Source organism: Quadrisphaera sp. GCM10027208 (assembly GCF_042658805.1).
In the GTDB taxonomy this organism is placed as follows: Bacteria; Actinomycetota; Actinomycetes; order Actinomycetales; family SCSIO-59966; genus SCSIO-59966.
In genome coordinates this window covers 1-115,343 of sequence record NZ_JBHSRC010000007.1, presented here as the reverse complement: position 1 = coordinate 115,343, position 115,343 = coordinate 1, and the positions used below count along the sequence as shown (strand labels likewise).

Here is a 115,343-nt window from a genome sequence, read left to right as displayed (position 1 = left end):
TTCTACCTGCCGGGGTCCGGTCTGCTGCACCGCGCCCCGCCCGGGGCGAAGCTGCTCGCCCTCGCGCTGCTGACGACGGTGCTCGTCGCGCTGCGCTCACCGCTCGCCGTGGGCGGCGGTGCACTCGTCGTCGCCGCGGCAACGGTGCTCGGCCGGGTTCCGGCGGGCGCCGTGGTGGCTCAGCTGCGGCCGCTGCGCTGGGTCGCAGTCGTGCTCGTCGTCTTCCAGGTGCTGACCAGCGGCTGGCGCGCTGCCGTGGCCGTCGTCGGCACGCTGCTCGTCGCGGTGGCCGCGGCGGGCCTGGTCACCGTCACCACCCGGGTGTCCGACCTGCTCGACGTCCTGGTCCGGCTGCTGGCCCCGCTGCGCCGGGCCGGCGTCGACCCCGAGCGGGTCGGCCTCGTCCTGGCCTTGACGATCCGGTCGGTGCCGGTTCTGGCCGGTCTGGTCGCGGAGGTGCGCGACGCGCGCCGGTCCCGGGGCCTCGAGCACTCGCTCCGGGCCCTGCTCGTCCCGGTGGCCGTGCGCGGCGTCCGGCACGCCGACCGCCTCGGTGAGGCGCTGGCCGCCCGCGGCGTCGACGACTGACCACCACCCCCCACCCCACCGTCCACCGTCCAGCTCGCAGAATGCTGGGTTGTTGGCACGACACGCCGGGAAAGCTGCCCCAAATCCAGCATTCTGTGGCGCGCGGCTGTGACCGGGGGCGGGGTGGCGGGATTGCATGATCACGAAGTGGGCCGGGCGGGGTGGCGGGATTGCATGATCACGAAGTGGGGGGTGGGGGGTCGGTGAGGCGGACGCGGACGGCGCGGGCGCGCTGAGCGGTGTCCTCGAGCACGGCGAGCCGGGGGTCCCGGACGTCGAGGAGCGGGGAGCGCGGCAGGTCCGCCAGCGGCCGCAGCCGGGGATCGGTGAGCACGGCGTCCACGAGCCGGCGGTCCCCGCCGCGGACGACCACCTCCGGAAGGTCAGCCGCGGGGAGCCGGTCCAGCAGTCTGCGGGCGGTCTGCACGGCGGCGTCCTCGAGGACGGCCGCCTGACCGGCGCGGCGTCGGGCGAACCGCTGCTGCGACCAGCCACCGGCCGCCGTCCGGCCCTGCACGTGCCGGCTGCCGACGCTGTGGTCGAGCAGATGACCCGTGCGCGCGACCCCCGCGGCAAAGCCGCCGCGCCGCACCAGCAGGAGGAACGCGGTGCGCGGCCGGGCGGCGTGCTCGACCAGTGCCGCGAGCGGGTCGTCGCCGGCGGGCAGCGACGACCACGGCACCTCGAGGTCCGCCCGGGCCCCGTCGGCGCCGGTCACCCGGACGACGTCGGGCCGGCCCGGCTCCCGGACGACCGTCAGCTCCTCGGTCCCGTGCCGTTCACCGAAACCGCTGACCCAGCGGACCAGCCGCTCAGGTGGCAGCTCGAGGAGCCGGTGGGTCCCGGCCGGGGCGGTGTCCAGGGCCGGTTCAGACGTTGAAGCCCAGTGCCCGCAGCTGCTCGCGGCCCTCTTCGGTGATCTTGTCCGGTCCCCACGGCGGCATCCAGACCCAGTTGATCCGGTGTCCTGCGACGAGCCCGTCGAGCACCTGGGTGACCTGTTCCTCGATGACGTCGGTCAGCGGGCAGGCCGCCGAGGTCAGGGTCATGTCGATGACCGCGTGATGGTGCTGGTCCACGGTGATGCCGTAGACGAGCCCCAGGTCGACGACGTTGATGCCGAGCTCTGGGTCGACGACGTCGCGCAGCGCCTCCTCCACGTCGGCCGCGTCGGTCTGCTTCGCGGTGGTGGTGTCGGTCATGACCTCTCCCTGTCGTCGGTCGCACTGTCGTCGGTCGCACTGTCGTCGGTCGCACTGTCGTCGGTCGCACTGCCATTGTCACCCGCAGCGGCGACGGCCTGCGAGACCGCGTCCCGCATCGCCGCCCAGCCGAGCAGGGCGCACTTCACCCGGGCCGGGAACCGCCGGACGCCGGCGAACGCGGCGACGTCCCCGTCCCGCTCGGGGTCGGCGTCGGCCCGGCCCTGCAGGACGTCGAGCACGGCCGCGTACCGCTGCATCGCGCCGTCCACGGTCGCGCTGGTGACCTCGTCGGCCATCACCGAGGCGCCGGCGACACTGATCGAGCAGCCGGCGGACTCGTACGACACGTCCTCCACCCGGTCCCCGGCCAGCCGGACCCGCAGCGTGATCTCGTCGCCGCAGGTCGGGTTCACGTGGTGGACCTCGACGTCGTAGGGCTCGCGCAGCCCGGCCCGGTGCGGGGAGCGGGCGTGGTCGAGGATGAGCTCCTGGTACAGCTGGTCCATGCTCATCGGGCGGCTCCGAAGAAGGCGCGGGTGCGGTGCAGGGCGTCGACGAGGGCGTCGACCTCGGCGTCGGTCGTGTACAGGTACGACGAGGCCCGGTTCGACGCCTGGACGCCGAACCGGACGTGCAGCGGGCGGGCGCAGTGGTGCCCGGCGCGCACGGCGATGCCGTAGGAGTCGAGGAGCTGGGCGACGTCGTGCGGGTGGACGCCGTCGAGGGTGAAGCTCACTGCCCCGCCGCGGTCGACGGGCTCCGCCGGGCCGAGGACCCGAAGACCAGGCACGTCGGCGAGGCCCTCGAGCAGCCGCGCGGTGACGTGCTGCTCGTGCGCGGCGACGGCCTCCATGCCGAGGCCCTCGAGGTAGCGCACCGCGGCGCCCAGACCGACGGCCTGGGTGATCGGCGGGGTGCCGGCCTCGAACCGGTGCGGGGGCGCCGCGTACGTGGACCCGGCCATCTCGACCACGCCGACCATCTCGCCGCCGCCGAGGAAGGGGGGCAGCTGCTCGAGCAGGTCGTAGCGGCCCCACAGGACGCCGATCCCGGTCGGGCCGAGCATCTTGTGCCCGGTGAAGGCCAGCAGGTCCGGGCGGCCGTCACCGAGACCGGCGAGGTCGACCGGCATCTGCGGGACGGCCTGGCTGGCGTCAACGACGGTGAGCGCGCCCACCTCGCGGGCCCGCCGGACGAGCTCGGCGACCGGGTTGACGGTGCCCAGCACGTTGGACACCCAGGTCACGGCGAGCACCTTGGTGCGCTCGGTCAGCAGGTCGTCCAGCCCGTCGAGGTCGAGCCGGCCGTCGTCGGTGACGCCGATCCACCGCAGGGTGGCGCCGGTGCGCCGGCACAGCAGCTGCCAGGGCACGAGGTTGGAGTGGTGCTCCATCTCGGTGACGAGCACCTCGTCGCCGGGACCGACCCGCAGCGGGGGGTCGGCCCAGCCGAGGACGGCGGCGGCGAGGTTGAGCGCCTCGGAGGCGTTCTTGGTGAAGACGACCTCCTCGGCGCGTCCGGCGCCGATGAACCGGGCGACGTCCTGCCGGGCCCCCTCGTAGGCGGCCGTCGCCTCACCGCCCAGCTGGTGGACGGCGCGGGCGACGTTGGCGTTGTGCCACGCGTCGTGCTCGGCGACCGCGTCGATGACCGCCCGGGGCTTCTGCGAGGTGTTGGCCGAGTCGAGGTAGACCAGCGGGCGGTCGCCGTCGAGGCGACGCGCGAGGATCGGGAAGTCCTTGCGCACCGCCTCGACGTCCAGCCCGGCCTGCACGTCCAGCCGGTCGCCCACGTCCCCCACCGTCAGACCGTCTGGGTGGTGAAGCGGTCGTAGCCCTCGGCCTCGAGCCGCTCGGCGAGGTCGGCGCCGCCCTCCTCGACGATCCGGCCGTCGACGAAGACGTGCACGAAGTCGGGCTGGATGTACCGCAGGATCCGGGTGTAGTGGGTGATGAGCAGGACGCCGACCTCGCCGGTGGCGCGGACCCGGTTGACGCCCTCGGAGACCACCTTGAGGGCGTCGACGTCCAGGCCGGAGTCGGTCTCGTCGAGGATGGCGATCCGCGGCTTGAGGAGCTCGAGCTGGAGGATCTCGTGCCGCTTCTTCTCACCGCCGGAGAAGCCCTCGTTGACGTTCCGCTCGGCGAACGCCGGGTCGATCCTGAGGTTCTCCATCGCGGTGCGGACGTCCTTGACCCAGTGCCGCAGGGCGGGCGCCTTGCCGTCGACGGCGGTCTTCGCGGTGCGCAGGAAGTTCGAGACGGTGACCCCGGGTACCTCGACCGGGTACTGCATGGCGAGGAACATCCCGGCTCGGGCCCGCGCGTCGACGCTCATCTCGAGCACGTCCTGGCCGTCGAGGGTCACGCTGCCGCTGGTGACGGTGTACTTCGGGTGCCCGGCCAGGGCGTAGGCGAGGGTGGACTTCCCGGAGCCGTTGGGCCCCATGATCGCGTGGGTCTCGCCCTGCCGGACGGTGAGGTCGACCCCCTTGAGGATCTCCTTGGCCTCGCCGTCGGCGTCGACGCTGACGTGCAGGTCGTGGATCTCGAGTGTGGACATGGGTGCTTCTCAGCGCTCCTTGCTGGTGGCGGACTCGGCGGCGTCCGCGCCGAGGGGGGCGGTGACGTCGACGAGGACGTCCTCCCCCTCGACGGTGAGCCGGTAGACGGGGATCGGGCGGGTGGCCGGCAGCGCGGTGGGGCGCCCGGTGCGCAGGTCGAACCGCGACCCGTGCAGCCAGCACTCGATGGTGCAGTCGTCGACCTCTCCCTCGGACAGCGACACGTCCTGGTGGGAGCAGATGTCGGAGACGGCGTGCAGGTCGCCGTGCTCGTCCCGGACGACGGCGACGGGCACGGTGCCGGCCGGTCCGGGGACCTCCACCCGCAGCACGTTGGTGTCCGCGGGCACGTCGGTGACCGAGCAGACGCGCTGGGCGCTCACCGGCGGCTCCCGGACTGCACCGAGCCGGCGAGCTCGTCGTCGATGGCGGCCATCAGCCGGTCGACGACCTCCGGGACCCCGATCCGCTGGACGACGTCGGCGAAGAACCCGCGGACGACGAGCCGGCGCGCCTCGTCCTCGGGGATGCCGCGTGCCTGCAGGTAGAACAGCTGCTCGTCGTCGAAGCGGCCGGTGGCGCTGGCGTGCCCGGCTCCGACGATCTCACCGGTCTCGATCTCCAGGTTCGGCACGGAGTCGGCGCGGGCGCCGTCGGTGAGGACGAGGTTGCGGTTGAGCTCGTAGGTGTCCGTGCCCTCCGCCTCGGCGCGGATCAGCACGTCACCCACCCAGACCGTGTGGGCCGTGTCGCCCTGCAGGGCCCCCTTGTAGACCACGTTGCTGCGGCAGTGCGCCGGCCCGTGGTCGACGAAGGAGCGGTGCTCGAGGTGCTGACCGGCGTCGGCGAAGTACACGCCGAGCAGGGTGGCCTCGCCGCCCGGCCCGCCGTAACGAACGTTCGCGTTCATCCGGACGACGGCACCGCCGAGGGTGACGGCGACGTGGGTGAACCGCGCGTCCCGGCCCACCAGCGCGTCGTGCTGGGCGAGGTGGACGGCGTCGTCGTCCCACTGCTGCACGGTCACCACGGTGAGCCGTGCCCCGTCCCCGACCCGGATCTCGACGTTGCCGGACCAGCGGGCGCTGCCGTCGTGGTCGATGAGCACGGTCGCCGCGGACAACGGGCCGGCGTCGACGACGAGGTGGCCGTGGCCGCGGCGGCCGGCGTCCTGGCCGTGCAGCCGGACCCGCACCGGTTCGACGAGCTCGGCCTGCGCGGGGATCTCGACGACGTCCGCCAGGGTGGTGCCCGCCCAGGCCACCGCGGCGGCCCGGTCACCGGGCACGAAGGCCGTGCCGACCGCGCCGTCCTCGCGCGGCACCCTCCGGTGCCGGACGCCGTCGAGGGCCTGGACCTCGACGCGCACGGCGTCGGCGTCCGCGGGGCCCTCGGTGAGCAGCGGCCCGATCCGGTCCACGGGCGTGAACCGCCAGTCCTCCTCGCGTCCGGTGACCTCCGGGAAGTCCGCCGGGGAGAACGAGGTGCGCCGCTCGGCCCGGGACTGCTCCGGCACCCCGGCGCCGTGGGAGTGCGCGGCCAGGCCGTGCTGGACGTCGCCGCCGGGTCCCGGCGTCGCCGAGGAGTCCAGCGTGACCGGGGCGGGGGCCTCGGCGGCGTGGTCGACGGCGTGCTCCTGCCGTAGGTCCTCGGCGGGCACGTCCCGCCCTGGCGCGGTGCTCTCGGTGGTGGTCGTGGTGTCCGCCATCGTCAGCCGACGGCTCCTTCCATCTGCAGCTCGATGAGCCGGTTCAGCTCGAGGGCATACTCCATGGGCAGCTCGCGGGCGATGGGCTCGACGAAGCCGCGGACGATCATCGCCATCGCCTCCTCCTCGCTCATCCCGCGGGACATCAGGTAGAAGAGCTGGTCCTCGCTGACCTTGGAGACCGTCGCCTCGTGACCCATGGAGACGTCGTCCTCACGGACGTCGACGTAGGGGTAGGTGTCGGACCGGCTGATCGTGTCGACGAGCAGCGCGTCGCACCGGACCGTGGACGCCGAGTGGTGGGCGCCCTCGAGCACCTGCACCAGGCCTCGGTAGGAGGTCCGGCCACCACCGCGGGCGACCGACTTCGACACGATGGTCGAGGAGGTGTGCGGCGCGGCGTGGACCATCTTGGCGCCGGCGTCCTGGTGCTGGCCCTCACCGGCGAAGGCGATGGACAGCGTCTCCCCCTTGGCGTGCTCGCCGAGCAGGAAGACCGCCGGGTACTTCATCGTCACCTTGGAGCCGATGTTGCCGTCGACCCACTCCATCGTGGCGCCCTCGGCGGCGGTGGCCCGCTTCGTGACGAGGTTGTACACGTTGTTCGACCAGTTCTGGATCGTCGTGTACCGCACCCGGGCGTTCTTCTTGACGACGATCTCGACGACCGCGGAGTGCAGCGAGTCGGTCTTGTAGATCGGCGCCGTGCAGCCCTCGACGTAGTGCACGTACGAGCCCTCGTCGGCGATGATCAGCGTCCGCTCGAACTGGCCCATGTTCTCGGTGTTGATCCGGAAGTAGGCCTGCAGCGGGATGTCGACGTGGACGCCCGGGGGCACGTAGATGAACGACCCGCCGGACCACACGGCCGTGTTGAGCGCCGCGAACTTGTTGTCGCCGGGCGGGATGACCGAGCCGAAGTACTCCTTGAAGAGGTCCTCGTGCTCCCTCAGGCCGGTGTCGGTGTCGACGAAGATGACGCCCTTGGCCTCCAGGTCCTCGCGGATCTGGTGGTACACGACCTCCGAGTTGTGCACGACGAGGCCCTCGGCGATGAAGTTGTGCGGGCCGTCGACCTCGATGTCGTAGACCGGCGCCACGTCCACCGGCGTGATGGAGTCGACCCTGGCGAAGCCCAGGTGCTCGGTGACGTGGGACCGGAACGTGGTCCCGCGGGCCGAGGTGGCCGACTGGCCGTACCGGCGGCGGCCGAACCGCTCGAGCCGCTTGGGGTTGCGGCAGCCGAGCGCCTCGAAGCCGCCGGTGATGCCGAGCCGGAACGCCCCGCCGAGACGACTGGGGTCGTGCCGGTGAGGCTGGGTGAAGCCCCACGGTCCACCGGCACGCAGGCCGCTCAGCTCCGCGAGCGCCTTTGCCTGCTCGATCAGCGGAGCGCTGACGGACGTCAGCACCACACCGCCGTCGTCGTCGGGACGGACGTAGCCGTCCGCGTCCACCCAGCCGCCGAGAAAGGCGAGCCGCTGGTCACGCGGCAGTCCGAAGACCCACTCGGGCACCGACTTGGTGTGGGAGGCGCCGGAGATCCCGAGGGCCCACAGCCAGTCGACCAGGGCCCGGGAGTTGACGACGACCCGGTACGGGTCGGCCTCCACGGCGCGCAGACCGAACAGGTCCCCGACGACGCGGGCGATCTCGGCCCGCACCGCAGCGTCGTCCTCGTGCACGGCGAACTGCACCCGGTGGGTCCGCCCGGAGCTCTGCAGGGTGCCGTCGCCGACGAGGAAGCCGAGCAGCCACATGAGGTCGACCGTGGTCTCCTCAGGAGCCGTCATGCCGTGGGCGGGCGGCAACGCGTACGGCGAGCCGAAGTCCGGCAGGGAGCGCGGCACAGCCACGAGGTCGCCAGGACGCAGGTCACCGAGGGTCACCCAACGACGGTGGTAGCGGGCACGCTGCCGCCCCTCCTTGCGCTCGTCCCTCAGGGCGAGGAAGGGGTGGTTGTCGGTGGCCTTGATCGACCGTCCACCGACACGCACCTCGTACACCTGCCTGGTGTCCGTCTGGGCCGCAGCGCGCACCGGAGCCACGACGAAGCCCTCGGCCTGCTCGTCGTAGGCGAAGACCCGGTCCCCGGGCTCGATCTCCTTGATCCGGACCTGGCCGCGGTTCGCCGTCCAGACGAGGCTCTCCCCGTCCAGGCACTCGTACTGCGCGGCGACGCCGGCGACCAGCCGCTGCTTCTCCGCCTCCGGGATGCCGAGCCGGTCGTAGGTGTTCCGGATGTCCTCCGGCAGCTCCTCCCAGGAGGTGGCCTGCTTCTCGGTGGACTTCACGAAGTACTTGATGTTGTCGAAGTCGATGCCGGTGAGGTCGCTGCCCCACGTCGGCATCGGCTTCTTGTCGAACAGGCGCAGGGCCTTCAGCCGGGTGCGCAGCATCCACTCCGGCTCGTTCTTGCGCCCGGAGATGTCCTCGACGACCTCGGCGGACAGCCCCCGCCGGGCGGAGGCGCCGGCCGCGTCGGGGTCGGCCCAGCCGTACTCGTAGGTGCCCAGCCCCTTGAGCTCGGGGTTACGGGCCTCGATGTCGGAGGTGGTCATCAGCTGTTCCTTCCCTGGGGTTCTGCTGCGGCGGCGGGTGCCGGTACGGCAGGAACGTGCGTGGTGCAGACGTGCTCACCGTGGGCGAGTGTCGCCAGCCGCTGGACGTGCACGCCCAGCAGGCGGGAGAACGCCTCGGTCTCGGCCTCGCACAGCTCGGGGAACTCCGCGGCGACGTGCTGAACCGGGCAGTGCCCCTGGCAGAGCTGGGTGACGCCGGCGCCGGGTCCGGCGCCGACCGGCCGGGTGCTCGCGGCGTACCCGTCGGCGGACAAGGCCTCGGCGAGGGCGTCCGCCCGCGAGGGTACGTCCTCCCCGGCGGCCGCCACCCGAGGGGCGTAGCGCTGCTCGAGCTCGGCGACCCGCGCCCGGGCGAACGCCTCGACCGCCTGCCGGCCCTGTCGCTCGGCGAGGAACCGCAGCGCCGAGGTGGCCAGGTCGTCGTACGCGGTCGTCATCGCGGCGTGCCCGGCGTCGGTGAGGACGAACCGGCGGGCCGGGCGGCCCCGCCCCCGGCGGCCGTAGGAGGGCCCCTGGTGGGTCTCGACGAGGCCGTCGGCGAGCATGCGCTCGAGGTGCCGGCGGACGGCGGCGGCGGTGACGCCGAGTCGGACGGCGAGCTCGCTGGCCGTGACGGGTCCGTGCTCGAGCACGGCGCGGGCGACCCGGTCACGGGTCCGGGCGTCGCTCTCGCGGACGGACGAGGTCACGTATTGCACAACACGATGATGCCGTAATTAGTCCCCGTGAGGCAAAACTAGACTCGCCGGGTGCCCCTGCCCCCTGCCGGACCGCCGGCGCTGGAGATCCGCGGGCTGGTCAAGCGCTACGGGCGCACCGTCGCCGTCGACGGACTCGACCTGGACGCCTCCTTCGGCGCGGTCACCGCCGTGCTGGGGCCCAACGGGGCGGGCAAGACCACCACCGTGGAGTGCTGCGAGGGACTGCGCACGCCGGACGCCGGGAGCGTGCGGGTCCTCGGCCAGGACCCCCGCCGTGGCGGCGCGCAGCTGCGCTCGCGGGTCGGCGTGATGCTCCAGGACGGTGGCCTGCCGACCGCGGCCCGGCCGCTGGCCCTGCTGCGCCACCTGGCCCGGCTGCACGCGTCGGCGGCGCCGGTGGAACCGCTGGCCGAGCGGCTCGGCATCGACGCCTTCGCCCGGACCCCGGTCCGCCGGCTGTCCGGGGGCCAGCGCCAGCGCCTGGCCCTGGCCGCCGCCCTCGTCGGCCGCCCCGAGCTCGTCTTCCTCGACGAGCCCGGGGCCGGCCTCGACCCGCAGGCCCGCCTGGCGGTGCACGACGTCGTCCGCGGTCTGGTCGCCGACGGCGTCGCCGTGGTGCTGACCACCCACGACATGGAGGAGGCGGAACGGCTCGCCGGCACCGTCGTCGTCGTGGACCACGGCCGAGTCGTCGCCGCCGGGACACCCGCCGACCTCACCGGCTCCCGCACGGCGGCAGCGACGATCCGGTTCGAGGCGCCGCCGGCCCTCCCGCTCGCTGGCCTGGCCCAGGCGCTGCCCGCGGGCACCACGGCCGAGGAGCCGGCGCCGGGCCGGTACCTCGTCGCCGGCCACGTCGACCCGCAGGTGGTGGCCACGGTGACGTCGTGGTGCGCCGCGCAGGGCGTGATGCCCGAACGGCTCACCCTGGGCCGGCGGACCCTCGAGGACGTGTTCCTCGAGCTGACCGGCCGGGGGCTGCGGTGAGCGCGGCGCCGTGGCCGGCCCGGGTGCTGGCCCAGGGACGGTGGGACGCCGGGGTGCTGCTGCGCAACGGCGAGCAGCTGCTGCTCACCCTCGTCCTGCCGGTGCTCGTCCTGCTCGCCCTCACCGTGGGCGGGCTCGTCGACCTCACCGTGCCGCCCGGGCGGGAGCGGGTCGACGTCGTCGCCCCCGGCGTGCTGGCGCTGGCGGTGATGTCGACGGCCTTCACCGGGCAGGCGATCGCGACCGGGTTCGACCGGCGGGCCGGGGTGCTGCGGCTGCTCGGCACCACACCGCTCGGCCGCGGCGGCCTGCTCGCCGGCCGGGTGCTCGCCGTCCTCGTCGTCCAGGCGCTGCAGGTGCTCGTGCTCGGCGGGGTCGCGCTCGCGCTCGGCTGGGCGCCCGACCCGGCGGGCGTGCTGCCGGCCCTGCTCGTCGTCGTCGCGGGCACCGCCGCGTTCACCGCCCTGGCACTGCTGCTCGCCGGCACGTTACGAGCCGAGGCGGTGCTCGCGGTCGCGAACCTGGTCTGGGTGCTGCTGCTCGCCGGCGGTGGGGTCGTCGTGCCGCCTGAGCACCTGCCGAGCCCGCTGGCCGCGGCGGCCCCCTGGCTGCCGTCGGGCGCTCTGGGCGAAGGGATGCGCACGGCCCTCGTCGACGGCCGTCCGGACGTCGCCGCGCTGGCGGTGCTCACCGGCTGGGCGCTGGTCGCCGGCACCGCCGCGGCCCGCTGGTTCCGCTGGGGGTGACCGGTGCATCCGGATCCGGGCCGGCGGCGGAAGAGAGGGCACGAGGTCCGCACCGGGCGGACCCACCAGCCTCAGGAGCCACTCATGCGCAGGACCCCCGCGGCCGTCACCCTGGCCGCCGCTCCACTGGCCCTCGCCGGCCTCGCCCTCGCCGCCCCCGCCTCCGCCAGCACCGGCGAGGCCACCGTGTCCGTGCTGCACGGCGTCCCCGGCCTGACCGTGGACGTCTACGCGAACGGTGAGGTGCTGCTGCCCGACTTCGCCCCCGGGACGCTGACCGACCCGCTCCAGCTGCCGGCCGGCGAGTACGACCTCGCCGTCTACGAGGCGGGCGCCGACCCGGACGCCGCGGACCCGGCGATCCAGGCCGACGACGTCGCGGTGCCCGGCGGCGCGAACGTCACGGTCGTCGCGCACCTGAGCGCCGACGGGACGCCGGTGCTGACCCCGTTCGTCAACGACGTCTCCACGCTCGCGGCGGGTGAGGGCCGGCTGACGGTCCGGCACACCGCAGCCGCCCCGGCGGTCGACGTGCGCGCCGGCGGCGAGGTCGTCGTCCCGGGCCTGGAGAACCCCGACGAGGCCACCCTCGAGCTGCCGGCCGGCACGGTGAGCGCCGACGTCGTCCTGGCCGGCACCGACACCGTGGCGATCGGCCCGGCCGACGTGGACGTGGCCGAGGGCGTCGCGACGATCGTCTACGCCTGGGGCTCGGCGGAGGAGAACTCGCTCGCGCTGGCCGTCCAGACCATCGACGGCCTGCACGGCGCGCCGTCCGGGATCCCCTCGGGCGAGGCGGGCCTGGCCGACCCCGCCGAGCCCTGGCTGCTCGTCCTGGGCGCCGGCGCCCTGGCCGGCGCCGCCCTGGCCGGACGCCGCCTGCTCCCCGCCCGCGCCAGCTCCCGAGGCTGAGCGTGGGACGTCCGCTGACCGTCGCCGCGCTCGTCGGCTGCCTGGTCGTCGCGGGCGTCGCCCTGACCGCCGCCCGGACGCCGGCACCTCCTCCCGACGCCGGCGTCCGGGCGGCCGAGGTCGCGGCCGGGGAGGCTGACGACTCCCCGGCCGCGGCCGTCCCACCGCTGGCGCCCAGCACTGCGCCGGCCACCCTGCCGGCCACCCTGCCGACCACCACGCCGGCGGCGCCGGAGCCGGTGCCGGTGCCGGTCGAGCTGAACGTGCCGTCCCTCGGGGTGGTCGCCCCGGTGGACCCCGTCGGGGTCGAGCCGAACGGCTCGATGACCATCCCGGCGGACGGCGCACGGGTCGGCTGGTACCGGTTCGGTCCCGCCCCGGGAGCGGAGGGGTCGGCCGTCCTCGCCGGGCACGTCGACACCCGGGCCGGCGGGCCCGGCGCCCTGTTCGCCCTGCAGGACCTCGCCCCCGGCGACGAGCTGCTCGTCCGCCGCACGGACGGAACGGTGGCGCCGTTCACCGTGGTGGGCCGCGAGACGATCACGAAGGCGGCGCTGCCGACCGACGTGATCTTCGACCGGGCCGGCCCGCCCCGGCTCACCGTCGTGACCTGCGGCGGCCCGTTCATCGAGCAGACCCGCTCCTACCGGGACAACGTGGTCATCACGGCCGTGCCTGCGGGCGACACCGGGTGAGCACGGTTAGCGTGGTGCGCGTGACCGGAGACGACACCGCTGCCGCGGCACCCGTCGTCCCGCTCCGGCGCCGCGCGGAGCCGCCCGCCGTCCCGGTCGACGACCCCGGCGTGGACGACGCCGAGGTGGGCCGGCTCTTCGCCGCCGGTGACGAACGGGCCCTCGCCCTCGCCTACGCCCGCTGGGCCTCGCTGGTCCACGGCCTCGCCGTCCGGGCGGTGGGCCCGGACGAGGCGCAGGACGTCACCCAGCAGGTGTTCATCGCCGCCTGGCAGTCCAGGGACCGGTTCCGGCCGGACGCCGGGGTGCTGCCGGCCTGGCTGGTGGGCATCACCCGACACAAGGTGACCGACGCACTGCGCGGGCGGCCCCGCCGCAGCGAGGTCCTCACCGACCCCGCCGACGTCCACGGCGCCGACCACGCCCAGCACGCCGGGCACGAGGACGAGGTGGCCCGCCGGCTGGTCATCGACGACGAGCTGGCCCGCGTCGGCGAGCCGCAGCGGACCATCGTCGAGCTGGCGTTCTACGCCGACCTGACCCACCAGCAGATCGCCGAGCGCCTGGACCTGCCGCTCGGCACCGTGAAGAGCCACATCCGGCGCACGCTCGGCCGGCTGCGCACTCGACTGGAGGTGACCGGTGCAGCCCTCTGACGCCGCCCGCACCGGGGAACCTCACGTCGACCCCGAGGACCTCGCCCTGCTCGCGCTCGGCGAGCAGGTCCCGGTCGACACCGACCACCTCGCCCGCTGCCCGGTCTGCGCCGGCGAGCTCAACACCCTGCGCTCGGTCGTGGCCGCAGCCCGCGGCGGTGACGTCGACCGGGCGGACCCGCCCCCTCAGGTGTGGGCCGGGATCGCGGCCGCCACGGCTGCTGCCACCCCGTCCCCGGCGGTGACGTCTGCTCCCCCGACCCCGCCGACGTCCCCGGACTCGCCGGCCTCGTCCGCGGCCCGTGCCGGGCGCTGGTCGACGTGGGCCCTGGTCGCCGCCTCCGTCGTCGGGGCCCTGACCGGCGGGGCTGTCGTCGCCGCCGTGGGCAGCACCGGCGACGGCGACGTCACCCGGGAGGCGGTCGCCGCCACCGAGCTCGAGGCGCTCGTCGACAGCGCCGGGACCGGCGACGCCCGCGTCGTGCGCACCGACGACGGGCTCGTGCTGCGGCTCAGCGCCGCGTCCCTGCCGGAGGACGACGACGGCTTCTACGAGGTGTGGCTGCTCGACGAGCAGGCCCAGCGGATGGTCCCGCTGGGCATCCTCGCCGGGGCGGAGGGCGACTTCGCCCTCCCTGCGGGTCTGGACCTCGGCGAGTTCCCGGTCGTCGACGTCTCCGTCGAACCGCTGGACGGCGACCCCGCCCACTCCGGGAACAGCCTGCTGCGGGGCTCGCTGGGTACGTAAGGCACCCTGGTCCGGTGAAGCTCTCCCGACTCGTGCTCGGGGCGAACGTCGTCGCCCAGTCCGGCATCGTCGTCACCGGCGGCCTCGTCCGGCTCACCGGCTCCGGGCTGGGCTGCCCGACCTGGCCGCAGTGCGTCCCGGGCAGCTACACGCCGGTGGTCGAGCAGGCGGACGGCTGGCACCCCTACATCGAGTTCGGCAACCGGCTGCTGACCTTCGTCGTCGGTCTCACCGCGCTGGCCGCGCTCATGCTGGTGTGGCGGACCGGCCGCCGGCACCTGCGCCCGCTGGCCGCGGCCCCGTTGCTCGGGGTCGTCGCCCAGGCGGTCCTCGGTGGTGTCACCGTGCTGACCTCGCTGCACCCGGTGACCGTGGCGGCGCACTTCCTAGTGTCCATGGTCATCATCGCGCTGTCGGTCTGGCTCTACGTCCGGGTGCACTCCCCCGACGGTCCGGCCCGCCTCGTCGTGGCGCCGGTCGTCCACCGGCTCGCGCTGCTGCTCGCGGCGGTCGGCGCCGCCGTCCTCGTCGTCGGCACCGTCGTCACCGGCAGCGGGCCGCACTCCGGGGACGCCGAGGCGCCGGCGCGCTTCGACCTCGACCCGCGCACGGTGAGCTGGGTGCACGCCGACCTCGTCCTGCTGTTCGTCGGCCTGCTGGTCGGGCTGATGGTCGCGCTGAGCGCGACCGGCGCGCCGCAGCGGGTGCGCGAACGCGCTCGCTGGGTGCTCCTGGTCACGCTCGCCCAGGCACTCGTCGGCTACGTGCAGTACGCCACCGGGCTGCCGGAGGTGCTGGTCGCCCTGCACATGCTGGGCGCCGTCCTGCTCGTCGTCACCCTCACCGCGCTGCTGGCCGCGCTGCGGGAGCGGACCCCGCTACCCGAGACGGACCCAGGGCTCACCAGGGGGACGGCACGAACGGATCCACCGCGATCGCGACGAACAGCAGCGTCAAGTACGTGATCGACGCGTGGAACAGCCGCATCGCGCGGACCTCGTCGGCCCGCTCGGCGCGGCGCGCCCGGGCCTGCAGGGCGTAGGCCTCGACGAGGAACCAGGCGCCGAGGACGACGGCGGCCACCGCGTACACCACGCCCGTCGGGCCCAGCGGCACCAGCAGCAGGGTCGCGGCGACCATCGCCCAGCTGTAGCGGACCACCTGGCGGGCCACGACGGTCGGCTCCTCGACCGCCCCGAGCATCGGCACCCCAGCGGCCTCGTAGTCCCGCCGGTACTTCATCGACAGCGGCCAGTAGTGCGGCGGCGTCCACAGGAAGATGACGAGGAACAGCAGCCACGGCGCCCAGGTCAGGCTCTCGGTCACCGCGGCCCACCCGATGAGCACGGGCATCGCCCCGGCGGCCCCGCCCCAGACGATGTTCTGCCGGGTCCGCCGCTTGAGCCCGATCGTGTAGAAGACCACGTAGAGCAGCACGGCGGCCGCGGTCAGCAGGGCGGCAAACGTGTTGACGAGCACCGCGAACCACAGCACCGACACGACGGACAAGGCGACGCCGAACCACAGCGCCTCCCGTGGCCGCACGACGCCGGTGACCAGCGGACGCGAGCTGGTCCGGTGCATGAGCCGGTCGATGTCCCGGTCGAGGTAGGAGTTCAGGGTGTGCGCGCCGCCCGCGGCGAGCGTGCCGCCGACCAGGGTGGCGAGCACGAGCCCGACGGGCGGGAACCCGCCGGCGGCCAGGATCATCGTCGGCACCGTCGTCACCAGCAGCAGCTCGATGATCCGCGGCTTGAGCAGACCGACGAAGCCCAGGACGCGCTCTCTGGTGCTGAATCGTCCGGTTCCTGCCGCGCGGCGCCGCGGCGCCTGGGGGCCCGCGGCCGAGTCGGCGGTCACGACGTTGATCAGTCCCTCGGGTCGCAGGTGCACGAGAGCAGGAGTCTACGCCCGCCCCCGACGGCGACCGTGGCGGCGCCGGGTCGCGCTCCCGGCACGCGTCGGTAGGCTCGAACGGACCGGTGATGACGCAACGGATGACGCAGACGAAGGCCGCGCAGGGCACCGGTCCCGCGGCCGGAGATGGGGTCTGGTGAGCGCAGTCGGCAGCACGGGAACGAGCAACCCCGGAACGAGCGGGCTCGAGACGAGCACGCTGGAGTGGACGGACCTGGACCGGCGGGCGGTCGACACCGTCCGGGTGCTGGCCGCGGACGCCGTCCAGAAGGCCGGCAGCGGCCACCCCGGGACGGCGATGAGCCTGGCGCCGGCCGCCTACCTGCTCTTCCAGCGGGTGATGCGCCACGACCCCGCCGACCCGCACTGGCTCGGGCGCGACCGGTTCGTGCTCTCGGCGGGGCACACCAGCCTGACGCTCTACCTGCAGCTGTTCCTGTCCGGCTACGGCCTGACCGTCGATGACATCGCCGCCCTGCGGACGTGGGGCTCCAGGACGCCCGGGCACCCGGAGTACCAGCACACCGACGGCGTCGAGATCACCACCGGTCCGCTGGGCCAGGGCCTGGCCTCGGCGGTCGGCATGGCGATGGCGGCCCGCCGGGAGCGGGGGCTGCTCGACCCGGACGCCGCCCCCGGGCAGAGCCCCTTCGACCACCGGGTGTTCGTCATCGCCTCCGACGGCGACATGCAGGAGGGAGTGTCCGCCGAGGCGTCCTCGCTCGCCGGGCACCAGCGGCTCGGCAACCTCGTCGTCCTCTACGACGACAACGAGATCTCGATCGAGGACGACACCGACATCGCCTTCACCGAGGACGTGCTGGGCCGGTACGCCGCCTACGGCTGGCACACCCAGCGCGTCGACTGGCGCAGCGGCCGGGACGGCCACGAGTACGTCGAGGACGTCGAGGCGCTGCACGCCGCCCTGCAGGCGGCGGTCGCCGAGACCGACCGGCCCTCGATCATCTCGCTGCGCACGGTCATCGGCTGGCCGGCCCCGAACCTCAAGGACACCGGCAAGGCGCACGGCTCGGCCCTCGGCGAGGAGGAGGTACGGGCGGTCAAGGAGATCCTGGGCTTCGACCCGGACGCCACGTTCGTCGTCGAGGACGAGGTCCTCGACCACACCCGGCGGGTCGCCGACCGTGCCCGAGCCGCCCGGGACGCCTGGGACCAGCAGTACGCCGACTGGCGGGCGGCCAACCCCGAGCGCGCCGACCTGCTCGACCGGATGCGGGAGCGGAGGCTTCCGGCCGGCTGGACCGAGGCGCTGCCGACGTTCCCGGCCGGGAAGGACATGGCCACCCGCAAGGCCTCGGGCGCGGTCCTGTCCGCCCTGGCGCCGGTGCTGCCGGAGCTGTGGGGCGGGTCCGCCGACCTCGCCGACAGCAACAACACGACGATGGAGGGTGAGCCGTCCTTCGTCCCGGAGGAGCACGCGACCCAGATGTTCCCCGGCAACCGGTACGGCCGGGTCCTGCACTTCGGCGTCCGCGAGCACGCGATGGGTGCCGTCCTCAACGGCATCACCCTGCACGGCGGGACGCGTGCCTACGGCGGCACCTTCCTGGTGTTCAGCGACTACATGCGCCCCGCCGTCCGGCTCGCCGCGCTCATGCAGATCCCGACCATCTACGTGTGGACCCACGACTCGATCGGTCTCGGGGAGGACGGGCCCACCCACCAGCCGATCGAGCACCTGGCCGCCCTGCGCGCCGTCCCGGGCCTGGCCGTGGTGCGGCCCGCCGACGCGAACGAGACGGTGTGGGCCTGGCGCACGGTGCTCGAGCGCACCGACGGACCCGCCGGGCTGTGCCTGACCCGCCAGAACGTCCCCACGTTCGAGCGCGGCGACGGGCCCGCCCGGGGTGACACGCTGGCCGCCGCCGACGGCACTGCCCGCGGTGGCTACGTCCTGGCCGAGGCCACCGGCGGCGACCCCGAGGTGATCGTCGTGGCCACCGGGTCGGAGGTGCAGCTCGCGCTGCAGGCCCGTGACCGCCTGCAGGCCGACGGGGTGCCCACCAGGGTCGTCTCGATGCCCTGCCGCGAGTGGTTCGCCGAGCAGGACGACGAGTACCGCGAGTCCGTGCTGCCGGCGGCCGTGCGGGCCCGGGTCTCGGTCGAGGCAGCCGTGGCCCAGGGCTGGCGGGACGTCGTCGGTGACGCGGGCCGCAGCGTGTCCGTCGAGCACTTCGGCGCCTCGGCCGACTACCAGACCCTGTTCCGTGAGCTCGGCGTCACCGCGGACGCCGTGGTCGAGGCGGCCCGGCAGTCCCTCGCCGCCGTCCGCGGCGAGGACTCCCCCGGCGGGACGACGTCCGCCCCGGCGGACGGCGGCGCCGCCGACCGACCCTGAAGACCCCCACCTGGAGGCAGCACCCATGAGCACCGCACTGGCCGACCTGAGCCGGGCCGGCGTCGCCGTCTGGCTCGACGACCTGTCCCGCGAGCTGATCGCCGGCGGCGACCTGCAGCGTCTCGTCGACGAGCGGCACGTCGTCGGCGTCACCTCGAACCCGACGATCTTCGCCTCGGCGCTCGCCGAGGGCGAGCAGTACAGCGACCAGGTCCGTGAGCTCGTCGCCCGCGGTGCGGGCGTCGAGGAGGTGGTCCACGAGATCACCACCACCGACGTCCGGGACGCGTGCGACCTGCTGCGGCCGGTGCACGAGCGCACCGGCGGTGTCGACGGCCGGGTCAGCCTGGAGGTGGACCCGCGGCTGGCCCGGGACACCGACGCCACCGTCGAGGCAGCACGCACCCTGTGGAAGGCGGTGGACCGGCCGAACCTCTTCATCAAGATCCCGGCCACCGTGGAGGGACTTCCGGCGATCACGACCGCACTCAGCGAGGGGATCAGCGTCAACGTCACGCTGATCTTCAGCCTGGACCGCTACCGCGCCGTGATGCAGGCCTTCCTCACCGGGCTCGAGCAGGCCCGTGAGGCCGGGCGTGACCTGTCCACCATCCACTCGGTCGCCAGCTTCTTCGTCAGCCGGGTGGACTCCGAGGTCGACGGCCGGCTCGACGCGATGACCGTCCCCGAGGCCGCCGAGCTGCGCGGCCGCGCGGGACTCGCCAACGCCCGGCTCGCCTACCACGCCCACCGGGAGGTGTTCTCCACCCCGCGCTGGCAGGTGCTGGCCGAGGACGGCGCGCACCCGCAGCGGCCGCTGTGGGCCTCGACCGGGGTCAAGGACCCGGCCTACCCCGACACCCTCTACGTCACCGAGCTCGTCGCCCCGGGCACCGTCAACACGATGCCGCTGAAGACCCTCGAGGCGGTGGCGGACCACGGCGAGGTCGTCGGGGACACCGTGACCGGCACCGAGGCGGAGTCCGCCCGGGTGTTCGACGCCCTCGCCCGGCTCGGGGTCTCCTACACCGACGTCACCGACCAACTCGAGCGCGAGGGCGTCGAGAAGTTCGAGAAGTCGTGGGAGGAGCTGCTGGCCACCGTCCGTGCGGAGATGGACAAAGCCCGTATGGAGATGGACAAGGCCCGCGCGGCGATGGACGACGCACCTCAGGCGCGGTCGTGACCGACCTGCACGTCACCGTCGCCGGACCGGCCCGGGACGCCGCTGACCGGCACGTCCCCCGCCTCGTCTCGGACGGCGTGGCCTCCGGCGTACGCCGTCAGGACCCCGACCTGTGGGGCCCTGGGGCGCGCCAGGAGGCAGCGGTCCGGCTCGGCTGGGTGGCCGCCCACGAGCGGTCGCGCGAGCTCGTCGAGCCGATCACCCGGCTGCGCGAGGAGCTGCGCGCCGAGGGCGTCGACCGGGTCCTGCTGTGCGGGATGGGCGGCTCGTCCCTCGCCCCCGAGGTCATCACCGCGACTGCCGGCGTGCCGCTCACCGTCCTGGACTCCACCGACCCGGACCAGGTCCGCCGCGCTCTGGCGGAGCGCCCCGAGGCGACCGTCGTCGTCGTGTCGAGCAAGTCCGGGACGACCGTGGAGACCGACAGCCAGCGCCGGGCCGCCGAGGCCGCGCTCCGCCAGGCCGGGGTGGACCCGGCCCGGCGACTGGTCGTCGTCACCGACCCCGGCTCCCGGCTCGAGCAGACCGCCCGGGACGGCGGCTACCGGGCCGTCTTCCTCGCCGACCCGGACGTCGGCGGCCGGTACAGCGCGCTGACCGCGTTCGGGCTGGTGCCCGCCGGGCTGGCCGGGGCCGACGTGGCCGCCCTGCTCGACGAGGCCGCCGCGGCGGACCCGCTGCTGTCCGCCGACACCCCGGACAACCCGGCGCTGCGCCTGGGGGCCGCCCTGGGCGGCACCGACCCGCTGCGCGACAAGGTCGTGCTCGTCGACGCCGGGGCGGGCCTGCCCGGCTTCGGGGACTGGGCCGAACAGCTGCTCGCCGAGTCCACCGGCAAGCAGGGCACCGGACTGCTGCCCGTCGTCGTCGGACCCGGGGCGCCCGAGCTCGACGACCCGGCCGACGACCTGCTCGTCGTCCACCTGGAGCCGGGCGGAGGCGGCGGCCTCGCCGGCACCGACCCGGGTCCCGCCCACGTGGGCACCGGCGGCCCGCTGGGCGCGCAGCTGCTGCTGTGGGAGTACGCCACGGCGGTGGCCGGCCGGCTGCTCGGGGTCAACCCGTTCGACCAGCCCGACGTCGAGTCCGCCAAGCAGGCCGCCCGCGGCCTGCTCGACTCCCGGTCAGCGCCGGCGCCGCCGGCGCTGACCGAGGACGGTGTCGAGGTGCGCGGCAGCGGCGGCCTGCTCGACGGGGTGGAGGACCTCGACGGCGCGCTGGCCGCCCTGCTGTCCCGGCTCGACACCGAGCGCGGCTACCTGGCGGTGATGGCGTACGTGGACCGCGAGGGCGGCACCGGCCTGGACGCCGTCCGGGACGCCCTGGCGGCCCGCACCGGGCGGCCGGTGACGTTCGGGTACGGGCCGCGGTTCCTGCACTCCACGGGCCAGTACCACAAGGGCGGCCCGGCGACCGGGTGCTACCTGCAGGTCACCTCCGGCGTGCCGGAGGACCTGCCCGTCCCCGGGCTGCCGTTCACCTTCGGCGAGCTGATCGCCGCCCAGGCCGCCGGGGACGCCGACGTGCTCGCCGCCGCCGGCCGCCCGGTGCTGCGCCTGCACGCCACCACCCCCGCGGCCCTGGACCGGGTCCGGACGCTGCTGGGCGGCGGGTGAGCCCGGCCCGGGTCGCCCCGGGCCGCAACCCGCTTCGCGACCCCCGGGACAAGCGGCTCCCCCGCATCGCCGGCCCGTCGAGCCTGGTCCTGTTCGGCGTCACCGGTGACCTGGCCCGCTCGAAGCTCCTGCCTGCCGTCTACGACCTCGCCAACCGCGGCCTGCTGCCCCCCGGGTTCGGCCTCGTCGGCTTCGCCCGCCGGCAGTGGGCGGACCAGGACTTCGCCGAGGTGGTCCACGACGCCGTGCGGGAGAACGCCCGGACGCCGTTCTCCGAGAGCGTCTGGCAGCAGCTCTGCGAGGGCCTGCGGTTCGTGCCGGGCGAGCTGGACGACGACGAGTCCTACGAACGGCTGGCGCGCACCGTCGCCGAGCTGGACGCCGAGCGCGGCACCGGCGGCAACCACGCGTTCTACCTGTCCGTGCCGCCCCGGTACTTCGCCGAGGTCACCCGCCGGCTCGCGGCGTCCGGGCTGTCGACACCGGTGCGGGGCCAGTGGCGCCGGGTCGTGGTGGAGAAGCCCTTCGGTCACGACCTGGCCAGCGCCCGAGAGCTCAACGAGGTGGTCGAGTCGGTGTTCCCGCCGGACGCCGTGTTCCGGATCGACCACTACCTCGGCAAGGAGACGGTGCAGAACCTGCTGGCGCTGCGGTTCGCCAACCAGCTGTTCGAGCCGGTCTGGAACGCCCACTACGTCGACCACGTGCAGATCACGATGGCGGAGGACATCGGGATCGGCGGGCGGGCCGGCTACTACGACGGCATCGGCGCGGCCCGGGACGTCATCCAGAACCACCTGCTCCAGCTGCTGGCGCTCACCGCGATGGAGGAGCCGGTGTCGTTCGACGCCCAGGACCTGCGGGCGGAGAAGGAGAAGGTGCTCTCCGCCGTCCGGCTGCCCCCGGACCTGTCCCGCGGCACCGCCCGGGGCCGCTACGCGGCCGGCTGGCAGGGCGGTGAGCAGGTCCGCGGGTACCTGGAGGAGGACGGCGTCCCGGACGGGTCGACGACGGAGACCTACGCCGCGCTGACCCTCACCGTCGACACCCGGCGCTGGGCCGGGGTGCCGTTCTACCTGCGGACCGGCAAGCGGCTCGGTCGCCGGGTGACGGAGATCGCTGTGGTCTTCAAGCGGGCCCCGCACCTGCCGTTCGAGCACACCGCCACCGAGGAGCTCGGGGAGAACGCGCTGGTCATCCGGGTGCAGCCGGACGAGGGGGTGACGATCCGGTTCGGCTCCAAGGTGCCCGGGACGGCGATGGAGGTCCGGGACGTGACGATGGACTTCGGCTACGGGCACTCGTTCACCGAGTCCTCACCGGAGGCCTACGAGCGGCTGCTCCTGGACGTGCTGCTCGGCGAGCCCCCACTGTTCCCTCGGCACCGGGAGGTCGAGCTGTCCTGGCAGATCCTCGACCCGGTGATCCGGCACTGGGAACGCCGCGGGGAGCCGGAGGACTACCCCGCCGGCAGCTGGGGGCCGGCCTCCGCCGACCGGATGATGGCCCGTGACGGGCGTGCCTGGCGGCGCCCGTGATCGTCGACCTGCCGGAGACGACCACCGGCGCCGTCGCCCGGGCGCTGGTCGAGCTGCGCGACCGCGGCGGGGCGGTGGCGCTGGGCCGGGTGCTCACCCTCGTCGTCCCGACCGACGAGCACGGTGTCGAGGGCGCCGTGCGGGCCGCGAACGACGCCTCGCGGGAGCACCCGTGCCGGGTCATCGTGCTGTCCCGGGGAACCCGGCGCGGCTCGGACCGTCTCGACGGCCAGCTGCGGGTCGGCGGGGACGCCGGCGCCAGCGAGGTCGTCGTGCTGCGCACCTACGGCCAGGTGGGCGACCACCTCGACGCCCTCGTCGTCCCGCTGCTGCTGCCCGACGCCCCGGTCGTGGCCTGGTGGCCGGGCCCGCCCCCGGACCGGCCCGCGGCGGACCAGGTCGGGGCGATGGCCCAGCGGCGGATCACCGACGCCGCCACCGCCGCCCGACCCGGGGCCGCGCTGCGTCGCCTGGCCGCGGGCTACACCCCCGGTGACACCGACCTGGCCTGGACCCGGGTGACGCTGTGGCGGGCGCTGCTCGTCGCCGCGCTCGACCAGCCGCCGTTCGAGCCGGTGGAGCGGGTCACCGTCACCGGGGCCAGCGACAGCCCGAGCGCGGACCTGCTCGCCGCCTGGCTCGGCTCCCGGCTGCGCTGCCCGGTGCGCCGGGTCCGCACCGGGCGCGGCAACGGGCTGGAGGCGGTTCGCCTCGACCGCCCGACCGGCCCGGTCGCGATCGAGCGGGGCCAGGGGGACGTCGCCGTGCTGACCCACCCCGGCCGACCCGACCAGCGGGTCTCCCTGCCCCGCCGCAGTGACAGCGACTGCCTCGCCGAGGAGCTGCGCCGGCTGCACCCTGACGACGTCTACGGCCAGGTGCTGACCCGTGGCCTGGAGGAGGTCCTGTGAACCCGAGCCCGCCGACGGTCGTCGTGCACCCCGGCGCCGACGTGCTGGCCGCGGCAGCGGCCGCCCGGCTGGTCACCCGCCTCGTCGACGCCGTCACCTCCCAGGGGGAGGCGCACCTCGTGCTGACCGGCGGGAGCATCGGTACCCGGGTGCTCGCCGAGGTCGCCGGCTCACCGGCCCGGGACGCCGTCGACTGGCGCCGGGTGCACCTGTGGTGGGGCGACGAGCGGTACCTGCCGGCCGGGCACGCCGACCGCAACGAGACCCAGGCCCGTCGCGCCCTGCTCGACCGGCTCGACCTCGACCCGGCGCGGGTCCACCCGGTCCCCGCCTCCGACGACGAGCCCCGCGAGGACGTCGAGGCCGCGGCCGCCCGCTACGCCGAGGAGCTGCGGGCGGCGAGCCGGCCGGAGGACCCCGCCGAAGTACCGGCGTTCGACGTCGTGCTCCTCGGGGTCGGGCCGGACGGGCACTGCGCCTCGCTGTTCCCTGAGCACCCGGCCGTGCACGAGACGCAGCGGACGGTCGTCGGCGTGCACGGGGCGCCGAAGCCCCCGCCGACGCGGGTGTCCCTGACCTTCCCCGCGCTGGACGCCGCGCAGGAGGTCTGGTTCGTCGTGTCCGGTGCCGACAAGGCACCCGCGGTGACGATGGCGCTCAGCGGTGCGGGGCGGGTGCAGGTGCCCGCGGCCGGTCCGCGCGGGCGGCGCCGGACGCTGTGGCTGCTCGACCGCGCCGCGGCCGGTGGGCTGCCCGGTGACCTGGCCGGCTGACCGGGCTGGCTGCTAGCGCCGGCTGCTAGCGGACGATCCGCTTGGCGCGCAGCGCCTCGAGGGCCTCGGCGAGGATGGCCTCGCCGTCGGCGTCGCTGCGACGCTCCTTCACGTACGCGAGGTGGGTCTTGTAGGGCTCGTTGCGCGGCGGCGCCGGTGGGTTGTCCCGGTCCTGGCCGGCGGGGAAGCCGCAGCGCGGGCAGTCCCAGGTCTCGGGGACCTGCAGCCCCTCCTCCTCGGCGAAGCTGGGTCGCGTCTCGTGCTGGTTCGCACACCAGTACGAGACGAAGAACCGCGGGGCGGCCTCGCCCCGCTCGGCCTCACCCATCGGGCCTGCTCCGACCCGGCTCCCCCGGATCGCGTTGCCACCAGCCACCGTTCCTCGCTCCCTGTCGTGCTCGTCGTGCTCGTCGTCCTCGTGGTACCTGCCGTGCCCGGCGTCCTGACCCCCGGTCAGCCCTGCGGGAAGAACCGCTCGATGACGCCGAGCAGCACGATCACCACGGACCAGACGACGGCCACCCCGATGGTGAACCGGTTGAGGTTGCGCTCCGCGACACCGGAGCTCGCCGCCCCGGAGGACATCCCGCCACCGAACATGTCCGACAGACCGCCGCCGCGTCCCTTGTGCATGAGGATCAGCAGCACGAGGAACAGGCTGGTCAGGGCGAGCAGCACCTGGAGGGTGATGCGCAGAGCGGTCACAGCGGGCCTTTCGAGCCGTCGGTCGGTCCGGACGCCGGACAGGATACGTGCTCCGGCGTCACAGGCCGACCTGGTGATGCCGGTAGCGGCAGATCGCGGCGAACTCCTCGGCGTCCAGGCTCGCCCCACCGACCAGCGCCCCGTCGACGTCCGGCTGGGCCATGATCGACGCGACGTTCCCGGACTTCACCGACCCGCCGTACAGCACCCGCACGCCCTGGGCCACGGCGTCGCCGTGGCGTTCGGCCAGCCGCCCGCGCAACGCTGCGCAGACCTCCTGGGCGTCCTGCGGGGAGGCGACCTCACCGGTGCCGATCGCCCAGACCGGCTCGTAGGCCACGACGAGACCGGCGAGCTGCTCCTCGGTCGCGCCCGCCGCGACCAGCGCGTCCAGGACGCCGTCGAGGGAACCGGTGCAGTGCTCGACGTGCCGCTGCTCCTGGCGGACGGCGAGGTCCTCACCGAGGCAGACGATCGGGGTCAGGCCGTGCCGGAGCGCGGCGTGCGCCTTGGCGCCGACGAGGGCGTCGTCCTCGTGGTGGTGCTGGCGGCGCTCGCTGTGCCCGACCACGACGTAGGTGCAGCCCAGCCGGGCCAGCATCCGGGCGGAGACGTCACCGGTGTAGGCGCCCTCGTCGTACGGGGAGCAGTCCTGCGCCCCGTACCGGACGGCGAGCCGGTCGCCGTCGACGAGCGTCTGCACCGAGCGCAGGTCCGTGAACGGCGGCAGCACGGCCACCTCGACCTCGGCGACGTCGTGCTTGGCGTCCTGCAGGGTCCAGGCGAGCTTCTGCACCAGGTGGGTCGCCTGGAGGTGGTCGAGGTTCATCTTCCAGTTCCCCGCCATCAGCGGGGTCCGGGTGACGGCCATCAGGCGAGCACCTCCAGCCCGGGCAGCGTCTTGCCCTCGAGGTACTCCAGGCTCGCACCGCCGCCGGTGGAGATGTGCCCGAAGTCGTCGTCGGAGAACCCGAGCAGCCGCACGGCGGCGGCGGAGTCCCCGCCGCCGACCACGCTGAACGCCTCGGAGCGGGCCAGCGCCTCGGCCAGCGCCCGGGTGCCCTCGGCGTACGGCGCCATCTCGAACGCGCCCATCGGCCCGTTCCAGAACACGGTGCGGGCCTCGCCGACGTGCCGGGCGAACTCGGACGCCGACCGGGGGCCGATGTCCAGGCCGATCCGGTCGGCCGGGATCGCGTCGGCCGGGACCACCTCGTGCTCGGCGTCCGCGCTGAACGCGGTCGCCGCGACGACGTCGGTGGGCAGCACGAACTCCACGCCGCGCTCGCTCGCCGTCTCGAGGTAGCCGCGCACGACGTCCACCTGGTCGGCCTCCAGCAGGCTCGAGCCGACCTCGTGGCCCTGCGCGGCGAGGAAGGTGAAGGCCATGCCGCCACCGACGAGGATCCGGTCGGCGGTACCGAGCAGGTTCTCGATGACACCGAGCTTGTCGGAGACCTTCGCGCCACCGAGGACGACGACGTAGGGCCGCTGCGGGTTCTCGGTCAGCCGCCGCAGCACCTCCACCTCGGCGAGCACGAGTCCGCCCGCGGCGTGCGGCAGCCGCTGTGCGACGTCGTAGACGCTGGCCTGCTTGCGGTGCACGACACCGAACCCGTCGGAGACGTAGACGTCGGCCAGGGCGGCGAGCTGGTCGGCGAACGCGCCGCGCTCGTCGTCGTCCTTGCTCGTCTCCCCCGGGTTGAACCGCAGGTTCTCCAGCAGCAGCAGCTCACCGTCGCGCAGGGCGGCGACGGCCGTGCGGGCCTGCTCCCCGACGGTGTCGCCGGCGAACCGGACGGTCGTGCCGGGTAGCAGCTCGGTCACCCGCTCGTGCACGGGCCGCAGCGAGTACCGCTCGTCCGGTGCACCCTTCGGCCGGCCGAGGTGGGCGACGACGACCACCCGTGCGCCGGCCCCGAGCAGTCGCTGCCAGGTCGGCAGCGACGCCCGGATCCGGCCGTCGTCGGTGATGGTCGTCCCGTCGAGCGGCACGTTGAGGTCGCTGCGCACGAGGACGCGGCGCCCGCGCAGGTCGCCGAGGTCGTCGATGGTCTTCACGCCCTGGGCCCCTGGGTCACAGGTCGCGTCCGACGAGCTGGACGAGGTCGACCAGCCGGCTGGAGTAGCCCCACTCGTTGTCGTACCAGCCGACGACCTTGACCTGGTCGCCCAGCACCTTGGTGAGGCCTGCGTCGAAGATGCACGAGTGCGGGTCGGTGACGATGTCGGACGACACGATCGGGTCCTCGGTGTACTTGAGGATCCCCTTGAGCGGCCCCTCCGCGGCTGCCTTGACGGCGGCGTTGACCTCCTCGACGGAGGTCTCGCGGCTCGCGGTGAAGGTGAGGTCGGTGGCCGACCCGGTCGGCACCGGCACACGCAGCGCGTAGCCGTCGAGCTTGCCCTTGAGCTGCGGCATCACCAGCCCGATGGCCTTGGCGGCGCCCGTCGACGTCGGCACGATGTTGATGGCGGCGGCGCGGGAACGGCGCAGGTCCTTGTGCGGGCCGTCCTGGAGGTTCTGGTCCTGGGTGTACGCGTGCACGGTCGTCATCAGGCCGCGCTCGATGCCGACGGAGTCGTACATCACCTTGGCCATCGGGGCCAGGCAGTTCGTCGTGCACGAGGCGTTGGAGATGACCGTGTGCCGCGCCGGGTCGTAGTCGCCGTCGTTGACGCCGAGGACGACGGTGACGTCCTCGTTCTTCGCCGGCGCGGAGATGATGACCTTCTTGGCGCCGGCGTCGACGTGCGCCCTGGCCTTGGTCGCGTCGGTGAACCGGCCGGTGGACTCGATGACGACGTCCGCGCCGAGCTCGCCCCACGGCAGCCTGGTCGGGTCGGTCTCGGCCATGGCCCTGAACGTCCTGCCACCGACGGAGATGTCGTCGTCGGTGTAGCTGACGTCGTCGAGGCGCCCGAGGATCGAGTCGTACTTCAGCAGGTGCGCGAGCGTCTTGTTGTCGGTGAGGTCGTTGACGCCGACGATCTCGATGTCCGCGCCGTTGGCGATCGCGGCACGCAGGAAGTTCCGGCCGATGCGGCCGAAGCCGTTGATACCTACTCGGGTGGTCACTACGGGTGCCCTCCTCGGCACGCGCCGGACGCACCGGCGCTGGTTGGTGTCACGTGCTCGGTACTGGTTTCGACCCTAGGGGATACCCGCAGGTCGACGCTCACCAGAGGTCCTCGGTCCCCCCTGGTGGGCCGTTGGTCACCCCTCGAGCATGTCCGGGGTGATGCTCGCGTCCGTGCCGGGGACGCCGAGCTCGGCGGCCCGGCGGTCGGCCATGGCGAGCAGCCGGCGGATCCGCCCGGCGACGGCGTCCTTGGTCATCGGCGGGTCGGCCAGCTGGCCGAGCTCCTCCAGCGACGCCTGCCGGTGCTGGAGCCGGAGCCGTCCGGCGGCCTGGAGGTGCTCGGGCACCTCGTCCCCGAGGATCTCCAGGGCCCGCTCCACCCGGGCGCCGGCGGCCACCGCGGCCCGCGCCGAGCGGCGCAGGTTCGCGTCGTCGAAGTTCGCCAGCCGGTTCGCGGTCGCCCGGACCTCCCGGCGCATCCGCCGCTCCTCCCAGGTCAGCACCGCGTCGTGGGCGCCGAGCCGGGTCAGCATCGCGCCGATCGCGTCGCCGTCCCGGATGACGACCCGGTCGACGCCCCGGACGTCGCGGGCCTTGGCCGGGATGCCGAGCCGCCGGGCGGCACCGACGAGCGCGAGGGCCGCCTCCGGGCCGGGGCAGGTGATCTCCAGGGCGGAGGAGCGACCGGGCTCGGTCAGCGAGCCGTGCGCGAGAAAGGCGCCGCGCCAGGCCGCCTCGGCGTCGCAGGTGGCCCCGGACACGACCTGCGGGGGCAGTCCGCGCACAGGCCGGCCGCGCGGGTCGAGCAGCCCGGTCTGGTGGGCCAGGGCCTCGCCCTCGCGCACGACCCGGACGACGTACCGGGAGCCACGGCGCAGCCCGCCGCCGGAGACAACGAGCATCTCGCTGGTCTTGCCGAACACCTCCGCGACGTCCTTGCGCAGCCGGCGCGCCGCCACCCCGGTGTCGAGCTCGGCCTCGACGACCACCCGGCCGGAGACGATGTGCAACCCGCCGGCGAACCGCAGCAGCGACGACACCTCCGCCTTGCGGCAGCAGGTCCGGGTGACATCGAGGCGGCTGAGCTCGTCCTTCACCTGTGCGGTCAGCGCCATGGCGGACATCCTGCCACCGCGCTCACGTGCCGACGTCCCCGAGCACCCCGTCGAAGACGTCCCGGAACGCGGCGGCCAGCCGCAGCGGGTCGTGCCGGGCGGTCCCGTCGCCGAGGCTGACCTGACGCAGCACCAGGCGGCCGCCGGCCGCGGCGACAGCGGCGGCCAGCGCGTCCACGTCGTCCACCGCGGTGGGGTCGGCGAGCACGACGTCCAGCCGCATCGCCGGTGCGTGCGCACGCAGCGCCTCCACGTGCTCCTGTGCGGTGAGCCCGGCGGTCTCCCCGGCGTCCGCCTCGAGGTTGAGCACGACGCAGCGCCGGGCCCGGGTCGTGGTCAGCGCGGCGGCCAGGTCGGGGACGAGCAGGTGCGGGGTGACGCTAGTGAACCACGAGCCGGGACCGAGGACCACCCAGTCGGCGTCGCGGACGGCGTCGAGGGCCTCGGGGCAGGACGGCGGCTCGGCCGGGGTGAGCCGCAGCCCGACCACCCGGCCGCGAGTGGTGGCGACGGCGACCTGCCCGCGGACGACGTGGACGTCGTCCGGGTGGTCGGGGTCCAGGCCGGTCACGTCCGCCTCGATGTCGAGCGGGACGAGCGCCATCGGCAGCACCCGCCCGCGGGCCCCCAGCAGCCGGGCCACCCAGTCCAGGCCGGCGACGGGGTCCCCCAGCAGGTCCCACAGGGCGACGATGAGTAGGTTGCCGACGGCGTGGTCGTCCAGGCCGCCGTCGCTGCGGAACCGGTGCTGCAGCACGTCCCGCCAGGTGCGCCCCCACTCCCCGTCGTCGCACAGCGCGGACAGCGCCATCCGCAGGTCCCCGGGCGGCAGCACGTCGAGCTCGCGGCGCAGCCGCCCACTGGAGCCGCCGTCGTCGGCGACGGTGACGACGGCGGTGAGCCGGTCGGTGAGGTGGCGCAGCGCCTGCAGCGAGGCGGCCAAACCGTGCCCGCCGCCGAGCGCGACGACGCGCGGCGACGGCCTCACTCGCGCCCCAGGTCACGGTGCACGGCGCGGGCCCGGACGCCGGTGGCCGCGAGGCGCCGCGCGATCTCCTCGCTGAGCGCCACGGACCGGTGCTTGCCGCCGGTGCACCCGATGGCGATGGTGACGTAGTGCCGGTTCTCCCGGCGGTACCCCGCCATCACCGGCTCGAGCGCGGCGACGTACCGGTCGACGAACTCCGCGGCGCCGGGCCGGCTCAGCACGAAGTCGGCGACCTTCTCGTCCTGCCCGGTGAACGGCTCGAGCTCGGGGATCCAGTGCGGGTTCGGCAGGAACCGGACGTCGACGACGTGGTCGGAGTCGACCGGCAGGCCGTACTTGAACCCGAACGACATGACCGTGACCCGCAGCCCGGAGGCCTGCGGCTCGGCGAACAGCTCCGAGATCTTCGCCCCGAGCTCGTGGACGTTGAGGGCGCTGGTGTCCACGACGACGTCGGCGGTGGCGTGCAGGTCCCCGAGCAGCTCCCGCTCGCGGGCGATGCCGTCGAGGATCCGGCCGTCCGCCTGCAGCGGGTGCGGTCGCCGGACGGACTCGAACCGGCGGACGAGGGTCTCGTCGTTGGCGTCAAGGAACAGCACCCGCAGGTCGATCGCCCGCCGGCGCAGTTCGGCGAGGGACTCGGTGAGGTCGGTGAAGAAGGTGCGCCCCCGGACGTCGACGACGACGGCGACCCGGGGAACCTTGCCGCCGGCCCGGGCGGCCAGCAGGGCCAGCGGCGCGAGCATCTGCGGCGGCAGGTTGTCCACCACGTACCAGCCGAGGTCCTCGAGCACGTTCGCGGCGGTCGTCCGACCGGCCCCGGACATCCCGGTGATGATGAGGATCTCCGGGCCGGTGACGTCGGGCAGCTGCTCACCCTGCTGCTCGGCGTGCTGCACGGGCGGCGGGTCGGGCGTCGGGCTCGTCACGGCGCCCATGATGGCAGCCGGTGGGCCGCTCAGCCCTCGAGCACCTCGCCGGTGGCGAGGTTGACCGCGGGAGCGGCCCCCGCCGGCTCCCGCAGCGCGTCGACGACGGCCTGCGCGGTGGCCGGTCCGATGCCGGGCACCGTGGCGATCTCCTCCGCGGTGGCGGCGCGCAGCCGCTTGAGCGAGCCGAACCGCTTGAGCAGCGCGGCACGCCGCGCCGGGCCCAGGCCGGGGACGTCGTCCAGCACGCTGCGGGTCATCGCCGAGCTGCGCCGTTGCCGGTGGTAGGTGATGGCGAACCGGTGGGCCTCGTCGCGCACCCGCTGCAGCAGGTAGAGGCCCTGGCTGGTGCGCGGCAGCACGACCGGGTGGTCCTCACCGGGCAGCCACACCTCCTCGAGCCGCTTGGCCAGGCCGCACAGGGCGACGTCGGTGACGCCGAGCTCCTCCAGCGCCCGGGCGGCCGCGGCGACCTGCGGCTGCCCGCCGTCGACGACGACGAGGCTGGGCGGGTAGGCGAACCGACGGCCCTGCTCGCCCTCCGCGACGAGCTCCCCGGACTCCACCCGCTCGTCGAGGTAGCGACGGAACCGGCGGCCGATCACCTCGTGCACGGCGGCGACGTCGTCCTGGCCGCCGGTCCCGCGGACGGCGAACCGCCGGTACTCGGACTTGCGGGGCAGGCCGTCCTCGAACACGACCATCGAGGCGACCACCTCGGTGCCCTGCAGGTTGGACACGTCGAAGCACTCGATCCGCAGCGGGGCGTCGGCGAGCCCGAGAGCGTCCTGGATCTCCTGCAGCGCCTGGCTGCGGGTGGTGAGGTCCCCGGCGCGCCGGGTCTTGTGCAGGGCGAGGGCCTGGGTGGCGTTGCGCTGCACGGTCTGGGCGAGGGCGCGCTTGTCGCCCCGCTGCGGCACCCGGACGTCGACGCGCCCGCCACGCAGGCCGGTCAGCCAGGCGGTCACCTCCGCCAGGTCCGGCGGCAGCTCGGGGACGAGGACCTCCCGCGGGACGGCGTCCGCGGCGTCCCCGTAGACCTGCTGGAGCAGGTGCTCGACGAGCTCGCCGGTGCCGAGGTCCTCCACCTTCTCCACCACCCAGCCGCGCTGGCCGCGGACCCGGCCGCCGCGCACGTGGAAGACCTGGACGGCGGCCTCGAGCTCGTCCTCGGCGAGGGCGAAGACGTCGGCGTCGGTGGCGTCCGGCAGGACGACGGCGTTCTTCTCGATCGCCCGGCGCAGGGCCTCGACGTCGTCGCGCAGCCGGGCGGCCCGCTCGAAGTCGAGGTCGGCGGCGGCCTGGCGCATCTCCCGCTCGAGCCGGTGGACGAAGCGGCCGGTCGACCCGGCCATGAAGTCGCAGAAGTCCTCGGCGAGGGCCCGGTGGTCCTCGGGGCTGATCGACCCGACACAGGGCGCGGAGCACTTGTCGATGTACCCGAGCAGGCACGGCCGGCCCACCTGGCCGGCGCGCTTGAACACCCCCGCCGAGCAGGTGCGGACCGGGAACACCCGCAGCAGCAGGTCGACGGTCTCCCGGATCGCCCACGCGTGCGCGTACGGGCCGAAGTAGCGGGTGCCGGGCCTCTTGCGTCCGCGCATCACCTGGACCCGGGGGAACTCCTCCCCCATCGTGACGGCCAGGTACGGGTAGGACTTGTCGTCCCGGTACCTGACGTTGAAGCGCGGGTCGAACTCCTTGATCCAGGAGTACTCGAGCTGGAGGGCCTCCACCTCGGTGGCCACGACGGTCCACTGGACGGCGGTCGCCGTGGTGACCATCTGCTGGGTGCGCGGGTGCAGCGAGGCCACGTCGGCGAAGTAGCTGTTGAGCCGTTGGCGCAGGCTCTTCGCCTTGCCGACGTAGATCACCCGCCCGGCGGCGTCGGTGAACCGGTACACGCCGGGCTCGTCGGGGATCTCGCCCGGCTTCGGGCGGTACGTCGACGGGTCGGCCACGGACCCAGCCTAAGGAGCGGGACGCGCCGGCTGCCGCCGGCCGGCGTCCCGCAGCCCGTCCGTGGGGGTTCTCAGGCCAGCTCGGGCTTGCCGAACAGCTCCGCGTAGGTGCTCGGCAGCTGCGAGAGCACCTGGTTGAGCTCACCGCCGCTGATGGCGTCGGCGACCGTGGTGAGCACCGCGCTGGCGTCCCACCGCGCCGTCTCCTCGGTCGCGTCGAGGCGTTGCGCCAGTCGGCGGAGGAACTCCTCGACGCCGTACCCCTCTGCGCTGTCGGCAGCGCTCAGCAGGGAGTCCTGGAGTTCCGCCGGGAGCTGGGACGCCAGGTCCTTGGCCTCACCGCCGGCGAGCCGCTCCCCGAGCAGGTCGAGCACCGTGCGGGTGACCCGCTCCGCCTCCGCCTGGTCGGCGTAGCTGCCTCGGTCGCGCACCTGGGCCAGGAACTCGTCGTACCGCATGACTTACTCCCTGATCTCGTCGGTGTCCGGTTGACCCACTACCTGCCGGCAGCGCCGGTGCGAACGACGCGACGCGCCTCCGCGTTCCTGGGTAGCACGCCCGTGCAGGGCGTGCAAACGCCCGCCAGGGGCTCTGCACGGCTCAGCTCGCCGTGCGACCGGAGCGCCGTACCGGGGACCCGCCGGCCGTCACGGCACACGCAAGGCCGCTACGGGGTCGCGCCACGCGGCGGTCACCGCGGGAAGTGCCGCAGCCAGCACCATCGCGGCGACGGTCAGCAGCGCCACGGCAACGGGATACTGCCACCCGGGCCCCGACCCGGACAGCGCCACGACGGCCACCGAGCCTCCGACCGCGCCCAGCAGTGCGCCCGGGACGGCCGCGAGGAGGACGTGCAGGACGACCACGCCGGTGAGCTGGACCCTGGTGGCTCCGAGAGCGCGTCGACGACCGAAGTCCCGCCGACGGCCCTGGAGGCCGGCGAAGATGGTCAAGGTCGCCAGGAGCAGGCCGGCCGCGAGCGTCTGGAGCACTGTGGCGCGTCCGGTTCCCCCGAGCTCGCCCTGGACAGCAGCGCGAACCAGGGCGAGGTCCTGCGCCACCTCGACTCGTGCCGCAGCGTTGTCACCGTCACCAAGGACTGCCTGCACCGCTTCCGCAGTGACGAGCACGTCCTCCGGGTTCCGGACCTGCACGTGGATTCGCCGCAGCGGACCGGTCCATGACGGCTCGACGATGAGCACGAGCTCTCGCAGCGACGACAACGGCGGGGAGGCTGTGAACGTGCCGACGACGGGCAGCTGGACCCCACTGGTCAGGTCGACGGCACCTGAGGAGTCGACCAGGCCCAGCCGGTCGCGGCTCGCGTCGCCGACGACCGCCTGGGGGCGGAAGCCGGAGTCCGGGGGCAGCCGCAGGGCCGGCGAGGAGCCGACCACGTACCGAGCTGGAACCGGTTCGGCACCTGGTAGGCCGGACGGGCGAACGTCTTCTACCGGACCCAGCCCCACCACCCACGCCACAGTGCTCATCGACTCGAGGCGTCGCACCGTTACGGCGTCGAGTCCGGCGCCACCCTCGTCGTCCACCACCTGGATCACGGTCACGTCGGCGTCGTCGATCCTCTCGAGGACGGCGCGCTCGGCGCTCACCACGCGTCCCGCGGTCGCCAGGGTCGTCACCACCACGCCGGCGCTGATGAGCCCGATGGCGAGGCTGAGAACACGCTGGCTCGTGGCGATCCGCGCCGCGGCGCCGAGCAGCCGGACCAGCCCGGCACCGGACGGCTCAGGAGAGATCGAAGCGCGAGTCACACGCACGGATCACCCTGTCGTCATGCGTGGCGACAGCAACGGCGACACCACGATCGGCTTCGGCTCTCAGCTGGTGCATCACGGCCCGCGCCGACTCCTCGTCGAGATTGCCCGTCGGCTCGTCGGCGAGGATGACCGCAGGCTCGGGCAGCAGTGCCCGGCAGACTGCAACCCGCTGTGCCTGGCCACCCGAGATCTGCACAGGTCGGCGCCGGGTGTCCACCTGGACACCGAGGTCAGCCAACAGCGCCCGGGCACGGTCTGACGCCTGACGCCGTGACGCTCCGCTGTAGTCCGTGCTCTCGATCACGTTGTCGAGGACCGAGCGGCTGGCGTCCAGCGCGGCGTCTTGGAACACGAAGCCGATCAGCCGTCCGCGGATCCGCGACCGAGCTCGGTCCGGGAGCCTGGCGACGTCCGTACCGCCCACGACCACCTGCCCTCCGGTCGGCCGCAGCAACAGGCCGGCGATGAACAGGAGCGTCGACTTGCCCCGGCCGGACGGTCCGGTGATGGCCGTGATCCGACCCTCGGGAATGTCCAGGTCGATGTCCCGGAGAACCGGCGGACTGGAACCGTACGTGAAGTCCACCCCGCGCAGCGCGATCACTCCGGCCTCCCTGGTAGGACGACCTCTGTGCCCGCATCCACGCCGTCCACCACGGCCAGTCCGTTCGCCGTGGCGACGACCTCGACATCGATCTCGGTCCCGTCGATGGTGCGCACGAACCGTCGGCCGTCCGCACCGGTACGGACGGCGGCGACCGGCACCGCAGGCCCCGTGGACTCCGGCACGAGAAGGATCTCTGCGCGCCAGGTGCTCGCGGTGTCCCGCGGCACCTGGTCGCACGATCCGGCGCAGACGCCGGACCCGTCCGCTCCGACCAGACGCAGGCCCTGTCCGCCGTCCTCGGTCTCAACCACGTCAGCGGTCCGCGCCTGCCAAGTCTGCCCGTCCCCGGCTGTGACGGCAACCGCCGTCGACGGCGGGATGAGAGCGCTCTGCTCGTCGGTGACCGGGACGACGAAGTCGGGCGTGGGTGCCAGGACCTCGGCCAACAGGTCACCGGGTGCCACCGGTTGGGCGACGCTGGCCGCAATCCGCACCCGAGCCGGCAGCTCCGGAACAAAGACCAGCGCCCCGTACGGCACGACACCGGTAGCTTCCTGGCCCAGTGCCCGCTGCCACGCCCGGACCGCCTGCTCGGTCCCATCGGAGAACTCCCCCTCCTCGTCGTCGACATCGAAACCAGCCCCGTCCAGGAACTCCTGGAGCTGCTGGACGTCCGGCCCGCGCACCCCTCGCTGCAGGTCTCGGAAGGCGGGGACCTCTCCGGCCACCACCACGACGGGGAGGAGATCGAGCTGGAGCAGGACGTCCCCCGAGTCGGCGACGTCGTCGACCGTCCCCGCGCCGGTGACGACACCGGGTCGGACCGCCAGCACGGTCCTCACCGGTCGCCACCGCGCCGTCGCGGAGAGAGTCAGTGACCGACCGACCGTCTCCACTTCCACCGGGACCGTCACGGGTTGCGCGGCGACCAGCGGATCCCTGGGCGGCTGCAGAGCCGTGCGACCTGCCCACCACCCCAGGCCGAGCAACGCGACAGCCGCCGTCACCACCACGACGCCGTGCAGGACTCGGCGGTTCCTCGGGGTCACAGGTCCTCGAGCTGGGGCTGAGGACATGCCCCCTCAACGGCCGCCAGGTTCTCCACGTTCGCGTACGGGGACCACGGCGCGGGCCCGCCCTGAAGGCTTTGCCGATACTGCTGGGCGTACAGCTCCAAGGACGGCGGAGGTTCTACGGTGATTCCCTGCTCCTTCAGGCACTGCACCGCCTTCAGGTTCAAGGCATAGAGGCCTTCGATCTCCTGCTCCGTGGGCGGGGCTGGAGTCGGGAAGTCACCCACTCGCTCCTTGCACACCGCTTCGCTCGCCTGAAACGCCTTCTCCTTGCCTTGAGACACATCCACCTCGAAGCCGTCCTCGGTTGAGGTTACCGTCCAGCCCTGCTCCTGCAGACAGGACATGAAGCGGTCGAGATGCTCCATGGCACTCTGGTGCTCCGCGGCTCGGTCAGGCTGCTGCGAAGCGGTGGTCGTCGCACGAGGCTCAGCGGAGGCACTGTTCGTAGACAACCCCCTACCTGGCGGGGTGGTGCCACACGCAGTCAGTGCGACCAGCAACGCGAGCGGCAGGGCTATGGCGCCGTAACCACGTCCGAACTGGCACATCAGTTGCGGCAGTATGCGTACGTACCGCCGTTGTCCATCCCGCCCGGGCCGTTGTTGTAGGCTCGCCAGTACCCGCCAGGCCCGGTGTTCTCGCGGACGTACCAACCATCACCGTAGTAGTACGTATAGGAGGAATCGCCTGGGCCGCGGAGGCCCAGGTACCCGTAAGCCCTCGCCCGGGCAGTCTCCGTCTGGAAGATCTCTGGACAGTACAGCGTTCCACTTTCCTCCACCGCCCATGCAGGGCTCGAGGTGAAGGTCACACCTGCAGCTGTGACAAGCGCGATGAGCGGCTTTCGCATCGTAGACCCCCGACGCCAACCTCTTGGGGAGGTAACCCCCTCCTCGGACTCGAAGAGTGCTCAGAACGCTACTCGGGAAGGCTTCGCCCGACAAGAGACGGCCCTCACTTCCTCATTGTCCCATTGTCTCCACCGCACCGTCCCTTCCGAGAACCCGACACGCGCGTAGCCGCGAGACACCGGGGTAGTCCGGTGGAGCAGGCCCTTTGCGCGGCTCAACCCGCCGTGCGACCGGAGCGCCGCACCGGAGTTCCCCGTGCCCTCCGCTTCGTTGACGCCTCCCTCGCCGGCGGGTGGGCCGTCGCCGGACCGGCTGGTACCCGACCGCTCGGTACCCGATCGCCCAGGACCGGGGCGAGGAACTGGCCCGTGTAGCTAGCCGGGTCGGCCGCGACGTCCTCGGGAGTTCCCTCGGCGACCACCGTGCCGCCGCCGGAGCCTCCCTCGGGGCCCATGTCGACGATCCAGTCCGCGTTCTTGATCACATCGAGGTTGTGCTCGATGACGATGACCGTGTTGCCCTTGTCGACCAGGCCCTGCAGCACCGCGAGCAGCTTGCGGATGTCCTCGAAGTGCAGTCCGGTCGTCGGCTCGTCGAGCACGTAGACGGTTCGGCCGGTGGAGCGCTTCTGCAGCTCGCTGGCGAGCTTGACCCGCTGCGCCTCGCCGCCGGACAGGGTCGGCGCGGGCTGGCCGAGCCGCACGTAACCGAGTCCGACGTCCACGAGGGTGCGCAGGTGCCGGGCGATCGCCGGCACCGCGGCGAAGAACTCCGCGGCCTCCTCGATCGGCATGTCGAGGACCTCGGCGATCGTCCTGCCCTTGAAGTGCACCTCCAGCGTCTCCCGGTTGTACCGGGCACCGTGGCACACCTCGCAGGGCACGTAGACGTCCGGCAGGAAGTTCATCTCGATCTTGATCGTGCCGTCGCCCTGGCAGGCCTCGCAGCGGCCCCCCTTGACGTTGAACGAGAACCGGCCGGGCATGTACCCGCGGACCTTCGCCTCGGTGGTCTCGGCGAACAACCGGCGGACATGGTCGAAGACGCCGGTGTACGTCGCCGGGTTGGACCGGGGGGTGCGCCCGATCGGGCTCTGGTCGACGTGCACGACCTTGTCGAGCTGGTCCAGGCCACGGACCGTCTTGTGCCGGCCGGGCACCTGCCGGGCGCCGTTGAGCTGGTTGGCCAGCACCTTGTAGAGGACGTCGTTGACGAGCGTGGACTTGCCCGACCCGGAGACCCCGGTCACGGCGACGAACGTGCCGAGCGGAAAGGTGACGTCGATCCCGCGCAGGTTGTTCTCCCGGGCCCCGACGACGGTCAGCTCACGCCCGGGTGAACGGGGACGCCGCTGGGCGGGCAGCGGGATCTCCCGGCGTCCGGAGAGGTACTGGCCGGTCATCGAGTCCGGGTGGTCGAGCAGCCCGTCGACCGGCCCGGAGTGCACGACCTGGCCGCCGTGCTCCCCGGCACCGGGGCCGATGTCGACGACCCAGTCCGCCGTGCGGATGGTGTCCTCGTCGTGCTCGACGACGATGAGGGTGTTGCCGAGGTCCCGCAACCGGGTCAGCGTCTCGATGAGCCGCCGGTTGTCCCGCTGGTGCAGGCCGATGCTCGGCTCGTCGAGCACGTACAGGACGCCGACCAGACCCGAGCCGATCTGGGTGGCCAGGCGGATGCGCTGGGCCTCCCCGCCGGACAGCGTGCCCGCGGCCCGGTCCAGGGAGAGGTAGTCGAGCCCGACGTCGAGGAGGAACCCGAGCCGGGCACTGATCTCCTTGAGCACCCGCTCGGCGATCTGCCTCTCCCGCGCCGACAGCTCCAGGTCGCCGAGGAAGCGGGCGGCCTCCGCGATCGGCAGCGCCGCGGCCTGCGCGATCGACCTGCCGCCGACCCGGACCGCGAGCACCTCGGGCTTGAGCCGGGCGCCGCCGCACGCCGGGCACGGCACCTCGCGCATGTAGCCCTCGTACCGTTCCCGGGACCAGTCGGACTCGGTCTCGGCGTGCCGGCGCTTGATGAACGGCACGACGCCCTCGAACCCGGTCGTGTACGAGCGCTCGCGGCCGAACCGGTTGCGGTACCGGACGTGCACCTTGTAGTCCTGGCCGTGCAGCAGGGCCTGGGTGGCGCGCTTGGGCAGTGCCCGCCACGGGGTGTCCATGGTGAACCCGAGCTGGTCGGCCAGCCCGGACATCAACCGCATGTAGTAGTCCCCCGACCCCGACCCGCTGCCCCACGGGGCGATGGCGCCCTCGGCCAGGGACAGGTCGGGGTCCGGGACGACGAGGTCGGGGTCGACCTCGAGACGGGTGCCGATGCCGTGGCACTCGGGGCAGGCACCGTAGGGCGCGTTGAACGAGAACGACCGGGGCTCGATCTCGTCGAGCGCCAGCGGGTGGTCGTTGGGGCACGCCATCCGCTCGGAGAACCGGCGCTCCCGCCCCGGGTCGTCGGTGGCGGCGTCGACGAGCTCGGCGACGAGCATGCCGCCGGACAGGCCCAGCGCGGTCTCCACCGAGTCGGTCAGCCGGCGCTTGGCCGACGGCTTGACGACGAGCCGGTCCACGACGACGTCGATGGTGTGCTTGAGGTTCTTCTCCAGCGCCGGCGGCTCGGCCAGCGAGACGACCTCGCCGTCCACCCGGGCCCGGGCAAAACCCTTGCCCTGCAGCTCGCGGAACAGGTCGGCGTACTCGCCCTTGCGGCCGCGGACCACCGGGGCCAGCACCTGGAACCGGGTGCCCTCGGGCAGCTCGAGCAGCCGGTCGACGATCTGCTGCGGGGTCTGCCGGCCGATCGGCTCGTCGCAGACCGGGCAGTGCGGCCGTCCGACCCGGGCCCACAGCAGCCGCAGGTAGTCGTAGACCTCGGTGATCGTGCCGACGGTGGAGCGCGGGTTGCGGCTGGTGGACTTCTGGTCGATGGACACCGCCGGTGACAGGCCCTCGATGAAGTCGACGTCCGGCTTGTCCATCTGGCCGAGGAACTGGCGGGCGTAGGCGGACAGTGACTCCACGTAGCGCCGCTGCCCCTCGGCGAAGATCGTGTCGAAAGCCAACGACGACTTGCCCGAGCCGGACAGCCCCGTGAACACGATGAGCGCATCACGGGGCAGGTCGAGGGACACGTCCTTGAGGTTGTGCTCGCGCGCACCCCGGACGATCAGCCGGTCAGCCACTCGCCCCATGGTAGGTGGCGCGGGCTACCGTGCCCGCCATGGACCTGTCCCGGCTCGACGACCCCGCCACCTACGACGAGGCGGTCCGGCTGCTGGCCGCTCTCACCGACGACCTGCTCGACGACGTCCGCACCCTGGACGCCGCCGGCCTGGCCGCGCCGTCCCTGCTGCCCGGCTGGACCCGGGCGCACGTCCTCGCGCACGTGGCCCGCAACGCCGACGCCCTGGTCAACCTGCTCACCTGGGCCCGGACCGGGCAGCCCCGGCCGATGTACGCCGACCGCGAGCAGCGGGACGCCGAGATCGAGGCCGGCACCCGACTCGCCCCGGCCGACCTCGAGGCGGACGTCGAGTCCAGCGCCGAGCGGTTCCTCGCCGCGGCGGCCGAGCTGCCGGTGGACCGCCGGGACGTCGAGGTCCGGCCCGGACCGGCGGCCCAGGGGCATCCGATACCGGCGGCGGACGTGCTGTGGAACCGGATCCGCGAGGTCGCCTACCACCACGTCGACCTCGGCACCGGGCGACGGTTCGCCGACCTCCCCGGGCCCGTGGTGGCCCGCGGGCTGGCGGAGGCGGTGCAGCGGACCGGGGTGGACCCCGCGGCGGTCGGGGTCCACGGCGACCCGGCCGCCCTGCTCGGCTGGCTGACCGGCCGTGAGGACGGCGCGGCCCTGGCCTCCCCAGGCCCGCTGCCCCCCGTCCCGAGCTGGGGCTGACTCAGCACTCCGGGAAGTCGGTGGTCCACCCCGGCCCCTGGCTGCCGGCGGGGTACTCCTCCAGCGGCACCTCACCGGCCTGCCAGGCCTCGAGCACCGGGGTGACGATCCGCCAGAGCTCCTCGGCGACGTCCCCGCGGACCGACAGCAGCGGGTCGGCGTCCAGGACGCCGGCGAGCACCTCCCCGTAGGCGGGCAGCTCCGGGGCGCCGAACTCGGTGCTGAGCTCGACCCGCTCCAGCTCGCGCGGGTCCCCGGGGCCGTTGACGTCGAGCTCGAGGTGCAGGCAGTCCGGGCCGAACCCGATCCGCAGCCGGGCCGGGGTCGAGGTCCCGTGCAGGCCGGTCGGCAGGTGCGGCACCGGCTTGAACGTGATGACGGCCTCCTTGCGCGGGTTGCCGAGGGCCTTGCCGGAGCGCAGCCGGAAGGGCACGCCCTTCCACCGCCAGTTGTCGATGAAGCAGGTGACCTCGGCGAGGGTCTCGGTGCCGCGGGCGGGGTCGACGCCGGGCTCGTCGACGTAGGCGGGCAGGTCGCGGTCCCCGACCCGGCCGGCGGTGTAGCGGGCTCGCCGGCTGTGCCGGGTCACGTCCTCCCCGGCCCGGGTCGCCCGCAGCACCTCCGCCTTGCGGTCCCGGACGTCACGGGCCTGCATCGTGGCCGGCGGGTCCATGGCGAGCACGGCGAGGACCTGCAGCAGGTGGCTCTGCACCATGTCCCGCAGGGCCCCGGCGCCGTCGTAGTACCGCGCCCGGTCCTCCAGGGCGAGCGCCTCGTCGTAGACGATGTCCACCCGGTCGATGTGGGTGGCGTTCCACAGCGGTTCGAACAGCCGGTTGGCGAACCGGAACCCCAGGACGTTGAGCACCGTGTGCTTACCGAGGAAGTGGTCGACCCGGTGCACCTGGTCCTCCGGCACGATGCGGGCGACGAGGTCGTTGAGGCGCCGGGCCGAGGCGCCGTCGGTGCCGAACGGCTTCTCCAGCACCAGCCGGGTGCCGGGCGGGACGCCGATCTCCAGCAGGGCCTCGCACGCCCGTTCGGTGACCGCCGGCGGCAGGGCGAAGTAGATCGCCACGGGCTGCTCGCACAGCGCGAGCAGCCCGCGCAGGTCCTCGGCGCGGGTGACGTCGGCCTGCCGGTACACCGACTCCCGCTCGAGCCGGCGCAGCGTCGCCGCGCCGGGGGCGTCCGGCGGGGCGGCCGTCCGCTCCTGCGGCGCGACCTCGATGCTCGGGGCGGCCGCGAAGGACTCCCGCAGCCGGGCCCGCCAGCGGTCGTCGTCCCAGTCGTCGACCCCGGAGCCGACGAGCTGGACGTCGTGCGCCCGTCCGCTGGCCAGCAGCCGGGCCAGGCCCGGCAGCAGGAGCCGGCCGGCGAGGTCCCCGCTGGCGCCCAGGACCAGCAGGCTGCGGACGGGTTCGGCGTGCGGGGCCCTCGCCCCGGGTCGGTGGTCGCGGACGTCGGCGTCGGTCTCGGAGATCGCGGTCACCCGCTCAGCCTGCCGCGGCGGCGCTCTGGGCGCACGGGCAGGATGGGGGGATGGCTCTGCGGATCGAGGACTACGCGTTCATCGGCGACGGCCACACCGGCGCCCTGGTGGGGATCGACGGCAGCATCGACTGGCTGTGCCTGCCGCGGTTCGACAGCCCGTCGGTGTTCGCGGCGCTGCTCGGTGACAGCGGGCACGGCCGCTGGCTGCTGTCCCCCGTCGGCGACGACGTCTCGGCGTCCCGGCGCTACGTCGGGGCCTCGTTCGTGCTGGAGACCACCTGGCGGACGCCGGACGGCGTCGTCCGGGTGGTGGACGCCATGCCGGTCGCTGACGGACGCGCCGACGTCGTCCGCAGCGTCGAGGGCCTCGAGGGCGAGGTGACGCTGCGCAACGAGCTCGTCCTGCGGTTCGGTTACGGCCGGTACCTGCCCTGGGTGCGCCGGGTGGAGGACGACGGGCACGGCGAGGGGCTGCTCGCCACCGCCGGCCCGGACGCGGTGCTGCTGCGGGGCGGGCCGCTGCCCGCGCGCGCCGACCACCGGCACGTCGGCGAGGTCACCGTTCGCGCCGGCGAACGGGTCGACTACGTGCTGACGTGGTTCCCGTCCCACCGGCCGGCGCCGGAGCGCTTGGACCCGGTGTCCCGGGTCGAGGAGACGGTGCGGCGCTGGGAGGAGTGGGCCGCCCATAGCAGCTGCGAGGGGCCGTACGAGGAGGCGGTCACCCGGTCCCTGCTGGTGCTGCGGGGCCTCACCCACGCGGACACCGGCGGCATCGTCGCGGCCGCGACGACCTCGCTGCCGGAGGAGCTCGGCGGGCAGCGGAACTGGGACTACCGGTACTCGTGGCTGCGGGACGCCGCGCTGACGATCGAGGCGTTGCTGTCGCACGGCTACCACGACGAGGTGTGCCAGTGGCGGGACTGGCTGCTGCGGGCGATCGCCGGCTCCCCGGAGCAGGTGCAGATCATGTACGGCATCGCCGGGGAGCGGGAGCTCGCGGAGGCCGAGCTCGACTGGCTACCGGGCTACGAGTCCTCCCGCCCGGTGCGGGTCGGCAACGGCGCCTACGACCAGTACCAGGCCGACGTCCTCGGGGAGGTCATGGTCGCCCTCGACCGGGCCCGCCGGGAGGGGCTCACCGAGAGCGAGTTCTCCTGGCCGCTGCAGCGCGAGCTGCTGCGGTACGTCGGCGAGCGCTGGGAGGACCCCGACCACGGGATCTGGGAGATCCGCGGCCCGCTGCGGCACTTCACCCACTCCCAGGTGATGGTCTGGGCCGCCCTCGACCGGGGGGTCCGCGCCGTCCGGGAGCACGGGCTGGACGGCGACGCCGAGCGCTGGGAGGAGCTGCGCGAGCGGGTCCGGGACCGGATCGAGACCGAGGGCTTCGACCGGCAGCGCGGCACCTACACCCAGTACTACGGGGGGAAGACCGTCGACGCGTCGCTGCTGCAGCTGCCCCAGGTCGGGTTCTGCCGCCCGGACGACGACCGGATGCTCGGCACGGTCGCGGCCATCGAGGAGGACCTCATGGTCGACGGACTGCTGCTGCGGTACCGGACCGAGACCGGCGTGGACGGGCTGCCACCAGGGGAGAACCCGTTCCTGGCCTGCTCGTTCTGGCTCGTCGAGCAGTACGCGCTCAGCGGCCGGCTCGAGGACGCCCGGGCACTGATGGACAGGCTGCTGGGGCTGCGCAACGACCTGGGCCTGCTGTCCGAGGAGTACGCCCCCGCGCTCGGCCGCCAGCTCGGCAACGTGCCGCAGGCGCTGTCGCACCTGGCCCTGGTGCGGGCCGCGGACGCCCTCGACCAGGCGGGCCGGCACACGATGCAGCGGTGAGCGCGCTGGTCTAGCGTCGGAGCCATGCCCGCGGACGAGGTCATCGAGACGGGTTCGCTGACGATCCGGCGGACCAGCGTCTCTGAGATGGACAACAACTGCTACCTGCTGACGTGTCGCAGCACCGGCGGGCAGCTGCTCGTCGACGCCGCGGACGACGCCGAGGCGCTGCTGGCGCTGGTCCGGGAGGGTTCTCCGACCGGACGGCTCGACACCGTCGTCACCACGCACGGGCACTGGGACCACCACCGGGCCCTCGCCGAGGTCGTCGCCGCGACCGGCGCCCGCACCGCCGCCGGCGAGGAGGACGCCCCGGACCTGCCGGTGCCGGTGGACGTCCTGCTCCAGCACGGGGACGTCGTCCGGGTCGGGGAGGTGGACCTGGACGTCATCCACCTGCGTGGGCACACCCCGGGATCGGTCGCCCTGGTGCACCGGGGCCGAGACGGGTCCACGCACCTGTTCAGCGGGGACAGCCTGTTCCCGGGCGGGGTCGGGAACACCGGCGGTGACGCCGTCCGGTTCACCTCGCTGATGGACGACGTGGAGCGGCGGGTGTTCGACGTCCTGCCTGACGACACCGTCGTCCACCCGGGGCACGGGGCGGCGACCACGCTCGGCACCGAGCGGCCGCACCTGAGCGAGTGGCGCGAGCGCGGCTGGTGAGGCTGCCGCTCACCGCTGGTCGGGCGGCTCCCCGCCGACGTTCTCGGGGGCCAGCTCGTCCCGCTGCCGGGCCGGCGCCTCGGCATCGACCGCCCGGGTACGGGACAGGCTGGCGACGGTGGCGACGGCCAGCGTGGCGAGGATGACGCCCAGGGACAGCCAGATCGGCACCTCCGGGACGGAGCGCACGGGCTGCCCGCCGTTGATGAACGGCAGCGTGTTCTCGTGCAGGGCCTGCAGCATGAGCTTCACGCCGATGAAGCCCAGGATCACCGCCAGCCCCTTGGAGAGGTAGACGAGCCGGTCGAGCAGCCCGCCGAGCAGGAAGTACAGCTGCCGCAGACCCATGAGCGCGAACACGTTCGCCGTGAACACGATGAACGGATCCTGGGTGAGCCCGAAGATCGCCGGGATCGAGTCGAGCGCGAACAGCAGGTCGGTGGTGGCGATCGCGACGAGGACGACGACCATCGGCGTGAACAGGCGCCGCCCGTCGACGACGGTTCGGATCTTGGCGCCGTCGTACTCCGAGTGCATCGGCAGCACCGTGCGAAGCCGCCGGATCACGACGTTCTCCTGGAACTCGTCCTCCTCCGCCTCGGAGTGCCGGGCGAGGGTGACCGCGGTGTAGATGAGGAAGCCGCCGAAGATCCAGAACAGCCACGCGAACTGGTTGATGGCGGCGGCGCCGACGAGGATGAAGATCCCGCGCAGCACCAGCGCCATGATGATGCCGATCATCAGCACCTGCTGCTGGTTGCGCCGGGGCACGGCAAACCTCGCCATGATGATCACGAAGACGAAGAGGTTGTCGACCGACAGGCTGTACTCGGTGAGCCAGCCTGCGTAGAACTCGCCGGCGGCCTGGCCGCCGCCGAACGCCAGCATCACCAGGCCGAAGAGCAGGGCCAGGACGACGTACACGCTCACCCACACGGTGGACTCCCGCATGGACGGCTCGTGCGGCCGCCGGGCGACGATCAGCAGGTCGGCGAGCAGCAGCAGGCTGATCCCGGCGAAGGTGGCGACCTCGAACCAGACGGGCAGGGTCACCGGCTCACCGGTCCCCTGCCGACCGCTGCGGGGCGCGGTCGTGCTCGCCGCCGAGCACCCGCCCGGCGTGGGCCCGCTCCTCGGGGTGGCTGCGGACCCGCAGCAGGCTCGCCACGGTGGTGACGGCCAGGACGCCGAGGATGACGACGAGGGAGACCTCCGTCGGCACGTGCGGGATCGCCTCGTTCACGTCCTCGTGCAGGAACGTGAGGATGAGCTTGACGCCGATGAAGCCGAGGATGACGGACAGGCCGGTCGACAGGTAGACGAGCCGGTCGAGCAGCCCGTGGATGAGGAAGTACAGGGCACGCAGGCCCAGCAGGGCGAACGCGTTGGCGGCGAAGACGATGAACGGGTCCCGGGTGATGCCGAACACCGCCGGGATGGAGTCCAGGGCGAACAGCACGTCGGTGCTGGCGATCGCCACGAACACGATGAACAGCGGCGTGATCACACGGCGCCCGTTCTGCCGCACGACGAGCTTGGTGCCCTGGTAGTCGTCGGTCGCCGGAAGGTGGTTCTGCACCCACCGCAGCACGGGGTTGTCCCCTGCCTCGGGGTCCTCGTCGCGGTGCCGGTAGAGCTGGACCGCGGTGTAGATCAGGAACAGGCCGAAGATCACGAACACCCAGGAGAAGGCGCTGAGGGCCGCCGCGCCGAGGGCGATGAAGATGACGCGCAGCACGAGGGCTGCGGCGATGCCGAACAGCAGCACCCGCTGCTGCAGCACGTCCGGCACCGAGAACTTCGCCATGATGATCACGAAGACGAAGAGGTTGTCGACCGACAGGCTCTTCTCGACCACGTAGCCGGTGAAGTACTCGGTGCCCTGCTGCGACCCCGCGACGACCCAGAAGAAGATCCCGAAGAGGATGGCGATGGCGATGTAGAACGTCGACCAGATCGCCGCCTCCCGCATGCCGACGTGGTGCGGGCGCCGTGAGGCGACGACGAAGTCGAGGACGAGCAGGGCGATGACGACGGCGACGGTGGACAGCCACCAGGTCATGGACATCAGGACATCGGTCTCCGGAGCTCGGTCGGGCACGCGGCACCGCGCGCGGACAGCAGCCGGAGGTCTCTCCCGCCCATGGGACGGACCGTGCCCCCGGGCGCCGTGGCAGGCACCGGGATGACGAGGGCACTGCGATGGGGATACTCCCCTCCGAGTGCTGCCACTCTACCCGAGATGCCGGGATGCGCCCGTCGGGCCGCTCACCGTCAGGCGTGACCAGCCCGCTGCATGCCCCGCAGCTCCTTCTTGAGGTCGGCGATCTCGTCCCGCAGTCGCGCGGCCAGTTCGAACTGCAGCTCGCCTGCGGCGGTGTGCATCTGGTCGGTGAGCTGGCCGATGAGGTCCGCCAGGTCCGCGGCGGGCAGCTCGGCGAGCCGCGCCGGCCGGTCGGCGCCGCGCCGGGACCCCATTCCGGGCACGGGCGTCTTGCCGCGGGACTGCTGGCGCCCCGCCCCGCCGAGCAGGGTCGCGGTGTCCGCGTCCTCCCGGGCGAGCAGGTCGGTGATGTCGGCGATCCGCTTGCGCAGGGGGGTGGGGTCGATCCCGTGCTCGCGGTTGTAGGCGATCTGCTTCTCCCGGCGCCGGTTCGTCTCGTCGATCGCGAACTGCATCGACGGCGTCACGGTGTCGGCGTACATGTGCACCTGCCCGGAGACGTTGCGGGCGGCTCGGCCGATGGTCTGGATCAGGGAACGCTCCGAGCGCAGGAAGCCCTCCTTGTCGGCGTCCAGGATGCTGACCAGCGACACCTCGGGCAGATCGAGCCCCTCGCGGAGCAGGTTGATCCCGACCAGGACGTCGTACTCCCCGGTCCGCAGCTCGCGCAGCAGCTCGACCCGGCGCAGCGTATCGACCTCGGAGTGCAGGTACCGGACCCGGACGCCCTGGTCGAGCAGGTAGTCGGTGAGGTCCTCGGCCATCTTCTTCGTGAGCGTCGTGACGAGCACCCGCTCGTCCTTGTCGGCGCGGGTCCGGATCTCGTGCAGCAGGTCGTCGATCTGACCTTTCGTCGGCTTGAGGACGATCTGCGGGTCGATGAGGCCGGTCGGTCGGATGATCTGCTCCACCACGCCGTTCCCGCGGGACAGCTCGTACGGCCCGGGGGTCGCGGACAGGTACACGGTCTGCCCGGTCCGCTCGAGGAACTCCTCCCACTTCAGCGGCCGGTTGTCCATCGCGCTCGGCAGCCGGAAGCCGTGCTCGACGAGGGTCCGCTTGCGCGACATGTCCCCCTCGTACATGGCACCGATCTGTGGCACGGTGACGTGCGACTCGTCGATGACGAGCAGGAAGTCGTCCGGGAAGTAGTCGAGCAGGGTGTTGGGCGCCGTCCCGGGGCCGCGGCCGTCGATGTGCCGGGAGTAGTTCTCGATCCCGGAGCAGGAGCCGACCTGCCGCATCATCTCGATGTCGTACGTGGTCCGCATGCGCAGCCGCTGGGCCTCGAGCAGCTTGCCCTGCCGCTCAAGCTCGGCGAGCCGCTGCTCGAGCTCGGCCTCGATGCCGGCGATGGCGCGTTCCATCCGCTCGGGGCCGGCGACGTAGTGCGAGGCGGGGAACACGTACATCTCCTGCTCCTCACGCACCACCTCCCCGGTCAGCGGGTTCAGGGTGTACAGCCGGTCCACCTCGTCACCGAAGAACTCGATCCGGACGGCGAGCTCCTCGTACACCGGGATGATCTCGACGGTGTCGCCGCGGACGCGGAACGTGCCGCGGGTGAACGCGAGGTCGTTGCGGGTGTACTGCATCTGCACGAAGCGGCGGAGCAGCTCGTCACGGTCCACCTCCTGCCCGACGTGCAGGCGCGCCATCCGGTCGACGTACTCCTGCGGGGTGCCCAGGCCGTAGATGCAGGAGACCGAGGCGACCACGACGACGTCCCGGCGGGTCAGCAGCGAGTTCGTCGCGGAGTGCCGCAGCCGCTCCACCTCGTCGTTGATCGAGGAGTCCTTCTCGATGTAGGTGTCCGTCTGCGGGACGTAGGCCTCCGGCTGGTAGTAGTCGTAGTAGGAGACGAAGTACTCGACCGCGTTGTGCGGCAGGAGCTCGCGGAACTCGTTGGCCAGCTGGGCCGCGAGCGTCTTGTTCGGCGCCATGACGAGGGTGGGCCGCTGGACCTTCTCGATCAGCCACGCCGTGGTCGCGGACTTGCCGGTGCCGGTCGCGCCCAGCAGCACGACGTCCTGCTCCCCGGCCTGGATCCGGCGGGTGAGCTCGGCGATCGCGGCGGGCTGGTCCCCGGACGGCTGGAAGTCCGAGACGACGGTGAAGGGTGCCACGCGTCGCTGGAGGTCGGTGCTGGGGCGCATGGGTCAACGGTAAGCCGGGGCACCGGGGAGCCGCGCCAGCAGCACCCGCGCCGGCAGTCCGGGGTCCGCCGAGGCGTGCACCCCCTCGGCCACCGGGGGGAACCCGGCTGCGCGAAGGGCTGCGGCGAGCGCCGCGTCGTCCGGTGAGCCGGCGGCCACGCCGCCGCGGACCACGACGGTCAGCGGGGCGGCGGCGTCCACCCGGACCTCCGCGTCCGGCAGCACCGCTCGCACCGCGTGTGCGACCCGGGCCGCCACCCGGGCACCGGCTCCCGGGTCCGGCCGCTGACCCGTCCCGCCGTCGACCCAGCCGGGCGCGGGGCGCCCGAGGCGGACGTTCTCCTCGTACGGCACCAGCCGTGCGCGCCACAGGTCGTCCACCGCCGCAGCGAGGTCAGCCGGCGTCCCGGAGTTGTCCAGCCACACGTCCGCGGCCGCCCGGCGCTCGTCGTCACTCGCCTGGGCCCGCACCCGTGACCACGCGTCCTCGGCGGTCATCCCCCGGTGCGTCACCAGCCGGCGCACCCGCTCGGCGGCGGGGGCGTGCACGACGACGACGAGGTGGTAGCCGGCGCCCATCCGCTTCTCGACGAGCAGCGGGACGTCGTGGACGACGACGGCGTCCGCGGGCGCCGCCGCCACCTGTTGTGCGGTGAGGGCGGCGATCCGGGGGTGGGTGATGCGCTCGAGGGCGGCCCGGCGGTCGGCGTCGGCGAAGACCACCCGGGCCAGGGCCGCTCGGTCGAGCCCGCCGTCGCCGTCCAGCACCTCGGGGCCGAACTCGGCGACCACCGCCGCCAGCCCCTCGGACCCGGGCGCGAGGACCTCCCGGGCCAGGGCGTCGGCGTCCACGACGACGGCACCCAGCTCGGTGAGCCGTCGGGCGACGGAGGACTTGCCGGCCCCGGTCCCCCCGGTCAGTCCCACTCGCAGCACGCCGGCCAGGGTAGGCCCGGCGGCTCAGCGGACGCCGCGGGGCCGGAGCTGGACGCTGATCCGCGGCCCGACCGGTGACGCCGTCTTGGGGACCGCGTGCTCCCAGGTCCGCTGGCACGACCCGCCCATGACGAGCAGGTCCCCGTGGCCGAGGGCGAAGCCGTGGGTGGCGCCACCGCCTCCGGTCGGGCGGAGCAGCAGCCGCCGCGGCGCCCCGAAGGAGATGATGGCCACCACCGTGTCGCTGGTGCGGCCGCGGCCGATCCGGTCCCCGTGCCAGGCCACGCTGTCCCGGCCGTCGCGGTAGTAGCAGAGGCCGGCGGTGCGCAGCGGCTCCCCCAGCTCGGCGGCGTAGTGCGCCGAGAGCCGGTCCCGCGCCTCGGCCAGAACCGGGGCCGGCAGCGCGGCGCCCTCGCCGTACCAGCACAGCAGCCGGGGCACCTCGACGACCCGGTCGTACATCCGGCGCTGCTCCTCCCGCCACGGCACACCGGTGACGAGGTCGACGAACACGTCGTCGGAGCCGGACACCCAGCCGGGCAGGACGTCGACCCAGGCACCACGGCCGAGCTCGGTGCGGCGCAGGGCGCGCAGGTCACCGAGCACGGGCTCCTCCGAGCTGGCGAGGCCGTCGAGCAACGAGGTCTGCAGCAGGGCCGGCATGACGTGAGCGTACGCCACAGTCGAACGCCTGTTCTAGAACCGGGTGGCGGCATTGCATGATCACCAAGGGGTGTGGCAGCGGGGTGGCGGGATTGCATGATCACGAAGGGGTTGGGGCGCGGGGCCGTGGAGCGTGGCAGCATGCCGGCGTGGAGGTCGGCGTGGGGCTCGGCGTGGAGGTCGGCGACGTGGTGACCGCGGCGCAGGCGGATGCCGTGGCCGGCCATGTCGCCGGCGCCCTGCACGCCGCCGGAGTGCGCCGCGGGGACCGGGTCGCGCTCGTCGTCCCCGGGTCGCCCGCCCTGGTCGCCGTGGCCCTCGCGGCGCTACGGGCCGGGGTCGTGCCGGTGGTGCTCGACCCCGGGACGCCGGCGGACGAGCTGGCCGAGGTGCTGGCGGACGCTGACCCGGCCCTCGTCGTCCGGGACGGGGACGACCTGGCCGGGCTCGTCCGCGCCGGCGAGCACCCGGCCGTGCCGTCGACCGCGTCGCCCCTTCCGCTGTCCCCCGTCCCGCTCGCCCGCCCGATGCACTACACCTCCGGGACCACCGGCCGGCGCAAGGGCGTGTGGAGCGGGGTCCTGACGCAGGACGACGCCCGGCGGCTGTGGGGCGAGGAGATCGAGCAGTGGGGGCTCGGCCCGGCCGACGTGCACCTCGTCGTCTCCCCGCTGCACCACTCGGCGCCGCTGCGGTTCGCCCTCGCCACGCTGCACGCCGGAGGGTCGGTGGTGGTCCCCGGCCGGTTCACCGTGGACGGCTTCCTGCAGGCGTGTCGGCACCACCGGCCCACCACCCTGTTCACCGCGCCCGCCCAGCTGCAACGGCTGCACGAGCGCGCCGTCACCGACCCCGGCCCGGTGCGCGAGGCGCTGCGCGGCTTCCGGCTCGTCGCGCACGCCGGGGCCCCGTGCCCGGACCCGGTGCGGCGCTGGCTGATCGACGTCGTCGGCACCGAGCCGGTGTGGGAGTTCTACGGTGCCACCGAGGGTCAGTTCACCGCCTGCCCGGCGGCGCAGTGGCTGGAGCGACCGGGCACCGTGGGGCGGGCCCGCGCCGGACGGACCCTGTCGGTCGACGCGGACGGCACCATCTGGTGCGCGGTGCCGCCCTGGGCCCGGTTCAGCTACTGGGGCGACCCCGAGCGGACGGCGCAGGCGTGGCGGCACACCCCGGCTGGTCCCGCGTTCACGGTCGGGGACCACGGCCGCCTGGACGCCGACGGGTTCCTCTACCTGACCGGACGACGGGAGGACCTCGTCATCACCGGCGGGGTCAACGTCTACCCGCTCGAGGTGGAGCGGGTGCTGTCTCGGTGTCCCGGCGTCCGGGAGGTGGTCGTCGTCGGCGTGCCGGACGAGCGGTGGGGGCAGCGGCTGGAGGCGGTCGTCGTCCCGACGGACCGGTCCCCCGCCACGGCCGGCGACGTGACCGCGTTCGCCCGCGAGCACCTGCCCCCGGCGCGACGTCCCAAGGACGTCCACGTCCTCGACGAAGGGGACCTGCCCCGGACCTCCAGCGGGAAGGTCCGCCGTCTGGAGCTCGCGGACCGGCTGACCGGTGCCGCGCCGCCGCCCCGGTGACTGGGCCCAAACGGCGACAGAGCCCGGGACAGCGACAGAGCCCGGGACAGCGACAGGGCCCGGCACCTCGCGGTACCGGGCCCCGTCGTGACAGCGGAGGGATCAGCCGTTGCCGGTCAGCTTCTCCCGCAGCGCGGCGAGCGCCTCGTCGGAGGCCAGCGTGCCCTCGTTGGCGGGGGCCGCCGGAGTCGGCCCGGCGCTCGGGGCCGGCGCAGGCGCCGAGCCCTCGGAGGAGTACGAGGTCTTCGTCTCGTTCTGCGCCTCGGCCTCGGCGTTGGCGGCGGCCTCGACCTGCTTCTTGTGGGCCTCCCAGCGGGCGTGGGCCTCGGCGTACTGCCGCTCCCACTCCTCGCGCTGGGTCTCGTACCCCTCGAGCCACTCGTTGGTCTCCGGGTCAAAGCCCTCGGGGTACTTGTAGTTGCCGGCCTCGTCGTACTCCTGCGCCATGCCGTACAGCGACGGGTCGAAGTCCTCGGAGGTCAGGTCGACGCCCTCGTTGGCCTGCTTGAGCGACAGCGAGATCCGGCGACGCTCGAGGTCGATGTCGATGACCTTGACGAAGATCTCGTCGTTCACCTGGACGACCTGCTCGGGGACCTCCACGTGCCGCACCGCCAGCTCGGAGATGTGCACGAGACCCTCGATGCCGTCCTCGACCCGGACGAACGCGCCGAACGGGACGAGCTTGGTGACCTTGCCCGGGACGACCTGGCCGATGGCGTGGGTCCGGGCGAACTGCTGCCACGGGTCCTCCATCGTCGCCTTGAGGGACAGGGAGACCCGCTCACGGTCCATGTCGACGTCGAGGACCTCGACGGTGACCTCCTGGCCGACCTCGACGACCTCGCTCGGGTGGTCGATGTGCTTCCAGGACAGCTCGGACACGTGCACGAGACCGTCGACGCCGCCGAGGTCGACGAACGCCCCGAAGTTGACGATCGACGACACGACGCCGGTGCGGACCTGGCCCTTCTGCAGGGTCTGCAGGAAGTTCTGCCGGACCGCGGACTGGGTCTGCTCGAGCCAGGCCCGGCGGGACAGCACGACGTTGTTGCGGTTCTTGTCCAGCTCGATGATCTTCGCCTCGAGTTCCTGGCCGACGTACGGCTGCAGGTCCCGGACCCGCCGCATCTCGACCAGCGACGCCGGCAGGAAGCCCCGCAGGCCGATGTCGAGGATGAGGCCGCCCTTGACGACCTCGATGACGGTGCCGGTGACGACGCCGTCCTCTTCCTTGATCTTCTCGATCGTGCCCCAGGCCCGCTCGTACTGCGCGCGCTTCTTGGACAGGATGAGACGCCCCTCCTTGTCCTCCTTCTGGAGGACGAGGGCCTCGACCTCGTCGCCGACCTGGACCACCTCGGAGGGGTCCACGTCGTGCTTGATCGACAGCTCGCGGGAGGGGATCACGCCCTCGGTCTTGTACCCGATGTCGAGCAGGACCTCGTCACGGTCGACCTTGACGATCTGGCCGGAGACGATGTCCCCGTCGTTGAAGTACTTGATGGTCGCGTCGATGGCGGCGAGGAAGTCTTCGCTCGAGCCGATGTCGTTGACGGCGACCTGCGGGGTGGTCGACTGCTCGGTGGTGGCGGTCATGTAGTAGGGGCTCCGATACGGACTGGTTGGAAGGGGCAGGGACGGTGCGGGAGGAGGTGCGCAGGAGTAACCCGCGCACACGACACGCGCTCAGTCAGCCTACTGCCGGACCAGGGGCCGGTCAAAAGCCCACACTGGTCCGGTGAGCACTCCCCCGACCGACCTTCCCGCCGCCGGCCGCCTGGCCCGGGCCGGGTACCTGCCGGTGGACCCGGACGCCGCGGGCCGGGGCACCCGCCGCTGGTGGGACGAGCAGTCCGGCGCCTACCTCGCCGAGCACGGCGCGTTCCTCGGGGACGCCCGCCTGCGCTGGGGCCCGGAGGGGCTGGACGAGGACGACGCGGGCCTGCTCGGCGACGTCACCGGCCGCCGGCTGCTCGAGGTCGGCTGCGGAGCGGCTCAGGGCGCCCGCTGGGCCGCGGCCCGTGGTGCGCTGGTGCTCGGTGTCGACGTGTCCGCGGGGATGCTGGCGCGCAGCCGGGAGCTGGACGCCCGGACCGGCGTCGGGGTGCCGGTGGTGCAGGCGGACGCCGGGCGGCTGCCGCTGGCCGACGGGTCCGTCGACGTGGCGTTCTCCGCCTACGGCGCGCTGCCGTTCGTCGCGGACGCCGCCGGCGTCCTCGCCGAGGTGCACCGGGTGCTGCGCCCGGCCGGGCGCTGGGTGTTCTCGGTGACCCACCCCGTCCGGTGGGCGTTCCCCGACGACCCGGGGCCCGCGGGGCTGACCGCCGTCCGCTCGTACTTCGACCGGACGCCGTACGCCGAGGTGGCCGCGGACGGCACCGTGCTGTACGCCGAGTACCACCGGACGCTCGGAGACTGGGTGCGGCTCGTCGTCGGGGCCGGGTTCGACCTCATCGACCTCGTCGAGCCGCCGTGGCCGCCCGGGCACGAGCACGTCTGGGGTGGTTGGAGCCCCACCCGCGGCCGGCTGCTGCCGGGCACGGCCGTCCTGGTCACCGACCGGCGCTGACCAGCCCGGGATCCTGACCACCCCGGGAACGTGACGACCCGGGGGTCAGTGACCGGCCTCGTGCCAGGAGGTGCCGATGCCGACGGACACCTCGAGCGGCACGGACAGGTCCGCGGCGCCCGCCATCTGGCGGCGGACCAGGGCCTCGAGCCGGTCCCGCTCACCGGGTGCGACCTCCAGGACGAGCTCGTCGTGCACCTGCAGCAGCATCCGCGAGCGCAGCCCCTCCTCGCGCAGCGCCCGGTCGACGCCCAGCATGGCGACCTTGATGACGTCGGCGGCCGAGCCCTGGATCGGCGCGTTGAGCGCCATCCGCTCGGCCATCTCCCGGCGCTGCCGGTTGTCGCTGACGAGGTCGGGCAGGTAGCGGCGACGGCCGAGGATCGTCTCGGTGTAACCGGTGCGCCGGGCCTCCTCGACGACCCCGCGCAGGTAGTCCCGCACTCCGCCGAAGCGGGCGAAGTAGTCCTCCATGAGCCCCCGGGCCTCCTCGACCGGGACGGTGAGCTGGCGGGACAGCCCGAAGGCGGACAGCCCGTAGGCCAGCCCGTAGGACATCGCCTTGATCTTCGCGCGCATCTGCGGGGTGACCTCCTCCGGCGCCACCCCGAAAACCCGGGACCCGACGAAGCGGTGCAGGTCCTCACCGGAGCGGAACGCCTCGATCAGCCCCTCGTCACCGGACAGGTGGGCCATGATCCGCATCTCGATCTGGCTGTAGTCGGCGGTGAGCAGGCACTCGAAGCCCTCGCCGACGACGAAGGCCTCCCGGATCCGGCGCCCCTCCTCGGTGCGGATCGGGATGTTCTGCAGGTTGGGGTCCGTGGAGCTGAGCCGTCCGGTCGCCGCGATCGTCTGCTGGTACGTGGTGTGGATCCGGCCGTCGTCCGCGACGGTCTTGAGCAGGCCCTCGACCGTCTGCCGGAGCCGGCTGGCGTCCCGGTGGCGCAGCAGGTGCAGGAGGAAGGGGTGCTCGGTGCGGACGTAGAGGTCCTGCAGGGCCTCCGCGTCCGTCGTCCAGCCGGTCTTGGTGCGCTTCGTGCGGGGCATCCCGAGCTGGTCGAACAGCACCTCCTGCAGCTGCTTGGGTGAGCCCAGGTTCACCTCGCGGCCGATGACCGCGTACGCCTCCTGTGCGGCACCGGCGACGACGACAGCGAACTCCTCCTCGAGGGCGCGCAGCCGCTCCACGTCCACGGCGATACCGGTGCGCTCCATCTCGGCGAGCACGGCGACGAGCGGCAGCTCGAGCTCGGTGAGCAGGCGCCGGCCCCCGCGCTCGTCGAGCTCGCGGCCCAGGACGGCGGACAGCTCGAGCACCGCGGCTGCCCGCACGCAGGCGGCGTCCCCCTCGTCCGGCCCGTCCCCGGTGTCGAGGGTGAGCTGGCCGGAATTCTCCTGCTCCTCGGCGCGCAGCTCGCGCTTGAGGTGCCGGACGGCGAGGTCGGCCAGGTCGTAGCTGCGCTGGTCCGGCCGGCACAGGTAGGCGGTCAGGGCGGTGTCGTCGACGAGCCCGGCGAGGGGCAGCCCGCGGCCGGCGAGGGCGTGCAGGGGGCCCTTGGCGTCGTGGAGCACCTTGGGCCGCTGCGGGTCGGCGAGCCACTCGGCCAGCGCCCGTTCGGCGTCCGGGTCGACGTCGGTGAGGTCGACGAAGGCGGCCGCGCCGTCGCCGGCGGCCAGGGCGAGCCCGGTCGCGTCGCCGTGCCCGGCTCCCCACGTCCCAAGCACGCAGAGACCGGTGCGGTCGGTGGCGTGCCGGGCCAGCCACTCGCCGAGCTCGGCGCCGGCCGGGCGGGCGACGTCCAGGGCGAACCCGGTCTCGGCCTCTGGCTCGGGAGCGGACAGCGTGGCGAACAGCCGGTCGCGGAGCACCCGGAACTCCAGGCCGTCGAACACCTGGTGCACCTCGTCGCGGTCCCAGGCCCGCACGGCGAGGTCGTCGACGGTCACCGGCAGGTCGAGGTCGCACACCAGCGCGTTGAGCCGCCGGTTGCGCAGCACGAGGTCGAGGTGGTCGCGCAGGCTCTGCCCCGCCTTGCCCTTGATCTCGTCGACGTGGGCGATGACGCCGTCCAGGTCGCCGTAGGTGGTGAGCCACTTAGCGGCCGTCTTCGGGCCGACGCCGGGCACGCCCGCCAGGTTGTCGCTGCTCTCGCCGACGAGGGCGGCGAGGTCGGGGTACAGCGCCGGCGGCACGCCGTAGCGCTCCTGGACCGCGGCGGGGGTCATCCGCCACAGCTCGGAGACACCGCGGACCGGGTACAGGACCGTCGTGCCCTCGTCGACGAGCTGAAAGGCGTCCCGGTCGCCGGTGGAGATGAGCACCTCCATGCCCTGGCGGCGCGCCTGGGTGGCCAGGGTGCCGATGACGTCGTCGGCCTCGTACCCCTCCTTGGTGACGACCGGGATCCGCAGTGCGGCGAGCACCTCCTGGATCAGGGCGACCTGGCCGGCGAACTCCTGCGGCGAGCTGGCCCGGGTCGCCTTGTAGTCGGTGAACTCGGTGCTCCGGAAGGTGTCGCGGGAGACGTCGAAGGCGACCGCGACGTGGGTGGGCCGCTCGTCCCGCAGCACGTTGATGAGCATGGAGGTGAACCCGTAGACGGCGTTCGTCACCTGCCCGGTGGACGTGGAGAAGTTCTCCACCGGCAGGGCGTAGAAGGCCCGGTAGGCCATCGAGTGCCCGTCGACCAGCAGCAGCCGGGGGGGCGCCCCGGGGGTCCTCGCCTCGCTCACGGCTGTCACCCTAGGGCTCATGAGCGACACAGCCGGGTCCGCGGTCGGACCCCTGGCCCAGCGCCTCGGCATCGAGCTGGTCGAGGCCACCCCCGAGCGGGTGCGGGGCACGATGCCGGTCTCCGGCAACACCCAGCCCTACGGCCTGCTGCACGGCGGCGCCTCCGTCGTGCTCGCCGAGACGCTGGGGTCCGTCGGCGCGGCGCTGACCGCCGGGGAGGGCCGGGTCGCGGTGGGCGTCGACATCAACGCCACCCACCACCGGGCCGTGCGGGACGGCGTGGTGACCGGGACGGCGACGCGGCTGTCGGCCGGCCGGACGAGCGCCTGCTTCGAGGTGGTCGTCACCGACGAGCAGGACCGGCGGGTCTGCACCAGCCGGATCACCTGCGCCCTGCGGGACGCCCCGCCCGTCTGAGTCGCACCCGCCTGACCCGCGCCCGCCTGACCGGGACCACTCAGCCGGCGGCGGCCGTCACCGGGCGCTGCGCGGCCTCCCGTCGGCGACGGGCCAGGACGAGCTCAGCACCCGTGCGGCGGCGGCCGACGCCCTCCCCGGCGAGGCGCCGGCGCAGCGTCGCCAGCGGCACCACCCGCTGGACGGCGAGCGGGGTGAACCCGAGCCGGGCGAGGAAGCGCTGGGCGTCCCGGGCGCCGGGAGGGGTCGAGCAGACGATGTCGCCGGCGCCGAAGTGCTCGGCGGCGTTCGCGGCGACGGCGAGCAGCTGGCGGGCCACCCCGCGCCGACGCCAGCGCGGGTCGACGTAGAGCTGGTCGACGTGCACGGCCTCCTGGCCGGTGAGGGGAACCGTCTCTCCCAGCCGCAGCACGACGACGCCCACCGGGTCGCCGCCGCAGCGGGCGAGGTACACCGAGACGTCGGGCCGGCTCAGCGCCGAGCGCATCCGGGACCGGTACGCCGCGGAGTCCTCCCGCGACGGCTGCTGGTCCTGGTCCCGGGCCTGCCGGACCAGGGTGAGCAGCAGGTCGACGTCCTCGGGGACGGCTCGACCGACCTCCACGGTGCTGCGGGGCATGTCCTCGCCTCCTCCTCCTCCAGCGCGCCCCTAGGATGCCCGGCGCCGACCCCGGAGGGTACGTCGGCCCCTGCCCCGGACGGAAGAGCCGCCCGGCGCGACGACGGAGGTGACCGTGATCGGGCTCGGCACCGTGATCAACGTGGCGGCCGTGCTCGTCGGGTCCACCCTCGGCCTGCTCCTCGGCCACCGGCTGCCGCAGCAGACCCGGGACGTCGTCACCGACGGCCTCGGCCTGGTCACGCTGCTCGTCGCCGCGCTGAACGCGGCCGCGGTCCTGGACGCCGGGCTCGCCGCCCAGGTCGGCGACTCCGCCCCTGTGCTCATCGTGCTCGGGGCTGTCCTCATCGGCGGCATCGTCGGCTCGCTGGTCCGCGTCGAGGACCGGTTGCGGGCACTTGGGGCCGTTCTGCAGCGCCGGTTCGGGGGTCGGCCCCGCGCGGCCGGCGGCCACCTCCCCGGCGACGCCGACACCGCCGAGCGCCGGGAGCGGTTCGTCCAGGGCTTCCTCACCGCGTCGCTGCTGTTCGTCGTCGGTCCGCTGACCATCCTCGGCTCGCTGTCCGACGGCCTCGGGCTCGGGATCGACCAGCTGGCGCTGAAGTCCGTCCTCGACGGCTTCGCCTCGGTGGCGTTCGCGGCGTCCCTCGGCGTCGGGGTGATGGCCTCGGCGCTCACCGTCGCCGTCGTCCAGGGCGGGCTGACCCTCGTCGGCTTCCTGCTCGGCGACGTCCTGCCGGACGCGCACGTCTCGGCCCTCACCGCGACGGGGGGCCTGCTGCTGGTCGGCGTCGCGATCCGGCTGCTGCGACTGCGTGACGTGCCGGTCGGCGACCTGCTGCCGGCGCTGCTCGTCGCCCCGCTGCTCGTCGAGGTCGTCGCCCGAGCGGGGTGACCCGGTCGACAGTCGACAGTCGCCGGTCGACAGTCGCCGGTCGGCGGTCGGCGGTCGGCGGTCGGCGGCGTGGCCCTGCTCGCAGAATGCTGGCTTCGCCCCCGCCTGGCCGGCGTGTCGCGCCGCCAACCCAGCACTCTGTGAGTACGGCGCGTCGTGCAGGGTGGCGGGATTGCATGATCACGAAGGGGGTGAGCGATGGGGTGGGTGAGGGGGTTACGGGGCAAGTCGGTCAACACGGTGTTTCGGCGGCGGGCTCTGTGTCCGCGTCTGTGTAACGAGACGGTGACAGTCAGGTCCTGACGTCACGTTCACCGCGTCGACACCCTTCCGCAGCGTCGCAGTGTGGCTATGCTCACGCCCGCCCCTGCGGGGTCCGTCGACCGAGCAGAGTCGGCCTCGGCGTCTCGCACCACCGACCGGAGGTACCGGAGTGCACCACGCCCTCCACCGATCCGCCGTGCTCCGGCTCCGCCTGCTCGTCACGGCCCTGATCGGCCTGGCCGTCGCCGTCGGGACGCTGCTGGCGGGGACGGCGACCGCGTCCGCAGCCGCCCCCGAACCCTCGGCCGGCGCCCCCACCCACCTCGCCGCCGGTACCGGGGACGGCGACGGGGAGCTGATCCGGGTCCGCGTCCGGACCGAGGACGGCGAGGACCTCGCCGGCGTCGACGTCCGGGTCGAGCAGGAGGGCGCCGAGATCGGGGCCGGCACCACCGACGACTCGGGGATCGCGGAGATCCCGGTGCCGGAGGCCGGCGACTACGAGGTGTTTGTCGACGAGGAGTCCCTCGCTACGGTGGCCGAGGGCCTGGCACCACGCCAGAACCCGATCGCCACGACCGTCAACGTCGGCAGTCCCCGCACGGTGGCCTTCCGGGTCGGCGAGGGCGGGGAGGCCACGGCGGCGGCCGGCGGCGACCAGCTGCAACGGGTCGCCCAGCTCACCGTCAGCGGGCTGCGGTTCGGCCTCATCATCGCCCTGGCCGCGATCGGGCTGTCGCTCATCTTCGGCACCACGGGGCTGACGAACTTCGCCCACGGCGAGCTCGTCACCTTCGGGGCGCTCACCGCCTACTTCTTCAACGCGGTGCTGGGCATCCACCTCATCTGGGCCACGGTGCTCACCGTGATCGCCGCCGGGATCTTCGGGTACCTCAACGACCGGCTGCTGTGGGGCCCGCTGCGCAACCGCGGCACCGGACTGATCGCCATGATGATCGTGTCCATCGGCCTGGCGATCCTGCTGCGCTACTTCTTCCTCTACCTGGCCGGCGGGCAGACGAAGAGCTACACCGACTACCGGGGCCAGGCCGGTGTCGCGTTCGGCCCGGTGACCCTGCGGCCGATCGACTGGATCAGCATGGGGATCGCGCTCGTCGTCATCATCGCCGTCGGCGTGGCACTGCTGCGCACCCGGCTGGGCAAGGCCACCCGCGCCGTCGCGGACAACCCGGCACTGGCCGCCTCCTCGGGCATCGACGTCGACCGGGTCATCCGGACCGTGTGGGTGGGTGGCACGGCCCTGGCCGGGCTGTCCGGCGTCCTGCTCGGGCTCGCCCAGCAGGTCAGCTTCATGATGGGCCTGCAGATCCTGCTGCTCGTCTTCGCCGCCGTCGTCCTCGGCGGGCTCGGCACCGCGTTCGGCGCCCTGTTCGGGGCGATCATCGTCGGGGTGTTCATCGAGGTGAGCACCCTGGTCATCCCGACCGAGCTGAAGAACGTGGGCGCCCTCGCCGTCCTCATCCTCGTCCTGCTGTTCCGGCCCCAGGGCATCCTGGGCCGGGCCGAGCGAGTCGGCTGAGCGGGCTCAGCAGGCGCTGCGAAAGGGAGTCCTGAACCGTGGACTGGGCAAACATCCTCACCAACGCCGCCCGCTCGATGATCGGGCTGGAGACGATCATCTACGGACTGGCCGCGATCGGCCTCAACGTGCACTTCGGCTACGCCGGGCTGCTGAACTTCGGGCAGGCCGCGTTCGTGGCGCTCGGCGCCTACGGCCTGGCGATCACGGTCACCATCGTGGGGCTGCCGTTCTGGCTGGGGCTCGTCGTGGGCCTCGTCGCGGCCGCGATCCTGGCCCTGCTGCTCGGTATCCCGACGCTGCGGCTGCGGGCGGACTACCTGGCGATCGCGACCATCGCCACCGCCGAGATCGTGCGCATCACGGTCCGCTCGAGCAGCCTGCGTGAGTACACCGGTGGCTCCACCGGGCTGACCGGGTTCTCCGACGGCTTCTACGACCTCAACCCGCTGTCCCCGGGCACCTACGGGTTCGGGCCGTGGCGGTTCAGTGAGCGGCTCAGCTGGATCCTCATCGTCGGCTGGGCACTGGTGGTCATCAGCTCCCTCGTGGTGTGGGCGCTCATGCGCAGCCCGTGGGGACGCGTCCTCAAGGGCATCCGGGAGGACGAGGACGCGGTGCGCAGCCTCGGCAAGAACGTCTTCGCCTACAAGCTCCAGGCGCTCGTCATCGGCGGCATCATCGGCGCCCTCGCCGGGTTCGTCTTCGCCCTCGGCCGGGCCGCCGTGCAACCGGACCTGTACGGCACCGAGTTCACGTTCTTCGCCTACACGGTGCTGCTGCTCGGTGGTGCCGCCCGCGTGCTCGGGCCGATCGTCGGCGCCGCCATCTTCTGGGTGGTGCTGTCGCTGACCGACAACATCCTCAACCAGGCCGTCTCGGCCGGGTACATCCCCAGTGTGATCATGACCGGTACCCAGGTGGGCCAGGTCCGGTTCATGCTCGTGGGGCTGGCGCTCATGCTGCTCATGATCTTCCGCCCGCAGGGGATCTTCGGCGACAAGAGGGAGCTCGCGATCGATGCCCGCTGACCAGACGACGTCCCGCAAGGAGGCCGCGACCCGGGCCCTGGCCGACGTGCCTCGGGTCCCCGGCGCGCCCAAGCCGGACCCGATCCTCGTCGCCGACCACGTCCTGCGCGCCTTCGGCGGGCTCACCGCCGTGGACGTCGAGCACGTCGAGATCCAGCGCGGCGCCATCACCGCCCTCATCGGGCCGAACGGGGCGGGCAAGACGACGTTCTTCAACCTGCTCACCGGCTTCGACCGGCCGAACCGCGGGGACTGGACGTTCAACGGGCGCAAGCTCGCCGGCGTCCCGGCTCACAAGGTGGCCCGGGGCGGGATGGTCCGCACCTTCCAGCTGACCAAGGCGCTGTCCCGGCTGACCGTGATGGAGAACATGCGCCTCGGCGCCACCGGCCAGAGCGGCGAGCGGCTGTGGGCGGCGATGTTCGCCCCGCTGTGGCGCTCCCAGGAGGAGTCGATCACCCGGCGGGCCGAGGAGATCCTTGCCCGGTTCAGCCTGGACACCAAGCGCGACGACTTCGCCGGGAGCCTGTCCGGCGGTCAGCGCAAGCTCCTGGAGATGGCCCGGGCGCTGATGAGCGACCCCGAGATGGTCATGCTGGACGAGCCGATGGCCGGAGTGAACCCGGCTCTCACCCAGTCCCTGCTCGGTCACGTCAAGGACCTGCGCGAGCAGGGCATGACCGTGCTCTTCGTCGAGCACGACATGGACATGGTCCGGGACATCTCCGACTGGGTGATCGTCATGGCCCAGGGCACGGTGGTCGCCGAGGGCCCGCCGGACGCCGTGATGTCCGACCAGGCCGTCATCGACGCCTACCTCGGCAGCCACCACGACGCCCCCCTCACCGAGGAGGAGGAGCAGCAGGTGCTGGCCGAGGCGGAGGCGAGGATCGAGGCAGCCCGCACCGACCGCACGAACCGTCAGGAGCAGCCGTGAGCGCACCCCAGGACAGCACCTCCGTGGACCGCAGCGAGCACCTCGCCGCCGCGCAGGGCGCACTGCTGCGCGCCGACGACCTCGTCGCCGGGTACCTGCCGGGCGTCAACATCCTCAACGGCGCGGACCTGTACTGCCGCGAGGGCGAGCTCGTCGGCGTCATCGGGCCCAACGGCGCCGGCAAGTCGACGCTGCTCAAGGCGCTGTTCGGGCTGGTGAAGATCGGCTCGGGCACGGTGACCCTGCGCGGCGAGGACATCACGAACCTCAAGGCGAACAAGCTCGTCGCCAAGGGCGTCGGCTTCGTCCCGCAGACGAACAACGTGTTCCCCTCGCTGACCATCCAGGAGAACCTCGAGATGGGCCTGTACCAGAAGCCGAAGCGGTTCAAGGAGCGCTTCGACTTCGTCACCTCGTTGTTCCCCACCCTGGGCGACCGACGCAACCAGCGTGCCGGGTCACTGTCCGGCGGCGAGCGGCAGATGGTCGCGATGAGCCGGGCCCTGATGATGGAGCCGTCCGTGCTGCTGCTCGACGAGCCGTCCGCCGGCCTGTCCCCGATCATGCAGGACGAGGTCTTCATCCGCACCAAGCAGATCAACCGGGCCGGTGTCTCGATCGTCATGGTGGAGCAGAACGCCCGGCGCTGCCTGCAGATCGCCGACCGCGGCTACGTGATGGACCAGGGCCGCAACGCCTACACCGGCACCGGGCAGGACCTCGCCAACGACCCGAAGGTGATCGAGCTGTACCTCGGCACCCTCGCCACGGCCTGACGGCTGCAGACGCGGGAGGGGCCCGGCCGACCGGCCGGGCCCCTCCTCGTCGTGCGGACGACGTCAGCTCGGGTCAGATCTGCCCGAACCGGAAGTCGATCGCGCTGTAGGTGTTGTCCTCCGCGTACTCGTAGATGCCGATGGTGGCCTCGGTCGGGTCACCGTTCTCGTCGAACTCGATCGGGCCGCTGACACCGTCGTAGTCGATGTCCTCGCCGGCCTCGAGCAGCTCCGCGCACTCCGCGAACGTGGTGCACTTCTCGCCGCCGCTGGTGACGTCCACCATCTTGCTGGCGATGGACGGGCCGCTGTCGTCACCGGCCGCGATCGCCGCGAGCGCGGTGATGATCGTGGCGTCGTAGGACTCCGGCCCGTAGCTGAACACGGTGAGCGTGGAGTCCACCTCGAGCAGCCGGTTGCGGAACTCGTCGGTGACCTCGGCCCCGGGCAGGGTGCCCTTGACCCCGGTCAGCGTGCCGGGGTCGAAGTCGTTGCTGTAGTCGGCGGTGTTGCCGTCGACGAGGTACAGCGGGACGTCCTGCGGCCCGATCCCCTGGGCGATGAGCTCGGGGACGATCTTCTTCGTCTCGTCGAAGCCGACGAGCACGATCGCCTCGGGGTTCGCCGCCGCCATCTGGCCCACCTCGGCGGAGAAGTTCGCCGCCTGCGGGTTGTAGATGATCTTGTCGACGACGGTGCCGCCGCCGTCCTGGACCGACATCTCGATGTTGTCGGCCAGACCAGTGCCGTACGGGTCGTCGAGGGCCATGATGCCGACGTCGAGGTACCCGTCCTCGATGAGCAGCTCGCCCATCACCCGGCCCTGGAGCACGTCGGAGGGCGCGGTGCGGAAGTAGAGGTTGTCGTCGTCGTAGGTGGTGAAGTCCGGGGAGGTGTTCGCCGGCGAGATCTGCAGGACACCGGCACCGGTGATCCGGTCGATGACGGTGAAGGACACCCCGGACGACGCGGCGCCGACGATGACGTCGACGTCCTGGCTGAGCAGCCGCTCGACGGACTGCGAGGCGATGTCCGTCGAGGTGTCGCCGGAGTCCGAGTCGAACTTCTGCACGTCCTGGCCGAGGACGCCGCCGGCCTCGTTGATCTCCTGGACGGCGAGCTCGACGCCGGCGAACTCCGGTGGGCCGAGGAACGAGAGGTTTCCCGTCTGCGGGAGCAGCGTGCCGATGGTGAGGGTGCCGTCACCGCTGGCCGCCGGGGCGTCCGTCTCGGCGGACGTCTCGGTCTCGGTGGTGTCGCCGGTCGGGGTGGCGGTCGTGTCGTCGGCCGGCTCGTCGCCGTTACCGCCGCAGGCGGCCAGCGTCAGACTGGCCACGCCCAGCACCGCAGCGGTGCGCCAGGCGCGCGAGGGTCGGATCATGGAGCGTCTCCTTAGAAGCACGGGGAACCCACGGGGGCCCCGGACCGATGTCGGTGGTCGGAACCTAGTCCAGCGGCCCCTCCGTGGGGACCCCTGCCACGTGTTCGAGGTCACGTCGTTGTCGACTCGTGACCTGGGCCGGCCCGAGTGTCCGATTTCGGGAGCCAGTGGCCCCCGTTCAGGTCGTCAGTCCGCCATCTGGGCCAGCACCGCGTCGGCGACCTCCCGCATGCTGAGCCGGCGGTCCATCGACGCCTTCTGGATCCACCGGAACGCCTCCGGCTCGCTCAGGCCGGTCCGGCGCATGAGCACGCCCTTGGCCCGCTCCACCTGCTTGCGGGTCTCGAACCGCTCGGCGAGGTCGGCCACCTCCCGCTCCAGGGCGCGGATCTCGGCGTAGCGACTCAGCGCGATCTCCACCGCCGGCAGCAGGTCGGCCGCCGAGAACGGCTTGACGACGTAGGCCATCGCCCCGGCGTCGCGAGCCCGTTCGACGAGCTCCTGCTGGGAGAAGGCGGTGAGCAGCACGACGGGAGCGACCCCGGCCCGGCCGATCCGCTCGGCCGCGGTGATCCCGTCCAGGCCGGGCATCTTGACGTCCAGGACGACGAGATCGGGGCGCAGCTCCTCGGCCAGCTGCACCGCAGCCTCCCCGTCACCGGCCTCACCGACGACGTCGAAGCCGGCCTCCCGCAGGATCTCCACGACGTCGAGCCGGATGATCGCCTCGTCCTCGGCGACGACGACCCGGCGGCGGACGGTCTCGGGCTGGGCCACGGCCGGTAGCCTAGTGAGTCGCCGGCCCGTCGCGGGCCGGTGGGCCGGGTTAGCCGAATTGGCATAGGCAGCGCACTCAAAATGCGCCGTCCGCGAGGACATGCGGGTTCGAGTCCCGCACCCGGCACGAGCCCGCCCACGGTACGAGCACCCCCCGGTTGGTACGAGAACCTCCGGTTGGTACGAGAAAACCCTGCTCGTGATCATGCAATCCCGCCACCCTGGGCTGGGCACCCCGCGCCCTGTCACCCCTCGGTGATCATGCAATCCCGCCACCCACCCGGTCGCCCAGTGTTGCCAACCGCTCCTCGCACCCAGGGTGGCGCACACCCGCAGAGTGCTGGGTTGGTGGCGCGACACGCCGACAAAGCTGTGCGGAACTCAGCATTGTGTGGTGGAGGCCCATGACCCGACGCGGGCTGCCAGGACTGCCAGAGCTGCCAGGGCGCCTACGGCGCATTGTCATGCTCCGGGGTGGCCCACCAAGGCCATGAGGCGTTCATGCAATCCCGCCACCTGCTCGGGGTGGCGGGATTGCATGATCACCGACAAGGGGGTGTCAGAGGGTGGCGGGATTGCATGATCACCGACAAGAGGGTGGGTGGCGGGATTGCATGATCACCGAGAGGGGCGGAGCGAGGACGACGACGGGGACGGTGGTGGCAGCCGCCGGTCACGCCTCCCGGTAGGCCGGTGCCACGCCGTCCACGGCCGCGCCCATCCGGTGGATCCGCATCGCGTTCGTCGACCCCGGCACGCCGGGCGGGGAGCCGGCGACGATGACGACGGACTCCCCGCGCTCGAGCCGGCCGATCGACAGCAGCGCCTGGTCGACCTGGCGGACCATCTCGTCGGTGTGCCGCACGGGCGGGACGAGGAACGTCTCGATCCCCCACGTCAGCGCGAGCTGGGAACGAACCGCCGGCTCCGGGGTGAACGCCAGCACCGGGATCCGTGAGCGCAACCGGGACATCCGGCGCGCGGAGTCCCCGGACTGCGTGAACGTCACCAGGTAGCGGACGTCGAGCAGCTCGCCGACCTCCCGGGCGGCCCAGGTCACGGCACCGCCGGTGGTGTGCGGCCGGGTGCCCAGCGGCACGATCCGCTCCAGGCCGTGCTCCTCGGTGTTCTCGATGATGCGGGCCATCGTGCGCACCGCCTCGACGGGGTAGCGGCCCACGCTGGTCTCCCCCGACAGCATGAGCGCGTCGGCGCCGTCGAGCACGGCGTTGGCGCAGTCCGACGCCTCCGCCCGGGTCGGCCGTGGGCTGCTGATCATGGACTCGAGCATCTGGGTGGCGACGATGACCGGCTTGGCGTTGCGCCGGGCGAGCTCGACGGCCCGCTTCTGCACGAGCGGCACCTGCTCGAGCGGCAGCTCGACGCCGAGGTCACCGCGGGCGACCATGATCCCGTCGAAGGCAGCGACGATCTCGGCGAGGTTGTCCACCGCCTGCGGCTTCTCGATCTTCGCCAGGACCGGGACGAACACCCCCTCCTCGGTCATGATCCGGCGCACGTCCTCGACGTCCTCGGCCCGCCGGACGAAGGACAGCGCGACCATGTCGACGCCGCGCCGCAGCGCCCAGCGCAGGTCCTGCGCGTCCTTGTCCGACAGCGCCGGCACGCTGACCGCGACGCCGGGCAGGTTGATGCCCTTGTTGTTCGAGACCGGGCCGGGCACCTCCACCTCGGTGACGACGCGGGGCCCGTCGACGGCGGTGACCCGCAGGGCGACCCGGCCGTCGTCGACGAGGACGGCGTCCCCGGGAGCGACGTCCCCGGACAGCCCGCGGTAGGTGGTGGAGACGACCTCGGGGGTGCCGACGACGTCCTCGGTGGTGATCGTGAAGGTGTCCCCGGCGGCGAGCTCGTGCGGGCCGTCGGCGAACCGCCCGAGCCGGATCTTCGGGCCCTGGAGGTCGGCCAGGATGCCCACCGCCCGGCCCGTCTCGTCGCTGGCCCGGCGCACGTTGAGGTACGAGCGCTCGTGGTCGGCGTAGTCCCCGTGGCTGAGGTTGAGCCGGGCGAAGTCCATCCCGGCCTCGACCAGGGCACGGACCTGCTCGGGGCTGGAGGTGGCAGGGCCCAGCGTGCAGACGATCTTGGCGCGGCGCATGCCCCAACCCTAGGCCCGGTCGGTCACACGCTCAGCGGGCGGTCCGTCGGCCGGACCGGTGCCGGCAGCTGCGAGGGCCGGCCGGTGAGCCAGGTGTCGACGGCGGCGGCACAGGCGCGCCCCTCGGCGATCGCCCAGACGATGAGCGACTGCCCGCGACCGGCGTCGCCGGCCACGAAGACCCCTGGCCGGGTGGACGCGAAGGACTCGTCGCGCCGGATCGCGCCGCGCTCGTCGAGCTCGACGCCGAGCTGGTCGAGCAGTCCGGAGCGCTCCGGGCCGGTGAAGCCCAGGGCGAGCAGGACCAGCTGGGCGGGGATCTCCCGCTCCGTGCCTGGTACGGGCTCGAACCCGCCGGCGCCCCGGCGGACCTCCACCAGTCGCAGCGCCCCGACCGCCCCGGTGCCGTCGTCGACGAGCTCGGTGGTGGACACGGCGTACTCCCGCCGGCCGCCCTCCTCGTGGGCGCTGGAGACCCGGAACGTCATCGGGTAGGTGGGCCACGGCTGGTCCGCTGGGCGCTCCTGCGGCGGACGCGGCATGATCTCCAGCTGGGTCACCGAGCGGGCACCCTGGCGCAGGGCGGTGCCGAGGCAGTCTGCGCCGGTGTCGCCGCCGCCGATGATGACGACGTCCTTGCCCGCCGCCGACACGAGGTCCGGGGGGTCCTCGCCGAGCGCGGCGCGGTTGGCCGGCGGCAGGTACTCCATCGCCTGCAGCACCCCGGTGAGGTCCCGGCCGGGGACCGGCAGGTCCCGGCGGGCGGTCGCCCCCACCGCCAGGACGACGGCGTCGTAGCGGTCGAGCAGCTGCCGTCCGCTGAGGTCACCGGGGGCGTCGCCGCCGACGACGACACCGGTGCGGAACCGGGTGCCCTCGGCCAGCATCTGGTCGATCCGGCGGTCGAGGTGCCGCTTCTCCATCTTGAACTCGGGGATGCCGTACCTCAGCAGCCCGCCGACGCGGTCGGCCCGCTCCAGGACGACGACGGTGTGTCCGGCGCGGGTGAGCTGCTGGGCGGCGGCCAGGCCCGCCGGACCCGACCCGACGACGGCGACCGTCCGCCCGGACAGCCGCTCGGGGGGCTGGGGCTGCACCCAGCCGCGTTCCCACGCGGTGTCGGCGATCGACACCTCGACCTGCTTGATGGTGACCGGCGGCTGGTTGATCCCCAGCACGCAGGCGGTCTCGCACGGCGCGGGGCACAGCCGGCCGGTGAACTCCGGGAAGTTGTTCGTCGCGTGCAGCCGCTCGACGGCCTCCCGGTCGTCGCCGCGCCAGGTCAGGTCGTTCCACTCCGGGATGAGGTTCCCCAGCGGGCAGCCGTGGTGGCAGAACGGGATGCCGCAGTCCATGCACCGGCCGGCCTGACGACGCAGCTGCTCCTCGGGCTGCTCGCTCTGCACCTCGCGCCAGTCCCGGATGCGCACCGGGACCGGCCGGCGGGGCGGCAGCTCGCGCTCGCGCCAGGTCAGGAAGCCTCGGGGGTCAGCCACGGGTGTCCTCCAGGATCCGGGACCAGGCGACGTCGCCGTCGGGGTCGAGTCCCTCGGCGGCGGCGGCCGCGCGGACGGCGCGGACGCGGGCGTACTCGCGCGGGAGCACGCGGGTGAACCGGCCGCGGCAGCCGGGGAGGTCCGCGAGCAGCCGGGCGGCGACCGGGGAGCCGGTCTCCTCGTGGTGACGGCGCAGCAGGTCCTCGACGACGGCGAGGTCGTCGTCGTCGAGCGGGTCGAGCAGCAGCTCGCCCGCCGCGAGCGCCTGCGGGTTGACCCGGCCCGGGTCGAGGTCGAGCACGTAGGCGGTGCCGCCGGACATCCCGGCGCCGACGTTGCGGCCGGTGGGGCCGAGCACGAGCACGGTGCCGCCGGTCATGTACTCGCAGGCGTGGTCGCCGACCCCCTCGACGACCGCGGTGGCGCCGGAGTTCCGGACGCAGAACCGCTCGCCGACGACCCCGCGCAGGAAGAGCTCCCCGGAGGTGGCCCCGTACCCGATGACGTTGCCCGCCACCGTGTTGCGCTCGGCCGGGTACGGCGCTGCCGGGTCCGGCCGGACGACGACCCGGCCGCCGGACAGGCCCTTGCCGACGTAGTCGTTGGCGTCCCCCTCGAGCCGCAGGGTGATCCCCCGGGGCAGGAACGCCCCGAGCGACTGCCCGGCCGAGCCGCGCAGGGTGACCTGGATCGTGCCGTCCGCCAGGCCGTCGGGCCCGTACCGGCGGGTCACCTCGTGGCCGAGCATGGTGCCGACCGTCCGGTTGACGTTGCGCACCGGCAGGTCGATCCGCACCGGCTCGGCGCGTTCCAGGGCGTCGGCGGCCAGGGCGATGAGCTGGTTGTCCAGCGCCTTGGCCAGGCCGTGGTCCTGGGGCACGGTCTGGCGCAGCGGGGTGCCCTCGGGCAGGTCGGGCAGGTGCAGCACCGGGGCGAGGTCGAGGCCGGCCGCCTTCCAGTGCTCGACGGCGGCGCGGGTGTCGAGCAGGTCCACCCGGCCGATCGCCTCGTCGAGGCTGCGCAGCCCGAGCGCGGCGAGGTGCTCGCGGACCTCCTGGGCGAGGTACTCGAAGAACGTCTCGACGAACTCCGGCCGGCCGCTGAACCGGGCCCGCAGCTCGGGGTTCTGGGTCGCGATCCCGACCGGGCAGGTGTCGAGGTGGCAGACGCGCATCATGACGCAGCCGCTGACGACGAGGGGGGCGCTGGCGAAGCCGTACTCCTCGGCGCCGAGCAGGGCGGCGATGAGCACGTCCCGACCGGTCTTGAGCTGACCGTCGACCTGGACGACGATCCGGTCCCGCAGGCCGTTGAGCAGCAGCGTCTGCTGGGTCTCGGCCAGACCCAGCTCCCACGGCGCCCCGGCGTGCTTGAGGGAGGTGAGCGGGCTCGCCCCGGTGCCGCCGTCGTGCCCGCTGATCAGGACGACGTCCGCGTGCGCCTTGCTGACCCCGGCCGCGACGGTGCCCACGCCGACCTCTGAGACGAGCTTGACGTGCACCCGGGCGGCGGGGTTGGCGTTCTTGAGGTCGTGGATGAGCTGGGCCAGGTCCTCGATGGAGTAGATGTCGTGGTGCGGCGGCGGGGAGATGAGCCCGACCCCCGGCGTGGAGTGCCGGGTGCGGGCGATCCACGGGTACACCTTCGGCCCGGGCAGCTGGCCGCCCTCCCCCGGCTTGGCGCCCTGCGCCATCTTGATCTGGAGGTCGTCGGCGTAGGTGAGGTAGGCGCTGGTCACGCCGAACCGGCCGGAGGCGACCTGCTTGACGGCCGACCGGCGGGCCGGGTCGAGCAGCCGCTCGACGTCCTCGCCGCCCTCGCCGGTGTTGGACCGGCCGCCGAGCCGGTTCATCGCGACGGCGAGGGTCTCGTGCGCCTCGGCGGACACGGACCCGTAGCTCATCGCGCCGGTGGAGAAGCGCCGGACGATCGAGGACACCGGCTCGACCTCCTCGACCGGCACGGGCTCGCGGCCGGTGACGGGCTGGAGCAGCCCGCGCAGGGTCATCAGCCGGCGGGACTGGTCGTCGACCCGGCGGGTGTAGGCGCGAAAGACGTCGTAGCGCCGGGCGCGGGTGGCGTGCTGGAGCCGGAACACCGTCTCCGGGTCGAACAGGTGCGGCTCGCCCTCGCGGCGCCACTGGTACTCCCCGCCGACCTCGAGGGTGCGGTGCGCGGTGCTCACGCCGCTGACCGGGTAGGCGGTGGCGTGCCGCCGGCGGACCTCCTCGGCGAGGACGTCGAGGCCGACGCCGCCAAGCCGGCTGGTCGTCCCGGTGAAGTACCGGTCGACCACCTCGGGCCCCAGTCCGATGGCCTCGAACAGCTGGGCGCCGCGGTAGGAGGCCACCGTCGACACCCCCATCTTGCTCATCACCTTGAGCACACCCTTGCCGAGTGCTCGCAGGAGGTTGCGGACCGCCTGCTCGGGGGCGACGTCGCCGAGCCGGCCGCTGCGGGCCAGGTCCTCGACGGACTCCATCGCCAGGTACGGGTTGACCGCCCCGGCGCCGTACCCGACCAGGAGCGCCACGTGGTGCACCTCGCGGACGTCCCCGGCCTCGACGAGCAGGCCCACCTGGGTACGGGTGCGCTCCCGGATGAGGTGGTGGTGGACGGCGCCGGTGAGCAGCAGCGACGGGATCGGCGCCCACTGCGCGTCGGAGTCGCGGTCGGACAGGACGACGAACCGGACGCCGTCCGCGATCGCCGCGGAGACCTCGGCGCAGATCTCGTCCAGCCGGCGGGCGAGGCCGGCGGCGCCCTCGTGCACCGGGTACAGGCCCCGCACGGTCAGCGTCGCGTAGCCGGGCAGGTCGCCCTCGCGGTTCATGTGGACGATCTTGGCGAGGTCGTCGTTGTCGATGACCGGGAACGGCAGCACGAGCTGACGGCAGTGCGCCGGTCCCGCGGCCAGGAGGTTGTGCTGCGGGCCCAGCACGGTGCCCAGCGAGGTGACGAGCTCCTCGCGGATCGCGTCCAGCGGGGGGTTGGTGACCTGGGCGAACAGCTGGGTGAAGTAGTCGAACAGCAGCCGGGGCCGTTCGCTCAGCACGGCGACCGGGGTGTCGGTACCCATCGACCCGATCGGCTCGGCGCCGGTGGCGGCCATCGGCCGCAGCAGGACGCGCAGCTCCTCCTGGGTGTACCCGAAGGTCTGCTGGCGGCGGGTGACCGAGGAGTGCGTGTGCGCGACGTGCTCACGCTCGGGCAGGTCCTCGAGCCGGATCACCCCGGCGTGCAGCCACTCGTCGTACGGGTGCTGGGCGGCCAGCTCGGCCTTGACCTCGTCGTCGTCGACGATGCGCCCGTGCGCGGTGTCGACGAGGAACATCCGGCCCGGCTGCAGCCGGCCGCGGCGCACCACCCGGGCGGGGTCGAGGTCCAGGACGCCGGTCTCGGAGGCCAGCACGACCAGGCCGTCGTCGGTGACGACGTACCGGGCCGGGCGCAGGCCGTTGCGGTCCAGGACCGCGCCGATGACGGTGCCGTCGGTGAACGCCACGGCGGCCGGGCCGTCCCACGGCTCCATGACCATCGAGTGGAACTCGTAGAAGGCCCGGCGGGCGGGGTCCATCTGCTCGTGGTTCTCCCAGGCCTCGGGGATCATCATGAGGACGGCGTGCGGCAGCGACCGCCCGCCGAGGTGCAGCAGCTCGAGCACCTCGTCGAAGGTCGCGGAGTCGCTCGCCCCCGGGGTGCACACCGGGGCGAGGTCGGCGAGGTCGCCGGGGATCACGTCGCTGGCCAGGCTCGACTCCCGGGCCCGCATCCAGTTGCGGTTGCCGGTGACGGTGTTGATCTCACCGTTGTGGGCGATGAACCGGTACGGGTGCGCCAGCGGCCACGACGGGAACGTGTTCGTAGAGAACCGCGAGTGCACGAGCGCCAGCTCGGTGACGTAGCGCCGGTCGGACAGGTCGGGGAAGAACGGCTCGAGCTGGGTGGTCGTCAGCATGCCCTTGTAGACCAGGGTCCGGCAGGACAGCGAGGGCAGGTACACGCCGAGCTCGCGCTCGGCCCGCTTGCGCAGCCGGAACGCCATCCGGTCCAGCGCGATCCCCTGCACCGGCAGCCGGCGGGCGGCCACGAACACCTGGCGGAACCGGGGCATGCACGCGCGGGCGGCGGCGCCGACGAGGTCGGCGGCCACCGGGAGGTCGCGCCACCCGATCACCCGCAGGTCCTCCTGGTCGGCCAGCCGCTCGATCCCCGCCACCGCGGCGGCGGCCTCGGCGTCGTCGTCCGGCAGGAAGGCGGTGCCGACCGCGTAGGTGCCGCGCGCCGGCAGGTCCAGGCCGCTCACCTCGCGCAGGAACGCGTCGGGGACCTGGGTGAGGATGCCCGCGCCGTCACCGGTGTCCGCCTCGGCACCGACGGCACCCCGGTGGTCGAGGTTGCGCAGCGCGGTGAGGGCGTGCTCGACGACGTCGTGCCCGGCCTCGCCGCGCAGGGTGGCGACGAAGGCCACCCCGCAAGCGTCCCGCTCGGCGACCGGGTCGTACAGGCCCTGGGCCTGCGGGACGGCGGAGAACCGCCGGACCGGGGATCGGGTCGGGTCGTCGTGCACCGAGAGGTCCATCAGCACCGTCCTGACGGGGACGCCGGCGAGGGCTGGAACAGCACGGTCGACGTCCGGTTTGGCGGGGAGCCGGCCGGCTCCCGAGAGGGGTGGGGACGTCGCTGGCCCCGTTACTTGGCGAGGACTTTACATCACAAGCCCGTGGTCGGGTACCACCACGCGGGCAAATCGTCTCAGGATGCGGACGCCTCGTCAGCGGGTGCCGCGACGGCGTCCCGGCGGACCGCCTCCGGCCCGTCCGGCCCGCGGGCGCCGTGGCGGCGCCGGCTCACGACGAAGCCGACGACGCCGACGAGGCCGACCAGCACCGACGTCCAGATGTTGAGCCGCAGGCCGAGCACCTGCTCGGCGGGGTCGATCCGCAGCGCCTCGATCCACACCCGCCCCAGGGTGTAGAGGACGACGTAGCCCCAGAACACCTGGCCGTGCCCGAGCCGGTACCTGCGGTCCAGCCAGATGAGCAGCAGGGCTGCGGCGACGTTCCACACCATCTCGTACAGGAACGTCGGGTGGAAGGTGGCGACCTGCTCGTAGCCGGCCGGCCGGTGCTCGGGGTCGATCTCCAGCCCCCAGGGCAGGTCGGTGGGCCGGCCGAACAGCTCCTGGTTGAACCAGTTACCGAGCCGGCCGACGGCCTGGGCGAGCAGGATGCCGGGGGCGACCGCGTCCGCCAGCGGCGCCAGCCGGACGCCGGCCTGGCGGGCGCCGATCGCGGCCCCGACGGCCCCCAGGGCGACCGCCCCCCAGATGCCGAGGCCGCCCTCCCAGATCCGGATGATCCGGGCGGGGTCGCCGTCCGGACCGAAGTAGGCGTCCGGGCTGGACACCACGTGGTAGAGCCGGCCGCCGACGACCCCGAACGGGACCGCCCACACGGCGATGTCGGCGACCGTGCCGGGCTCGCCGCCGCGGGCCACCCAGCGACGCTCACCGAGCCAGACGGCGACGACGATGCCGGCGATGATGGCCAGGGCGTACGCGCGGATCGGCACCGGGCCGAGGTACCAGACCGCCTCCGGCGGGCTGGGGATGCCGGTCAGCACGGGATCTCCTTTCCAGCCCGGCGGCGCACACCGGCGGACAGGTCGACGGCGAGGTCGGCGACGGCGTCCGGTCCGCCGTCGGCGAGCCGGGTGACGAGGGCGGAGCCGACGATGACGCCGTCGGCGAACGCGGCGACCTCGGCCGCCTGGTCGGCGGTGGACACCCCGAGCCCGACGCAGACCCGCTGCGCCCCGGCGGCGCGGGTGTCCGCGACGAGCCGGGCAGCGGCGGTCCCGACCGCGGCCCGGGCGCCGGTGACGCCCATCGTCGAGGCGGCGTAGACGAACCCGCGGCTGGCGGCCGCAGTGATGCGCAGCCGCTGCGGGCTCGAGGACGGCGCGACGAGGAACACCCGGTCCAGGTCGTGGGCGTCCGCGGCGGCGACCCACTCCGCCGCCTCCTCCGGGACGAGGTCCGGGGTGATCAGCCCGGCGCCGCCGGCCGCGGCGAGGTCACGGGCGAACGCCTCGACGCCGTACCGGAGCACCGGGTTCCAGTAGCTCATCACGAGCACCGGCGCCCCGGTGCCGGCGACCTGCTCGACCGCGGAGAGCACGTCGCGGGTGCGGGTGCCGCCACGCAGTGCGGCGTCGGCGGCCTGCTGGATCACCGGGCCGTCCATCACCGGGTCGGAGTACGGCAGGCCCAGCTCGACGACGTCCACACCGGCAGCCACCATCGCCCGGGCGGCGGTCACGGAGGTGGCCAGGTCGGGGAAGCCGACCGGGAGGTAGCCGATGAGAGCGGCGCGGCCGGCGCCGGTGGCGGCGTCGATGGCGGGCCCGCTGCGGCGCCCGCCGCCGTCCGCGCTCACCAGCCGCTCCCCTCGCCGTGCTCGGCCGGGTCCCCGGCCCGGGCCACCTCGGACTGGACGAGGTCGGCGTCGCTGACCAGGCCGAACCAGCGGGCCGCGGTGTCGACGTCCTTGTCGCCGCGGCCGGAGAGGTTGACCAGGACGACGCCGTCCGGGCCGAGCTCGCGGCCGACGCGCAGCGCTCCGGCCAGGGCGTGCGCGCTCTCGATCGCCGGGATGATCCCCTCGGTGCGGCACAGCAGCTGGAAGGCCTCCATCGCCTCGGCGTCGGTGACCGCCTCGTAGCTGGCGCGTCCGGTGTCCGCGAGCCAGGCGTGCTCGGGTCCGACGCCGGGGTAGTCGAGCCCGGCGGAGACGGAGTGGCTCTCGACGGTCTGCCCGTCCTCGTCCTGGAGCAGGTACGAGCGAGCGCCGTGCAGGACGCCGACCTGGTGGGCGGTGATGCTCGCGGCGTGCCGCCCGGTGTCGACGCCGTCGCCACCGGCCTCGTAGCCGATCAGCCGGACGCCGGGGTCGTCGAGGAAGGCGTGGAAGATGCCGATCGCGTTCGACCCGCCGCCGACGCAGGCGGCCACGACGTCCGGGAGCCGGCCGACGAGGTCGAGCACCTGGGCGCGGGCCTCGACGCCGATGATTCGGTGGAAGTCGCGGACCATCACCGGGAAGGGGTGGGGCCCGGCGACGGTGCCCAGCAGGTAGTGGGTGTCCTCGACGTTCGTCACCCAGTCCCGCAGGGCCTCGTTGATGGCGTCCTTGAGGGTCCGTGAACCGGTCGTCACCGGGACGACCTGCGCGCCGAGCAATCGCATCCGGGCCACGTTGAGCGCCTGGCGGCGGGTGTCCTCCTCGCCCATGTAGACGACGCACTCCAGGCCGAGCAGGGCGGCGGCGGTGGCCGAGGCGACCCCGTGCTGGCCGGCGCCGGTCTCGGCGATGATCCGCGGCTTGCCCATCCGCCGGGTCAGCAGCGCCTGACCGAGCACGTTGTTGATCTTGTGTGAGCCGGTGTGGTTGAGGTCCTCCCGCTTGAGCAGGATCCGGGCGCCGCCGGCATGCTCGGCGAACCGGGGCACCTCGGTGAGGATGCTCGGGCGCCCGGTGTAGGTGCGGTGCAGCCGGTCGAGCTCGGCGGTGAACGCCGGGTCGGCGACGGCCTCGGCGTAGGCCTGCTCGAGGTCGGCCAGCGGGCCGATGAGCGCCTCGGGGACGAACCGGCCGCCGAACTGGCCGAAGTACGGTCCGCGCTCGCCGGACAGCCCGGCGCTCACCGCCGCGCCGTCCGCAGCGCGGGGTGGGCGCCCGCGGCGACGAGGTCGGCGACGGCCTCGCGCGGGTCACCGCCGGTGACGAGGCACTCCCCGACGAGGACGGCGTGGGCGCCGGCCCGGGCGTACTCCAGGACGTCGTGCGGGCCCCGGACGCCGGACTCGGCCACCTTGACGACGTCGTCCGGGACGAGGTCGGCGAGCCGGCCGAACGTCGACCGGTCGACCTCCAGGGTGCGCAGGTCGCGGGCGTTAACGCCGATGACCCGGGCGCCGGCGTCGAGGGCACGCCGCACCTCGTGCGCGTCGTGCACCTCGACCAGGGCGGTCATGCCGAGTGAGTGCACGCGCTCGACGAGGGACACCAGCGTGGGCTGGTCGAGGGCCGCGACGATGAGCAGGACGAGGTCCGCGCCGTGGGCCCGGGCCTCCCACACCTGGTAGGGGGTGACGACGAAGTCCTTGCGCAGCACCGGCACGTCGACCGCGGCCCGCACGTCGGTGAGGTCCTGCAGGGTGCCGCCGAACCGTCGCCGCTCGGTGAGCACGGAGATCACCGAGGCGCCGCCGGCCTCGTAGTCCCGGGCCAGCCCCGCCGGGTCGCCGATGGCGGCCAGCGCACCCTTGCTCGGACTGGACCGCTTGACCTCGGCGATGACCGCGACCCGCCCGGCGCCGTCGTCGTCCACCGGCCGCAGGGCTGCCACGGCGTCCCGGGCCTCCGGGGCGCGGCGGGCGAGCTCCTTGAGCCGGTCGAGGTCGACGGCCCGCTCGCGGTCGGCGAGGTCCTCCCGGACGCCGGCGATGATGTCGTCGAGGACGGTCACGGCACCGATGCTAGACGCCGTCACCGCGTCGTTCCCGGCCGCCCGGGGCCCTCGGCGGCTAGCGTGGGGGGATGAGCACCCCGAACGGTCCGCAGCCGGACGGCCAGCAGCCGGACAACCCGCAGCCGTACCGGCCGCCACCGGACCAGCCCGCGCCGGACCAGCCGCCGCAGTACCAGCCGGGCCAGTACGGGGGGCCGCAGTACGGCCAGCCGCAGTACGGGGCGCCCCCGCAGTACGGCCAGTCGCAGTACGGCCAGCAGTACCCGCCGGGCCCGGGCGGCTACACCGGGTCAGGACCGGGACCGAGCAACGGCACCGGCGTGGCCGCGCTCGTGCTCGGGATCCTGGCCCTGCTCGGGTTCTGGATCCCGTTCGCGAACGTGGTGGCGATGGTGCTCGCGGTCGTCGGCATCGTCCTGGGCGTCGTCGGCCGCGGCAAGGCCCGCCGCGGCGAGGCGACCAACGGCGGGGTCGCCCTGACCGGCATCGTCCTGTCGGCGATCGCGCTGGTCCTGTCGATCGTGGTGACCGTCGTGGCGCTGACGTTCTTCCAGTCCGACACCTGGCAGGGCATCGCGGACTGCGCCGACCCGAGCCTCAGCAGCGAGGAGCAGCAGGCCTGCATCGAGGACCGGCTCGGCAACCCCTGACGGTCCCGCCCCTGACGCTCCGGCCTCTGGCAGTCCGGCCTGTGGCAGTGCGCACGGAGGTCAGCGCACGCCGCCGCCCTCGTCGCGCCCGCCGGCGCCGAAGCCCATCGCCGAGAGGACCTTGCCGAGCACCGCGCCGATGACGGTGACGACCACACCGCCGACGAACCAGCCCACCGACGTCCCGACGACGGCGAAGGACATCACCGCGAACCCGACGAGCATGACGGCCACCGCGACCCACGCGGCCAGGCTGTGGCCGTGGCCGCCGTGCCCGCCGCCGGCGGGCTTGTCCTGGTGGCTGCTGAGCGTGGTCTGCCGGCGAAGGGGAGACTGTGGGTCCGTCGTCATGACTGGCATTGTGTCAGTCAGGTCGGGTCCTCGCCGCGGGTGAGGGCGTCCCAGTCGTCGACCGGCTCGCCGCTCCGCTCGTCCGGTGCCGTCCGCTCGGGCGACTCGCTGGACTGGGCCGGCTGGGCCGCCTGGGCCGGCTGGGCCCGCTGGGCCGGCTCGTAGCGGCGTCCCCCGCCCCACCCGCGGCCGGCGACGGCCGCCACCGCTCCGAGGACGGCGAGCAGGGCCCCGAGGACGGCCGCGACGGCGGGCCAGGCCGTCACGGTGACCTGCTCGGCGGCCAGTGGTACCCCGGCCGTCCGGGTGGCGACGGCCGCGGAGGCCAGGGCGACCGGGTCGTTCGCCGCGGCGAGGGCTGCGGCGGAAGCGGCCACCCCGCCGGCGCCGAGCGCCACCGCGGCCGCGACCCGGCCGACGCGCCCGGCGATGCTCAGGCCGGCGGCGGCGGCGAGCGCGACCACCGCGACTGCGGGCACCGTCGGAGCGGCCTGCGTCCCGGGGACCGCGACCGAGGGCGTGCCGGCCAGCAGACCGGTGAGGTCGGCGTGCAGCCAGGGGCGGCCGGCGGCGAGCAGCAGGGCGAGGGCGAGCAGGGCGGCGAGCAGGACGACGCGGCCCCGGGTCAGCGTCCGGACCGGCGCGCTCACCGGGGGTCCCCGGGGGCGCCGACCGCGGCGCCGCGCGGCCGGGCGACCGGCATCGCCATCGGTTCGGGCAGCGGCGCGGGCGGCGCCATCGTCGCCGCCCGGGCGACCGCGGCCAGCACGGCGGCGGCCTTGTGCCGGCACTCGGCCTCCTCGAGCTCGGGTACCGAGTCCGCGACCACGCCGGCCCCGGCCTGGACGTGGGCGACGCCGTGGCGGATCACCGCGGTGCGGATCGCGATGGCGAGGTCGACGTCGCCGGCCAGGTCGAGGTAGCCGACGACCCCGCCGTAGACGCCACGTCGCACCGGCTCGAGCTGCTCGATGAGCTGCATCGCCCGCGGCTTCGGCGCCCCGGACAGCGTCCCGGCGGGGAACGCGGCCCGCAGCACGTCGACCGCCGAGCACCCGGGCTCCAGCCGCGCGGTCACCGTGGACACCAGGTGCATGACGTGGCTGTACCGCTCCACCGACATGAAGTCGACGACGTCGACGCTGCCCGGCTGGCCGACCCGGGACAGGTCGTTGCGGGCGAGGTCGACGAGCATGAGGTGCTCGGCGCGCTCCTTGGCGTCGCCGAGCAGGTCCTCGGCCAGCCGGGCGTCCTCCTCCGGGTGCTCGCCGCGGGGCCGGGTACCGGCGATGGGGTGGGCCAGCAGCTGGCCGCCGGTGACCTTGACGAGTGCCTCGGGGCTGGAGCCCACGACGTCGAACGCCTCGCCGTCGGCGGTGCGTCCCCGGTAGAGGTACATGTACGGGCTGGGGTTGGACGCCCGCAGGCAGCGGTAGACGTCGAGGGCGTCGGCCGGGCAGTCGACGTCGAACCGCTGGGAGACGACGACCTGGAAGGCCTCGCCGTCCCGGATCGCCTGCTGGGCGGTGCGGACGGCGGCCAGGTAGTCCTCCCGGGAGGTCCGCCGTCGCGGCCGCGGCTCGGCGGCCTGGTCGTACCCGGTGACCGTCGAGGGGGCCGGTTCGGCGAGCCGGCGGGTCATCGCCTGCAGCCGGGTGACGGCGTCCTGCCAGGCCTCGTCGACGCGTTCGTCCGTGTCGTCGTGGTTGACCGCGTTGGCGACGAGCAGCACGGTGCCGTCGGCGTGGTCGAGCACTGCGACGTCGGTGGCCAGCGACATGCACAGGTCGGGCAGGCCGAGCTCGTCCGGGGCGTCGTCCCCGATCCGCTCCCAGTGCCGCACGGCGTCGTAGGCGACGGCGCCGACCATCCCGCCGGTCAGCGGCGGCAGGCCGGCCAGCCGCGGGGTCGCGAGGGCCTCGAGGGTGCCGGCGAGAGCGTCGAGGACGGGTCCGTCGACGGGGACGCCGACCGGTGGTTCGCCGAGCCACACCGCCTGCCCGTCCCGGGCGGTGAGCACCGCCCCGGCCCGCACGCCGACGATCGAGTACCGCGACCACACCCCGCCGTGCTCGGCGGACTCCAGCAGGAACGTGCCGGGGCCGTCCGCGGCCAGCTTGCGGTACAGGCCGACCGGGGTCTCGGCGTCGGCGAGCAGCCGGCGCACGACCGGGATCACCCGCCGGTCGGTGGCCAGCTCGCGGAACGTGGGCAGGTCCGGCCACACCTGGCCCAGTGGGACGTCGCCCGGCCCGGTCACCGGTCGCCTCCGGCGGCGTCGTCCAGGCCGGTGTCGGCACCGGCCGCGTCGTCGGCGCCGGAGGCGTCGAGACGCCGGCCGTCGAAGCAGCTGCGGGTGCCGGTGTGGCAGGCCGCGCCGATCTGCTCGACCTGCACGAGGACGGCGTCCCCGTCGCAGTCCAGGTGCACCGAGCGCACGTGCTGGACGGCACCGGAGGTGTCGCCTTTGCGCCAGTACTGCTGGCGGCTGCGGCTCCAGAACCAGGTCCGACCGGTGGTCAGGGTGCGGTGCAGGGCCTCGTCGTCCATCCACGCGACCATGAGCACCTCGCCGGTGTCGTGCTGCTGGACGACGGCGCAGACCAGGCCGTCCGGGGTGCGCCGCAGACGTGCCGCGACCGCGGGGTCCAGGTCGGAGGGGGGTGCCGGGCTCACGGCGGTCATCCTCCCACCGCGGGCGTGGCCGCTCTCATGCCGTCCGCTGCTGCGCCGCCCACGACTCGTGCAGCCGGGCGTAGACCCCGCCGGCGGCAACGAGGTCCTCGTGCCGTCCGGTCTCCACGACCCGGCCGGCGTCGACGACCACGACGAGGTCGGCGGCCTCGGCCGTGGACAACCGGTGCGCGATGGTCACCGACGTGCGCCCGGCGGTCACGCCGTCCAGGGCGCGCGCGATGCGGACCTCGGTCGCCGGGTCGACCGCCGAGGTGGCCTCGTCGAGGACAAGCAGGTCGGGGTCGGCGAGGTAGGCGCGGGCGAGGGCGACGAGCTGGCGCTCCCCGGCCGACAGGGACTCCCCGCGCTGGCCGACCGGGGTGCGCAGGCCGTGCGGCAGCCCCTCGACCCAGTCCCACAGGCCGAGCTCGGTGAGGGCCGTCTGGATGTCCGTGTCGGTCGCGGTCGGCCGGCCGTACCGGATGTTCGCCGCGAGACTGGCGTCGAACAGGAACCCCTCCTGGGGCACCATGACGACCCGCTCCCGCAGCGAGGAGAACCGCACCCGGCGCAGGTCGGTGCCGTCGAGGAGGACCCGCCCGGTCGTCGGGTCCATCAGCCGGGTGAGCAGCTTGGCGAACGTCGTCTTGCCCGACCCCGTCTCCCCGACCACGGCCACCTTCGTGCGCGGCGGGATGGTCAGGTCGACGTCACGCAGCGCGACCGCGCCGCCCGGGTACCGGTACCCGACGCCCTCGAAGCGGACGGTGATCTCCCCGCGCGCCAGCACCTCGCCGTCCGGGCCGGGGTCGGCGACGTCCGCCGGGGTGTCCAGGACCGCGAGCACCCGCCGCCAGCCGGCGATCGCGTTCTGCATCTCGTTGAGCACCTCGGTGGCCGACACCAGCGGCTGGGTGAACAGCTGGGCGAGGAACAGGAACGCCAGCAGCTCCCCGAGGGTGACCTGACCGGCCACCCCCAGCAGGGTGCCGCCGACCACGACGACCGCGATCGCCAGACCGGAGACGAGCACGCCGCTGGAGAAGGTCAGTGCGGTGACGATCTGGGCGCGGACGGCGTCCTTGCGGTGCGCCTCGACCGCGGCGTCGACGCGGCGCTGGGTGCGCTCCTCCACGGCGTACGCGCGGATGGTGTCAGCGCCGACGACCGACTCCGAGATCGCGCCGAGCATGTCCCCGACCCGCTCCCGGACCCGGCCGTAGGCGCGGCTGACGACCTGCTGCATCGGCCGCACCGCGAGCAGGAACGGCACGAGCGTCAGCCAGACCAGCACGGTCAGCTGCCAGGAGTACACGAGCATCAGCACGCTCGCGAGCACGATCTGCCCCACCGACAGCAGCAGGATGAGACCGCCGAACTGCAGGAACATCGAGATCGTGTCGACGTCGCTGGTCACCCGGGAGACGAGCGACCCGCGCCGCTCGGTGTTCTGGGTCAGCACGGCCAGGTCGTGGACGTGCCGGAAGGCGCGGGTGCGCAGCCCGGCCAGTCCCGCCTCGGTGGCGGTGAACAGCCGAACGTTCGTCAGGTACGAGGTGACCCCGGCGAGCACGACGACGAGCGCGGCGGCCCCGGTCAGCCAGGCGACCCGCGCGACGTCCGGGCCACCGTCGGCGAGCACCCCGGTGTCGATGGTCTGCTGGACGGCCAGCGGGACGACGACGCGACCGACCGTGCTCACCGCGGCCAGGGCGAGGGTCCAGCTCAGGCCGCGGGTCATCTCCGGCGACAGCTGCAGGCCGCGACGGACGGTGGCGATCATCCCGGGGACAGCGGCGGAGCCGATCCGGCTGCCGTCGGACGGCGACGTGACGGCGCTCATGCCGGCTCCTGCGTCGCGGCGGCCCGGGCGGCGTCCCGCTGGGCGGCCCGCTCCTGCGCGTCCCGCTGGTAGGCGGTGACGAGCCGGGCGTAACCAGGACTGGTGCGGGCCAGCTCCTCGTGCGCTCCACGGGCGGCGACCCGGCCCTGCTCCACGTAGATCACCTCGTCGGCCAGGGAGATCGTGGCCCGGCGGTAGGCCACGACGACGACCGTGGTGCCGAGCCCGGAGGTGCGCAGCCCCGCCAGGATGGCGGCCTCGACCCGCGGGTCGACCGCGGAGGTGGCGTCGTCCAGGACGAGCAGCCTCGGGCGGCGCACCAGGGCCCGGGCCAGCGCGATGCGCTGTCGCTGCCCGCCGGAGAGAGTGGCGCCGCGCTCCCCGACCTGCGTGTCGAGCCCGTCGGGGAGGGCGGCGACGAACCCGTCTCCCTGGGCGAGCCGCAGCGCCGCCCACACGTCCTCGTCGGTGACGGTCCCCTGCTCCTCGAGGCCGAGAGTGATGTTGCCGCGGACCGTGTCCTCGAACAGGAACGTGCCCTGCGGAACGAGCGCGGCGGTACCGGCCACCTCACCGCGGGCCAGGTCGGCGAGGTCCACGCCGTCGAGCAGCACCCGGCCGTCACGGGGGTCGACGAGGCGTACCAGCAGGCCCGCGAGGGTGGACTTGCCCGAGCCGGTCGGCCCGACGACGGCGACCGTCGACCCGGCTGCGACGTCGACGGTGACGTCGTGCAGGACGGCCGCCTCCTCGCCGTCAGGGCCGGTGTACGCGTAGTCCACCCCGCGCAGCCGCAGCTCGGCCGGGCCGTGCGCCGGCACCCGCCGCTGCCCGAACGGCAGGCTCCCCTGAGCCTCCAGGACCTCCGAGAGCCGCTCCCAGCCGACGACGGTGCGCGGCAGCTCACCGAGCACCCAGCCGATCGCCCGCACCGGGAACGCCAGCAGGGTGAGCAGGAAGGCGACCTGGACGACGTCCCCCGGGCCGGCCGCCCCTGAGCGGATCCGGATCGTGCCGACGAGCAGGACGGCGAGCGTGCCGAGGGTGGGCAGGGACTCGATGAGCGGGTCGAAGACACCCCGCATCCGCCCGACCGCGACGTTGGCGTGCCGGAGCCGGTCGGCCTCGGTGCGGAACCGCTCGGTCTCCTCGGTCTCACGGCCGAGGGCCTTGACCACCAGGGCGCCGTCGAAGCTCTCGTGGGCGACGCCGGAGACCTCGGCCCGCAGCTGCTGGGCGAGCATGACCCGCGGCGACATGTACCGCTGGTAGACGAGGTTGGCCAGCAGGATGGCCGGCAGGACCAGCAGGCCGATGACCGCGAGCACCCAGTCGGCGGCGACCATGGCCGCCCCCGCAACGAGCAGCATGACGAGCACGCCCAGGGCGAACGGCAGCGGCGCGAACACCTGCCAGGTGGCCTCGACGTCGGCGTTGGCGTTGCTCAGCAGCCGGCCGGCCGGGTGCCGGTGGTGCCAGGACAGCGGGAGGCGCAGGTACTGGCGGGTGATCCGGCGCCGGTAGCGGGCCTGCAGCGCGTACATCGTCGTGCCGGCACCAGCCCGCCGGACGACGACGCCGACCGCGGTGACCACGGCGATGAGCGCGAGGACGCCGCCTGCCCGCCAGGCGTCCGCGGCGGTGACCGTGGCCTCGCCGGTGAGGGCGGGGGTGATGACCTCCTCGGTGACCCGGCCGAGCGCCCACCCGGTGGCGGCGGTCGCCGCGCCGTAGACGGCCGACCCGGCCACGGCGACCGAGAACAGCAGCGGCTCGTCCCGGATACCGCGCCACAGCACCCGGACCCCGCGACGCAGCACCCCGCGCCGCCGCGGGCGGCTGCCGGGGCGGGGCGGGTCAGCGGTGGCGGTCTCGGGCACGCGGCAGTCCTTCTCCGTCGGGCCGACGGGGGTAGGGAGAGTCGAAGAGGGTCCCCATCCTCGCACAGTCATGGGACGACTCGCCGGCCGGTGCCGGGGACGGCACGATGTCCCGGTGAGCCTTGCCAGCGACAGCCGTGCCGCCCTGGCCGACGCCCTGCTCGACGTCGGCCCCGACGCCCCCACCCTCTGCGAGGGGTGGAACGCGCGCGACCTGGCCGCGCACCTCGTCGTCCGGGAACGTCGCCCCGACAGCATGGTGGGCGTCGTCGTACCACCGCTGGCCGGCTGGACCGAGCGGGTGCGGCGTGAGGCCGCGGCCCGCCCGTTCACCGAGCTCGTCGAGGAGGTGCGCACCGGTCCGCCGGCGTGGAGCCCCTTCGCCCTGCCCGGCCTGCGGGACGCGGCGAACACCGGCGAGTTCGTCGTCCACCTCGAGGACGTGCGCCGCGCGGTGCCGGACTGGCGGCCGCGGGAGCTGTCCGAGGCCGACCGGAACGTGCTGTGGCGGATCGTGAGCCGGCAGGGGCCGATGCTGTACCGGCACTCCCCCGTCGGCGTCGTCCTCGTCGTCCCGGACGGCCCGCGCCGCCGGGTGCGCCGAGGTGACGTCTCCGTGGCGGTCACCGGCCAGCCGGAGGAGCTGCTGCTGCACGCGTTCGGGCGGACCGGGCACGCGCTCGTCGAGGTGACCGGCCCGGACGACGCGGTCGACCGGTTCCGCGGGACGCCGCTGGGGATCTGAGGTCTGCGCAGGATCCGGGGTCAGCGCACGGGGTGGCCGGCGGCCCGCAGCGCCTCCTTGACGTCCCCGACGCTCAGCTGCCGGAAGTGGAACACGCTGGCGGCCAGCACGGCGTCCGCACCCGCCTGGACGGCCGGGGGGAAGTGCCCGGCGGCGCCGGCGCCACCGCTGGCGATCACCGGGACCCGGACCGCCGCCCGCACCGCCCGCACCAGCTCGAGGTCGAAGCCCTCCTGGGTGCCGTCGGCGTCCATCGAGTTGAGCAGGATCTCCCCGGCGCCGAGCTCGGCGACGCGGGCGGCCCACTCGACGGCATCGATCCCGGTCCCGGTGCGCCCGCCGTGGGTCGTCACCTCGAACCCGGCGCCGCCGTCGGTGCGCCGCCGGACGTCGAGGGAGACGACGAGCACCTGGGAGCCGAACCGGTCGGCGATCTCGGCGACCAGGTCGGGCCGGGCGACGGCGGCGGTGTTCACCCCGACCTTGTCGGCGCCGGCCCGCAGCAGCCGGTCGACGTCCGCCACCGTGCGCACCCCGCCGCCGACGGTCAGCGGGATGAACACCTGCTCGGCGGTGCGCCGGACGACGTCGTAGGTGGTCTCCCGGTCCGCGGAGGAGGCGGTGACGTCGAGGAAGGTCAGCTCGTCGGCGCCCTCGGCGTCGTAGCGGCGGGCCAGCTCGACGGGGTCCCCGGCGTCGCGCAGACCGGTGAACCGCACGCCCTTCACCACCCGGCCGGCGTCGACGTCCAGGCAGGGGATGACGCGGACCGCCAGAGTCATGCGGTCAGCCTACGGTCGGCGCCGCGGGTGGCTGCCTACCCTGTGCCGGTGCCAGCCGCAGACGTCGCCGCGCTCGCGGCGCGGGTCCGCCGCAGCCCGCCGCGGGCCGGCCGGACCCGGGTGGTCGCGGTCGACGGGCCGAGCGGGTCGGGCAAGTCGACGCTGGCCGACGCGCTCGCCGGGGCGCTCGGCGGCGCCGCCGGTCCGGTGCCGGTGGTCCGGATGGACGACCTGTACCCGGGCTGGGACGGCCTGGCGGACGCCGTCCCGCTTCTCGTCGAGGGGGTGCTCGAGCCGCTCGCCCGGGGCGAGCCCGGCCGCTACCGGCGGTTCGACTGGGCAGCCGGGCGGTACGCCGAGGCGCACGACGTCCCGGCCGGTGACGTGCTCGTCGTCGAGGGTGTCGGCAGCGGCGCCCGGGCGTGCGCGCCGTACCTCTCCCTGCTCGTCTGGGTGGAGGCGCCGCGCGCCGTCCGGTTCGCCCGGGGGATGGCCCGCGACGGGGACGCCTTCCGTCCGCACTGGCAGCAGTGGGCCGAGCAGGAGGCCGCACACTTCGCCGCTGAGGGCACCCGCGACCGCGCCGACGTCCACCTGTCTACCTGACCGCCACCCCTCCGTGATCATGCAATCCCGCCACCCCGCACGACCCACCCCCGACCACCCGAGACCCCCCTGTTCGTGATCATGCAATCCCGCCACCCTGCACGATCCACCCCCGACCACCCGAGAACCCCTGTTCGTGATCATGCAATCCCGCCACCCTGCGGCGAGGGTGGCGGGATTGCATGATCACCGAGGAGGGGTCAGGCGGAGGGAGCGCTCGGCGCCCGGTACCCGGTCGGCTCGCCTGCGCCCAGGTCCACGATGGCCGCGACGGGGCCTCCACCGTCGGGGCCCTGGTGCGCCGCCGAGACCGAGACGAACACGGCAGGGTCGCCGGTCACCGCGGCGGTCACGCCGCCCACGGCCGCCTTGATCTGCCGGTGCCAGTGCACGTCGGAGTCGTCCAGCATGGCGTTGCGCCGGCCACGAACGGTCCCGTCCTGGCTGGCCTCGCACTTGAGGAACACGTTGACGAGCCGGCCACCGATGTCGCTGGGGTGCGGCCGCTCGGGCAGGTCCAGGCCGGCGTCCCGGATGGCCTCCCAGATCCCGTCGGCGTCCAGCGCGTCGCGCATCACCGAGTGCCCGATCCGGTACCGGCCACCGACGCCCCGGGCGTTGCCGACCACGACGACCTGGGCCCGGTCCAGCTCCACGCCGGAGGAGCACGACGCGACGGCGGAGTACAGGTCGCGGTTGTGCATGACGTCCTCGTCAGTCGGCATGTCGATCTCGCCGAGGGCGACGGCGATGCCGAGCGCGGTGGTGCCGTTCGACAGGTCCATCGACTCGTGGGTGTGCTCGGTCCACACCGTCTTGCCGCGGGACTTGGCGTCGCGGATCGTGTGGATGGTGAGCAGCGGGGTCTTGGTCTGCACGTAGTGGACGTCGGCCGGGTCGGTGATGCCCGCCCGCTCCATGGCGACCTTGACGGCGTCCGCGACCTTGGTGATCATCGGCGTCCGGCCGATGTCCTCGGGCAGCAGCGTCTCGCTCATCGCGAAGCCGACGGTGAGCCGCGGCTCGTCGGTCTGCTCGGCCTGGTCCTCCGGAAGGGTGGCGAAGACCGTCGCGTGCGGGGAGATGACGCCGTCGGTACCGCCCGACCACACGATGGGAATCTGCTTCACCTCGTCCATCGAGCGGGTGCCCTTCTCGGCGAGCACCTCACGGAACGCGCGGTCGGCGATGATCCGGGTGTAGTCGTTGACCCCGCCGTTGCCCTCGGTCTTGCCGATGACCGCGATGACCCGGTCGGCGTCCATGACGCCGGTGTCGATGAGCTCGGCGAGACCGGAGGCGTCGGCGACGCTCAGGATCGGAACCTTGCGGACCTCGATGGGCTGTGGCACGTGTCCTCCTCGGTTAGGGGTTGGGTGCGGTGGTCGGGTGCGGTGGTCGGGTGGTGGTCAGGTCAGGGTCCGGCTCAGTCCGGCCGGACGACGGTGCCGGCGTTGCCGTCGAGGGCGTCGGCGATCCGTTCCAGGGACGTGATGACCGAACGGTGGCCGGACGCCTCGACGAACCGGCAGGCGGCCTCCACCTTCGGCCCCATGGAGCCGGAGGCGAAGTGCCCCTGGCCGGCCAGCTCGCGCAGCTCGCCGACGCCGACCTCACCCAGCGGCCGGGCCTGCGCGGTGCCCCAGCCCACGACGGCGTTCTCGACGTCCGTGGCGATGACGAGGGTCTCGGCGCCGACCGCCTCGGCCAGCACGACCGCGCCGAGGTCCTTGTCGATGACGGCCTCGACGCCGCGCAGCGACCCGTCCGGCTCGCGGACGACGGGAATCCCGCCTCCGCCGTTGGCCACGACGATCATGCCGGCGTCGAGCAGGGCCCGCACCACGGGGGCGTCGAGGACCTCGAGCGGCTCGGGGCTGGCGACGACCCGCCGCCATCCCCGCTCACCGCGGTCCTCCCAGGTCTGGCCGTGGGCGATGAGGGTCTGCGCCTCGTCGGCGGGCAGGTAGCGTCCGACGGGCTTGGTCGGCCGGGTGAAGCCGGGGTCGTCGCGGTCGACGAGCGTGCGCGTGACGATCGCCGCGGGTCGCCGGTCGGAGCCGGCCGCGGTGAGGGCGCGGTCGAGGGCGTTGAGCAGGATGAAGCCGATCGTGCCCTGGGTCTGGGCGCCGCACCAGTCGAGCGGCACGGGCGGGACGACGCTGGCGGCGATCTCGTTCTTCACGAGCAAGTTGCCCACCTGCGGGCCGTTGCCGTGAGTGAGGACGACGTCGTGCCCGGCCGTGACGAGGGTTGCGATGTGCCGAGCGGCAGTGGTCACCGCGGCGATCTGCGCGGCAGGTGTGGCGGAGCCATCCGCGGCCGTCATCGCGTTGCCCCCGAGGGCGACCAGGACTCGCATGCCCGCGACGCTAGGCCATCCCGATCACCGGCCGTGACGGCAGCACCTGCCGGTCGGCGGCGGTTTTCGTTGGCAGGTTGGGTGGCGGAACTGCATGATCACGGGTGGGTCGTGCGGGGTGGCGGGACTGCATGATCACGGGGGGGGTCGTCGGCGGGTCAGTGGACGAGGTGACGGGTGAGGACGGCGCGGACGTCGGCGGACGGGCGTCCCAGGAGGGCTCGTAGGACCAGCGACCCGGCGAGCAGGCCGTGCTCGTCGTAGGAGGCGAACATGGCGAGCAGCCGGCGCCGGGGCTCGGCAGGCAGTGCGGCGCCTGGCCCGGCCGCCCACTCCCGCGGGTCGGTGCGCCGTGCACGCACCGGGCGTCCCAGGACCTCGGAGGCGACCGCGGCGACGTCCGCGACACTCACCGCACCCGGCCCGCCGAGCTCGTAGGTGGCACCGACGTGGCCGTCCTCACGCAGCACCGTCGCGGTCGCCTCGGCGACGTCGGCGAGGTCGACGAACGCGAACGGGGTCAGCGTCGAGTACGGCACCGCGAGCTCGGGCTCGGCGGCGGCGAGGCCCGGCAGCAGGTTCTGGGTGTAGGCGCACGGCTGCAGCACCGTCCAGTCGGTCCCGCTGCGGCGAACCAGGTCCTCGGCGACGGCCTTGTCGACGTGGTGCGGCATCGCCGGCGCGTACGGCTGGGCGACCGAGTGGTAGACCACCCGCCGGACGCCGTGCCGGCGCGCCGCGGCCAGCACCCGCGCCACGACGCCGGGCTCGTCCGGGTGCACGTTCGGCACGATGACGACGACCGCGTCACAGCCGGCCAGGGCGTCGAGCCCGCGACCGGTGTCGAGGTCGGTGCCCGGGCGGTGCAGTCCCCGGACGGCGACCCCGCGGGCGCGCAGCGCGGCGGTCAGGGCGCGCCCGGTCTTGCCGGACGCACCGGTCACCGCCACCGGCGCCACGTCGTCCCTCCCTGTCGGCCCTCCTGTCGGCACGTCGAGTGACACTCAGGTCACTGCGCGCCGGCCCCCGGGTCGGCCAGCACCTCGCGCCAGGAGTGCTGCGGGGTGAAGCCGAGCAGGTCGCGCGCCTTGTCGATGGCGTAGAAGGTCTCGTGCGGGCCGAGGTCCCGCCGCACCGGCACGCCGTCGTAGAAGCGCTGCCGGACCTCCTGGGTCGTGGCAGCCACGGACATGTCGGCGTTGGCGACGTTGAAGACCTGGTAGCCCAGTCCGTCGACCTGCAGGCAGCGTTGCACCATCTGACCGAGGTCCCGGACGTCGATGTAGGCGAACAGGTTGCGGCGCCGCAGTGACGGGTCGGCGAGGTAGGCGGGGAACGTCTCGGCGTACTCGTGCGGCTCGATGACGTTGTTGATCCGCAGCCCGTAGATGTCCGCTCCGGTGCGGGCCTGGAACGACCGCGCGGTGACCTCGTTGGCCACCTTCGACATCGCGTAGGAGTCCTCCGGCACCGTCGGGTGGTCCTCGTCGACGGGGACGTAGAGCGGTCGCCGCTCCCCCTGGGCAAAGCAGATCCCGTAGGTCGTCTCCGAGGAGGCGAACACGATCTTGCGCACGCCCAGACGCGTCGCGGCCTCGAGCACGTTGTAGGTGCTCAGGACGTTCGTCGCGTACGTCACCACGTCCGACGCGAGCAGGATCGCCGGCACGGCCGCGAAGTGCACGACAGCGTCGTAGGTCGGCTTCGTCGGCAGGTCCAGCTCCTCGGACGTCGCCAGCCCGGCGAGCGCCGAGTAGGTCTGGCCCGCGTCGGTCAGGTCGACGCGAAGGTCGGCGACCCCCGGGTGCCGCAGCGGGACGAGGTCGGCGTTGGTGACCTGGTGGCCCTGCTCGGCCAGGTACGGCGCGACGTACTTGCCGGCCTTGCCGCTGCCGCCGGTGAAGAAGATTCGCATGCTCCTTCATACCGCGAGCGCACCGGCAGCTCGGACCCGGGAGTGCCAGGTGTCCTCGTTGTCGTCCTGCGACTCCCGTGTAGTCCCTCGACTGCCCCTCCTCTTCGCCGCCTGTGCCACCAGCACGGATGACTACGTGACCCGTGTCGGCGTGTAGCCCTCGGCAGCCAACCAGCGACGGGCCCGTCCACGCTGGCGCTCGTTCGAGAAGTCGTACCACCGCGTCAGGAGCTCCGGCCGCTCCGAGAGCACGTCCTTGAACCGGCGGAACGCGCCGCGACCGCCGATCGCGTAAGTCAGCCGATCGGCGAGCACCGGGTCATCGAGCCTGTCGATGAACTCCACCATGTCGCGGTACCCGCCCCGAGACCCTTGGCACTCCACCCACAACCACCGCTCGTCCTCGTCGTCCTCGTCGTCCTCGTCGTCCTCGTCGTCCTCGTCGCGGATCTCCCCGATCTCGGCGGCGTACTCGAGGGCCGGCTGGGCCCACACCTCCCCCGTGGACAGGTCGACCCCGCCACCCCCGTAGACCGGGTCACCCTCCAGGATCATGGCGAGCTCCTCGAGGTCGACCGGCAGCGGTCGCAGCATCGGGGCGGGCCCAGACCCGAGTGCAGCGTCCAGCGCGTCGGCAAGCTCCTCGTCGCCGTCCCAGTCCCTCTCCCGCAGCGCGGCGACGCAGCGAGCAGCGATCTGGGCGGCGCCCTCGACGCCGTCCCGGACCGCAGCCAGCAGACCGTCCCCGATCAGCTGCAGCGCGTTCTCCGGCCACGGCTCGTGGCTCAGCGCGGCCACCAGGTCCTGGCCGTCTCGGCGGGCGACGAGCGACCGCCACCGCGTCATGGCCTCCGTGTCGTCCATGCCCGTCACCTGCTGAGGGTCCGGTCACGGTCGTCCACGAGCTCACGGCGCCGGCGAGAGACCAGCAGGGAGGGGTCGCCGAGCCGCAGGGACCCGTAGGTCAGGGACAGGTCGATCCCCGCGGCGCGAAGGAGCGACCGCGCCCGGTCGGAGACGGACCCGGAGATGCCGAAGTGGGCGAGCAGGTCGGCGCCGGTGACCCCTGAGCGGTGGGAGCCGACGGTGCGGTTCGCAGTAGCGACCACCCAGGCGACGGCTGCCGCTCCACGGGCCGGCGACGCCTTGCGCCGGAACAGCTTCGGGTCGCCCCGCGCGGCGCGGGCCAGGAAGCGGCGCATCGCGGTGCGGTGCTCGACGTCCAGCCGTGCATCAGCGCAGGCGTCGCACGCATCCAGGATGCCCTGAACCACCGGGTGGACCTCGTCGGGGATGCCGGTCCAGTCGAACTGCTCGTCGGGCAGCTGGTCGACGTCGAGTGCCATCAGCGCGTCGACACCGCCGACCTCGTCCGCGATGTACTCGATGTGGATCTCCTCGTCACTGAGCTGCTCGAGCCGGTCCGCCGCCAGGAGCGCCTCCCCCAACCCAGCCATCACCTTCTGGTGGTCGCCGCGGATCAGCACCTGGTACTGAGGCTCGTACCGGTCGACGGCGGCCAGCGTCTCGGCGGTCAGGTCCGCGCGGATGCCGTTGCGGTCGTGGCAGTAGCGGATCCAGGCACGCAGCAGGGATGGCAGCTTCGCCAGGTAGGACGGCTCGTCGATCACCTTGTGCGGGAACCAGTGGGTCAGGATCAGCTCGACCGTGACGGGGCTCCACCGCCACGGGTCACCGGTCGCGTAGCTGGTGCCGAACCACAGCACGCTGCCCAGCAGGTCGCGCTCGTCGTCCCGGTCCACAGGTGCCCCGAACGGCGAGGCGAAGAAGTCCTCGGCGATCGTCGCGATCTCCTGCTGCGACCACTCCTTGCGCCGGGGGGCGACGGCACCGGCCGGCAGCATCCGCACCATCCACTCGACGAGGGGACGGCACATCGGCCAGGTGTCCGAGGTGAGCGGCGGGTAGACGCGGGACCCGGCGCCGATGGCGGCCTCGATCACGGCGCGGGCCGTGGCCGGGTCGGTCCGCGTGAGCGACTGGTCCGGGTCGTCGGCCAGCTTGCCCACCGCGAGCACCAGGTCCTCCAGCAGCTCGGGGACGATGAAGGCGTCCTTGACCACCGTGCCGAGGTTGTGGTCGACGTACACCAGAGCCGACAGCGCGTGCCCGGAGGGCAGCGTGAGCCCCAGCAGGTAGTCGTCCCCGTCACCGAGCGAGTGGGTCATGAGCCAGACGTCGGGCTCCAGACGGGCGTGTCCGAGCGCGGCCAGCCAGTCGGGCATCGGATGGTGCCGCACCGCCAGCTCGCGGCCGATACGCGCGGCCATCACGTCGTCGGGCACCAGGTGCCGGACGGCGGTCAGCGCCGCCGTGGTCTCGGCGTACGGCGTCCCGACCAACGACTCCACGAGCTCTACCAGGCTGGTCTGCTGCTCTCCCGGGGCGAACGGGTCCTTGCTCCGCGGGTCCGTGACCTCCACCAGGCTGCTGGCGATGGCCAGCAGCTCCAGCGGCCCGTCCGAGCGCAGAGCGGCCCGCAGACGCTGGAACAGCTCCTGGTCGTGCACGCCGCCGGTCCGCCGCACAGCGCGTGGGGACGGGTGGCGCCGTTGCGGCTGTCGTCGGTGGCCTCGACCAGGCTTTTTCCTCGCCACGGAACCGACCCTACGGGTGCTCTCAGACCCAGTCGAGCTCCGCGGCCGTCGCACCCCCGGCGAGCCGGGCGTACCCCGGGCCGCGGTCGAAGAACGGCCGCTCCGCGGGCCGCGCGCCGCGCATCTGCTGGCGCAGCGCCTCGGTGGCGGCCGCGTCGAGGACCGGCTCCTCCGGCGTCCCGGTCAGCACGACGCCGTAGTCACGGCGTGCGCCGTCCAGCGACACCTTGCCCCACCGGACGTCGCGGACCACCTCCTCGTGCGGTCGCTCCAGCGGGTCGCCCCAACCACCACCGCCGGTGGTCCGGATCCGGATCACCTCGCCGGCGCGCACCGGCTCGTCGTCGGCGAGGGCGTCGACGGTGCGCTCGTTCGGCCCGCCCGGGTCGATCGTGACGTCGAAGGGCCGGCCGGCCTTGCCACCCTTGACCCCCCAGCAGGCCAGGATCGACCGGTCGGCGATGGACATGAAGCTCGCGTCCTTGAGCATCCGGATCCGCTTGTCGTAGCCGAGGCCACCGCGGTAGCGGCCCGGGCCGCCGGAGTCCACGGCCAGGCCGAGGCTCTCGACGACGAACGGGAAACGTGACTCGCTGAACTCGCTCGGAAGGTTGCGGGAGTCCGGGACGACGTGGATGGTGTCCTCGCCGTCCGCGTAGTACCGGCCACCGGAGCCGCCGCCGAGCACCTCCCGCATGAGGTAGGGCTGGCCGTCGAGGTCCTCGCCGTAGACGCCGGTGTACCGGATGGTCTCCTGGTCGGCGGGCATGTTGCCGTCGACGGCCTTGGCCACCGCGCCGGCCAGGACGCCGAGCAGTCGCAGGATGACGAATGTCCGGGCGTTCGTCGGGGCCGGGAAGACCGGGGTGAGCAGCGTCCCCTTCTCCGGGAAGCGCATCTCCAGCAGCGGGACGACGCCCTCGTTGACGTCGAGCTCGGCCATCCGCTCCGGGGTGTCGGCGAGGTTGCGCAGGATCGGCGCCAACCACTTGGCGAGGAAGTTGCCGTCCGCGTAGTCGCCGCAGTGGTTGATCGGCCCCTTTGCCTGCGGGCCGGTGCCGGTGAAGTCGATGATGAGCTTGGGCCCTGCAGGGTCGGTCTCGGGGACCTTCGTCAGGGTGATCCGCTGCCGGTGCAGCTTGGGCTCCTCCACCCCGTCGTGCTCGGCGTAGTCCTCCCAGACGTACGTGCCGTCGGGGATCTTGGCAAGGATCTCTCGCCGGTAGGTCTGAGTCGTCTTGTCCAGCAACGCGTCGAAGGCAGCCTCGACCTGCTTGCGGCCGTACCGGTCGAACAGCTCGCCGAGACGCCGGGCGCCCATGAGGCAGGCGGAGCACTCGGCGTCCAGGTCTGCGGCGAGCGACTCGGGCATCCGCGAGTTGCGCGTCATGATCCTCAGCGCGGCCTCGTTGGGGACACCCTGGTCCCACAGCCGGATCGGCGGGACCATGAGGCCCTCCTCGAACACGCTCCGTGCGTGCGAGGGCATCGACCCGGGGACGGCGCCCCCGATGTCGTCGTGGTGCCCGAACGCCTGGACGAAGGCCACCACCTCCGGCCCGTCGCCGGCGTCGTGGAACACCGGGACGGTCACGCAGAGGTCGGGCAGGTGCCCGATCCCGCCCTCGGACAGGTAGACGTCGTTGTGGAAGAACACGTCTCCAGGACGCATCGTCGCCAGCGGGAAGTCACGGGCGACCGGGTGGACCAGCGCTGAGTAGGAGCGGCCGGTGAGCTTGCGCAGGTGCCGGTCGTGGATGCCGGCGCGGAAGTCGTGGGCGTCGCGGATCATCGGCGAGCGCGACGTCCTGGCGATCGCCGTCTCCACCTCCATCTCGACGCTGGCGAGGTAGCCCTCGACGATCTCGACGAGCACCGGGTCGGCATCGGTCCCCGGGTCGGTGAGGCGGTACGGCTTGTCGCTCATCGGGTCGTCTCCTCGGTGGCGCGGGTGATCAGCAGGTTGCCGAAGCGGTCGACCTCGGCGCGGAACCCGGGGTGCAGCGGGACGGTGGAGCCGAACTCCTCGATCACCGCCGGCCCGGTGACGACGTCGCCCGCTCCCAGCCGTTCGCGGTCGTAGATGGCGGCCTGCGTCCACTCCTCGCCGAAGTGCACCTGCCGGCTGCCGGTGCGAGCACTGGCGGCGCCGGTGCCGGCGGCGACCTCGACGAGCTCGGGACGCCGGATCGGGCCGACCCCGGTGACCCGCAGGTTCACCCACTCGACCTGCTGGCGGTCGTCGTCGGTGAAGTCGTACCCGTAGAGCCGCCGGTGCTCGGCGTGGAACCGCTCGGCGACCGCGTCGACCAGCTCCCGGGTGACGGGCCCGTCGCCGATCTCGACGCGGACCTCGAAGGCCTGGCCGAAGTAGCGCAGGTCCGCGGTGCGCACGTACCGGCGACGGGACGGCTCGAAGCCCTCCCGCTCGAGTGCGCCGTCCGCCTCTGCGGCCAGCTCGTCGAGCACCCGGCTCACCTCGGCGAGGTCGAGCCGGTCGTGGCGGGCCACCGCGGTGCGGACGTAGTCGTTGCGGACGTCGACGGTGAGCAGCCCGAACGCCGACAGGTTGCCCGGGTTGAGCGGGACGAGAACCCCCTTGAGACCCAGGACGTCGACGAGCCGGCAGGCCAGCAGGGACCCCGAGCCGCCGAACGTCACCATCATGAAGTCCCGGACGTCGAGGCCCCGCTTGACGGTGATCTGCCGCAGGGCGTTGGCCTGGTTCCAGGCGGACACCTCCAGGACGCCGGTCGCCGTCCGCTCCAGGCTCAGACCCAGGCGCTCGGCGAGCTGCTCCAGGCCGGCCCGGGCCGCGTCGACGTCCAGTGGGATCTCGCCCCCCAGCAGGTGCGGCGGGATGCGTCCCATCGTCACGTGGGCGTCGGTGACGGTGACCTCCACACCGCCCTGTCCGTAGCAGATCGGACCGGGGTCGGCGCCGGCCGACTGCGGCCCGACCTTGAGCGTGCCCTCGGGGCTGACCCAGGCGATGGAGCCTCCGCCGGCGCCGACGGTGACCACGTCGATCATCGGGATCTTGCTCGGGTACACGCCGACCGAGCCCTCGGTGGTGAGCGCGGGGTGACCCTCGACGACGACGGTGACGTCGGTGGACGTGCCGCCGCCGTCGCAAGTCAGCACACTGGGGAACCCGGCGGCGCCGGCGACCATGGCCGCGCCGAGGGCGCCGGCGGCCGGACCGGACAGGACCGTGGTGATCGGCTGGTGGACCACCTCCTCGGCGCTGAGCACGCCGCCGTTGGACTTCATGACGTAGAACGGCACCCGGCGCGAGGTGCCGTCCTCCAGGGCGACGAACTCGTCCAGCCGGCGGGAGATGTTGGCGATGTACCGGCGGATGCTCGGCTTGACCGCGGCGTCGACGAGCGTCGTCATGGAGCGCTCGTACTCCCGGTACTCGCGCATCACCTCGCTGGAGATCGAGACGGTGGCCTCGGGGTGCTCGCGAAGCAGCACCTCACGCATCCGCTGCTCGTGGCCGGGGTTGACGTAGGAGTGCAGGAAGCAGACCGCAATGGTGGAGATCCCGTGGTCGCGGAAGAACCTGGCGGCGGCGACCGCCTCGTCCTCGTCGAAAGGGGTCAGCTCCCGGCCGTCGACGGCGATCCGCTCGGTGACGGTGCGGACCTTGTCAGCAGGCACGATCCGCGGCGGCTTCACCCAGAAGTAGGAGTTGCCGTAGCCGTCCGGCACCGACTGCCGGGCGATCTCCAGGATGTGCCGGTACCCGGCGGTGGTGATGAACCCGAGGTTCTCCACCTTGCCCTCGAGCAGCTTGTTCGTGGCGACGGTGGTGCCGTGGCTGACGGCGCTGACCGAGTCGCCGCCCAGACCGAGCTGGCCAAGCACCTTGTCGACCCCGGCGAGGAAGCCCTCCGCGGGGTCGGCGGGGGTCGACGGCGTCTTGGTCGTGGCGACCTCGCCGGTCGCCTCGTCGACCGCGACGACGTCGGTGAAGGTGCCGCCGGTGTCGATGCCGATCCTGATCTGCCTGCTCACGCTGGTCACCTGAGGTATTGCACTCGCCCACACGAGCGCGGACGTCGTCAAGCGTTGCCAAGGCGTCCCCGTGACCCTTGGCTGAACCCCCTGTTCGTGATCATGCAATCCCGCCACCCCCGCTCACCCACCCCGCCGGAGCCGACAACTCTGTCCGTGATCATGCAATCCCGCCACCCCCGCTCACCCACCCCGCCCGTACACGTGATCCTGCAAATCGGCCGTGGCAACTCCCCGGTGTAGTACGTGGTCAACGTGATCCAGCATCCTGTGAGCAGGCGTAAGAGCTGGGGTGGCGGGATTGCATGATCACGAACAGGAAGGGCGCCAGGAGGAGAGCTCCGGACGCCGAGCCCCCTTGACGGTGACTTGCCGCGGACATCGGCCCGGTCCCAAGCCGACACCTCCAGGACGCCGGTCGCCGTCCGCCGTCCGCCGCGGGCTCAGGTCCAGGTTGACCCGGCCGCTAGCGTGACGGAGGTGATCTGGGCTGGCCGCCGGCTCGCTCCCGCTCTCCGAGTCGGCCCCCGCGCACGGCTGCGCCGGTGGCAGCGCGCCGGCTGGCAGATCCTTCAGTGCGCAGTCGGCGCAGGACTGGCGTGGTTCGTGGCGCTCCACCTGCTCGGCCACCCGGACCCCTTCTTCGCTCCGGTAGCCGCGGTCGTGGCTCTGGGCATCTCGTACGGCGCACGCTTCCGACGGACGATCGAGATCGTCGTCGGTGTTGCCGTGGGCGTCGGGGTGGCCGACGCGTTCGTCGCCCTCGTCGGGACGGGGGTGTGGCAGATCGTCGTGGTCGTCGCGACCGCTATGTCGATCGCGGTGCTGCTCGACGCCGGCAACGTGCTCGTCACCCAGGCGGGCGTACAGGCGGTCATCGTCACGACGTTGCTGCCGGTCCCGGAGGCGGGGCTCGGGCGGTGGCTGGACGCCGTGGTCGGCGGAGCCGTGGCACTGGCAGTCGCCGCGGTGGCCCCCGGGTCGCCGTTGCGGCGCCCCCGCGAGCTCGTCGCGTCAACCTTGGTCGAAGTCGCGGACCTGCTGCACGCGGCGACGACCGCGGTGCGCGGCGGCGACCCGGACGGCGCCGCACGCACCCTGGAACGCGCGCGTCAGACGGAGGTGCGGCTCGTAGAGCTGCGCGACGCCGCCTCCGCCGGGCTGGACGTCGTCCGGGTGTCACCGTTCCGCCGACGCCACCGCGACCGCATCCGGTCCGTCTCCCGCCAGGCCGTGCCGCTGGACCGAGCGGTGCGAAATGTGCGCGTGCTCGTCCGCCGGCTGGCCACCGCGGCCCGGATGGCGGAACCGCTGCCCCGAGAGCTGCTCGTGCTCGTCGACGAGCTCGCGGACGCCGCCGGGACCCTGGCCGAACAGATTGCCGCGGAAGGGGACGTAAGCATCGCCGTGGCACGGCTGCGGCGGGTGGGCGCGGCGTCGGCCGAGGTGCCTCGTAGCACCTTGTCCGGGGACGTCGTCCTCGGGCAGGTGCGGTCCACCATCGTCGACCTGCTCAACGTGGCCGGCCTGCCAGACGAGGAGGCGCTCGCCGCCGTCCCGGCGGCCCGCAGTCACCCCTAGGCATTGGGACCAGCCATCACCCTGTTCGTGATCATGCAATCCCGCCACCCCCTGTCTCCCAGCCGTGATCATGCAATCCCGCCACCCCGTTCACCGGCCCCGCCAGTACACGTGATCCCGCGAATTCGGCCGTGACCTCGGGGACGCGGCAGTCAGTCCTGGGGATCGGCGACCAGAAGGTTGCGGCCGGCGAGGGCCTCGACGTCCACCGGCGCGGAGGTGACCTGAGCCTCCCCAGCGATCGGCAGCCACGGCCCACCGGCCACCGAGTACTCCCCGGTGTAGTACGTCGTCAACGTGATCGAGTAGCGGTCAGCCCGCTCGTAGGTGTGGGTGATCGTCAACGCCGGGTACGGGGAACCCGGCTCGCTGGTGGGACCGTGACCGGTGCCGTCCCCGAAGTCCCACGCGTACCGGGACGGCGTGGCCCGCACCCGCACCGGGAACCCCAGCAGCTCGGTGTCAAGGGTGACCGGCTCAGCAGTGGCGTACACGTTCGTCGGGATCCCCACCATCGTGTAACCGTTGTCCGGCTCCACGTTCGGCGTACCCGCCGGCAACGGCAGACGCTGAAAATCAGCTAGCGTGAAACCGGGAATGGCGGCGCCCGCCGTGGTCGCCTCCCCCGGCGAAAGGCAGCGAGCCCCGGCCAACTCCCAGGCGGTCATCCCACCCACTGGCCGACGGAATAGCCAGTACATCACTCGCTCATCCGGGCACGAGGCTTCTGCCTGTGCGCAACCCACATCGGCGCCCTCGACGTTGGGAGTGTTACCCGGACATGCCGGCACATGAGTGAACTCGAACGATGGGGCAGAGGTCCTTACCGGCTCAATGTTAGTGCCGGTCCCCGACGATCTCGACCACCCGTCCACCACAAATGACTCGTCGCGGGCTTCACCGAAGAAGTCGGAAGCACCGTGGGATTGAGCAATTGCCGGAACGGCGGCGGCGGCGGCGGCCAAGAGGAGCGACAGAACCGCAACCTTTACCGCTCTCACGTGATGACTCCGATCTCAAAGAGCTGCCATTCAGTCCCGGCGTTGGCCACGTAGACGTTGACCGCGATTTGTCCCGACGCGGGTGACTCTTCTTGTACTTCACCGTCCGCATCGACGACTCTGGAATCGGACTCCCTCACAGTCATTGTTACCACGACGCCACGATTGTCCCCTGGAGCCGCAGCGCTGGTCAGCACCTCAATGTTCAGCCCCTGGGTGATCAGCCCCTGCTGTGCGCGTTCTTCGATCTCTGCGATGGAGGCATTGCAGATTTCGCATTCCGACTCTGCCAGAGCCCGTAGCGGCTCAGTGTTTCCGGTGGCGTACGCATACTCGACGACGTCGAACCAATGACGGGCGAATGCATCCGCACCCGCCTCGGTCATCTCCTTCGCCTCCGCCGGGATCTCCGGCGGCGCAGGCACCGTCTCACTCGCCGTCGCGGTCGGCTGCTCAGTTACCACCGACCGGGACGTCGTCGGCGACGGCTCCTCGGTCGCACCGGCCGAGCACCCACCGGCCGCAAGCGCCAGCACGACCCCAATCACGCAGAACCGGTCCACGGTCCCGAACCATAACCACCACGAACCCTGACGAGGTACCCCTCAGCCGCCGGCCTGTGGACAAGCAGCCGAGGCGCGGCGAACGCTCATGACCCCCAGGAGGGAGCAACCCAAGAACATGACACAGCACCCTGGGACCCCGGAAGGTTCTAGAGGTCCGCATCGGGTCATGGGCGCGCCCTACAGAATGCTGCCCCCAGTCCAGCCATGGCGGCGTGTCGCGCCACCAACCCAGCATCCTGCGAGCAGACGTGCGAACTGGGGGTGGCGGGAGTGCATGATCACCAACGGGGCCAGAGGGTGGCGGGAGTGCATGATCACCAACGGGGCCAGAGGGTGGCGGGATTGCATGATCACGAACGGGGGTCAGAGGGTGGCGGGATTGCATGATCACGAAAGGGGGTTAGCGTCGGCGGGCGATGCGCCAGCCGACGAGGACGCCGGCCAGCGCCCAGAAGGCGCCGGCACCCACCCCGGCCAGCACGATCCAGAACGGCACGCGCATGGCCTCCGTCGACGACGGCACGGCAGGTGCCGGGGCGCGGAAGACGGCACCCGCAGATGCGCTGGGCCCGGCGGCCGTCGGTGAACCGGCCGTCGACGCAGCGCCCGCCGGCGCAGCAGCACCCTGGGCACCGGCCGTCGGCGCAGGAGCCTCCGGCGCGGGTGCGCCCTGCACCCCGACCGGCTCGGGCGCCGGCACCGCGCCGGTCAGCAGGGCGTCCACGTTGCCGAAGAACTGCCCGGCCATCTTCTTCGCCACCCCGGTGATCATCCGCTGGCCGACGCCGCCGACCATGCCGCCGACGACGGCGTCGGCGTCGTAGCTGAGCAGCGTGCCCTCGCCCTGCTCGGCGAGCGTGACCCGCACCGAGGCGTCCACGGTGCCCGGGGCGCCGGCACCCTTGCCCTTGAGGGTGAACGCGTTCGGCGGGGTGCGGTCGGTCAGCGCGACCTCGCCGTCGTAGGTGCCCTTGATGGAGGCGACCCCGGCGGTGATGGACATCCGGTAGCGGTCCTCGCCGGTCTGCTCGAGGGACTCCACGCCCGGGATCGTGCGGACGAGCACGTTCGGGTCGTTGAGCGCCTCGTACACCTTCGCCGGGGGGGCGCTGAGGGTGGCCGTGCCGCTGATCTTCATCGGGAGGTGGCTCCTTGGTTCGTGGGGAGGGTCGTCGCAGCGGCCGCGCGCAGCGCGAACAGCTCGCTCGGGGAGATCGGCATCCGGGTGATGGGAATGCCCTCGGCGTCCTCGATGGCCGCGGCGAACGCCGCGGCGCCGGGGATCACGCCGGCCTCCCCCGCGCCCTTGACGCCGAGCGGGTTGAGCGGGGACGGCGTCTCGAGGTGGTCCACCTCGATCCGGGCGGGCACCTCGGTGGCGTACGGCATGAGGAAGTCCATGAACGAGGCGTTGAGCAGCTGGCCGTGCTCGTCGTACTCCATCCGCTCGTACAGGGCACCACCGACGCCCTGGGCGACGCCGCCGTTGATCTGGCCCTCCACGATGCGCGGGTTGATCAGGTTGCCGCAGTCGTGGACGACGCAGTACCGCAGGATCCGGACCTCGGCAGTGTCCGGGTCGGTCTCGACGACGACCGCGTGCATGCCGGAGGCGAACGTCGAGTGCGGCGGGGAGTAGTAGCCGGTGGCCTCCAGACCGGGTTCCTCGCCCTCGGGCACGGGGGGTTTCGAGGTGTCCCCGACCGCGAACTGGGTGGCCGCCTTGGCCGCCTCGTCGAAGGCGTACCGCAGCGGGTTGGACAGCACGGCGATGGTGCCGAGCGGCAGCGCGGGCCCGCTGTCACCGGCGCCCTTGACCCGGGCGGCGCCGTCCACGAGCTCGAGGTCGGCCTCGTCCACCTCGAGGGCGTCCGCGGCGATCCGCAACGCCTTCTGGCGGACCTGGTCCGCGGCGACCGAGATGGCCGACCCGCTCATCACCGCGGCCCGGGAGGCGAACGTGCCGACGGCGTACCGGAACCGTCGGGTGTCGCCGGTGACGACCTCGACGTCCTCGAGCGGGACGCCGAGACGGTCGGCGACGATCTGGGCGAACACCGTCTGGTGGCCCTGCCCCTGGGTGGTCAGGCCGGTGGCGACCTTCACCTTGCCGGACGTCTCGACGAGGACGTGACCTCCCTCGTACGGGCCGACACCGGTGCCCTCGACGTAGCAGGCCAGGCCGATGCCGACCCGTCGTCCCTCGGCGCGGGCCCGCTCCCGGTAGGCCTCGAAGTCGTCCCAGCCGACGAGCTCCTTGAGCTTGTCCAGCGAGCGCGGGTAGTCCCCGGAGTCGTAGATCAGCGGCCGCCCGTCCTGGAACGTCAGGTGGTGGTCGTAGGGCATCTCCTCGGGCTGGATGAAGTTGACCGCCCGGACGTCGGCCCGGTCCTTGCCGAGGTAGGCGGCGATCGCGTCCATCGTCCGCTCCATCGCGAAGACGCCCTGGGGACGGCCGGCGCCGCGGTAAGGGGTGACGATGACGGTATTCGTGTACAGGGACCAGAACTCGGCCCGGAACGCCTCCGGCTTGTACGGCCCGAGCACCTGGGTCGAGGTGATGATCGGGACGATGATCCCGTACGGCGTGTAGGCGCCGTTGTCGTGCCAGAACCGGAAGTCGAACGCGAGCAGCCGGCCGTCGTCGTCGAAGCCGACGGTGACCTTCTGCAGCTGGCCACGCTCGTGGGCGCTGGAGACGAAGTGCTCCCGGCGGTCCTCCACCCACTTGACCTCGCGGGCGATCCCGGCCCGGCCGAGCTTGCGCGCCGCCCACGGCACGAGGATCTCCTCCGGCCACGGGTGGACGATCTTGACGCCGAAGCCGCCGCCGACGTCCGGGGCGACGCACTCGACCTTGACCAGCGGCATCCCGAGGCGCGCGGCGACGGCGGCCCGCACGGACGTCGACGCCTGGGTCGAGGTGTAGACGCGAAGTGACTGCTCGTCGCCGTCCCAGCGGGCGTAGACGCCCTTGCCCTCCATCGGCATCGACGCGCTGCGCTCGATCTCCAGGTCGATCTCGAGGGTGTGCGGCGCGGCGGCGAGCGCGGCCTGGACGTCCCCGACCTCCTGGACGAGGTGCGCGGCGACGTTGTCGGGGACGTCGGGGTGCACCGTGCGGTCGGCGTCCCGGGCCGCCTCGATGCCGACGACGGGGGGCAGCGGGTCGTAGCTGACGACGATCCGGCCGGCGGCGTCCTCGGCGACGTACCGGTCCCGGGCGACGACCATGACGACGGCCTCGCCGACATGGTTGACCTCGTCCTTGGCCAGGGCGTACCCGGTGCGCGGCGCGTACAGCGCCGGGTGCGGGATGAGCACCGGCAGCGGCTCGGACAGCGTCGTCGGGGCGCTCTCGCCGCCGGCCTCGTCATCGGCCGCCAGGTCCTCCCAGGTGTACACGGCGACGACCCCGTCCACGGCGAGCGCCTCGGTGGCGTCGACGTCGAGGACCCGTGCGTGGGCGTGCGGGCTGCGGACGAAGGCGACAGCGAGCGCGTCGTGCCCGAGGTCGTCGAGGTACCGGCCGTCGCCGCGCAGCAGCCGCGGGTCCTCGAGCCGGGCGACGGGCTCGCCGAACTGTCGGGTGCTCACCGGGCGGCCTCCTTGCGCAGCTCGGCGGCCCGCAGCACGGCGGCCCGGATCCCCTGGTACCCGGTGCAGCGGCACAGGTTGCCGGAGATCGCCTCAGTGGCCTCCTCCTCGGTCGGGTCCGGGTTCTGCTCGAGGTAGGCGGCCACGGTGGTGACGAAGCCGGGGGTGCAGAAGCCGCACTGCAGGCCGTGGGTCTCGACGAACGCCTGCTGCACGGGGTGCAGTGTGCCGTCCGCGGCGGCTAGCCCCTCGACGGTCGTCACCTCGTGGCCGTCGGCGGTGGCAGCCAGGGTGAGGCACGAGCGCACCGGCTCCCCGTCGAGCAGGACGGTGCACGCGCCGCACACCCCGTGCTCGCAGCCGACGTGGGTGCCGGTCAGCCGCAGGTCGTGGCGCAGGACGTCGGACAGCAGCCGCCGCGATGGCACGGTCACCTCGCGCAGCACACCGTTGACGCGGACCCGGACGTCGATCGTCTGCTCCGGCGCGCTCTCCGGCTGTGCGGTCATGCGGCATCCCTCCCGATGGCGTCGGCCGCCTCACGGGCGGCCTGCTGCAGGGCCCGGGCGGTGAGCACCCGGACGAGCTGGCGGCGGTACTCGACGGTGGCGTGGATGTCGGCGTCCACGTCGACCAGTCCGTCGGCGAGGTCGCCGGCGGCCGCCCAGTCCGGCGGCGGGGCATCGGGGTGCACGCCGCGGACGGCGTCGGTGAGGTCGACGACGGTGCCGAGCTCACCGGCGGTGACGAAGCTGGCCCGGGCCTGGGCGACGGCGCCGGCGTCGTCCAGCCGGACGGCGGCGACCACCCCGACGACGGCGTAGTCGCCGTGCCGGCGAGCGACCTCCAGGACGGCGGTCCCGGTGCCCGCCGCCGGCCGGGGGAAGGTGGCGGCGACGACGAGCTCGTCGGGCTCCAGCGAGGTCTCCAGCGCACCCAGGAACAGGTCCCGGACGCCGATCTCGCGCTCTCCGCGGACCGAGGCCGCGGTGACCGTCCCGTCGAGCAGCGTGAGCACGGCGGGCATCTCCCCGGACGGGTCGGCGTGGGCGATCGAGCCGACGGTGGTCCCCCGGTTACGGATGGTGGCGTGGGCGACGTGGCGCAGGCCCTGGCGCAGCAGCGGGATCGCGGCGGCCGCGGCGTCGTGCCGCTCCAGGGCGGCGTGCCGCACGAGGGCCCCGACCCGGACGGCGTCGTCGGTGACGGTGACGTCGGCCAGGTCGGGCACCTCGTTGACGTCGACGAGGTGGGCCGGGGAGGCGAGCCGCATCGACATCAGCGGGAGGAGGCTCTGGCCGCCGGCCAGGACCTTGCCGTCGGCGCCGACGTCGGCGAGGACCTGCAGCGCCTCGGGCACGCTCCGCGGCCGGTGGTAGGTGAAGGGCGCGGGCTTCATGAACCGATCCTCTCCCGCGGTTGTGAGCGTCGCCTCGTCGAATAGTGCCGAGTCCTGCCCGGCGCGAAAGTGAGCGGTCGCCGGTGCACTGGGCGCACCGGCGACCGCCGCACGGGTCCCGCCCTCAGTGCGCCCGGTGGCTCCCGCCGCCGGGGCGGTGCGGGTCGACGTCCGGGTGCGACTCGTCCGGCGCCTGCCGGCTGTAGGCCTCCGGGTCCCCACCGGTGTATCCCCCCGGCGCGTCGAAGATGATCGTCGTGCCGCGGCCACGGTGCTTGAGGTGCTCCGGGGCCAGGGCGAACGCCAGGTGGTAGCCGAGGATGGTGACGATGGTGCCCAGGGCGATGCCGGAGAGCACGAAGTCGTCGGTGACCTGCAGGCTGGTGTCGCCGATGGCGATGATGACGCCGGCGGCCACCGGGACGAGGTTGAGCGGGTTGCCGAAGTCGACGTTGTTCTCGCGCCAGATCTTGGCACCGAGCAGGCCGATCATGCCGTAGAGGACGACGGTGATCCCGCCGAGGACGCCGCCGGGTGTGGCCGAGACCAGGGCTCCGAACTTCGGGGAGAAGCCGAACAGGATCGCGAAGCCGGCGGCGGCGAAGTAGGCGGCGGTGGAGTACACCCGGGTCGCCGCCATCACGCCGATGTTCTCGGCGTACGTGGTGGTCGGCGAGCCGCCGACGGAGGTGGCGACCATGGTGCCGACGCCGTCCGCTGCGATCGCGCGGCCCATCAGCGGGTCGAGGTCCTTGCCGGTCATCTCCGCGACGGCCTTGACGTGCCCCGCGTTCTCGGCGATGAGGGCGATGACCGCCGGGATGACGAGCAGGATGAAGGTCGTGTTGAAGCTCGGCAGGTGCCAGCCGACGATCTCGGCGCCGTCCGGACCGGTCGAGGTCTGCGGCGGGAAGCCGAACCAGGCGGCCTCGCGGACGCCGTCCCAGTTGACCCGCCAGTGGGTGGTGACCTCACCGGCACCGGCGTCGTAGGAGGTGATCTGCCCGAAGACCCGGTCGAACACCCACGACAGCAGGTACCCGAAGACCAGGCCGAGGAAGATCGAGATGCGCCCGAGGAAACCGCGCAGCCCCACGCTCATCGCGATGACGGCGGTCATGACGATGAGGGCGATCCACTGGTCCTGCGGCCAGTAGACGTTGGCCACCACCGGCGCCAGGTTGAACCCGATGAGCATGACCACCGCACCCGTGACGACCGGCGGCAGCACCGCGTGCAGGGCGCGGGAGCCCGCGAAGTGGATGCCGATACCGGCCAGGGCGAGGATCAGGCCGGCGATGAGGATGGAGCCGGTGACCTCCTGCGTCGTGCCGCCCTGGGCTCGGATGGCGACGACGGCGCCGACGAAGGCGGCAGAGGTGCCGAGGTAGCTGGGCACCTGGCCCTTGACGATCAGCAGGAAGATGATCGTCGCGATGCCGCTCATCATGATGGCGAGCTGAGGGTTGAGCCCCATGATGATGGGGAAGACGAAGGTGGCGCCGAACATCGCGACGACGTGCTGGGCACCCAGACCGACGGTGCGACCCCAGGACAGGCGTTCGTCGGGGGCGACGACCTCCCCCGGAGCGGGCGACTTGCCGTCGCCGTGCAGCTTCCAGCCGATTGCCATGTGGAACTCCTCCCACCGGACGGACGTCCGGCAACTGTGCGATCCCTGCGGCCCCGGGTGGACGGCCGAGTGGTGATCAGGATGGGGGAACGCTAGGCAGACGTGTGGGAGGTCACACCGGCGACTTTCGCCCAGCGGCCCCCTCGATCCTTGTCACGCTGTGCGCTCGCGGCCGCGGACGGCGTCCGGCGCCTTCCGCGCGTGTCCCGGCATACCGGGACGGACCCGGACACGGGTCTCTCACCGGCAGGGTCACAGCCCCCGCATCGCGACGACGCGCAGGGCGAGGGCGACGTCGAGGCGCAGGTTGGCGTCGGTGGTGAACGGTCCGAGGATCCGCTCGAGCTTCGTGATCCGGTAGCGCAGGGTGTTGTAGTGGAAGTGCAGTCGCCGAGCCGTCTCGGCGACGTTGAGGTTGGTCTCCAGCAGCACCTCGAGCGTGCGACGCAGGTCCTCCTGCTCGGCGCCGGGGCCGGCGAGCTCCCGCAGCGTCTCGGTCGCGAACGACCGCAGCTCCGCTCCGTCCGGCACCAGGCTGAGCAGCCGGTAGACGCCGAGGGAGTCGAAGTGGCTGACGGTGCCGGCGCCGTCCACCTGGCGACCGACCCGGACGGCGGTGCGCGCCTGCTCGTACCCGGCCGGCACCTCGGCCAGCCCGGTGCACACCCGGCTCACCCCCAGGGAGAAGGACCGCCGGCCTCCCCCACCCTCCCCGCGGATGGCGGCGACGAGCTCACGGACGGCGCGGGGCACGTCACCGTCGGACGGCACCCCGATCAGGGCGACCGCCTCGGTGCTGAACGCGGCCGTCGCCGCGCCCGGGTCCCGGGCGCCGACGGCGATGCCGAGCGCGGTCGCCTGCCGCTCGACGAGCGGGCGCAGCGCGGTGGACGTGCCCGGGCCGCGGGTGTCCCGGGGGTCGTCGTCGGGTTCGAGCACGAGGACGACGAGCGGCCGGTCGAGGTCCCACCCGAGCCCGGCGGCGTGCCGGGCGGCGAGCGCCGGGTCGCCGGAGCGGCCGAGCAGCACGTCCCGCAGGAAGTCCGAGCGGTACTTGCCCTCCACTGCGGCGACCGCCAGCTCTCGGGTGACGACGAGCGCGGCCGCCGTCGCGGCTCGCTCCAGCGCCTGCAGGTCGTCCTCGCCGAGGCGGCGGTGCCGGGAGAACGCGGCGATCCGGCCGTGGTCCAGGCTGCCGGCGGCGACGGTGACGACGGCGTGCCCGCCGCCGTCGGGGTGCTCGTGCAGCCCCAGCGCGCAGCCGGGGTCCTCCACCCGCAGCCGCCCGGCCGCGTCGAGCAGGCGGGCGCAGGGCTCGGCGGCCAGCTCGCCGGGGTCGCCGGCGGAGGCGACCGGGCGGCCGTCGGGGGCGGTGACGAGCACGGTGACCCCGAGGGCGTCGGCGGTGCCGGCGGCGAGCTCGGGCAGGCCGCCGCCGCCCAGGACGATCCCGACCAGGTGCCGGTGCACCTCCTCGGCGCGGGCCAGCGTGCGTGCCTGCCGGTTGACGAGGTCGCTGAGCACCTCGGTGAGAACGTCGTCGAACGACACGTGCTCGGGCAGGGCCAGCACGGGCAGGCCGAGCCGGTCGGCGACCTCGACGACGGACTCGGGCAGCTGCTCCAGGTAGCGACCCAGCTTGATCCCCAGGGCGCTCACCCCGGCCGCGTCGAGCTCGACCACGAGACCGGCGAGCCGCTCGGGCTCCTCCCGCAGCGGGTAGCCGGTGGTGAGCAGCAGCTCCCCCGGGCGCACCCACCGGGCGATGTCGGGCACCTCCATGACGTTGAGCCGGGTCACCACCCGGTCCAGACCGTCCGCGCCGGCCAGCACCTCGGTACCGGCCAGCACGTCGGTGTCCAGGACCCGCCGCACGGACAGGCCGAGGCCGGTCTCCCGGACGCTCGGCAGGGTCGGACGACCGGGGCTCGGCAGAGTCGGACGAGTCGAGGCGAGTTCGTTGGCAACTTCGGCCATCCCGGCAGGGTAGCCGCAGCCCGTAGCGTCGGACGCCGACCGGCTCGAGGGCCGAGGACCGAGGACGTCCGGCGAGCGCAGGAGGAGGACGGCGTGCCCGCAGCGCTGCCGGTGGCCGCGGCCGCCCCGCTCGCCCCGCTGCTCGACGGCCCTCCCCTGCCGGCGCGTGTCGCCGTCACCGGTCGCTGGGCTGCCTACCTCGTCGCCCCACCCGCCGCAGCCGGCCGACCGGACCGGGTGGTCGTGATCGCCACCCCGGACGCCGTCGTCCCGCCGTGCGCCGTCGTCCTGCGCGCCGGCCTGATCCCGGCCGACCTCGTCGCCGTCGGCGACGAGGTGACCGTCGGCGGCGGCGGCCTGCGCACGCCGGCGGGGGTGCTCGCCGTCCGCAGGTGGTGGACACCGCCGCGACTGCCGACCGGCACCCCCGACCGGGCCTCGGCCCGGATCGCCGCCGCACTGCTCGGCGAACCGCCGGTCCCCGGCGGGCCCGACGACACCCGCTCCCGGGCCCTGCTGGCCGCGGCGCCCGCGGCCGAGGCCGTCCTGGCCGGGGACGTCACCGGCGCCGTCACCGTGCTGACCCGGGTGATCGGCCTGGGCCCCGGCTCGACCCCGTCGGGGGACGACGTCGCGGCCGCCGTCCTGCTCGCCGGCCGCGCGGTCGGCGCCCCCCGCGTGGACCGCACCGCCGACGCTGTCCTGCGCGCCGCCGCCGGGCGTACCACGCCGGTGTCGATGGGGCTGCTCGCCGAGGCGGCCGCCGGCCGTGCTGTCCCGCCGGTCGTCGGCGCGCTGCGGGCGCTGCTCGGTGCCGCCCCGGTGGAACCGGCCGTGCGCCGCCTGCTGGCGGTGGGGTCGACGTCCGGCACCGATCTGGCCACCGGCCTGGTCGCCACCGTCGCCGCGGCCGTCCGGCGCACCCGCCCCCGGCCGCCCCAGGACCTGTCCGCCTCGCTGAGGAGAAGCGCATGAAGCAGCACGTCGAGGTCCGCAAGGGCCAGTACCACGACTCGGTGACCCTGCTGTCGGTCAGCCGGACCGTGGCCGCCGTCGAGGGCATCGCCGCCGCCCAGGTGGCGATGGCCACCGAGCTCAACCTCGACGTGCTCACCGGGATGGGCTTCGAGGTCCCGCCGAGCGCCCCGGAGGACCTCGTCGTCGCCGTCCGGGTCGCCGACGACGCCGAGGACCCGGACGCCGCCGTGCAGGCCGCGCTCGCCGTCCTCGCCGACGCCCTGTCGACCAAGGAGGCCGGCCCCACCGGCGCTGCGGCCGAACCTGCCCGTACGACCGGGATCGCCCTGGCCCGGCAGCCGGCACCCGTCGCCGTGGTCTCCGTCCCCGGCCGGCACGCGACCGTCGAGGCGCTCGACGCCGTGCGCGCCGGCTCGTCGGTCATGGTGTTCAGCGACAACGTCCCGGTCGCCGACGAGGTGCTGCTCAAGCGGGAGGCCGCGCGGCGCGGCGTGCTCGTCATGGGCCCCGACTGCGGCACGGCCGTCGTCGGCGGGGTCGGCCTCGGGTTCGCCAACGTCGTACGCCCCGGCCCGGTGTCCCTCGTCGCCGCCAGCGGCACCGGTGCCCAGCACCTGATGGCGCTGCTGGACGCCGCCGGGATCGGCGTCCGGCACTGTCTGGGGCTGGGCGGGCGCGACCTCGGCGCCGAGGTCGGTGGGCTCGGCGCCGAGCAGGCCCTGCGGGTGCTCGCCGCCGACGAGGCCACCGAGATGGTCGTCCTGGTCTCCAAACCGGCCGACCCGCAGGTCGTCGGCCGCCTCGAGGACGTCGCCGCCGACCTCGGTCTGCGCGTCGAGTGGGCCACCCTGGGCGCCGACCAGCCCCATCTCACCGCGGCCGCCGAACGGGTCTGCGCGGCTCTTGGCCGTCAGGTGCCGACGTGGCCGACGTGGGGCGACGTCGACCGCGCCACGGCCGACCGCGCCGAGGGCCTGGTGCGTGGCCTGTTCGCCGGCGGGACGCTGTGCGACGAGGCGATGGCCGTCGCCGGCCGCCGGCTCGGACCGATCGCCTCGAACATCCCGCTGGCGGGGTGGCCGGCGCTCGCGGTGGACGGCCCCTCCGCGCTGGCGGCCGCCCTGCGCGGGGCCGGGCACGCCATGGTCGACCTCGGCGACGACGCCCTCACCCAGGGGCGGGCGCACCCGATGATCGACCCGTCGCTGCGGCTGGAGGCGCTGCGCGAGACGGCCGCGGACGAGCGGGTCCGGGTCGTGCTGCTCGACGTCGTCCTCGGGCACGGCGCCCACGCCGACCCGGCCGCCGAGCACGCCCCGGTGATCCGGGACGTGCTGTCCTCCGCCCGGGCCGCCGGCCATGCGCTGGACGTCGTGGTGTCCCTCACCGGCACCGCCGGTGACCCGCAGGGTCGCGACGCCCAGGCCGAGGCGCTCGCCGCCGCCGGCGCCGCCGTCCTGCTGTCCAACGCCGCCGCCACCGAGCTCGCGGTCGACCTCGCCTCTGGAGCCCAGCGATGACCACGCCGTCCCCCCTCGCCCCGTCCCCCCTCGCCCCCTCCGTCGAGGCACTGCTCGCCGGCCCGCAACGGGTCGTCACCACCGGCGTCGACCTGTTCGCCGACGCCCTGGAGGCGCAGGCCGTCACCGCCGACCGGGTCGACTGGCGGCCGCCGATCGCGGACGCCGACGCCCTGCGCGCCGTCCTGACCGACCCCCGGGTCGAGGAGGCGAACCGGACGGCGATCGAGCGCGTGCTGGCCTCCGGCGCGGTACTCACCGACGTGCTGCCCGCCGATGAGGCGCTGCCGCTGCCGCGCGGCACGTTCTTCCACGCCGGCCCCCCGCTGACGTGGGACACCGCCAGCGGTCCGATGCGCGGCGCCCTCATCGGCGCGATGCTCTTCGAGGGCCTCGCCGACAGCCCCGAGGACGCGCAGGCCCAGCTGTCCGCCGGCCGGCTCGCCGACGGCACCGACGTCGTCCTGGACCCCTGCCACCACCACGCCGCGGTCGGCCCGATGGCCGGCGTCATCAGTCCGGGCATGTGGGTGTTCGAGCTGACCGACCCCGCCAGCGGGCGCACCGCCTACTGCTCCCTCAACGAGGGCCTCGGCAAGGTGCTGCGCTACGGCGCCTACGGCGAGGAGGTCACCGAGCGGCTGCGGTGGATGTCCGGCGTGCTCGGGCCGTTGCTGCAGCAGGCCGTCCGGCGGCGGGCCGCCTCGGACGCCGGCCCGCTCGACGTCCGGGCGATCATCGCCCAGATGCTGCAGATGGGCGACGAGGGCCACAACCGCAACCGGGCCGGCACGATGATGCTGGTCCGCGAGCTGGTCCCCGAGCTGCTCGAGCTCGGCGCCGACCCCGGCGACGTCGCGGACGTCGTCCGGTTCTGCAACGGCAACGACCACTTCTTCCTCAACCTCGTCATGCCCGCATGCAAGCTGGCCCTGGACGCCGGCCGGGACGTGCCCGGCTCGACGCTGGTCGTGGCGATGGCCCGCAACGGCACGGAGTTCGGCATCCAGGTCTCCGGCACCGGCGACCAGTGGTTCACCGGCCCGGCGGAGGTGCCCGACGGGCTGTTCCTCGGCGACTACACCGAGGAGGACGCCAACCCCGACATCGGCGACTCGGCGATCACCGAGACCGCGGGCATCGGCGGGTTCGCGATGGCCGCCGCCCCGGCGATCACCGCGTTCGTCGGCGGCGACGCGGACTTCGCCCTGGCCACCACCCGGCGGATGTACGACATCACCCTCGCCGAGCACCCCGCCTTCCAGGTGCCGATCCTCGGCTTCCGCGGCACCCCGGTCGGGATCGACGTGACCGCGGTGGCGCGGACCGGCATCCTGCCGCAGATCAACACCGGCATCGCCGGCAAGGTGCCCGGTACCGGGCAGGTCGGCGCGGGGCTGGTGAACCCGCCGGCACAGTGCTTCACGGCGGCGGTGGCCTGTGGCTTGCGCCGTTAAATGGCGGGGTTCTGTAGGTGATATGTGGCGGGCCCCGGTCAACCCTGATCCACCGACCGGGTTCGGCGGTGTGAGCGTGGCGTAGGGCGAGAATGCCCTCTTGAGCTGGGAGGATGTGGATTGCGACGTCTACGTCCAA

At 73.4% G+C, this 115,343-nt stretch carries 97 protein-coding genes, 1 tRNA gene and 2 pseudogenes (1 of these 100 running past the window's edge); 33 read left to right on the top strand and 67 right to left on the bottom strand.

The genetic code is table 11. From position 1 onward, the window contains the following. Nucleotides 1–588, top strand: the 3' portion of a protein-coding gene (locus ACFP6A_RS12110; RefSeq protein ID WP_379603873.1) for an energy-coupling factor transporter transmembrane component T family protein. It extends 9 nt beyond the left edge of the window; 588 of the gene's 597 nt are visible here — the last part of the coding sequence; the start codon falls outside the window, past its left edge; it ends in the stop codon at nucleotides 586–588. Nucleotides 589–766: 178 nt separating this feature from the next. Here ACFP6A_RS12110 and ACFP6A_RS12105 read toward each other — a convergent pair whose 3' ends face one another. The 10 genes and pseudogenes from ACFP6A_RS12105 to ACFP6A_RS12060 form a co-directional block, all read right to left on the bottom strand. After that, on the bottom strand, nucleotides 767–1,411 hold the full coding sequence (locus ACFP6A_RS12105; protein WP_379603971.1) for an acVLRF1 family peptidyl-tRNA hydrolase: 645 nt from the start codon (nucleotides 1,409–1,411) through the stop codon (nucleotides 767–769). Nucleotides 1,412–1,457: 46 nt separating this feature from the next. Next, nucleotides 1,458–1,790, bottom strand: a complete 333-nt coding sequence (locus ACFP6A_RS12100; protein WP_379603871.1) for a metal-sulfur cluster assembly factor — start codon at nucleotides 1,788–1,790, stop codon at nucleotides 1,458–1,460. Continuing rightward, entirely contained in the window at nucleotides 1,787–2,305 is a 519-nt protein-coding gene (gene sufU / locus ACFP6A_RS12095; protein WP_379603869.1) for a Fe-S cluster assembly sulfur transfer protein SufU, read from the bottom strand. Before sufU ends, ACFP6A_RS12100 begins: the two co-directional genes overlap by 4 nt. Then, complete coding sequence (locus ACFP6A_RS12090) at nucleotides 2,302–3,585, bottom strand: cysteine desulfurase (protein WP_379603867.1); 1,284 nt, start codon at nucleotides 3,583–3,585, stop codon at nucleotides 2,302–2,304. The genes sufU and ACFP6A_RS12090 overlap by 4 nt, the downstream gene beginning before the upstream one ends. A gap of 11 nt (nucleotides 3,586–3,596) precedes the next feature. Continuing rightward, complete coding sequence (gene sufC, locus ACFP6A_RS12085) at nucleotides 3,597–4,355, bottom strand: Fe-S cluster assembly ATPase SufC (protein WP_379603865.1); 759 nt, start codon at nucleotides 4,353–4,355, stop codon at nucleotides 3,597–3,599. A gap of 9 nt (nucleotides 4,356–4,364) precedes the next feature. Next, on the bottom strand, nucleotides 4,365–4,739 hold the full coding sequence (locus ACFP6A_RS12080) for a non-heme iron oxygenase ferredoxin subunit (protein WP_379603863.1): 375 nt from the start codon (nucleotides 4,737–4,739) through the stop codon (nucleotides 4,365–4,367). Next, on the bottom strand, nucleotides 4,736–6,064 hold the full coding sequence (sufD, locus tag ACFP6A_RS12075; protein ID WP_379603861.1) for a Fe-S cluster assembly protein SufD: 1,329 nt from the start codon (nucleotides 6,062–6,064) through the stop codon (nucleotides 4,736–4,738). Before sufD ends, ACFP6A_RS12080 begins: the two co-directional genes overlap by 4 nt. 2 nt (nucleotides 6,065–6,066) lie before the next feature. Beyond that, nucleotides 6,067–7,095 (bottom strand): annotated as a pseudogene (gene sufB, locus ACFP6A_RS12070) (Fe-S cluster assembly protein SufB); the annotation flags it as partial. Beyond that, nucleotides 7,096–8,625: pseudogene (locus tag ACFP6A_RS12065) on the bottom strand (LAGLIDADG family homing endonuclease); the annotation flags it as partial. Further along, entirely contained in the window at nucleotides 8,625–9,344 is a 720-nt protein-coding gene (locus tag ACFP6A_RS12060; RefSeq protein ID WP_379603859.1) for a helix-turn-helix transcriptional regulator, read from the bottom strand. The pseudogene ACFP6A_RS12065 and the gene ACFP6A_RS12060, both read right to left, overlap by 1 nt. Nucleotides 9,345–9,395: 51 nt before the next feature. Between ACFP6A_RS12060 and ACFP6A_RS12055 the strand changes: the two genes are divergently transcribed. The 7 genes from ACFP6A_RS12055 to ACFP6A_RS12025 all read left to right on the top strand — a co-directional run bounded on the left by ACFP6A_RS12055 (nucleotide 9,396) and on the right by ACFP6A_RS12025 (nucleotide 15,056). Next, entirely contained in the window at nucleotides 9,396–10,334 is a 939-nt protein-coding gene (locus tag ACFP6A_RS12055) for an ABC transporter ATP-binding protein (protein WP_379603857.1), read from the top strand. Further along, nucleotides 10,331–11,080: an ABC transporter permease gene (locus tag ACFP6A_RS12050; protein WP_379603855.1), complete on the top strand. Its 750-nt coding sequence runs from the start codon at nucleotides 10,331–10,333 to the stop codon at nucleotides 11,078–11,080. The genes ACFP6A_RS12055 and ACFP6A_RS12050 overlap by 4 nt, the downstream gene beginning before the upstream one ends. Nucleotides 11,081–11,164: 84 nt before the next feature. Further along, on the top strand, nucleotides 11,165–11,992 hold the full coding sequence (locus ACFP6A_RS12045; RefSeq protein WP_379603853.1) for a DUF4397 domain-containing protein: 828 nt from the start codon (nucleotides 11,165–11,167) through the stop codon (nucleotides 11,990–11,992). Between the two features lie 2 nt (nucleotides 11,993–11,994). After that, nucleotides 11,995–12,687, top strand: coding sequence for a class F sortase (locus ACFP6A_RS12040; protein WP_379603851.1), 693 nt, complete (start codon nucleotides 11,995–11,997; stop codon nucleotides 12,685–12,687). Nucleotides 12,688–12,707: 20 nt separating this feature from the next. After that, nucleotides 12,708–13,343, top strand: coding sequence for an RNA polymerase sigma factor (locus tag ACFP6A_RS12035; RefSeq protein ID WP_379603850.1), 636 nt, complete (start codon nucleotides 12,708–12,710; stop codon nucleotides 13,341–13,343). Next, on the top strand, nucleotides 13,330–14,091 hold the full coding sequence (locus ACFP6A_RS12030) for an anti-sigma factor (RefSeq protein WP_379603849.1): 762 nt from the start codon (nucleotides 13,330–13,332) through the stop codon (nucleotides 14,089–14,091). The genes ACFP6A_RS12035 and ACFP6A_RS12030 overlap by 14 nt, the downstream gene beginning before the upstream one ends. Before the next feature lie 14 nt (nucleotides 14,092–14,105). Then, nucleotides 14,106–15,056: a heme A synthase gene (locus ACFP6A_RS12025; RefSeq protein ID WP_379603847.1), complete on the top strand. Its 951-nt coding sequence runs from the start codon at nucleotides 14,106–14,108 to the stop codon at nucleotides 15,054–15,056. Here ACFP6A_RS12025 and ACFP6A_RS12020 read toward each other — a convergent pair. Next, on the bottom strand, nucleotides 14,992–15,867 hold the full coding sequence (locus tag ACFP6A_RS12020) for a heme o synthase (RefSeq protein WP_379603970.1): 876 nt from the start codon (nucleotides 15,865–15,867) through the stop codon (nucleotides 14,992–14,994). The genes ACFP6A_RS12025 and ACFP6A_RS12020 overlap by 65 nt on opposite strands. A gap of 277 nt (nucleotides 15,868–16,144) precedes the next feature. Between ACFP6A_RS12020 and tkt the strand changes: the two genes are divergently transcribed. Genes tkt through pgl form a run of 6 tightly spaced genes read left to right on the top strand, consistent with a single transcriptional unit; the run spans nucleotide 16,145 to nucleotide 24,391 of the window. Then, nucleotides 16,145–18,367, top strand: coding sequence for a transketolase (gene tkt, locus ACFP6A_RS12015; protein ID WP_379603846.1), 2,223 nt, complete (start codon nucleotides 16,145–16,147; stop codon nucleotides 18,365–18,367). Between the two features lie 25 nt (nucleotides 18,368–18,392). Next, nucleotides 18,393–19,553, top strand: a complete 1,161-nt coding sequence (gene tal / locus ACFP6A_RS12010) for a transaldolase (protein ID WP_379603844.1) — start codon at nucleotides 18,393–18,395, stop codon at nucleotides 19,551–19,553. Continuing rightward, nucleotides 19,550–21,169: a glucose-6-phosphate isomerase gene (locus ACFP6A_RS12005; protein WP_379603842.1), complete on the top strand. Its 1,620-nt coding sequence runs from the start codon at nucleotides 19,550–19,552 to the stop codon at nucleotides 21,167–21,169. Before tal ends, ACFP6A_RS12005 begins: the two co-directional genes overlap by 4 nt. Next, on the top strand, nucleotides 21,166–22,707 hold the full coding sequence (gene zwf / locus ACFP6A_RS12000; RefSeq protein ID WP_379603840.1) for a glucose-6-phosphate dehydrogenase: 1,542 nt from the start codon (nucleotides 21,166–21,168) through the stop codon (nucleotides 22,705–22,707). The genes ACFP6A_RS12005 and zwf overlap by 4 nt, the downstream gene beginning before the upstream one ends. Beyond that, complete coding sequence (opcA, locus tag ACFP6A_RS11995; RefSeq protein WP_379603838.1) at nucleotides 22,704–23,618, top strand: glucose-6-phosphate dehydrogenase assembly protein OpcA; 915 nt, start codon at nucleotides 22,704–22,706, stop codon at nucleotides 23,616–23,618. Before zwf ends, opcA begins: the two co-directional genes overlap by 4 nt. After that, nucleotides 23,615–24,391, top strand: coding sequence for a 6-phosphogluconolactonase (gene pgl, locus ACFP6A_RS11990; protein ID WP_379603836.1), 777 nt, complete (start codon nucleotides 23,615–23,617; stop codon nucleotides 24,389–24,391). The genes opcA and pgl overlap by 4 nt, the downstream gene beginning before the upstream one ends. Before the next feature lie 25 nt (nucleotides 24,392–24,416). Here pgl and ACFP6A_RS11985 read toward each other — a convergent pair whose 3' ends face one another. The 15 genes from ACFP6A_RS11985 to uvrA form a co-directional block, all read right to left on the bottom strand. Continuing rightward, nucleotides 24,417–24,767, bottom strand: a complete 351-nt coding sequence (locus ACFP6A_RS11985; RefSeq protein ID WP_379603835.1) for an RNA polymerase-binding protein RbpA — start codon at nucleotides 24,765–24,767, stop codon at nucleotides 24,417–24,419. 77 nt (nucleotides 24,768–24,844) lie between these two features. After that, the gene (gene secG, locus ACFP6A_RS11980) at nucleotides 24,845–25,096 is read right to left on the bottom strand and encodes a preprotein translocase subunit SecG (protein WP_379603833.1); all 252 of its coding nucleotides are present in this window, start codon (nucleotides 25,094–25,096) and stop codon (nucleotides 24,845–24,847) included. A 58-nt stretch (nucleotides 25,097–25,154) separates the two neighbouring features. Further along, nucleotides 25,155–25,967 (bottom strand): triose-phosphate isomerase, encoded by an 813-nt coding sequence (tpiA, locus tag ACFP6A_RS11975; protein ID WP_379603831.1) that lies wholly within the window; start codon nucleotides 25,965–25,967, stop codon nucleotides 25,155–25,157. Continuing rightward, nucleotides 25,967–27,157: a phosphoglycerate kinase gene (locus tag ACFP6A_RS11970; protein WP_379603829.1), complete on the bottom strand. Its 1,191-nt coding sequence runs from the start codon at nucleotides 27,155–27,157 to the stop codon at nucleotides 25,967–25,969. Before ACFP6A_RS11970 ends, tpiA begins: the two co-directional genes overlap by 1 nt. Before the next feature lie 16 nt (nucleotides 27,158–27,173). Beyond that, nucleotides 27,174–28,175 (bottom strand): type I glyceraldehyde-3-phosphate dehydrogenase, encoded by a 1,002-nt coding sequence (gene gap / locus ACFP6A_RS11965; protein ID WP_379603827.1) that lies wholly within the window; start codon nucleotides 28,173–28,175, stop codon nucleotides 27,174–27,176. A gap of 138 nt (nucleotides 28,176–28,313) precedes the next feature. After that, nucleotides 28,314–29,294 (bottom strand): DNA-binding protein WhiA, encoded by a 981-nt coding sequence (gene whiA, locus ACFP6A_RS11960; protein ID WP_379603825.1) that lies wholly within the window; start codon nucleotides 29,292–29,294, stop codon nucleotides 28,314–28,316. A gap of 22 nt (nucleotides 29,295–29,316) precedes the next feature. Then, nucleotides 29,317–30,282 (bottom strand): uridine diphosphate-N-acetylglucosamine-binding protein YvcK, encoded by a 966-nt coding sequence (gene yvcK / locus ACFP6A_RS11955; RefSeq protein WP_379603823.1) that lies wholly within the window; start codon nucleotides 30,280–30,282, stop codon nucleotides 29,317–29,319. Beyond that, nucleotides 30,279–31,220, bottom strand: a complete 942-nt coding sequence (rapZ, locus tag ACFP6A_RS11950; protein ID WP_379603822.1) for an RNase adapter RapZ — start codon at nucleotides 31,218–31,220, stop codon at nucleotides 30,279–30,281. The genes yvcK and rapZ overlap by 4 nt, the downstream gene beginning before the upstream one ends. A 20-nt stretch (nucleotides 31,221–31,240) precedes the next feature. Continuing rightward, nucleotides 31,241–33,172: an excinuclease ABC subunit UvrC gene (gene uvrC, locus ACFP6A_RS11945; RefSeq protein ID WP_379603821.1), complete on the bottom strand. Its 1,932-nt coding sequence runs from the start codon at nucleotides 33,170–33,172 to the stop codon at nucleotides 31,241–31,243. Between the two features lie 71 nt (nucleotides 33,173–33,243). Then, on the bottom strand, nucleotides 33,244–33,630 hold the full coding sequence (locus tag ACFP6A_RS11940) for a DUF2267 domain-containing protein (protein ID WP_379603819.1): 387 nt from the start codon (nucleotides 33,628–33,630) through the stop codon (nucleotides 33,244–33,246). Between the two features lie 189 nt (nucleotides 33,631–33,819). After that, entirely contained in the window at nucleotides 33,820–34,944 is a 1,125-nt protein-coding gene (locus ACFP6A_RS11935) for an FtsX-like permease family protein (protein ID WP_379603817.1), read from the bottom strand. Next, nucleotides 34,919–35,554, bottom strand: a complete 636-nt coding sequence (locus ACFP6A_RS11930; protein WP_379603815.1) for an ABC transporter ATP-binding protein — start codon at nucleotides 35,552–35,554, stop codon at nucleotides 34,919–34,921. Before ACFP6A_RS11930 ends, ACFP6A_RS11935 begins: the two co-directional genes overlap by 26 nt. Then, the gene (locus ACFP6A_RS11925; protein WP_379603813.1) at nucleotides 35,551–36,399 is read right to left on the bottom strand and encodes a peptidoglycan-binding protein; all 849 of its coding nucleotides are present in this window, start codon (nucleotides 36,397–36,399) and stop codon (nucleotides 35,551–35,553) included. The genes ACFP6A_RS11930 and ACFP6A_RS11925 overlap by 4 nt, the downstream gene beginning before the upstream one ends. 203 nt (nucleotides 36,400–36,602) lie before the next feature. Next, nucleotides 36,603–36,998 carry a hypothetical protein gene (locus ACFP6A_RS11920; protein WP_379603811.1) on the bottom strand — a complete coding sequence of 132 codons (396 nt, stop codon included), beginning with the start codon at nucleotides 36,996–36,998 and terminating at the stop codon, nucleotides 36,603–36,605. 700 nt (nucleotides 36,999–37,698) lie between these two features. After that, nucleotides 37,699–40,665 (bottom strand): excinuclease ABC subunit UvrA, encoded by a 2,967-nt coding sequence (gene uvrA, locus ACFP6A_RS11915; protein WP_379603809.1) that lies wholly within the window; start codon nucleotides 40,663–40,665, stop codon nucleotides 37,699–37,701. 38 nt (nucleotides 40,666–40,703) lie between these two features. Between uvrA and ACFP6A_RS11910 the strand changes: the two genes are divergently transcribed. Beyond that, the gene (locus tag ACFP6A_RS11910) at nucleotides 40,704–41,381 is read left to right on the top strand and encodes a maleylpyruvate isomerase N-terminal domain-containing protein (RefSeq protein ID WP_379603807.1); all 678 of its coding nucleotides are present in this window, start codon (nucleotides 40,704–40,706) and stop codon (nucleotides 41,379–41,381) included. A 1-nt stretch (nucleotide 41,382) separates the two neighbouring features. Here the strand turns inward: ACFP6A_RS11910 and ACFP6A_RS11905 are convergent, their stop codons facing one another. Beyond that, nucleotides 41,383–42,873: a glucose-6-phosphate dehydrogenase gene (locus ACFP6A_RS11905; protein WP_379603805.1), complete on the bottom strand. Its 1,491-nt coding sequence runs from the start codon at nucleotides 42,871–42,873 to the stop codon at nucleotides 41,383–41,385. Nucleotides 42,874–42,923: 50 nt separating this feature from the next. Here ACFP6A_RS11905 and ACFP6A_RS11900 point away from each other — a divergent pair, with 50 nt between their 5' ends. Together ACFP6A_RS11900 and ACFP6A_RS11895 are read left to right on the top strand one after the other, a co-directional pair. Beyond that, nucleotides 42,924–44,720 (top strand): glycoside hydrolase family 15 protein, encoded by a 1,797-nt coding sequence (locus tag ACFP6A_RS11900; protein WP_379603803.1) that lies wholly within the window; start codon nucleotides 42,924–42,926, stop codon nucleotides 44,718–44,720. Between the two features lie 24 nt (nucleotides 44,721–44,744). After that, nucleotides 44,745–45,386 carry an MBL fold metallo-hydrolase gene (locus ACFP6A_RS11895; RefSeq protein WP_379603802.1) on the top strand — a complete coding sequence of 214 codons (642 nt, stop codon included), beginning with the start codon at nucleotides 44,745–44,747 and terminating at the stop codon, nucleotides 45,384–45,386. A gap of 9 nt (nucleotides 45,387–45,395) precedes the next feature. Here the strand turns inward: ACFP6A_RS11895 and ACFP6A_RS11890 are convergent, their stop codons facing one another. The 5 genes from ACFP6A_RS11890 to ACFP6A_RS11870 all read right to left on the bottom strand — a co-directional run bounded on the left by ACFP6A_RS11890 (nucleotide 45,396) and on the right by ACFP6A_RS11870 (nucleotide 51,365). Continuing rightward, nucleotides 45,396–46,439 carry a TerC family protein gene (locus ACFP6A_RS11890; protein ID WP_379603800.1) on the bottom strand — a complete coding sequence of 348 codons (1,044 nt, stop codon included), beginning with the start codon at nucleotides 46,437–46,439 and terminating at the stop codon, nucleotides 45,396–45,398. 4 nt (nucleotides 46,440–46,443) lie between these two features. Beyond that, the gene (locus tag ACFP6A_RS11885; protein ID WP_379603798.1) at nucleotides 46,444–47,448 is read right to left on the bottom strand and encodes a TerC family protein; all 1,005 of its coding nucleotides are present in this window, start codon (nucleotides 47,446–47,448) and stop codon (nucleotides 46,444–46,446) included. Nucleotides 47,449–47,660: 212 nt separating this feature from the next. After that, nucleotides 47,661–49,766 (bottom strand): excinuclease ABC subunit UvrB, encoded by a 2,106-nt coding sequence (gene uvrB / locus ACFP6A_RS11880; RefSeq protein ID WP_379603796.1) that lies wholly within the window; start codon nucleotides 49,764–49,766, stop codon nucleotides 47,661–47,663. A gap of 3 nt (nucleotides 49,767–49,769) precedes the next feature. Next, entirely contained in the window at nucleotides 49,770–50,702 is a 933-nt protein-coding gene (coaE, locus tag ACFP6A_RS11875) for a dephospho-CoA kinase (protein ID WP_379603794.1), read from the bottom strand. 24 nt (nucleotides 50,703–50,726) lie between these two features. Then, nucleotides 50,727–51,365 (bottom strand): alpha-ketoglutarate-dependent dioxygenase AlkB, encoded by a 639-nt coding sequence (locus ACFP6A_RS11870; RefSeq protein ID WP_379603793.1) that lies wholly within the window; start codon nucleotides 51,363–51,365, stop codon nucleotides 50,727–50,729. 149 nt (nucleotides 51,366–51,514) lie between these two features. On the opposite strand from ACFP6A_RS11870, the gene ACFP6A_RS11865 reads away from it, so the two are divergent. Next, nucleotides 51,515–52,948: a class I adenylate-forming enzyme family protein gene (locus tag ACFP6A_RS11865; RefSeq protein ID WP_379603791.1), complete on the top strand. Its 1,434-nt coding sequence runs from the start codon at nucleotides 51,515–51,517 to the stop codon at nucleotides 52,946–52,948. A 102-nt stretch (nucleotides 52,949–53,050) separates the two neighbouring features. Here ACFP6A_RS11865 and rpsA read toward each other — a convergent pair whose 3' ends face one another. Then, the gene (gene rpsA / locus ACFP6A_RS11860) at nucleotides 53,051–54,547 is read right to left on the bottom strand and encodes a 30S ribosomal protein S1 (RefSeq protein WP_379603789.1); all 1,497 of its coding nucleotides are present in this window, start codon (nucleotides 54,545–54,547) and stop codon (nucleotides 53,051–53,053) included. A 142-nt stretch (nucleotides 54,548–54,689) separates the two neighbouring features. Here rpsA and ACFP6A_RS11855 point away from each other — a divergent pair, with 142 nt between their 5' ends. Beyond that, nucleotides 54,690–55,520 (top strand): class I SAM-dependent methyltransferase, encoded by an 831-nt coding sequence (locus ACFP6A_RS11855; protein ID WP_379603788.1) that lies wholly within the window; start codon nucleotides 54,690–54,692, stop codon nucleotides 55,518–55,520. Nucleotides 55,521–55,565: 45 nt separating this feature from the next. Here ACFP6A_RS11855 and polA read toward each other — a convergent pair whose 3' ends face one another. Next, on the bottom strand, nucleotides 55,566–58,277 hold the full coding sequence (gene polA / locus ACFP6A_RS11850; protein WP_379603786.1) for a DNA polymerase I: 2,712 nt from the start codon (nucleotides 58,275–58,277) through the stop codon (nucleotides 55,566–55,568). Here polA and ACFP6A_RS11845 point away from each other — a divergent pair. After that, nucleotides 58,276–58,674 carry a hotdog fold thioesterase gene (locus ACFP6A_RS11845; RefSeq protein WP_379603784.1) on the top strand — a complete coding sequence of 133 codons (399 nt, stop codon included), beginning with the start codon at nucleotides 58,276–58,278 and terminating at the stop codon, nucleotides 58,672–58,674. The genes polA and ACFP6A_RS11845 overlap by 2 nt on opposite strands. A gap of 40 nt (nucleotides 58,675–58,714) precedes the next feature. Here the strand turns inward: ACFP6A_RS11845 and ACFP6A_RS11840 are convergent, their stop codons facing one another. Next, nucleotides 58,715–59,293 (bottom strand): GNAT family N-acetyltransferase, encoded by a 579-nt coding sequence (locus ACFP6A_RS11840; RefSeq protein ID WP_379603782.1) that lies wholly within the window; start codon nucleotides 59,291–59,293, stop codon nucleotides 58,715–58,717. 115 nt (nucleotides 59,294–59,408) lie between these two features. On the opposite strand from ACFP6A_RS11840, the gene ACFP6A_RS11835 reads away from it, so the two are divergent. The 5 genes from ACFP6A_RS11835 (at nucleotide 59,409) to ACFP6A_RS11815 (ending at nucleotide 64,736) form a co-directional block, all read left to right on the top strand. Then, a complete protein-coding gene (locus ACFP6A_RS11835) occupies nucleotides 59,409–60,188 on the top strand; it encodes a DUF554 domain-containing protein (RefSeq protein WP_379603780.1) in 780 nt (259 codons plus the stop codon). Nucleotides 60,189–60,648: 460 nt separating this feature from the next. After that, the gene (locus ACFP6A_RS11830) at nucleotides 60,649–61,992 is read left to right on the top strand and encodes a branched-chain amino acid ABC transporter permease (protein WP_379603778.1); all 1,344 of its coding nucleotides are present in this window, start codon (nucleotides 60,649–60,651) and stop codon (nucleotides 61,990–61,992) included. Nucleotides 61,993–62,030: 38 nt separating this feature from the next. Beyond that, a complete protein-coding gene (locus tag ACFP6A_RS11825; RefSeq protein ID WP_379603776.1) occupies nucleotides 62,031–63,023 on the top strand; it encodes a branched-chain amino acid ABC transporter permease in 993 nt (330 codons plus the stop codon). Further along, on the top strand, nucleotides 63,013–63,960 hold the full coding sequence (locus ACFP6A_RS11820; protein ID WP_379603774.1) for an ABC transporter ATP-binding protein: 948 nt from the start codon (nucleotides 63,013–63,015) through the stop codon (nucleotides 63,958–63,960). Before ACFP6A_RS11825 ends, ACFP6A_RS11820 begins: the two co-directional genes overlap by 11 nt. Nucleotides 63,961–63,983: 23 nt before the next feature. After that, nucleotides 63,984–64,736, top strand: coding sequence for an ABC transporter ATP-binding protein (locus ACFP6A_RS11815; protein WP_379603968.1), 753 nt, complete (start codon nucleotides 63,984–63,986; stop codon nucleotides 64,734–64,736). Between the two features lie 73 nt (nucleotides 64,737–64,809). On the opposite strand, the gene ACFP6A_RS11810 is transcribed toward ACFP6A_RS11815, so the two are convergent. Further along, entirely contained in the window at nucleotides 64,810–66,117 is a 1,308-nt protein-coding gene (locus tag ACFP6A_RS11810) for an ABC transporter substrate-binding protein (protein ID WP_379603772.1), read from the bottom strand. 186 nt (nucleotides 66,118–66,303) lie between these two features. Next, entirely contained in the window at nucleotides 66,304–66,894 is a 591-nt protein-coding gene (locus ACFP6A_RS11805) for an ANTAR domain-containing response regulator (RefSeq protein ID WP_379603770.1), read from the bottom strand. A 43-nt stretch (nucleotides 66,895–66,937) separates the two neighbouring features. Between ACFP6A_RS11805 and ACFP6A_RS11800 the strand changes: the two genes are divergently transcribed. Next, nucleotides 66,938–67,021: transfer RNA gene (locus tag ACFP6A_RS11800), tRNA-Leu, on the top strand. Nucleotides 67,022–67,567: 546 nt separating this feature from the next. Here the strand turns inward: ACFP6A_RS11800 and pyk are convergent. From pyk to trpC, 7 genes are all read right to left on the bottom strand, one after another. After that, entirely contained in the window at nucleotides 67,568–69,013 is a 1,446-nt protein-coding gene (gene pyk / locus ACFP6A_RS11795) for a pyruvate kinase (protein ID WP_379603768.1), read from the bottom strand. 23 nt (nucleotides 69,014–69,036) lie between these two features. Beyond that, nucleotides 69,037–70,509 (bottom strand): glutamate synthase subunit beta, encoded by a 1,473-nt coding sequence (locus tag ACFP6A_RS11790; protein WP_379603767.1) that lies wholly within the window; start codon nucleotides 70,507–70,509, stop codon nucleotides 69,037–69,039. Further along, entirely contained in the window at nucleotides 70,502–75,091 is a 4,590-nt protein-coding gene (gene gltB, locus ACFP6A_RS11785; protein ID WP_379603765.1) for a glutamate synthase large subunit, read from the bottom strand. The genes ACFP6A_RS11790 and gltB overlap by 8 nt, the downstream gene beginning before the upstream one ends. A gap of 173 nt (nucleotides 75,092–75,264) precedes the next feature. Next, nucleotides 75,265–76,134 carry a prolipoprotein diacylglyceryl transferase gene (gene lgt / locus ACFP6A_RS11780; protein WP_379603763.1) on the bottom strand — a complete coding sequence of 290 codons (870 nt, stop codon included), beginning with the start codon at nucleotides 76,132–76,134 and terminating at the stop codon, nucleotides 75,265–75,267. Beyond that, complete coding sequence (gene trpA / locus ACFP6A_RS11775; RefSeq protein WP_379603761.1) at nucleotides 76,128–76,949, bottom strand: tryptophan synthase subunit alpha; 822 nt, start codon at nucleotides 76,947–76,949, stop codon at nucleotides 76,128–76,130. Before trpA ends, lgt begins: the two co-directional genes overlap by 7 nt. Further along, on the bottom strand, nucleotides 76,946–78,217 hold the full coding sequence (gene trpB / locus ACFP6A_RS11770; protein WP_379603760.1) for a tryptophan synthase subunit beta: 1,272 nt from the start codon (nucleotides 78,215–78,217) through the stop codon (nucleotides 76,946–76,948). The genes trpA and trpB overlap by 4 nt, the downstream gene beginning before the upstream one ends. After that, nucleotides 78,214–79,041: an indole-3-glycerol phosphate synthase TrpC gene (gene trpC, locus ACFP6A_RS11765; protein ID WP_379603758.1), complete on the bottom strand. Its 828-nt coding sequence runs from the start codon at nucleotides 79,039–79,041 to the stop codon at nucleotides 78,214–78,216. The genes trpB and trpC overlap by 4 nt, the downstream gene beginning before the upstream one ends. 71 nt (nucleotides 79,042–79,112) lie before the next feature. Between trpC and ACFP6A_RS11760 the strand changes: the two genes are divergently transcribed. Further along, the gene (locus ACFP6A_RS11760) at nucleotides 79,113–79,694 is read left to right on the top strand and encodes a DUF4190 domain-containing protein (protein WP_379603756.1); all 582 of its coding nucleotides are present in this window, start codon (nucleotides 79,113–79,115) and stop codon (nucleotides 79,692–79,694) included. A gap of 60 nt (nucleotides 79,695–79,754) precedes the next feature. Here the strand turns inward: ACFP6A_RS11760 and ACFP6A_RS11755 are convergent, their stop codons facing one another. The 6 genes from ACFP6A_RS11755 to ACFP6A_RS11730 are packed head-to-tail and all read right to left on the bottom strand — an operon-like array spanning nucleotide 79,755 to nucleotide 86,444. Beyond that, the gene (locus tag ACFP6A_RS11755) at nucleotides 79,755–80,045 is read right to left on the bottom strand and encodes an HGxxPAAW family protein (protein ID WP_379603754.1); all 291 of its coding nucleotides are present in this window, start codon (nucleotides 80,043–80,045) and stop codon (nucleotides 79,755–79,757) included. 17 nt (nucleotides 80,046–80,062) lie between these two features. Beyond that, on the bottom strand, nucleotides 80,063–80,695 hold the full coding sequence (locus ACFP6A_RS11750; protein WP_379603752.1) for a Trp biosynthesis-associated membrane protein: 633 nt from the start codon (nucleotides 80,693–80,695) through the stop codon (nucleotides 80,063–80,065). Then, on the bottom strand, nucleotides 80,692–82,305 hold the full coding sequence (locus ACFP6A_RS11745; RefSeq protein ID WP_379603751.1) for an anthranilate synthase component I: 1,614 nt from the start codon (nucleotides 82,303–82,305) through the stop codon (nucleotides 80,692–80,694). The genes ACFP6A_RS11750 and ACFP6A_RS11745 overlap by 4 nt, the downstream gene beginning before the upstream one ends. After that, on the bottom strand, nucleotides 82,302–82,730 hold the full coding sequence (gene hisI / locus ACFP6A_RS11740; protein ID WP_379603749.1) for a phosphoribosyl-AMP cyclohydrolase: 429 nt from the start codon (nucleotides 82,728–82,730) through the stop codon (nucleotides 82,302–82,304). Before hisI ends, ACFP6A_RS11745 begins: the two co-directional genes overlap by 4 nt. A 25-nt stretch (nucleotides 82,731–82,755) precedes the next feature. Further along, entirely contained in the window at nucleotides 82,756–84,564 is a 1,809-nt protein-coding gene (locus ACFP6A_RS11735) for an ABC transporter ATP-binding protein (protein ID WP_379603747.1), read from the bottom strand. Beyond that, the gene (locus tag ACFP6A_RS11730) at nucleotides 84,561–86,444 is read right to left on the bottom strand and encodes an ABC transporter ATP-binding protein (protein ID WP_379603745.1); all 1,884 of its coding nucleotides are present in this window, start codon (nucleotides 86,442–86,444) and stop codon (nucleotides 84,561–84,563) included. The genes ACFP6A_RS11735 and ACFP6A_RS11730 overlap by 4 nt, the downstream gene beginning before the upstream one ends. Before the next feature lie 115 nt (nucleotides 86,445–86,559). Here ACFP6A_RS11730 and ACFP6A_RS11725 point away from each other — a divergent pair, with 115 nt between their 5' ends. Further along, a complete protein-coding gene (locus ACFP6A_RS11725) occupies nucleotides 86,560–87,189 on the top strand; it encodes a TIGR03085 family metal-binding protein (protein ID WP_379603743.1) in 630 nt (209 codons plus the stop codon). Nucleotides 87,190–87,209: 20 nt separating this feature from the next. Here ACFP6A_RS11725 and hisF read toward each other — a convergent pair whose 3' ends face one another. Continuing rightward, nucleotides 87,210–87,971 (bottom strand): imidazole glycerol phosphate synthase subunit HisF, encoded by a 762-nt coding sequence (hisF, locus tag ACFP6A_RS11720; RefSeq protein WP_379603741.1) that lies wholly within the window; start codon nucleotides 87,969–87,971, stop codon nucleotides 87,210–87,212. A gap of 48 nt (nucleotides 87,972–88,019) precedes the next feature. Between hisF and ACFP6A_RS11715 the strand changes: the two genes are divergently transcribed. Beyond that, the gene (locus ACFP6A_RS11715; RefSeq protein ID WP_379603740.1) at nucleotides 88,020–88,577 is read left to right on the top strand and encodes a hypothetical protein; all 558 of its coding nucleotides are present in this window, start codon (nucleotides 88,020–88,022) and stop codon (nucleotides 88,575–88,577) included. A 200-nt stretch (nucleotides 88,578–88,777) separates the two neighbouring features. Here the strand turns inward: ACFP6A_RS11715 and ACFP6A_RS11710 are convergent, their stop codons facing one another. From ACFP6A_RS11710 to ACFP6A_RS11675, 8 genes are all read right to left on the bottom strand, one after another. Then, entirely contained in the window at nucleotides 88,778–89,929 is a 1,152-nt protein-coding gene (locus tag ACFP6A_RS11710; RefSeq protein ID WP_379603738.1) for a ring-opening amidohydrolase, read from the bottom strand. Nucleotides 89,930–90,003: 74 nt separating this feature from the next. Continuing rightward, nucleotides 90,004–90,939 carry a carbamate kinase gene (locus tag ACFP6A_RS11705; protein WP_379603736.1) on the bottom strand — a complete coding sequence of 312 codons (936 nt, stop codon included), beginning with the start codon at nucleotides 90,937–90,939 and terminating at the stop codon, nucleotides 90,004–90,006. A gap of 158 nt (nucleotides 90,940–91,097) precedes the next feature. Further along, nucleotides 91,098–91,898, bottom strand: coding sequence for an SDR family oxidoreductase (locus tag ACFP6A_RS11700; protein WP_379603735.1), 801 nt, complete (start codon nucleotides 91,896–91,898; stop codon nucleotides 91,098–91,100). Nucleotides 91,899–91,948: 50 nt separating this feature from the next. After that, nucleotides 91,949–92,854 (bottom strand): NAD-dependent epimerase/dehydratase family protein, encoded by a 906-nt coding sequence (locus ACFP6A_RS11695; protein ID WP_379603733.1) that lies wholly within the window; start codon nucleotides 92,852–92,854, stop codon nucleotides 91,949–91,951. A gap of 132 nt (nucleotides 92,855–92,986) precedes the next feature. After that, nucleotides 92,987–93,718: a UPF0158 family protein gene (locus ACFP6A_RS11690; RefSeq protein ID WP_379603731.1), complete on the bottom strand. Its 732-nt coding sequence runs from the start codon at nucleotides 93,716–93,718 to the stop codon at nucleotides 92,987–92,989. Between the two features lie 5 nt (nucleotides 93,719–93,723). Then, entirely contained in the window at nucleotides 93,724–95,385 is a 1,662-nt protein-coding gene (locus ACFP6A_RS11685) for a hypothetical protein (RefSeq protein ID WP_379603729.1), read from the bottom strand. A 109-nt stretch (nucleotides 95,386–95,494) separates the two neighbouring features. Continuing rightward, on the bottom strand, nucleotides 95,495–97,399 hold the full coding sequence (locus tag ACFP6A_RS11680) for a hydantoinase B/oxoprolinase family protein (protein ID WP_379603727.1): 1,905 nt from the start codon (nucleotides 97,397–97,399) through the stop codon (nucleotides 95,495–95,497). Beyond that, complete coding sequence (locus ACFP6A_RS11675) at nucleotides 97,396–99,495, bottom strand: hydantoinase/oxoprolinase family protein (RefSeq protein ID WP_379603725.1); 2,100 nt, start codon at nucleotides 99,493–99,495, stop codon at nucleotides 97,396–97,398. Before ACFP6A_RS11675 ends, ACFP6A_RS11680 begins: the two co-directional genes overlap by 4 nt. Nucleotides 99,496–99,975: 480 nt before the next feature. Here ACFP6A_RS11675 and ACFP6A_RS11670 point away from each other — a divergent pair, with 480 nt between their 5' ends. After that, a complete protein-coding gene (locus ACFP6A_RS11670) occupies nucleotides 99,976–101,076 on the top strand; it encodes an aromatic acid exporter family protein (protein ID WP_379603723.1) in 1,101 nt (366 codons plus the stop codon). A 152-nt stretch (nucleotides 101,077–101,228) separates the two neighbouring features. On the opposite strand, the gene ACFP6A_RS11665 is transcribed toward ACFP6A_RS11670, so the two are convergent. From ACFP6A_RS11665 to ACFP6A_RS11630, 8 genes are all read right to left on the bottom strand, one after another. Further along, entirely contained in the window at nucleotides 101,229–101,636 is a 408-nt protein-coding gene (locus ACFP6A_RS11665; RefSeq protein WP_379603721.1) for a PKD domain-containing protein, read from the bottom strand. Nucleotides 101,637–102,073: 437 nt separating this feature from the next. Further along, on the bottom strand, nucleotides 102,074–102,640 hold the full coding sequence (locus tag ACFP6A_RS11660) for a DUF6318 family protein (protein WP_379603719.1): 567 nt from the start codon (nucleotides 102,638–102,640) through the stop codon (nucleotides 102,074–102,076). A gap of 403 nt (nucleotides 102,641–103,043) precedes the next feature. Further along, nucleotides 103,044–103,781: a carbon monoxide dehydrogenase subunit G gene (locus tag ACFP6A_RS11655; RefSeq protein ID WP_379603718.1), complete on the bottom strand. Its 738-nt coding sequence runs from the start codon at nucleotides 103,779–103,781 to the stop codon at nucleotides 103,044–103,046. Continuing rightward, nucleotides 103,778–106,240 carry an aerobic carbon-monoxide dehydrogenase large subunit gene (gene cutA, locus ACFP6A_RS11650; RefSeq protein ID WP_379603716.1) on the bottom strand — a complete coding sequence of 821 codons (2,463 nt, stop codon included), beginning with the start codon at nucleotides 106,238–106,240 and terminating at the stop codon, nucleotides 103,778–103,780. Before cutA ends, ACFP6A_RS11655 begins: the two co-directional genes overlap by 4 nt. Next, nucleotides 106,237–106,749: a (2Fe-2S)-binding protein gene (locus ACFP6A_RS11645; protein ID WP_379603715.1), complete on the bottom strand. Its 513-nt coding sequence runs from the start codon at nucleotides 106,747–106,749 to the stop codon at nucleotides 106,237–106,239. The genes cutA and ACFP6A_RS11645 overlap by 4 nt, the downstream gene beginning before the upstream one ends. Beyond that, a complete protein-coding gene (locus ACFP6A_RS11640; RefSeq protein ID WP_379603713.1) occupies nucleotides 106,746–107,639 on the bottom strand; it encodes an FAD binding domain-containing protein in 894 nt (297 codons plus the stop codon). Before ACFP6A_RS11640 ends, ACFP6A_RS11645 begins: the two co-directional genes overlap by 4 nt. A gap of 124 nt (nucleotides 107,640–107,763) precedes the next feature. After that, the gene (locus ACFP6A_RS11635; protein ID WP_379603712.1) at nucleotides 107,764–109,272 is read right to left on the bottom strand and encodes a uracil-xanthine permease family protein; all 1,509 of its coding nucleotides are present in this window, start codon (nucleotides 109,270–109,272) and stop codon (nucleotides 107,764–107,766) included. 252 nt (nucleotides 109,273–109,524) lie between these two features. Then, the gene (locus ACFP6A_RS11630; protein WP_379603710.1) at nucleotides 109,525–111,249 is read right to left on the bottom strand and encodes a PucR family transcriptional regulator; all 1,725 of its coding nucleotides are present in this window, start codon (nucleotides 111,247–111,249) and stop codon (nucleotides 109,525–109,527) included. A 93-nt stretch (nucleotides 111,250–111,342) separates the two neighbouring features. Here ACFP6A_RS11630 and ACFP6A_RS11625 point away from each other — a divergent pair, with 93 nt between their 5' ends. From ACFP6A_RS11625 to ACFP6A_RS11615, 3 genes are read left to right on the top strand one after another with little or no spacing between them, the layout of a single operon-like run. Beyond that, nucleotides 111,343–112,224 carry a DUF2877 domain-containing protein gene (locus ACFP6A_RS11625; RefSeq protein ID WP_379603708.1) on the top strand — a complete coding sequence of 294 codons (882 nt, stop codon included), beginning with the start codon at nucleotides 111,343–111,345 and terminating at the stop codon, nucleotides 112,222–112,224. Further along, nucleotides 112,221–113,747, top strand: a complete 1,527-nt coding sequence (locus ACFP6A_RS11620; RefSeq protein ID WP_379603706.1) for an FdrA family protein — start codon at nucleotides 112,221–112,223, stop codon at nucleotides 113,745–113,747. The genes ACFP6A_RS11625 and ACFP6A_RS11620 overlap by 4 nt, the downstream gene beginning before the upstream one ends. Then, nucleotides 113,744–115,204 carry a DUF1116 domain-containing protein gene (locus tag ACFP6A_RS11615; protein WP_379603705.1) on the top strand — a complete coding sequence of 487 codons (1,461 nt, stop codon included), beginning with the start codon at nucleotides 113,744–113,746 and terminating at the stop codon, nucleotides 115,202–115,204. The genes ACFP6A_RS11620 and ACFP6A_RS11615 overlap by 4 nt, the downstream gene beginning before the upstream one ends. The last annotated feature ends 139 nt before the right edge of the window (nucleotides 115,205–115,343 follow it).

Bases quoted from the DNA above. Each gene is read 5' to 3' on its own strand.
- ACFP6A_RS11920 (WP_379603811.1), bottom strand. From the start codon at position 36,998: ATGGAGCATCTCGACCGCTTCATGTCCTGTCTGCAGGAGCAGGGCTGG.
- ACFP6A_RS11655 (WP_379603718.1), bottom strand. From the start codon at position 103,781: ATGAAGATCAGCGGCACGGCCACCCTCAGCGCCCCCCCGGCGAAGGTG.
- pyk (WP_379603768.1), bottom strand. From the start codon at position 69,013: ATGCGCCGCGCCAAGATCGTCTGCACGCTGGGCCCTGCCACCTCCAGC.
- whiA (WP_379603825.1), bottom strand. From the start codon at position 29,294: ATGGCGCTGACCGCACAGGTGAAGGACGAGCTCAGCCGCCTCGATGTC.
- ACFP6A_RS11820 (WP_379603774.1), top strand. From the start codon at position 63,013: ATGCCCGCTGACCAGACGACGTCCCGCAAGGAGGCCGCGACCCGGGCC.
- hisF (WP_379603741.1), bottom strand. From the start codon at position 87,971: ATGACTCTGGCGGTCCGCGTCATCCCCTGCCTGGACGTCGACGCCGGC.
- ACFP6A_RS11690 (WP_379603731.1), bottom strand. From the start codon at position 93,718: ATGGACGACACGGAGGCCATGACGCGGTGGCGGTCGCTCGTCGCCCGC.
- sufU (WP_379603869.1), bottom strand. From the start codon at position 2,305: ATGAGCATGGACCAGCTGTACCAGGAGCTCATCCTCGACCACGCCCGC.
- ACFP6A_RS11840 (WP_379603782.1), bottom strand. From the start codon at position 59,293: ATGCCCCGCAGCACCGTGGAGGTCGGTCGAGCCGTCCCCGAGGACGTC.
- sufC (WP_379603865.1), bottom strand. From the start codon at position 4,355: ATGTCCACACTCGAGATCCACGACCTGCACGTCAGCGTCGACGCCGAC.
- ACFP6A_RS11845 (WP_379603784.1), top strand. From the start codon at position 58,276: ATGAGCGACACAGCCGGGTCCGCGGTCGGACCCCTGGCCCAGCGCCTC.
- ACFP6A_RS11760 (WP_379603756.1), top strand. From the start codon at position 79,113: ATGAGCACCCCGAACGGTCCGCAGCCGGACGGCCAGCAGCCGGACAAC.
- ACFP6A_RS11810 (WP_379603772.1), bottom strand. From the start codon at position 66,117: ATGATCCGACCCTCGCGCGCCTGGCGCACCGCTGCGGTGCTGGGCGTG.
- hisI (WP_379603749.1), bottom strand. From the start codon at position 82,730: ATGACCGCCGTGAGCCCGGCACCCCCCTCCGACCTGGACCCCGCGGTC.
- ACFP6A_RS11885 (WP_379603798.1), bottom strand. From the start codon at position 47,448: ATGACCTGGTGGCTGTCCACCGTCGCCGTCGTCATCGCCCTGCTCGTC.
- ACFP6A_RS11735 (WP_379603747.1), bottom strand. From the start codon at position 84,564: ATGAGCGCCGTCACGTCGCCGTCCGACGGCAGCCGGATCGGCTCCGCC.
- ACFP6A_RS11645 (WP_379603715.1), bottom strand. From the start codon at position 106,749: ATGACCGCACAGCCGGAGAGCGCGCCGGAGCAGACGATCGACGTCCGG.
- polA (WP_379603786.1), bottom strand. From the start codon at position 58,277: ATGAGCCCTAGGGTGACAGCCGTGAGCGAGGCGAGGACCCCCGGGGCG.
- rpsA (WP_379603789.1), bottom strand. From the start codon at position 54,547: ATGACCGCCACCACCGAGCAGTCGACCACCCCGCAGGTCGCCGTCAAC.
- ACFP6A_RS11870 (WP_379603793.1), bottom strand. From the start codon at position 51,365: ATGCCGGCCCTGCTGCAGACCTCGTTGCTCGACGGCCTCGCCAGCTCG.
- rapZ (WP_379603822.1), bottom strand. From the start codon at position 31,220: ATGGGCGCCGTGACGAGCCCGACGCCCGACCCGCCGCCCGTGCAGCAC.
- ACFP6A_RS11940 (WP_379603819.1), bottom strand. From the start codon at position 33,630: ATGCGGTACGACGAGTTCCTGGCCCAGGTGCGCGACCGAGGCAGCTAC.
- ACFP6A_RS11895 (WP_379603802.1), top strand. From the start codon at position 44,745: ATGCCCGCGGACGAGGTCATCGAGACGGGTTCGCTGACGATCCGGCGG.
- uvrB (WP_379603796.1), bottom strand. From the start codon at position 49,766: ATGCGCCCCAGCACCGACCTCCAGCGACGCGTGGCACCCTTCACCGTC.
- ACFP6A_RS11635 (WP_379603712.1), bottom strand. From the start codon at position 109,272: ATGGCAATCGGCTGGAAGCTGCACGGCGACGGCAAGTCGCCCGCTCCG.
- ACFP6A_RS11680 (WP_379603727.1), bottom strand. From the start codon at position 97,399: ATGAGCGACAAGCCGTACCGCCTCACCGACCCGGGGACCGATGCCGAC.
- gltB (WP_379603765.1), bottom strand. From the start codon at position 75,091: ATGGACCTCTCGGTGCACGACGACCCGACCCGATCCCCGGTCCGGCGG.
- ACFP6A_RS11755 (WP_379603754.1), bottom strand. From the start codon at position 80,045: ATGACGACGGACCCACAGTCTCCCCTTCGCCGGCAGACCACGCTCAGC.
- ACFP6A_RS11630 (WP_379603710.1), bottom strand. From the start codon at position 111,249: ATGGCCGAAGTTGCCAACGAACTCGCCTCGACTCGTCCGACTCTGCCG.
- ACFP6A_RS11640 (WP_379603713.1), bottom strand. From the start codon at position 107,639: ATGAAGCCCGCGCCCTTCACCTACCACCGGCCGCGGAGCGTGCCCGAG.
- tal (WP_379603844.1), top strand. From the start codon at position 18,393: ATGAGCACCGCACTGGCCGACCTGAGCCGGGCCGGCGTCGCCGTCTGG.
- ACFP6A_RS11900 (WP_379603803.1), top strand. From the start codon at position 42,924: ATGGCTCTGCGGATCGAGGACTACGCGTTCATCGGCGACGGCCACACC.
- ACFP6A_RS11620 (WP_379603706.1), top strand. From the start codon at position 112,221: ATGAAGCAGCACGTCGAGGTCCGCAAGGGCCAGTACCACGACTCGGTG.
- ACFP6A_RS11910 (WP_379603807.1), top strand. From the start codon at position 40,704: ATGGACCTGTCCCGGCTCGACGACCCCGCCACCTACGACGAGGCGGTC.
- ACFP6A_RS12100 (WP_379603871.1), bottom strand. From the start codon at position 1,790: ATGACCGACACCACCACCGCGAAGCAGACCGACGCGGCCGACGTGGAG.
- ACFP6A_RS11705 (WP_379603736.1), bottom strand. From the start codon at position 90,939: ATGCGAGTCCTGGTCGCCCTCGGGGGCAACGCGATGACGGCCGCGGAT.
- ACFP6A_RS12045 (WP_379603853.1), top strand. From the start codon at position 11,165: ATGCGCAGGACCCCCGCGGCCGTCACCCTGGCCGCCGCTCCACTGGCC.
- sufD (WP_379603861.1), bottom strand. From the start codon at position 6,064: ATGGCGGACACCACGACCACCACCGAGAGCACCGCGCCAGGGCGGGAC.
- ACFP6A_RS11695 (WP_379603733.1), bottom strand. From the start codon at position 92,854: ATGCGAATCTTCTTCACCGGCGGCAGCGGCAAGGCCGGCAAGTACGTC.
- tpiA (WP_379603831.1), bottom strand. From the start codon at position 25,967: ATGGCCGTCACCCGGACCCCGCTGATGGCGGGGAACTGGAAGATGAAC.
- ACFP6A_RS11615 (WP_379603705.1), top strand. From the start codon at position 113,744: ATGACCACGCCGTCCCCCCTCGCCCCGTCCCCCCTCGCCCCCTCCGTC.